This window comes from Lelliottia nimipressuralis (assembly GCF_004402045.1).
GTDB classification, from domain to species: domain Bacteria; phylum Pseudomonadota; class Gammaproteobacteria; order Enterobacterales; family Enterobacteriaceae; genus Enterobacter; species Enterobacter chinensis.
Map to the genome: position 1 here is coordinate 1 of NZ_SOMG01000018.1, position 115343 is coordinate 115343.

General features: G+C 52.9%; 105 protein-coding genes, 3 tRNA genes and 2 pseudogenes (1 of these 110 running past the window's edge). 69 read left to right on the forward strand and 41 right to left on the reverse strand.

Features of this window, described 5'->3' with window-relative positions:
* Window positions 1-127 precede the first annotated feature (127 nt).
* Together E3U32_RS12065 and dkgB are read left to right on the forward strand one after the other, a co-directional pair.
* Window positions 128-204: transfer RNA gene (locus E3U32_RS12065), tRNA-Asp, on the forward strand.
* A gap of 162 nt (window positions 205-366) precedes the next feature.
* The gene (gene dkgB, locus E3U32_RS12070) at window positions 367-1170 is read left to right on the forward strand and encodes a 2,5-didehydrogluconate reductase DkgB (RefSeq protein ID WP_134348985.1); all 804 of its coding nucleotides are present in this window, start codon (window positions 367-369) and stop codon (window positions 1168-1170) included.
* Between the two features lie 29 nt (window positions 1171-1199).
* Here dkgB and yafC read toward each other — a convergent pair whose 3' ends face one another.
* Window positions 1200-2105 carry a DNA-binding transcriptional regulator YafC gene (gene yafC / locus E3U32_RS12075; RefSeq protein WP_134348986.1) on the reverse strand — a complete coding sequence of 302 codons (906 nt, stop codon included), beginning with the start codon at window positions 2103-2105 and terminating at the stop codon, window positions 1200-1202.
* Window positions 2106-2209: 104 nt separating this feature from the next.
* On the opposite strand from yafC, the gene E3U32_RS12080 reads away from it, so the two are divergent.
* The 3 genes from E3U32_RS12080 (at window position 2210) to E3U32_RS12090 (ending at window position 5171) form a co-directional block, all read left to right on the forward strand.
* Window positions 2210-3385 (forward strand): MFS transporter, encoded by a 1176-nt coding sequence (locus tag E3U32_RS12080; protein ID WP_134348987.1) that lies wholly within the window; start codon window positions 2210-2212, stop codon window positions 3383-3385.
* Between the two features lie 136 nt (window positions 3386-3521).
* Complete coding sequence (locus tag E3U32_RS12085) at window positions 3522-4322, forward strand: endonuclease/exonuclease/phosphatase family protein (protein WP_047347395.1); 801 nt, start codon at window positions 3522-3524, stop codon at window positions 4320-4322.
* Window positions 4323-4397: 75 nt separating this feature from the next.
* Window positions 4398-5171: a class I SAM-dependent methyltransferase gene (locus E3U32_RS12090; protein WP_134348988.1), complete on the forward strand. Its 774-nt coding sequence runs from the start codon at window positions 4398-4400 to the stop codon at window positions 5169-5171.
* A gap of 52 nt (window positions 5172-5223) precedes the next feature.
* Here E3U32_RS12090 and mltD read toward each other — a convergent pair whose 3' ends face one another.
* Together mltD and gloB are read right to left on the reverse strand one after the other, a co-directional pair.
* Entirely contained in the window at window positions 5224-6588 is a 1365-nt protein-coding gene (gene mltD, locus E3U32_RS12095; RefSeq protein ID WP_134348989.1) for a murein transglycosylase D, read from the reverse strand.
* A gap of 68 nt (window positions 6589-6656) precedes the next feature.
* Window positions 6657-7415, reverse strand: coding sequence for a hydroxyacylglutathione hydrolase (gene gloB, locus E3U32_RS12100; RefSeq protein ID WP_134348990.1), 759 nt, complete (start codon window positions 7413-7415; stop codon window positions 6657-6659).
* 32 nt (window positions 7416-7447) lie between these two features.
* On the opposite strand from gloB, the gene E3U32_RS12105 reads away from it, so the two are divergent.
* A complete protein-coding gene (locus E3U32_RS12105) occupies window positions 7448-8167 on the forward strand; it encodes a class I SAM-dependent methyltransferase (RefSeq protein ID WP_134348991.1) in 720 nt (239 codons plus the stop codon).
* Here E3U32_RS12105 and rnhA read toward each other — a convergent pair.
* The gene (gene rnhA / locus E3U32_RS12110) at window positions 8164-8631 is read right to left on the reverse strand and encodes a ribonuclease HI (RefSeq protein ID WP_023310485.1); all 468 of its coding nucleotides are present in this window, start codon (window positions 8629-8631) and stop codon (window positions 8164-8166) included. The two genes, E3U32_RS12105 and rnhA, sit on opposite strands and share 4 nt — an antisense overlap.
* 64 nt (window positions 8632-8695) lie before the next feature.
* On the opposite strand from rnhA, the gene dnaQ reads away from it, so the two are divergent.
* Together dnaQ and E3U32_RS12120 are read left to right on the forward strand one after the other, a co-directional pair.
* Entirely contained in the window at window positions 8696-9427 is a 732-nt protein-coding gene (dnaQ, locus tag E3U32_RS12115) for a DNA polymerase III subunit epsilon (RefSeq protein ID WP_029739690.1), read from the forward strand.
* 132 nt (window positions 9428-9559) lie between these two features.
* A tRNA-Asp gene (locus E3U32_RS12120) sits at window positions 9560-9636 on the forward strand.
* A gap of 37 nt (window positions 9637-9673) precedes the next feature.
* On the opposite strand, the gene E3U32_RS12125 is transcribed toward E3U32_RS12120, so the two are convergent.
* The gene (locus tag E3U32_RS12125) at window positions 9674-10606 is read right to left on the reverse strand and encodes a DMT family transporter (protein ID WP_134348992.1); all 933 of its coding nucleotides are present in this window, start codon (window positions 10604-10606) and stop codon (window positions 9674-9676) included.
* A gap of 101 nt (window positions 10607-10707) precedes the next feature.
* On the opposite strand from E3U32_RS12125, the gene E3U32_RS12130 reads away from it, so the two are divergent.
* Both E3U32_RS12130 and E3U32_RS12135 read left to right on the forward strand, forming a co-directional pair.
* A complete protein-coding gene (locus E3U32_RS12130) occupies window positions 10708-11622 on the forward strand; it encodes a LysR family transcriptional regulator (protein WP_134348993.1) in 915 nt (304 codons plus the stop codon).
* A 145-nt stretch (window positions 11623-11767) separates the two neighbouring features.
* Window positions 11768-13714, forward strand: a complete 1947-nt coding sequence (locus tag E3U32_RS12135) for a TonB-dependent copper receptor (protein WP_134348994.1) — start codon at window positions 11768-11770, stop codon at window positions 13712-13714.
* A gap of 75 nt (window positions 13715-13789) precedes the next feature.
* Here the strand turns inward: E3U32_RS12135 and E3U32_RS12140 are convergent, their stop codons facing one another.
* The 3 genes from E3U32_RS12140 to E3U32_RS12150 form a co-directional block, all read right to left on the reverse strand.
* Window positions 13790-14476: a LuxR C-terminal-related transcriptional regulator gene (locus E3U32_RS12140; RefSeq protein WP_134348995.1), complete on the reverse strand. Its 687-nt coding sequence runs from the start codon at window positions 14474-14476 to the stop codon at window positions 13790-13792.
* 85 nt (window positions 14477-14561) lie between these two features.
* Window positions 14562-17900 carry an ATP-binding protein gene (locus E3U32_RS12145; RefSeq protein WP_134348996.1) on the reverse strand — a complete coding sequence of 1113 codons (3339 nt, stop codon included), beginning with the start codon at window positions 17898-17900 and terminating at the stop codon, window positions 14562-14564.
* Between the two features lie 2 nt (window positions 17901-17902).
* On the reverse strand, window positions 17903-18499 hold the full coding sequence (locus E3U32_RS12150; RefSeq protein WP_134348997.1) for a response regulator transcription factor: 597 nt from the start codon (window positions 18497-18499) through the stop codon (window positions 17903-17905).
* A 555-nt stretch (window positions 18500-19054) separates the two neighbouring features.
* On the opposite strand from E3U32_RS12150, the gene E3U32_RS12155 reads away from it, so the two are divergent.
* The 4 genes from E3U32_RS12155 to E3U32_RS12170 all read left to right on the forward strand — a co-directional run bounded on the left by E3U32_RS12155 (window position 19055) and on the right by E3U32_RS12170 (window position 22580).
* Window positions 19055-19792 carry a winged helix-turn-helix domain-containing protein gene (locus tag E3U32_RS12155; RefSeq protein WP_166790935.1) on the forward strand — a complete coding sequence of 246 codons (738 nt, stop codon included), beginning with the start codon at window positions 19055-19057 and terminating at the stop codon, window positions 19790-19792.
* Window positions 19762-20241: a hypothetical protein gene (locus E3U32_RS12160; RefSeq protein ID WP_134348999.1), complete on the forward strand. Its 480-nt coding sequence runs from the start codon at window positions 19762-19764 to the stop codon at window positions 20239-20241. Before E3U32_RS12155 ends, E3U32_RS12160 begins: the two co-directional genes overlap by 31 nt.
* A gap of 148 nt (window positions 20242-20389) precedes the next feature.
* The gene (locus E3U32_RS12165) at window positions 20390-21988 is read left to right on the forward strand and encodes a glycosyl hydrolase family 18 protein (protein ID WP_134349000.1); all 1599 of its coding nucleotides are present in this window, start codon (window positions 20390-20392) and stop codon (window positions 21986-21988) included.
* A 64-nt stretch (window positions 21989-22052) separates the two neighbouring features.
* Window positions 22053-22580 carry a cytochrome b gene (locus E3U32_RS12170; RefSeq protein WP_134349001.1) on the forward strand — a complete coding sequence of 176 codons (528 nt, stop codon included), beginning with the start codon at window positions 22053-22055 and terminating at the stop codon, window positions 22578-22580.
* Here E3U32_RS12170 and E3U32_RS12175 read toward each other — a convergent pair.
* Complete coding sequence (locus E3U32_RS12175; RefSeq protein WP_134349002.1) at window positions 22543-23607, reverse strand: hypothetical protein; 1065 nt, start codon at window positions 23605-23607, stop codon at window positions 22543-22545. The genes E3U32_RS12170 and E3U32_RS12175 overlap by 38 nt on opposite strands.
* Before the next feature lie 296 nt (window positions 23608-23903).
* Between E3U32_RS12175 and E3U32_RS12180 the strand changes: the two genes are divergently transcribed.
* Complete coding sequence (locus E3U32_RS12180) at window positions 23904-24122, forward strand: ANR family transcriptional regulator (RefSeq protein WP_134349003.1); 219 nt, start codon at window positions 23904-23906, stop codon at window positions 24120-24122.
* A 45-nt stretch (window positions 24123-24167) separates the two neighbouring features.
* Window positions 24168-24917 carry a prepilin peptidase gene (locus E3U32_RS12185; protein ID WP_134349004.1) on the forward strand — a complete coding sequence of 250 codons (750 nt, stop codon included), beginning with the start codon at window positions 24168-24170 and terminating at the stop codon, window positions 24915-24917.
* Between the two features lie 116 nt (window positions 24918-25033).
* Here the strand turns inward: E3U32_RS12185 and E3U32_RS12190 are convergent, their stop codons facing one another.
* The 5 genes from E3U32_RS12190 to E3U32_RS12210 all read right to left on the reverse strand — a co-directional run bounded on the left by E3U32_RS12190 (window position 25034) and on the right by E3U32_RS12210 (window position 30556).
* On the reverse strand, window positions 25034-26803 hold the full coding sequence (locus tag E3U32_RS12190) for a lytic polysaccharide monooxygenase (RefSeq protein ID WP_134349005.1): 1770 nt from the start codon (window positions 26801-26803) through the stop codon (window positions 25034-25036).
* A 16-nt stretch (window positions 26804-26819) separates the two neighbouring features.
* Window positions 26820-27257, reverse strand: coding sequence for a hypothetical protein (locus tag E3U32_RS12195; protein WP_134349006.1), 438 nt, complete (start codon window positions 27255-27257; stop codon window positions 26820-26822).
* 329 nt (window positions 27258-27586) lie between these two features.
* Complete coding sequence (locus E3U32_RS12200) at window positions 27587-27961, reverse strand: hypothetical protein (RefSeq protein ID WP_134349007.1); 375 nt, start codon at window positions 27959-27961, stop codon at window positions 27587-27589.
* A gap of 66 nt (window positions 27962-28027) precedes the next feature.
* On the reverse strand, window positions 28028-28789 hold the full coding sequence (locus tag E3U32_RS12205) for a polysaccharide deacetylase family protein (protein ID WP_166790936.1): 762 nt from the start codon (window positions 28787-28789) through the stop codon (window positions 28028-28030).
* A gap of 78 nt (window positions 28790-28867) precedes the next feature.
* A complete protein-coding gene (locus E3U32_RS12210) occupies window positions 28868-30556 on the reverse strand; it encodes an endonuclease (RefSeq protein ID WP_166790937.1) in 1689 nt (562 codons plus the stop codon).
* Between the two features lie 740 nt (window positions 30557-31296).
* On the opposite strand from E3U32_RS12210, the gene E3U32_RS12215 reads away from it, so the two are divergent.
* Together E3U32_RS12215 and E3U32_RS12220 are read left to right on the forward strand one after the other, a co-directional pair.
* Window positions 31297-38028 carry an inverse autotransporter beta domain-containing protein gene (locus tag E3U32_RS12215; RefSeq protein WP_166790938.1) on the forward strand — a complete coding sequence of 2244 codons (6732 nt, stop codon included), beginning with the start codon at window positions 31297-31299 and terminating at the stop codon, window positions 38026-38028.
* A 141-nt stretch (window positions 38029-38169) separates the two neighbouring features.
* Entirely contained in the window at window positions 38170-38409 is a 240-nt protein-coding gene (locus tag E3U32_RS12220; protein ID WP_134349011.1) for a hypothetical protein, read from the forward strand.
* 44 nt (window positions 38410-38453) lie between these two features.
* Here the strand turns inward: E3U32_RS12220 and E3U32_RS12225 are convergent, their stop codons facing one another.
* Both E3U32_RS12225 and E3U32_RS12230 read right to left on the reverse strand, forming a co-directional pair.
* Complete coding sequence (locus tag E3U32_RS12225) at window positions 38454-38681, reverse strand: hypothetical protein (protein WP_134349012.1); 228 nt, start codon at window positions 38679-38681, stop codon at window positions 38454-38456.
* Between the two features lie 66 nt (window positions 38682-38747).
* A complete protein-coding gene (locus tag E3U32_RS12230) occupies window positions 38748-39143 on the reverse strand; it encodes a hypothetical protein (RefSeq protein ID WP_134349013.1) in 396 nt (131 codons plus the stop codon).
* Between the two features lie 264 nt (window positions 39144-39407).
* On the opposite strand from E3U32_RS12230, the gene E3U32_RS12235 reads away from it, so the two are divergent.
* Entirely contained in the window at window positions 39408-40322 is a 915-nt protein-coding gene (locus E3U32_RS12235) for a hypothetical protein (protein WP_134349014.1), read from the forward strand.
* A 225-nt stretch (window positions 40323-40547) separates the two neighbouring features.
* Here E3U32_RS12235 and E3U32_RS12240 read toward each other — a convergent pair whose 3' ends face one another.
* From E3U32_RS12240 to gspG, 12 genes are read right to left on the reverse strand one after another with little or no spacing between them, the layout of a single operon-like run.
* Complete coding sequence (locus E3U32_RS12240; protein ID WP_134349015.1) at window positions 40548-41036, reverse strand: type II secretion system protein; 489 nt, start codon at window positions 41034-41036, stop codon at window positions 40548-40550.
* Window positions 41023-41385, reverse strand: coding sequence for a type II secretion system protein (locus tag E3U32_RS12245; RefSeq protein ID WP_134349016.1), 363 nt, complete (start codon window positions 41383-41385; stop codon window positions 41023-41025). Before E3U32_RS12245 ends, E3U32_RS12240 begins: the two co-directional genes overlap by 14 nt.
* On the reverse strand, window positions 41372-41848 hold the full coding sequence (locus E3U32_RS12250; RefSeq protein ID WP_134349017.1) for a type II secretion system protein: 477 nt from the start codon (window positions 41846-41848) through the stop codon (window positions 41372-41374). The genes E3U32_RS12245 and E3U32_RS12250 overlap by 14 nt, the downstream gene beginning before the upstream one ends.
* A complete protein-coding gene (locus E3U32_RS12255) occupies window positions 41848-43689 on the reverse strand; it encodes a secretin N-terminal domain-containing protein (RefSeq protein WP_286164325.1) in 1842 nt (613 codons plus the stop codon). Before E3U32_RS12255 ends, E3U32_RS12250 begins: the two co-directional genes overlap by 1 nt.
* A gap of 47 nt (window positions 43690-43736) precedes the next feature.
* A complete protein-coding gene (locus E3U32_RS12260; RefSeq protein ID WP_134349019.1) occupies window positions 43737-44249 on the reverse strand; it encodes a hypothetical protein in 513 nt (170 codons plus the stop codon).
* Window positions 44246-44764 carry a hypothetical protein gene (locus E3U32_RS12265; RefSeq protein ID WP_134349020.1) on the reverse strand — a complete coding sequence of 173 codons (519 nt, stop codon included), beginning with the start codon at window positions 44762-44764 and terminating at the stop codon, window positions 44246-44248. Before E3U32_RS12265 ends, E3U32_RS12260 begins: the two co-directional genes overlap by 4 nt.
* Window positions 44748-45263, reverse strand: a complete 516-nt coding sequence (locus E3U32_RS12270) for a hypothetical protein (protein ID WP_134349021.1) — start codon at window positions 45261-45263, stop codon at window positions 44748-44750. Before E3U32_RS12270 ends, E3U32_RS12265 begins: the two co-directional genes overlap by 17 nt.
* Window positions 45241-45957, reverse strand: coding sequence for a hypothetical protein (locus tag E3U32_RS12275; protein ID WP_134349022.1), 717 nt, complete (start codon window positions 45955-45957; stop codon window positions 45241-45243). Before E3U32_RS12275 ends, E3U32_RS12270 begins: the two co-directional genes overlap by 23 nt.
* Window positions 45941-47560: a GspE/PulE family protein gene (locus tag E3U32_RS12280; protein ID WP_134349023.1), complete on the reverse strand. Its 1620-nt coding sequence runs from the start codon at window positions 47558-47560 to the stop codon at window positions 45941-45943. The genes E3U32_RS12275 and E3U32_RS12280 overlap by 17 nt, the downstream gene beginning before the upstream one ends.
* Window positions 47560-48729, reverse strand: coding sequence for a type II secretion system F family protein (locus E3U32_RS12285; protein WP_134349024.1), 1170 nt, complete (start codon window positions 48727-48729; stop codon window positions 47560-47562). Before E3U32_RS12285 ends, E3U32_RS12280 begins: the two co-directional genes overlap by 1 nt.
* A complete protein-coding gene (locus E3U32_RS12290) occupies window positions 48726-49190 on the reverse strand; it encodes a lytic transglycosylase domain-containing protein (RefSeq protein ID WP_134349025.1) in 465 nt (154 codons plus the stop codon). Before E3U32_RS12290 ends, E3U32_RS12285 begins: the two co-directional genes overlap by 4 nt.
* A gap of 2 nt (window positions 49191-49192) precedes the next feature.
* Window positions 49193-49612 (reverse strand): type II secretion system major pseudopilin GspG, encoded by a 420-nt coding sequence (gspG, locus tag E3U32_RS12295; RefSeq protein ID WP_134349026.1) that lies wholly within the window; start codon window positions 49610-49612, stop codon window positions 49193-49195.
* Window positions 49613-50015: 403 nt separating this feature from the next.
* Here gspG and E3U32_RS12300 point away from each other — a divergent pair, with 403 nt between their 5' ends.
* The 9 genes from E3U32_RS12300 to E3U32_RS12340 all read left to right on the forward strand — a co-directional run bounded on the left by E3U32_RS12300 (window position 50016) and on the right by E3U32_RS12340 (window position 60377).
* Window positions 50016-51845 carry a glycosyl hydrolase family 18 protein gene (locus tag E3U32_RS12300; RefSeq protein WP_134349027.1) on the forward strand — a complete coding sequence of 610 codons (1830 nt, stop codon included), beginning with the start codon at window positions 50016-50018 and terminating at the stop codon, window positions 51843-51845.
* 42 nt (window positions 51846-51887) lie between these two features.
* Entirely contained in the window at window positions 51888-52265 is a 378-nt protein-coding gene (locus tag E3U32_RS12305; protein WP_134349028.1) for a hypothetical protein, read from the forward strand.
* Between the two features lie 337 nt (window positions 52266-52602).
* Entirely contained in the window at window positions 52603-53322 is a 720-nt protein-coding gene (locus tag E3U32_RS12310; RefSeq protein WP_108090747.1) for a FadR/GntR family transcriptional regulator, read from the forward strand.
* Window positions 53319-54332 carry an ABC transporter ATP-binding protein gene (locus E3U32_RS12315; RefSeq protein WP_134349029.1) on the forward strand — a complete coding sequence of 338 codons (1014 nt, stop codon included), beginning with the start codon at window positions 53319-53321 and terminating at the stop codon, window positions 54330-54332. The genes E3U32_RS12310 and E3U32_RS12315 overlap by 4 nt, the downstream gene beginning before the upstream one ends.
* Window positions 54329-55411, forward strand: a complete 1083-nt coding sequence (locus tag E3U32_RS12320; protein WP_134349030.1) for an ABC transporter ATP-binding protein — start codon at window positions 54329-54331, stop codon at window positions 55409-55411. The genes E3U32_RS12315 and E3U32_RS12320 overlap by 4 nt, the downstream gene beginning before the upstream one ends.
* Before the next feature lie 2 nt (window positions 55412-55413).
* Window positions 55414-56928: an ABC transporter substrate-binding protein gene (locus E3U32_RS12325; protein ID WP_208527911.1), complete on the forward strand. Its 1515-nt coding sequence runs from the start codon at window positions 55414-55416 to the stop codon at window positions 56926-56928.
* An 18-nt stretch (window positions 56929-56946) separates the two neighbouring features.
* Window positions 56947-57888 (forward strand): ABC transporter permease, encoded by a 942-nt coding sequence (locus tag E3U32_RS12330; RefSeq protein ID WP_134349031.1) that lies wholly within the window; start codon window positions 56947-56949, stop codon window positions 57886-57888.
* Between the two features lie 2 nt (window positions 57889-57890).
* Window positions 57891-58766: an ABC transporter permease gene (locus E3U32_RS12335; protein ID WP_134349032.1), complete on the forward strand. Its 876-nt coding sequence runs from the start codon at window positions 57891-57893 to the stop codon at window positions 58764-58766.
* Between the two features lie 9 nt (window positions 58767-58775).
* Window positions 58776-60377, forward strand: coding sequence for a gamma-glutamyltransferase family protein (locus tag E3U32_RS12340; protein ID WP_134349083.1), 1602 nt, complete (start codon window positions 58776-58778; stop codon window positions 60375-60377).
* Between the two features lie 84 nt (window positions 60378-60461).
* On the opposite strand, the gene E3U32_RS12345 is transcribed toward E3U32_RS12340, so the two are convergent.
* Window positions 60462-61232 (reverse strand): amidohydrolase, encoded by a 771-nt coding sequence (locus E3U32_RS12345; protein ID WP_134349033.1) that lies wholly within the window; start codon window positions 61230-61232, stop codon window positions 60462-60464.
* Window positions 61233-61340: 108 nt separating this feature from the next.
* A complete protein-coding gene (gene fadE, locus E3U32_RS12350; protein WP_134349034.1) occupies window positions 61341-63785 on the reverse strand; it encodes an acyl-CoA dehydrogenase FadE in 2445 nt (814 codons plus the stop codon).
* A 239-nt stretch (window positions 63786-64024) separates the two neighbouring features.
* Between fadE and lpcA the strand changes: the two genes are divergently transcribed.
* Both lpcA and E3U32_RS12360 read left to right on the forward strand, forming a co-directional pair.
* Window positions 64025-64603, forward strand: coding sequence for a D-sedoheptulose 7-phosphate isomerase (gene lpcA, locus E3U32_RS12355; RefSeq protein WP_003863232.1), 579 nt, complete (start codon window positions 64025-64027; stop codon window positions 64601-64603).
* Between the two features lie 48 nt (window positions 64604-64651).
* Window positions 64652-65419, forward strand: a complete 768-nt coding sequence (locus E3U32_RS12360) for a class II glutamine amidotransferase (RefSeq protein WP_010427885.1) — start codon at window positions 64652-64654, stop codon at window positions 65417-65419.
* Here E3U32_RS12360 and dpaA read toward each other — a convergent pair.
* A complete protein-coding gene (gene dpaA / locus E3U32_RS12365; RefSeq protein ID WP_134349035.1) occupies window positions 65390-66130 on the reverse strand; it encodes a peptidoglycan meso-diaminopimelic acid protein amidase in 741 nt (246 codons plus the stop codon). The two genes, E3U32_RS12360 and dpaA, sit on opposite strands and share 30 nt — an antisense overlap.
* 298 nt (window positions 66131-66428) lie before the next feature.
* Here dpaA and E3U32_RS12370 point away from each other — a divergent pair, with 298 nt between their 5' ends.
* The 8 genes from E3U32_RS12370 (at window position 66429) to dinB (ending at window position 73635) form a co-directional block, all read left to right on the forward strand.
* Window positions 66429-67772 (forward strand): Na(+)-translocating NADH-quinone reductase subunit A, encoded by a 1344-nt coding sequence (locus tag E3U32_RS12370; RefSeq protein ID WP_134349036.1) that lies wholly within the window; start codon window positions 66429-66431, stop codon window positions 67770-67772.
* 3 nt (window positions 67773-67775) lie between these two features.
* A complete protein-coding gene (locus tag E3U32_RS12375) occupies window positions 67776-69011 on the forward strand; it encodes an NADH:ubiquinone reductase (Na(+)-transporting) subunit B (RefSeq protein ID WP_134349037.1) in 1236 nt (411 codons plus the stop codon).
* Complete coding sequence (locus E3U32_RS12380; RefSeq protein ID WP_134349038.1) at window positions 69004-69798, forward strand: Na(+)-translocating NADH-quinone reductase subunit C; 795 nt, start codon at window positions 69004-69006, stop codon at window positions 69796-69798. The genes E3U32_RS12375 and E3U32_RS12380 overlap by 8 nt, the downstream gene beginning before the upstream one ends.
* A complete protein-coding gene (locus tag E3U32_RS12385; RefSeq protein ID WP_008500256.1) occupies window positions 69791-70429 on the forward strand; it encodes an NADH:ubiquinone reductase (Na(+)-transporting) subunit D in 639 nt (212 codons plus the stop codon). The genes E3U32_RS12380 and E3U32_RS12385 overlap by 8 nt, the downstream gene beginning before the upstream one ends.
* A gap of 6 nt (window positions 70430-70435) precedes the next feature.
* Entirely contained in the window at window positions 70436-71032 is a 597-nt protein-coding gene (gene nqrE / locus E3U32_RS12390; protein WP_044867920.1) for an NADH:ubiquinone reductase (Na(+)-transporting) subunit E, read from the forward strand.
* 10 nt (window positions 71033-71042) lie between these two features.
* The gene (nqrF, locus tag E3U32_RS12395) at window positions 71043-72266 is read left to right on the forward strand and encodes an NADH:ubiquinone reductase (Na(+)-transporting) subunit F (protein WP_134349039.1); all 1224 of its coding nucleotides are present in this window, start codon (window positions 71043-71045) and stop codon (window positions 72264-72266) included.
* 2 nt (window positions 72267-72268) lie between these two features.
* Window positions 72269-72469 (forward strand): (Na+)-NQR maturation NqrM, encoded by a 201-nt coding sequence (nqrM, locus tag E3U32_RS12400; protein ID WP_023293208.1) that lies wholly within the window; start codon window positions 72269-72271, stop codon window positions 72467-72469.
* Between the two features lie 107 nt (window positions 72470-72576).
* The gene (dinB, locus tag E3U32_RS12405; protein ID WP_134349040.1) at window positions 72577-73635 is read left to right on the forward strand and encodes a DNA polymerase IV; all 1059 of its coding nucleotides are present in this window, start codon (window positions 72577-72579) and stop codon (window positions 73633-73635) included.
* Window positions 73636-73690: 55 nt separating this feature from the next.
* On the opposite strand, the gene pepD is transcribed toward dinB, so the two are convergent.
* Window positions 73691-75148, reverse strand: coding sequence for a cytosol nonspecific dipeptidase (pepD, locus tag E3U32_RS12410; RefSeq protein WP_134349041.1), 1458 nt, complete (start codon window positions 75146-75148; stop codon window positions 73691-73693).
* Between the two features lie 260 nt (window positions 75149-75408).
* On the opposite strand from pepD, the gene gpt reads away from it, so the two are divergent.
* From gpt to crl, 3 genes are all read left to right on the forward strand, one after another.
* Window positions 75409-75867, forward strand: a complete 459-nt coding sequence (gpt, locus tag E3U32_RS12415) for a xanthine phosphoribosyltransferase (RefSeq protein WP_010427903.1) — start codon at window positions 75409-75411, stop codon at window positions 75865-75867.
* A gap of 104 nt (window positions 75868-75971) precedes the next feature.
* Window positions 75972-77216 carry an esterase FrsA gene (gene frsA, locus E3U32_RS12420; protein WP_134349042.1) on the forward strand — a complete coding sequence of 415 codons (1245 nt, stop codon included), beginning with the start codon at window positions 75972-75974 and terminating at the stop codon, window positions 77214-77216.
* A 57-nt stretch (window positions 77217-77273) separates the two neighbouring features.
* Window positions 77274-77675 carry a sigma factor-binding protein Crl gene (crl, locus tag E3U32_RS12425; RefSeq protein WP_134349043.1) on the forward strand — a complete coding sequence of 134 codons (402 nt, stop codon included), beginning with the start codon at window positions 77274-77276 and terminating at the stop codon, window positions 77673-77675.
* A gap of 78 nt (window positions 77676-77753) precedes the next feature.
* On the opposite strand, the gene phoE is transcribed toward crl, so the two are convergent.
* Complete coding sequence (gene phoE / locus E3U32_RS12430; RefSeq protein ID WP_134349044.1) at window positions 77754-78806, reverse strand: phosphoporin PhoE; 1053 nt, start codon at window positions 78804-78806, stop codon at window positions 77754-77756.
* 304 nt (window positions 78807-79110) lie between these two features.
* On the opposite strand from phoE, the gene proB reads away from it, so the two are divergent.
* The 22 genes and pseudogenes from proB (at window position 79111) to E3U32_RS12530 (ending at window position 99109) form a co-directional block, all read left to right on the forward strand.
* The gene (proB, locus tag E3U32_RS12435) at window positions 79111-80214 is read left to right on the forward strand and encodes a glutamate 5-kinase (RefSeq protein WP_008501877.1); all 1104 of its coding nucleotides are present in this window, start codon (window positions 79111-79113) and stop codon (window positions 80212-80214) included.
* An 11-nt stretch (window positions 80215-80225) separates the two neighbouring features.
* Window positions 80226-81479, forward strand: coding sequence for a glutamate-5-semialdehyde dehydrogenase (gene proA / locus E3U32_RS12440; RefSeq protein WP_134349045.1), 1254 nt, complete (start codon window positions 80226-80228; stop codon window positions 81477-81479).
* Window positions 81480-81590: 111 nt separating this feature from the next.
* Window positions 81591-81666: transfer RNA gene (locus E3U32_RS12445), tRNA-Thr, on the forward strand.
* A 166-nt stretch (window positions 81667-81832) separates the two neighbouring features.
* Entirely contained in the window at window positions 81833-83047 is a 1215-nt protein-coding gene (locus E3U32_RS12450; protein WP_134349046.1) for a tyrosine-type recombinase/integrase, read from the forward strand.
* 68 nt (window positions 83048-83115) lie between these two features.
* The gene (locus E3U32_RS12455; RefSeq protein ID WP_047955077.1) at window positions 83116-83712 is read left to right on the forward strand and encodes a hypothetical protein; all 597 of its coding nucleotides are present in this window, start codon (window positions 83116-83118) and stop codon (window positions 83710-83712) included.
* Window positions 83713-83879: 167 nt separating this feature from the next.
* Window positions 83880-84077, forward strand: a complete 198-nt coding sequence (locus E3U32_RS12460; RefSeq protein WP_032441478.1) for a helix-turn-helix transcriptional regulator — start codon at window positions 83880-83882, stop codon at window positions 84075-84077.
* 100 nt (window positions 84078-84177) lie between these two features.
* A pseudogene (locus E3U32_RS12465) lies at window positions 84178-84489 on the forward strand (ash family protein); the annotation flags it as partial.
* A gap of 47 nt (window positions 84490-84536) precedes the next feature.
* Window positions 84537-84782, forward strand: a complete 246-nt coding sequence (locus E3U32_RS23700) for a host cell division inhibitor Icd-like protein (RefSeq protein WP_208527913.1) — start codon at window positions 84537-84539, stop codon at window positions 84780-84782.
* Complete coding sequence (locus E3U32_RS12470) at window positions 84775-85650, forward strand: tyrosine-type recombinase/integrase (RefSeq protein WP_014830795.1); 876 nt, start codon at window positions 84775-84777, stop codon at window positions 85648-85650. The genes E3U32_RS23700 and E3U32_RS12470 overlap by 8 nt, the downstream gene beginning before the upstream one ends.
* Before the next feature lie 115 nt (window positions 85651-85765).
* Window positions 85766-85969, forward strand: coding sequence for a hypothetical protein (locus E3U32_RS12475; protein ID WP_014830796.1), 204 nt, complete (start codon window positions 85766-85768; stop codon window positions 85967-85969).
* A gap of 11 nt (window positions 85970-85980) precedes the next feature.
* Window positions 85981-86295 (forward strand): DUF4222 domain-containing protein, encoded by a 315-nt coding sequence (locus E3U32_RS12480; RefSeq protein ID WP_045356324.1) that lies wholly within the window; start codon window positions 85981-85983, stop codon window positions 86293-86295.
* A complete protein-coding gene (locus E3U32_RS12485; RefSeq protein ID WP_032447735.1) occupies window positions 86292-88055 on the forward strand; it encodes a DNA primase family protein in 1764 nt (587 codons plus the stop codon). Before E3U32_RS12480 ends, E3U32_RS12485 begins: the two co-directional genes overlap by 4 nt.
* Window positions 88056-88466: 411 nt before the next feature.
* The gene (locus E3U32_RS23645; protein WP_014830800.1) at window positions 88467-88640 is read left to right on the forward strand and encodes a hypothetical protein; all 174 of its coding nucleotides are present in this window, start codon (window positions 88467-88469) and stop codon (window positions 88638-88640) included.
* Window positions 88637-89422 carry a hypothetical protein gene (locus E3U32_RS12495; protein WP_134349047.1) on the forward strand — a complete coding sequence of 262 codons (786 nt, stop codon included), beginning with the start codon at window positions 88637-88639 and terminating at the stop codon, window positions 89420-89422. Before E3U32_RS23645 ends, E3U32_RS12495 begins: the two co-directional genes overlap by 4 nt.
* 35 nt (window positions 89423-89457) lie before the next feature.
* Window positions 89458-89949, forward strand: a complete 492-nt coding sequence (locus tag E3U32_RS12500; RefSeq protein ID WP_047955084.1) for a DNA-binding protein — start codon at window positions 89458-89460, stop codon at window positions 89947-89949.
* Window positions 89950-90563: 614 nt separating this feature from the next.
* Window positions 90564-91592, forward strand: coding sequence for a DUF5677 domain-containing protein (locus E3U32_RS12505; RefSeq protein ID WP_047955085.1), 1029 nt, complete (start codon window positions 90564-90566; stop codon window positions 91590-91592).
* A 170-nt stretch (window positions 91593-91762) separates the two neighbouring features.
* Complete coding sequence (locus E3U32_RS12510; protein ID WP_233156971.1) at window positions 91763-94096, forward strand: YecA family protein; 2334 nt, start codon at window positions 91763-91765, stop codon at window positions 94094-94096.
* Window positions 94097-94367: 271 nt separating this feature from the next.
* Window positions 94368-94990 (forward strand): annotated as a pseudogene (locus E3U32_RS23785) (tyrosine-type recombinase/integrase); the annotation flags it as partial.
* Between the two features lie 163 nt (window positions 94991-95153).
* Complete coding sequence (locus E3U32_RS12515) at window positions 95154-96713, forward strand: ATP-dependent nuclease (protein ID WP_166790939.1); 1560 nt, start codon at window positions 95154-95156, stop codon at window positions 96711-96713.
* On the forward strand, window positions 96710-97609 hold the full coding sequence (locus tag E3U32_RS12520) for a hypothetical protein (protein ID WP_134349049.1): 900 nt from the start codon (window positions 96710-96712) through the stop codon (window positions 97607-97609). Before E3U32_RS12515 ends, E3U32_RS12520 begins: the two co-directional genes overlap by 4 nt.
* A gap of 369 nt (window positions 97610-97978) precedes the next feature.
* Entirely contained in the window at window positions 97979-98803 is an 825-nt protein-coding gene (locus E3U32_RS12525) for an RNase A-like domain-containing protein (protein ID WP_134349050.1), read from the forward strand.
* Window positions 98804-98815: 12 nt separating this feature from the next.
* Window positions 98816-99109, forward strand: coding sequence for a contact-dependent growth inhibition system immunity protein (locus E3U32_RS12530; protein ID WP_134349051.1), 294 nt, complete (start codon window positions 98816-98818; stop codon window positions 99107-99109).
* A gap of 123 nt (window positions 99110-99232) precedes the next feature.
* Here the strand turns inward: E3U32_RS12530 and catA are convergent, their stop codons facing one another.
* The 6 genes from catA to E3U32_RS12560 form a co-directional block, all read right to left on the reverse strand.
* A complete protein-coding gene (gene catA, locus E3U32_RS12535; RefSeq protein WP_134349052.1) occupies window positions 99233-99910 on the reverse strand; it encodes a type A chloramphenicol O-acetyltransferase in 678 nt (225 codons plus the stop codon).
* A 62-nt stretch (window positions 99911-99972) separates the two neighbouring features.
* Window positions 99973-101904 (reverse strand): putative bifunctional diguanylate cyclase/phosphodiesterase, encoded by a 1932-nt coding sequence (locus E3U32_RS12540; protein WP_134349053.1) that lies wholly within the window; start codon window positions 101902-101904, stop codon window positions 99973-99975.
* 17 nt (window positions 101905-101921) lie between these two features.
* Window positions 101922-102416: a molybdopterin-dependent oxidoreductase gene (locus E3U32_RS12545; RefSeq protein WP_134349054.1), complete on the reverse strand. Its 495-nt coding sequence runs from the start codon at window positions 102414-102416 to the stop codon at window positions 101922-101924.
* Between the two features lie 407 nt (window positions 102417-102823).
* Entirely contained in the window at window positions 102824-103405 is a 582-nt protein-coding gene (locus E3U32_RS12550) for a cytochrome b (RefSeq protein ID WP_134349055.1), read from the reverse strand.
* Window positions 103402-104475 carry a catalase family peroxidase gene (locus tag E3U32_RS12555; RefSeq protein ID WP_134349056.1) on the reverse strand — a complete coding sequence of 358 codons (1074 nt, stop codon included), beginning with the start codon at window positions 104473-104475 and terminating at the stop codon, window positions 103402-103404. Before E3U32_RS12555 ends, E3U32_RS12550 begins: the two co-directional genes overlap by 4 nt.
* A gap of 559 nt (window positions 104476-105034) precedes the next feature.
* Complete coding sequence (locus E3U32_RS12560; protein ID WP_166790940.1) at window positions 105035-106249, reverse strand: L-dopachrome tautomerase-related protein; 1215 nt, start codon at window positions 106247-106249, stop codon at window positions 105035-105037.
* A 109-nt stretch (window positions 106250-106358) separates the two neighbouring features.
* Between E3U32_RS12560 and E3U32_RS12565 the strand changes: the two genes are divergently transcribed.
* Window positions 106359-107258: a LysR family transcriptional regulator gene (locus tag E3U32_RS12565; protein WP_134349057.1), complete on the forward strand. Its 900-nt coding sequence runs from the start codon at window positions 106359-106361 to the stop codon at window positions 107256-107258.
* Between the two features lie 136 nt (window positions 107259-107394).
* Here the strand turns inward: E3U32_RS12565 and E3U32_RS12570 are convergent, their stop codons facing one another.
* Window positions 107395-109179 carry a diguanylate cyclase gene (locus E3U32_RS12570; protein ID WP_134349058.1) on the reverse strand — a complete coding sequence of 595 codons (1785 nt, stop codon included), beginning with the start codon at window positions 109177-109179 and terminating at the stop codon, window positions 107395-107397.
* 120 nt (window positions 109180-109299) lie between these two features.
* The gene (locus E3U32_RS12575) at window positions 109300-110409 is read right to left on the reverse strand and encodes an AI-2E family transporter (protein WP_134349059.1); all 1110 of its coding nucleotides are present in this window, start codon (window positions 110407-110409) and stop codon (window positions 109300-109302) included.
* 364 nt (window positions 110410-110773) lie between these two features.
* On the opposite strand from E3U32_RS12575, the gene mmuP reads away from it, so the two are divergent.
* From mmuP to tauC, 5 genes are all read left to right on the forward strand, one after another.
* Window positions 110774-112174, forward strand: a complete 1401-nt coding sequence (gene mmuP, locus E3U32_RS12580; RefSeq protein ID WP_134349060.1) for an S-methylmethionine permease — start codon at window positions 110774-110776, stop codon at window positions 112172-112174.
* The gene (gene mmuM / locus E3U32_RS12585) at window positions 112161-113093 is read left to right on the forward strand and encodes a homocysteine S-methyltransferase (protein WP_134349061.1); all 933 of its coding nucleotides are present in this window, start codon (window positions 112161-112163) and stop codon (window positions 113091-113093) included. Before mmuP ends, mmuM begins: the two co-directional genes overlap by 14 nt.
* Before the next feature lie 224 nt (window positions 113094-113317).
* Entirely contained in the window at window positions 113318-114280 is a 963-nt protein-coding gene (tauA, locus tag E3U32_RS12590) for a taurine ABC transporter substrate-binding protein (RefSeq protein WP_134349062.1), read from the forward strand.
* 10 nt (window positions 114281-114290) lie between these two features.
* Window positions 114291-115058: a taurine ABC transporter ATP-binding subunit gene (gene tauB / locus E3U32_RS12595; RefSeq protein WP_134349063.1), complete on the forward strand. Its 768-nt coding sequence runs from the start codon at window positions 114291-114293 to the stop codon at window positions 115056-115058.
* Window positions 115055-115343 carry the start of a taurine ABC transporter permease TauC gene (tauC, locus tag E3U32_RS12600; protein WP_134349064.1) on the forward strand. 539 nt of this gene lie beyond the right edge of the window, so 289 of the gene's 828 nt are visible here — the first part of the coding sequence; the start codon lies at window positions 115055-115057; the stop codon falls past the right edge of the window. Before tauB ends, tauC begins: the two co-directional genes overlap by 4 nt.

A 115343-nucleotide genomic window follows, 5' to 3' on the forward strand; every position in this document is an offset into this window, starting at 1 on the left:
CTCAGAAGTGAAACGCCGTAGCGCCGATGGTAGTGTGGGGTCTCCCCATGTGAGAGTAGGGAACTGCCAGGCATCAAATTAAGTAGTAAGCCGGTGCATAAATCCGGTGGTTACAGCAGTCTTCGGTGGAGCGGTAGTTCAGTCGGTTAGAATACCTGCCTGTCACGCAGGGGGTCGCGGGTTCGAGTCCCGTCCGTTCCGCCACTTATTAAAAGCCCTGAGTTAACGCTCAGGGCTTTTTTCTTATCTGTTGCCTCATTATTGCTAAATCAGCAAAAATCCTCTGCATTTTACGATCTTTTTCTTCATAACCGCTACAGCGATAATTCTCCTCAGTTAACAAACATTATGAATAACGAGGATTATATGACTCTCCCTGCATTTGGTCTGGGCACTTTCCGCCTGAAAGATGACGTTGTTATCGCATCGGTTAAAACCGCACTTGAACTGGGTTATCGCGCAGTTGATACGGCACAGATCTATGAAAATGAAGCTGCCGTTGGACAGGCTCTTGAAGAGAGTGGTGTGCCACGTAATGAGCTGTTCATCACCACGAAAATCTGGATTGAAAACCTCAGCAAAGACAAGCTGATCCCGAGCCTGAAAGAGAGCCTGAAGAAATTGCGCACAGACTACGTGGATCTGACGCTGATTCACTGGCCATCACCGAACGATGCCGTTTCTGTAGAAGAATTCATGCAGGCACTTCTGGAAGCGAAAGCTCAGGGCTTAACCCGCGAAATTGGTATCTCCAACTTCACCATTCCGCTGATGGAAAAAGCCATTGCCGCTGTAGGTGCAGAAAATATTGCGACCAACCAGATTGAACTTTCTCCTTACCTGCAAAACCGCAAAGTCGTGGACTGGGCTAAACAGCACGGTATCCACATCACCTCATACATGACGCTGGCCTACGGTAAGGCGCTGAAAGATGAAGTGATTATGCGTATCGCTGAGAAGCATAGCGCGACTGCCGCGCAGGTCATTCTGGCATGGGCAATGGGTGAAGGTTATGCGGTGATCCCATCTTCAACTAAACGTGAAAACCTGGCCAGCAACCTGTTAGCAACGGATCTTCAGCTGGATGCGGACGATAAAAAAGCGATCGCAGCCCTGGAATGCAACGATCGCCTGGTAAGCCCGGAAGGTTTAGCCCCTCACTGGGATTAAGCTTGATCCACCCTCTGTAACCTAAACCCTCATACAGCTCCTCCGGGAGCTGTTTTTATATGTTCACTCAGGAAATCAATAAAAGCACGGATGCGCGTGCTTACCGCTCTGTCACTGTAATACACCGCGCTAAAAGGCATCTCTACCGGTAGACGCTTATCGGCCATTAACTCTACAAGCTCACCGCGCGCAATTTCTTTATCAATCATGTAATCCGACAAACAGGCGATGCCATTCCCGGTAAGGCACAGCTGTTTTAGCGTTTCCCCGCTATTAGACGATAACCCGCAGGTGATTTCATGCAACTGACCATCATGACAGGCGACAGGCCAGGTGTTTAGCGACACCGGCTCCGTAAAGCCCAGACACAGATGCTGCTTTAACTCTTCAACCGTCTCTGGTTTACCATGTTCAGCAATATAGTCTGGTGAAGCGATGATTTTGCGATAGCTGGCAAAAAGAGGGCGGGCACGCAAGCTTGAATCTGTCAGGGTTCCCGCCCGGATAGCAACATCCACTTTTCGTTCGATGAGGTTGATAAACGTCTCTGAGGAGACCAGCGAGAGCGTCATCTCCGGATAACGTTCGCGGAAAGGTTTGATCAGCGGCATCAGGAAGTGAAGCACAACCGGCGTGGCCGCATCAACGCGCAGCAATCCACGTGGCGTGCTGCGGGTCTCCATAATCTCCGTCTCCGCTGCGGCCATCTCCTGCAATATCGACTGCACACGGCGGAAATAACGTTCTCCTTCTTCTGTCAGGCTCAGCTGCCGCGTCGTTCGGTTGAGCAGACTCACCCCAAGCTTCATCTCCAGTTTTTTTACCGAGCGGCTAATGGCTGAGTTAGCCTGCCCCAGCTGTTCGGCCGCACGGCTAAAACTGCCGCTTTCGACGACGGCGACAAAGATTGTCAGCTCTTCCGACGTTGCTTTCATTGTTGCACCACCTGCAAAATTCAATTGATATTTTGACCATTTTTGTTATTTAAGCACTGGCGCATACTGCCTGTCATCTTAATCCTGATGATACGGAGTATTTTATGCCACTGGCGCTACTTGCCCTGACGATCAGTGCCTTTGCAATTGGCACGACCGAATTTGTTATCGTGGGACTGGTTCCCACCATTGCTAATCAGCTTGCCATCTCGTTGCCCTCTGCCGGGCTGTTGGTGTCTATCTACGCCCTGGGCGTCGCCGTCGGTGCACCCGTACTGACGGCCCTGACCGGACGTTTTCCACGTAAGCAGCTGTTAGTCGCGCTGATGGTGCTGTTCACTGCGGGCAACATTCTGGCCTGGCAGGCGCCGGACTACACCACCCTGGTGATTGCCCGCCTGTTGACCGGCCTTGCACACGGTGTGTTCTTCTCAATTGGTTCCACTATTGCAACCAGCCTGGTACCCAAAGAGAAAGCGGCTTCAGCCATTGCGATCATGTTTGGTGGGTTGACCGTTGCACTCGTCACGGGCGTACCGTTGGGAACGTTTATAGGGCAGCATTTCGGCTGGCGTGAAACTTTCCTGGCCGTCTCCTTACTGGGGGCCATCGCCCTGGTGTCCAGCCTGCTACTCGTACCCTCTAATATTCCTGGCCGGGCGAGTGCCAGCCTGCGCGATCAGCTGAAGGTGCTCACGCATCCGCGTTTGCTGATCATCTACGCGGTTACGGCACTGGGCTATGGTGGGGTATTCACCGCCTTCACTTTCCTGGCACCGATGATGCAGGACCTGGCAGGCTTCTCTCCCAACGCCGTGAGCTGGATTTTGCTGGGATATGGTATTTCCGTTGCCATTGGTAATATCTGGGGCGGCAAGCTTGCAGATAAGCACGGTGCGGTACCGGCGCTGAAGTTCATTTTCGCCGCCCTGGTTGTTCTGCTGATGATTTTCCAGTTCACGGCTTCGATACACTACGCCGCGCTGGTCACGGTGCTGGTCATGGGGATCTTTGCCTTTGGCAATGTGCCCGGGCTTCAGGTTTACGTTGTCCAGAAAGCCGAGCTCTATACACCAAATGCGGTGGATGTGGCATCGGGCCTGAACATTGCCGCATTTAATATTGGCATTGCGCTGGGCTCCATCATAGGCGGGCAAACCGTAGCGCATGTTGGATTAACCCAGACACCGTGGATTGGTGCGGTGATCGTCCTGGTGGCCTTCCTGCTGATTGGCCTGAGTGGACGTCTTGATAAACCTGCTCGTGTCGCGCTGGGATAACATCAGTAAGTGCTTGCTTACAAAACTGGAAAGCGGTTTCTCAGAAATTGCGTTGAAAGTGTGACCTAAAGTCCCTATAACAGTAGAACCAGTCCGTTTTCCGGGCTGGTTCATGTTACAGAGGCTGTTTCCAAAAGTGCGAAAAAATACCTATGCCATGCGTTATGTTGCCGGAATGCCCGCGGAGAGGATCTTGCCTCCGGGGTCGTTTGCGAGCATAAGCCAGGCATTACCCGCCGGCACTCCGTTAAGCAGCGATGAAAAAATCCGCGTGCTGGTGTGGAATATCTTTAAGCAGCAGCGTGCGGAGTGGTTATCGGTACTCAAGAATTTTGGAAAAGATGCCCACCTGGTTCTGCTCCAGGAGGCGCAAACCACCCCTGAGCTGGTGCGGTTTGCGACCACCAACTATCTTGCCGCCGATCAGGTGCCTGCATTTGTTCTGCCGCAACATCCCTCTGGAGTAATGACGCTTTCTGCGGCACATCCCGTCTATTGCTGTCCGCTGCGCGAACGCGAGCCTATCCTGCGTCTGGCGAAGTCGGCGCTGGTGACGGTCTACCCGCTGCCGGATACCCGAATGCTGATGGTCGTGAATATCCACGCGGTAAATTTCAGCCTGGGCGTGGATGTGTATAGTAAGCAGTTACTTCCCATTGGCGATCAGATTGCGCATCACAGCGGGCCCATTATTATGGCCGGCGATTTCAATGCCTGGAGCCGTCCGCGCATGAATGCGCTGTACCGCTTTGCGCGCGAAATGTCGCTGCGTGAAGTTCGTTTTAACGATGACCAACGCAAAAAAGCCTTTGGTCGGCCTCTCGATTTTGTCTTCTATCGTGGTTTGAGCGTGCACGACGCCTCTGTTCTGGTGACGCGTGCCTCCGATCACAATCCTCTACTAGTTGAATTCAGTCCCGGCAAACCTGATAAATAATGGTGTGTCAGGTCTGCCGTGGGGCAGGCCTGCGCGGGTGCTGCCCTTTATTTTTCACTCACAAAGGACAGTACGATGACAACAACACACTCCCATCACGACAACGTAGAAAAACAGTTTGGTTCTCAGGCAAATGCTTATCTGAGCAGCGCCGTGCACGCTTCCGGCCGCGATCTGGTCCGTCTCGGTGAACGCCTGGCGGCATTCCCGCAGGCGCACGTGTTGGATTTAGGCTGTGGCGCCGGGCATGCCAGTTTTACGGCTGCGCAGCAGGTGGCACAGGTCACCGCGTATGACTTATCCAGCCAGATGCTGGAGGTGGTTGCTGAAGCGGCCAAAGCGAAAGGGCTGGAGAACATTGATACGCGCCAGGGCTATGCCGAATCCTTACCTTTTGATGATGCGTCGTTTGAGGTGGTGATCAGCCGCTATTCAGCGCACCACTGGCATGATGTCGGCCAGGCATTACGTGAGGTCAAACGCGTCCTGAAGCCGGGTGGCATCTTCATCATGATGGATGTGATGTCGCCTGGGCATCCGGTGCGCAATATCTGGCTGCAGACGGTGGAAGCGCTGCGCGACACCTCGCATGTGCAAAACTACTCCAGCGGAGAGTGGTTTTCATTTATCACTGACGCAGGGCTGATTGCGCGCGCGTTGATTACCGACCGCTTACCGCTGGAGTTCAGCTCGTGGATCGCGCGTATGCGCACCCCGGAAGCATTAAGCCAGGCAATCAGGCTGTATCAGGAGAGTGCGTCCGCTGAGGTGAAGGCGTACTTTGAACTGCAGGACGATGGCTCATTTACCAGCGATACCATCATGGCTGAAGCGCAAAAAGCGGGATAAATAAAAAAGGCACCGAGGGGAATCGGTGCCTTTTAATCTTTCGATCGTGTTATCAGGAGTCTGGCGTAGCGCTGTTCTTCACAAACAACGTCAGCTGGTCGCCTGGTTTCAGATTGTCAGTATCATTGTTCCATCGCATCACATCTTTGATGTTCACGCCGTGTCGTTTTGCGATACTGGACAGTGAATCGCCCTTGCGCACGCGATAGGTAATGCTATCGCTGTTGCTGGCGAGACGCTGTGCGCTGCTACCTGCACCCACCGTCAGCGTTTGACCGACTTTCAGGCCTGAACTGCGCAGATTATTCCACTGCTGCAGATCGTTTGCCGTCACGCCAAGACGTGATGCAATGCCCGAAAGCGTGTCACCTGAACGAACCTTATAACTGCGGCTGTTAACTGATGATGCATCCGCGATCAGCGTTGACTGAACGGCGGCAATTTCACCAGAAGCTAAAGACTCACGTAACTGCTCGGCATGTTTCTGCGGAACCATTACATACTGTGGGCCACTTGCCCCCAGGGTTGAGCCTTTAACGCCAGCATTAAAGGTTTTCAATTTACTTACCGACATACCCGTCATATCAGCGACCTGTTGAATATCAACCGGATTGCTGAGGCGGACACGCGCCAGTGCACGACTTTCGTCTGGTGTTGGCAGTTGTACGCCGTAACGCTTGCTGTTCTTGAGAATATCGCTCAATGCCAGCATTTTCGGTACGTAAATCTTTGTTTCCTGTGGCAGTGAGAGCGACCAAAAATCGGTGGATTTACCCCGTGCTTTATTCGCTTTCATTGCCTTCAGTACACGACCTTCGCCGCTATTGTACGCTGCGACCGTTAACAGCCAGTCGCCGTCAAACATCTTGTTCAGACGTTGCATCATGTCGAGAGCGGCTGTCGTTGAAGCGACAACATCGCGACGCGCATCATAGTTGCGGGTCTGTTTCAGACCATAGTTTCGCCCGGTGCTCGGAATGATCTGCCAAATGCCTGCGGCATTGGCGCCAGACGTCGCGTGTGGGTCAAAAGCGCTCTCCACTATGGGTAGGAGTACCAGCTCCATAGGCATGTTACGTTTCTTAACTTGCCCGGCTATCCAGTACATATACGGCTCTGCCCGTAACGTTACATCGTGGAGATAGCTCTTATTTCTTAAATACTTTTGTTTCTGTTCGCGAATCCGGGTATTTTCCGGAATTCCCATCTTTAGCTCGTCGCCAATAGAGGCCCACAAGTCTTGTTCCTGCGCGAAAGATGTCCCATCGTCCAACCATCGCGCCTGACTTGTAAACTTCCCTGCTTCCCCTTGACCAGCTGCAGAAAGGCTCTGTGCGTGCTGTTGTACGTTGCTGCCGTTCTGCGACTGGCAACCTACAAGCAGGACAGAGGCGAGTAATATCGCTTTTGCCTTCATGTGTGTGTCAATAGTTGCTTAAAAGACGAGCGATAATAACGGCGAAATTTTGAAAAGGCAACCCGCAATTATCTGAAGTTATCTTTCTTTGACCTCAACCATGCAAATCGCTGTTCTGATTGTTGCAACTTTGTTTCTTGGTTAATTTTACTAATTAAATCAATATCATCTGTTCGTAAAAATAAATTAATTTGGCGCTCATTTTTCAGAATTACGGGTAGTGTTTTTTGGTTTTTTGCACGTAACTCCTTCACTTTGTGATAATAATCCTGAATCGCCCGATCCTCAGGTAAGATGTTCACGGCAAACTTCATATTCCCTAATGTATATTCATGAGCGCAACAAATGAGAGTCTCATCGGGTAGTGCGGTAATCTTCTGTAAAGACTGGTACATTTGAGAAGGCGTGCCTTCAAACAGTCTTCCGCAGCCTCCGGAGAAAAGCGTGTCGCCGCAAAAAAGATAAGGTTTACTGTAGAAACACAGATGTCCTGAAGTGTGACCCGGTGTAGCAAATACGGAAAACTCCCACTCGCGTATGAGGATATTTTCACCGTCTTCGACTACTTGTGTTGTTCCTTTATCTTGTGTCTCAGCTGGTCCGTAAACCACAAGATGCGGAAAGTGGGCGCGCAGATCGGTCACACCGCCAGTGTGATCGTGATGATGGTGGGTCAACAGAATGGCTTCAGGCTTCCAGCCATTTTCCTTGATGGCATGCAAAACGGGGGCGGATTCTCCGGGGTCGACAATGACGCATCGACGATCGTCGTCAACCAAAACCCAGATGTAATTGTCCTCAAAAGCAGGAATACTGATAAGATTCATACATTACCTCTTATAGCGTGGCGGGTGTGTTGATGAAACCGGCAAGGATACCTCAGACTGTCGCAGCACCGGAACGTTGGGCGGAATTGCCCTGGGGTGAATACTATCGCGAGGCGCTAGAACAGCAGCTGAAGCCCTGGCTCGCGAAAATGTATGGCTTTCACCTGCTTAAGATTGGCAATCTCAGCGCGGAAATCAATACCGAAAGCTGCGCTATCTCGCATCAGGTCAATGTCTCTCTCGGTGGATCGCCGGTTCAGGTGAAAGCAGACCCTTTACATCTGCCGTTTGCGGAAAAATCCGTTGACGCGTGTTTGCTCGCTCACACGTTACCCTGGTGCAGCGATCCGCACCGTCTGCTTCGGGAAGCCGATCGCGTGCTGATTGATGACGGCTGGCTGGTACTTAGCGGATTCAATCCGCTGAGCCTTATGGGTCTGCGTAAGCTGGTACCGGTGCTGCGCCGAACTCCGCCTTACAACAGCCGGATGTTCACCATGATGCGTCAGCTCGACTGGCTGTCACTCCTGAACTTCGAAGTGCTCTGCTACGGGGGCTTTCAGGTGCTGCCCTGGGCGCGGCAGGGGGGCGTCGTACTGAGCACCCATCTGCCCGCATTGGGCTGTTTGCAGTTTGTCGTTGCGCGTAAGCGAACCATTCCGCTCACGCTTAATCCCATGAAGCAGAGCAAGTCGAAAACGCCCATCCGCCAGACCGTGGGTGCCACGCGGCAATACAAAAAAACCGATTAGGCGTCGGGCTGATAGCCCGCATCTTCATGAGCGGGATTAGATGCCGCAGCGCGCGCGAGTTCGTCGCAGCGTTCATTTTCCGGATGGCCAGCGTGGCCTTTTACCCACTCCCACTTAATCTGGTGTTGTCCCAGGGCAGCATCAAGTCGTTTCCAGAGATCGACATTCTTGACCGGTTTCTTATCGGCGGTCTTCCAGCCGCGTTTTTTCCAGTTGTGGATCCACTGGGTGATCCCCTGACGCACGTACTGGCTGTCTGTGCTTAACACCACGTCACAATGTTCTTTTAACGCTTCCAGCGCCACAATGGCCGCCATCAACTCCATGCGGTTGTTGGTGGTCAGAAAATAGCCTTCGCTAAAGGTTTTTTCGTGCTGGCGATAGCGCATAATCGCACCGTAGCCGCCGGGACCTGGGTTACCGAGACAAGATCCATCGGTGAAAATTTCTACCTGTTTACGCATCTCTGGTAGACTTCCTGTATTCGAAACGTTCAGTTAAACGATAAGTCTGACATAAATGACCGCTATGAGCACTGCAATTACTCGCCAGATTGTCCTCGATACCGAAACCACCGGTATGAACCAGATCGGCGCGCACTACGAAGGGCATAAGATCATTGAGATCGGTGCCGTTGAAGTGGTGAACCGTCGTCTTACGGGGAACAACTTCCACGTCTACCTCAAACCCGATCGGCTGGTGGATCCAGAAGCGTTCGGCGTTCACGGTATTGCCGATGAGTTCTTGCTGGATAAGCCGACTTTTGCGGATGTCGCTGACGAGTTCCTGGAATACATCAAGGGCGCCGAGCTCGTCATCCACAATGCCTCGTTCGATATCGGCTTTATGGATTATGAATTCAGCAAGCTTAATCGTGATATCCCGAAGACAAACACCTTCTGTAAGGTGACAGACAGCCTGGCGCTGGCGAGGAAAATGTTCCCCGGCAAGCGTAACAGCCTTGATGCACTCTGTTCGCGCTACGAGATAGACAATACCAAGCGAACGCTACACGGGGCGTTGCTCGATGCCCAAATCCTGGCTGATGTCTATCTGACGATGACCGGCGGGCAGACGTCAATGAAGTTCAGTATGGAAAATGAATCTCAGCAGACGCAGGGCGAAGCGGGTATTCAGCGTGTTGTCCGTCAGGCCAGCCGGTTGCGGGTCGTTTTAGCCAGTGATGAAGAGCTTCTTAACCACGAGTCACGGCTGGATCTGGTGCAGAAGAAGGGCGGAAGCTGTATGTGGCGCGCCTGAAAAAACACCGGAATGCCTGTAAAATCATCGTTTGGGCGATTTTTGCAGCAAACGATTCAAAACGTGAGAAAAAGCGTTGACGAGATCGGAGGCACACCGTAATATGCGCCTCGTTCCCCAAACGGGAACAGTGGAGCGGTAGTTCAGTCGGTTAGAATACCTGCCTGTCACGCAGGGGGTCGCGGGTTCGAGTCCCGTCCGTTCCGCCACTATTCAGGCCCACGTTATTTATAACGTGGGCCTTTTTCATATCTGTACTTTTCCCTCTGCGCGTTCGTCTTTTACGACTTTTCTTTGCGTGGCGCGTGAACAGAGCGCAATGCCACACAGAATCAATACCGTGCTGACCAGATGATACGAATGTAACGTAACGTGCAGGAATATCACGCTGAATAAGCCCCCGCTCAGTGGGATGAGATGTGAATAAATCTCCCCTCGGGTTGCACCGATAACCGCAATGCCTTTATTCCACAGCAGATAAGAGAGCCAGGAAGGAAACACCACCAGATAGAGCAAACCACTTAAAAAGCCGGGCGTTGTATAGGCTGCCCAGTCAGGCAAACCAGTTTTCATCAGCGATATCGCCAGGACTGGTAACAGAACCAGTGCGCCAAAGATTGCGCTCACCGCGACAAACGCATTTCCGCCAACGTTACGGGGTTTCATCCGCAAGAAGGCACAATAAACAGCCCAGCTGGCGGCAGAGCCCATGGTCCAGATATCGCCTCGATTCAAATTCTTAAGCGTATCCAGGTGCAGAAGGTCGCCCTGCATCACCAGCCAGACGACACCTAATGAGCTGAGCACCACCCCTGCAATATTCTGTGTTGATATTTTCTCTTTAAAGATGAGTTTATTAATCAATAATACCAGTGCGGGTGTTGTGGATAAATAAATAGCCGCGTTAAGTGATGAGGTATATTGCAGGCCGATATACAGCGTGAGGGGGAACAGAACCTGCCCGCACATCGCAAGAAATATAATTGTGCCGCCAGCCTTTTTCATCATCGGCCACTGGGCACGGATCTGCTTAATATAAAGCGCAGATAAGAGTAGAGCCGTGAATATCCAGCGTGCGGCGGATAATATAATCGGGTCTGCATGTGCCACCAGTAAATGACCAACGACATAATTGCCGCCCCAAAAACAGGCTGCGAGACTGAGTAAAAAATAAGGCATAGAAACTCCTGATAATACGCATTTTGTCTGTGTCAAGAGTACTGCCGGGGCGGAATTAAATGCTAATATAATATTTTCATTCCACGGTATTGGCTGAAACTATGAAGTTTACTCTCAGGCAACTTGAGTTCTACATTGCGTTAGCGGAAACATTACAAATTTCCAAAGCGGCCAGCCGTTGTCATATTTCGCAATCCTCCATGACGGTTTCCATGCGTAATCTGGAAGATGCGGTCAATGCCCCCCTCTTTATTCGCCATGCAAAGGGGATTCAGTTAACGCCCGTCGGCGAGCGATTTTTGAATCATGCCCGCAAGATCCTCCACGATAGCCGCGCAGCGGTGGAGGATCTCCATCAGCAGCCTGAGGCGATTAACGGCGTCGTGCGTATTGGTATTGCCGAAACCCTTTCCGCTTATCTGTTACCGGATCTCTGGGGGGATATGGCGCAGCGTTTTCCGCTGCTGGAGACGGTATTTCACGAGGCACCGGCATCGCAACTGCTTCAGGCCTTGCGCCAGGGAACGCTCGATTTTTGTCTTCTGCTGACCTCTAATATCAGCCACGACAGTACGCTTGAGATCGAAACCTGGATCCGCTCGCCGCGCCGACTATGGACCTCCATCGGCCATCCTCTCCTTAGCGGGCCTGAGCTGCGGCTAAAGGAGGTGGAAAAGGTACCGTTTTTGCTGCTGGTGACGGATGACTATCCCGATGTGATAACAGACTACTGGCAAAGCCGGGGCTGCCATCCTGACATCCATTTTCGCACCAACTCCTTTGAGGCAATTCGAAGTCTGGTCGCACAGGGAAAGGGTGTGACGATTTTATCCGATCTCGTCTATCGCCCGTGGGCGCTTAATGGCCAGCGTGTGATCCGGCGAACCATCGACGACTGCATTACCTATATGGACGTGGGCATCGTTAAAAACGCCGGGCAACCGCTCTCTCCGGCCTCTTTGCGGTTGATGGATTTTTTACGACAGCAAACGGCGCGGCTGGGCGAACAGTACTGAATCACGCCCCTGAGATTTCCGTTGTCTGCCAGATATTTCCTGATTTCCATGAAGGCATTCTTGCCCGCAGGTCGTGTATTCCGTTGCAGGGGGGGATGACAATAAGCGCCTTGCTTATCTGTCTTTATCGAAACGGAATTGTGTTATGTCTGGTATCACCGAGAGCGGTACTCGCTCCCTGATAACCTCCCGTCCATTGTTGTTAGCCTTCTGTTGCGCGGCCGCTTTACCGATATACGCTGAAGAGTCGATCACCGTTGAGGGTCATTATAGCGATCCCGTGTCATTAATTGCCCCGGCCCATTCCCCTGCGCAACAGTTGCCCGCCAGCGATGGCGCGGACGCGCTAAAAACCATACCGGGTTTTTCCGTGCTGCGCAGCGGTGGAAGCAACGGCGATCCGGTGTTGCGCGGGATGTTCGGCTCCCGCCTGATGCTGCTTACGGATGGCGTCAGTACACAAGGTGGCTGCGGCTCGCGCATGGATACCCCAACGGCCTATATCACGCCACAAAGTTACGACACGATTACCGTCATTAAAGGCCCACAAAGCGTGCTCTGGGGCCCTATGGGATCCGCGGGTACGCTGCTTTTTGAACGCCAGCCGGACTATTACAACGCACCCGAGCTGAAAGGCAGCGCTGAGTTGCTGCAGGGCGCGAACGGAAGAGCGGATCAGAACCTTAATCTCGCGTTTGGTAACCCGCACGGCTATGTCCGTCTTGACGGTAATCATTCGGTCGCGGATGACTATCGGGATGGTTACGGCAACCGCGTGCCGGGGTTGTGGCGTAAATGGAATAGTGGCGTCACGGTGGGACTGACGCCTGATGACGACACTCTGGCAGAGCTTAGTGTGGGAGCCAGCGACGGCAAAGCCCGTTACGCCGGGCGGATGATGGACGGTAGCCGCTTTGCCCGTAAAAGCGCGGCGCTAAAGCTGGAGAAGTACCATCTGAGCGAGCGTTTCAGCAAACTTAGCTGGCAACTATATGCCAATGATACTGACCACATCATGGATAATTACAGCCTGCGCCAGCCGGTTGGCGCAAAGCGTAAATCCGAAGTCGGCGGTGTGGTCATGGGCAGTCGCCTTACCGGCGAGTGGGAGGATGAGAGCACCTCAGTCACCGCTGGAGCAGACGTCATGCGCAAAAACCACCGCAAAAAAAGCGCCGGAGCGTGGCGTGACGATGCTCGTTTTACCCAGGCCGGTTTGTTTAGCGAATGGCGTCAGTCTGTCACCGCGGACGATACGGTCGTCGTAGGTGCGAGAATAGATAGCGTACAGGCGGACGATCGGCGAGGCGCGCAGAATGCCACGCGGCATAGCGTTCTGCCGGGCATGTTTACCCGCTACGAGTATCGCATGCAGGATGTCCCCCTGACGTTTTACAGCGGCGTAGGCTATACCGAGCGTTTTCCTGACTACTGGGAGCTTTTTTCCGGGAAGGCCGGACAGCAAAGCTTCCGTCAGTTGAAAACGGAAAAGACCCTGCAATGGGATACCGGCGTGCAAATGCACGGCGATAAGGTCAGCGCCTGGGCATCGGCCTACGTCGGGCGGACTGCCGATTATATTTTGTTTGATTACAGCCGAACGCCGTCACAGGCCAGCAATATCGATGCGGCCGTAATAGGCGCGGAGACAGGCGCAAACTGGAATCTGACGCCAACCTGGGCACTGACGGGAAGCCTGAGCTACGCCTGGGGGGAGAACCGCACCGATAAACAACCTCTCCCGCAGATGCCACCGCTGGAAGGACGCCTGGCGCTGGACTATACCGGGCAAAAATGGCGCACCGGATTACTGTGGCGCGTGGTTGCGCCGCAGCATCGCGTGGCACAAAACAAAGGCAACGTTACCGGACAAGATCTCGGTCCGAGCGCGGGATTTGGCGTGCTGTCGTGGAGCGCTGGCTACATCTTTAACGACCACTTTGAGTCCCGAGTGGGTATCGAGAATCTGTTCAATAAATACTACAGCGAGCACCTCAATCTGGCGGGCGCCAGCCAGTTCGGATATGCCACAAATCAGCAAATCCCTGAACCAGGGCGTACCTGGTGGCTGGCCATGACATACCATTTCTGACCTTACATGTAATTGCTGAGAGCGACCGTTGAGGCGCCCCTTTGCCTCTACCGCCTGTTTACAGGCGGTTTTTTTTCAGATAGCAATATCGAACATTTGCGTTTTGGAAAGCAGGCAATAGAGTTGACAGTCGCTGTTTACCCCCAGTTTTTCCATCGCCCGCAGCTTATGGGCACTGACGGTTTTATTACTCAAGTGCAACTGTCTGGCGATCTCTGTCAAACTCATCCCTTTGCAGAGCATACGTAACACATCAATTTCGCGGGGAGAGAGCTCTTGATCCGTTTGCGCGCCAGTCTGAAACAGCGAGTGCATCAGTTCGCGCTCTATATAAACTTCGCCATTGATCACCGACGTCAGCGTCCTGCTCAGGGTTTTTTCACAGGTATCCCGACTTATATAGGCTTTGGCTCCTGCCTCCAGCGACATACGGATAAGTTGCGTATTTTTATAAGGCGAAAGCACAACAATTTTAAGCTGCGGATATTTACGGCTGAGCCATTTAATCAGCAATACGCCGTCCATTCCGTTGAGCGGATTAACGGTTTGGCTGGTGGCCAGCGAAAAGCCAAGAAACAGAATATCGACAGAATGTTGGGACAGTAGCGACAGCAGTTCTGACGGCGAAGCCGTATCGCCCTGGATGCAAAATTCCGGGCGGGGAGAACCATCGCTGGAAAGAGACGGCAAATTGGTGATCATGGATAAGACGCCACGACGAATAATGGTGTGCTCATCGGCGATAGCGATACGAATTTTCATGGTTTCTCCTTCGAAAATATGGACGACGGCAGGGAATAACGTCGCCGGATGACCAGAAAGATACAGATCCTATACAGAGCATTCTTTAGTACTTGTCAGATAATTCCTTCAGTGCGGCGTCGAGCTGCTGCAGATTCGCTTCCATTCGCGCGCAGAAACGCGATGTCAGGCTGGGCAAGGCGTCAGGGGGGATAACGCCTGCCGCCAGCATTTCCGGCAGTATTTCAATGGCCTGACAGCTACGGGTGGCATTGTGCATGGCAAAGAGACTCCAGGAGGCCTTCAGACGATGGGCGACCTGGCTGAGCATTTGCGGGGACGGGGTATTTTCCTGTAACTGTCGGATATCAAGGGTAATGGCATCGCGCATTTGCTGGCGCATCAGGACCATGATCTCTGGTTGCCCATTGGCCAGACGCCGTAGCTCGCTGAGATCGGGCACCTGATTGTGCTGCCCATGATGATGCGCCAGCGCCTGATGCAGGGCATTAAGGGAGAGCGGTTTTCGTAATAGCGCGTCCATCCCTGCATGTTTTGCCCGATCGTCCTCCCCCTGCAGCGCGCTGGCTGTGTAGCCGAGGATAACAGGCGGCGCAGTGATGCTGCCGGCAATATCGCGCAGCAGTATTAGCGAGGTAAGCTGATAGCCGTCCATGACGCTCATCTGGCAGTCGGTTATCAGGACATCAACCGGCTCGTTTTCCAGGTGGGTAAGCGCCTCGCTTGCGTTTGCACAAGAGATAACCTCCTGACCCAGCTTCTGTAACTGAAGCGATAACACCGTCAGGTTAGCCGGAAAATCGTCGACAATTATGACGCGGTGCCGCGGGAGCGGCGTTAAGGCAGGCGTCTCATCGGCAATCGCAACAGCGTGTGTGGCCTGCAGCGGTATGCTCAGCGTCGCCTGCGTACCTTTCCCCGCTTCGCTGGTGATAGCTAACGCCCCTCCCATTAACTCAACGAGCTGATAGCAGATCGCCAGGCCCAGCCCGCTGCTTTGCGGTGTGCTGCTGTCCGTCTGGAACCATGGCTGACCAAGATGTGGCAGGGCATCGTCCGGGATCCCAATACCTGTGTCGCGGATCACGAGCTGCAAGTTTTCGCCATGGATCCGGGCGTGGAAATCAATTTCGCCCTGCGGCGTATATTTAATGGCGTTACCCACCAGGTTGGCGATGATCTGATTCAGCCGCGCTTTATCGAACAGGAACCACCCGTCGTGCGGCACTTTCAGCTCGCTACGCCAGTGCAGACCTTTAGCTTTTGCGCTGCTCGCAAAAATCTCCACGCTGGCATTGAGCGTCTGCCACAGGGGCCAGGCGTCTGGCTCCAGCCTTAATTCACCTGCTTCAATGCGCGACAGATCTAACACACCGCCAATTACGTCGCGTAGCGAACCTGCTGCCTGCCAGGCGATGTTCAGTGATTCGCTTTTATCGCGCTCCATTTCCAGCAGGCCCAGCATGGCGTTGAGTGGCGTGCGAATGTCATGGCTCATGCGGGCGAGAAAATTCGATTTTTCGATGCTGGCCTGCTCAGCCTGCGCAAGCGCCTGATTGAGCGCAGCGGTCAGCGCGGCTTTTTCAGTGATATCAACCCATCCCCCGACAACGCCCTGAGGCCGCCCCCGGGTATCGGTATAGCGACAAAGCCACCAGTAGAGGGTGGTATTATCCTCGGTGATGGTTTCACCCGTTAACGGTGTCGCGGTATGAAGCAACAAGAGGCGATGCGGCAATGTAAAGCGTTGGGCAAGTTCGCCCAGCGGCAGTTGGGAAAAGGGCGATCCCTCTTCGGGCAATGTCGCGAGTAAGGGGGAGTGAATAAAGGTATCGTTATAACGGGTCAGTCGCCCGGCCGGATCGCAGACAAACAACGGCACCGGGACATTGTTCATCAGGGTTTGCCACAGGGAGAGTGCGTTGTGCAACTCTGCCGTGTCCCGCTCGCGCAGGCGACGCTGGCTCTGCGCGGCGCTAAAGGTCAGCAGCGCGATTAACGCTGCGCAAATCGCCACCACGGCGAGCATCACCAGCCATAGCGATCGCACCGGGGCAGAGGCGGGGGGCTGTTCGGCCAGCGACAGGTTAAGGCTCGCGTAAATATCCGCCTGCGTCACGGACGCCAGGACGGCATTGACCCTTCTGGCGTCCCTCGGGTCAGAGATATTCGGCACAAACCATAGCGGCACTTCCGGCAACGCCAGCGGCGTTAGCGACAGGTTGCTGGCGTTACGCTGGCGCAACAGGTGATGAAGGATAAAGGCATCACCCGCGAGCCCATCGGCCCCTCCAGCTTTCAGTAATTCAAACCCTTGATCAAGTGAATCAACCAGCACCAGGTTATCTGCCGGTAACGCCTGACGCAGTAACGTGACGAGAGGCGAGATGCGCATAACGGCAATCCGCTTATGCTGTAATGCGGATAGTGCGCCAGAAAGCGGGCTTATGTCGTGACTGAGCAGGGCCCAGCTCAGCGAGTCAAACGTGATGGCATTCATGGAAGGCGGCGTTGCGCTGGCGACAATGCGCAATGTGTCATGCGCATACCGAAGCGGGGGCGCGTCAAGGCTGAAGGTCAGGTTAAACAGGCTGGGTGGAAAGAGGTTTAGCAACAGATCGCGCCATACGCCCTGAATATGCCCGTCAGACGCGAGTGTCACCAGTGGCGGTGAAATGGCGGGAAGCAGAACATGCAGCGCTATTTTCGGGGCATCTTCCTGAACAGGCGAGTGGCGTGCGTCAAAGACGCTGCCATCCGGCAACAGCCACTTTTGTTCCAGCCATTCGGCGTCCTCCGGGTTAACGGCGTGAATGCGCTCGTTGAATATTTCCAGCGTGCTGGCCTGCTCAGGCAGCGCCCAGGCGCGAAAATGTAGCGGTGGCGTATCGTCCAGCCGCGTCAGCGTCAGCGTGGTGGCGGGGGAGTGGGTCAGCCAGTTGCGCAGAATAAATTCCGGGGCGATGAATTCCCGCGCCTTCCCTGCCACCAGTTGCCTGACGTTTTCACCCGGTGACGCGGAACCCGCAACAGCGCAGCGGGAAGTCACCTCTGAGGGTAATTCCGGAAAGCACAACGTACCGCCGCGGCCCTCTTTTATGCTCAGCGACGCCAGGGGGAAAGTGAGCATGGGCTCGCTGGACACCAGGCCGGCGGCAGGACGTTTGGCGGCAATTAATACATCGATGCGATGCTGGTTCAGCGCGTCCAGCGCCGACGCTGTGGTGCTAAAACGCTGGACGTTCGGCAGCGTCGTATTGCTAAACAGTATGCTGAGCTCATCATCCAGAATTCCCGGCGGCCGATCGATGACGAGAAAAGGCGGCGCGGCGCTCAGCAGGCCAACGCGCAGCGCACCAGCCGCCGCATGTCCGCTTATCAGCGTGAGGATAAACAGTAATGTTGCCAGCCACCCTCTGCGCATGCTCAGCTAACCAGCCCCAGGCTTTGCGCGCACTGGAGCAACTCAAAATCATTTCTGGCGTTAAGTTTGCTCATGGCACTCTTTTTTTGCGTGCTGATGGTCTGCTTCGTGCGATTAAGCTGCGCGCTGATCTCGTTAACGGTGAACCCGCGTACCAACAGACGCAGCACTTCCGTTTCCCGTTCGGTCAACTGCGCCTGAGGTTTTAACGGTTCGACCTGTCCCCGCAGGGTGCTACGCAGCGTGTGTAGCAGATTGTTGGACAAGCTGGCTTTGTTAAGAACGGCATGTACCCCGCTGCGACGCAGCGAGTCCAGAAGCTCAGGATTGGTGATCATCGTGACGACCACAATCATGCTTTGCGGATAATGGCGAATCAGCGCGCGGATCATGGTCAATCCGTCCGGGTTACGCGTGCCGGGCATACTCAGGTCGGTGATGATGATATCAACGGGTTCGCATGCCAGTTTATCCATGAGCTCATCAGAACTGAGCGCTTCGTGGACAATCCGATAAAGATCCGGGCGTGTTTGCAGCAATGTGCGCAAGCCCAACAAATAGACTGGGTGGTCGTCGGCAATCAGAACGGTTTTTTGCATGACATCCGGTCCGGTAAGGAAAAAACAGGCCTTCACAGCACGTCTTAGCGAATGGCGCTAGCAGAGTGAAGTGAAAAAAGAGTAGCTAAAAAGTGGTGGACTGTATAGCGGTAAGGCGTGACGTCAGCCGATCCTGAATGAAAACCGAAAGTCAAAGTGGCGAAATTTTCATAGACTAAAAAATAGATTTTTCTCTGAGCGCCTGAGTGGCTTGTTATTTATCGCGAAATAGCGGCATTCAGGGTGATATTTCTCAGGTGCAGCAAGGGATTTCTTATTGTTCAGGTTGGTTATCAGGTGTTGCTCAGGTGTTTCTCAGAATAAACTTTCTGAAATCATGATTTGGTTACGAAAAAATCAGGATGGAATATAGCGCTAATGGCGAAGGCACTATCATTTATAGGGATACATTGTTAATTTGTGCCTGAATTAGATAACAGACACGTAACTGTCAATGTATTAACGCAGCATTCAGAACGCTCCTGTTGTGTTAATACCAGTACGTTTTCGTCATAACAATGTAAACGCTGTAATTTTAATATCCAGGACCTACCCGTGAATAGCGAAGAAATCTCTCTTTCAGCGTCAGTAACGTTCGTACCGGAAAAATCATCTCTGGCAACCGCGGATCACGGTGATATTCACCTGACGCCTAATGAGCGCCGTTTGCTGGAGTTGATCCTCAGCGGCAAGTGCAAAAAAGAGACCATATTTGAAGAGATATGGCTCAACCAGGGAATGATTGTTAGCGAATCCAGCTATCACCAGCTTATAAAAATGCTGCGCCGCAAGCTGCAAAATGCCGGCCTGCCGGGCTCAATTATTAAAACCATTCCCCGTTATGGTGTGGTACTGGCACCCTGTGAAACCCAGGTGCCTGAGGCTGCGTGCCCGCCAGAAGCGCCAGAGAAAGAGCCTTTTAACCTACCCGTCGACTGCTCATCATTACCGCCTATTCCAGCGGAGCCGATAAAGGCGACGTCGCATAAAAATAGCTTGCTGCTGGCAGCACTGTGCAGCTTATTGATTATTCTGCCGCCGCTGGTGGTGGTATGGACGGCGGATACTCCCCAGGCCTTTCAGGAAAATATTTACCTGGACGGAGTAACATTTCATCTCTCTTCGTTGCGCAGTGTCGATCAGCAGGCGCTGGCGCGTAAGCGGCATGCACTGCCGGAGGGCATTAATAATGTTTACATCGCGTCGAACGGCCCGAAAGTGTTTGTTGCGCAATGTGAAGGCGAGTTATCTAAGGAGGGAAAATGCAGTTACGAATACTATTCGTCATACTGATGGTCTGCATCAGCATTTTGCTGGGGGGCGCGTTGGCGTACCTGACCAGCGGCTATCTGGAGAGTGAAAAGGTGCCCATCGAACCCTGCAGCAGCGTCATTCGTAATGGCAAATTTATTGATGAGAGCCTGCAGCATTACCAGTTTAATGGCGTGATCACCTGGTGGCCAAAGCTGCACCGGTTAACGTTATTTGGGGTAAAAACCGATGAGACCGGGGATCGGGTATTTAACCGAGCCCTGCAGTTAAAATCGGTGACCCAGAAAGGAAATGTCATTAACGGCAAGGTGGCAGAACTCAAAATCGCCGTTGGCGATCAGCTCCCGGAGAAGACCTTTCTGATCAGTGAGGATAATCAGTATATGAATCTGTTATTCAAGCCGATTAATAAAAATAGCTGGCTAATGAAAATTAATGATAACTGGGTGGCGATGTGTGAGTATAAATAATGCCGCGCTGAGTTAATTATAAGAAATATCCAGGCTGGCGTGTTTTAAATCTGCTGCTGTAGTTAGCCATTCTCCTGTTTACAGAGTGATGAATATCCTATCTTGCGGGACAGGATTTCATTATTAAACCTGGAGCAGGATTTCTCCCATGTTAAAGCAAAAAAAAATATCTCTGAGCGCGATCGCCGCTGGCCTGGCGCTGAGCGGATTGCTGGTCAGCACGTTTAGCCATGCGGCTGACACAAATGCTGCCTCACTGATGCCGGATATCAGTCAGAAAAAAATCCTCGTAGGCTACTGGCATAACTGGGGAATCAACCCGGAAGAGATAGACAAGGCGCGAGGCTATCAGGGCGGGCTGCCTTCTGATATGTCGCTGCGTGAAGTGCCAAAAGGTTACAACGTCGTCAATGTCGCATTCATGAAAGTCATGGATGGGCAGGGCGAGATCCCTACCTTCAAACCCTACAACGTGAGCGATGATGAGTTTCGCGCTCAGGTGGCCGAGCTGAACGAGCAGGGGCGCGCGGTGTTGATTTCACTGGGCGGCGCTGACGCGCACATTGCACTGACAGAAAAGCAGACTGGTGCGCTCGCGGCGGAGATTATTCGCCTGACCGAAAAGTATGGTTTTGATGGACTTGATATCGACCTGGAGCAGACAGCCATTACCGCCGCTGAAAACAGTACGGTGATCCCGGCTGCGCTGAAAATGGTGCGCGCCCATTATCAGCAACAGGGCAAGCATTTCATTATCAGCATGGCACCAGAGTTCCCTTATCTTCAGGCTAATCGCGATGTGAACTACAAAGCCTACCTGAAAAATCTTGAGGGGGTGTATGACTTTATCGCCCCTCAGTATTACAACCAGGCGGGCGACGGCGTGAACATGATGACGCCTGAAGAAAAGAACGAAGTGGGCGAGTGGTGGCTGCCACAGGAGTGGGGTACGGGCTATAGCGATCGCCAAAAAGAGCTTTTTCTTTACTATCTCACCGACAGCCTGGCAAACGGAACGCGTGGGTATGTGAAGATCCCGGCAAATAAGCTGGTGATGGGGCTTCCTGCTAACCCGGATGCCGCGGGCACCGGCTATGTGAAAGATGCGCAGAGTGTCTTTAACGCGCTTGCGCGGCTGGAAGCGAAAAATGAAGCGATCAAAGGCCTCATGACCTGGTCGGTTAACTGGGATAACGGCAACACGAAAAACGGCCAGCATTACGGCTATGAGTTTCTGACCCGCTATCAGAGCATTGTTGATGGCAGTCTGCCGGGTGGGGGCGACGACACGGATACCGAGGCGCCAACGCCAGTTAAGGACGTGCAGGCGACACTAACGGGACAGGCTGTTTCGCTCAGGTGGCCAGCATCTGAAGATAATACTGGCGTGGTGGGTTACGACATCTGGCGCGGTCTGGAAAAGATCGGCGATACCCGTGAACTTAGCTTTACCGACAGCCAAACTACGGCGGGGATGACCTACCGTTACACGGTTGTTGCCTATGACGCCGCCGGTAACTACGCTGCCCCGAGCCAGCCGGTGACCGTTACCGTGCCTGAAAGTGACGGAGGTACTGGCGAAGAGGGCGGTCAGGGTGGCAACGTCACCGCGTTCACGCCGGGAACCGTCTATGCGGTGGGGGATAAAGTGCTCTATGAGGGCAAAGTTTACCGCTGTCAGATTGGCCATACCGGTGCCAGCCATTGGTCGCCGGATCGGGCCCTTAACTTGTGGGTAGCTGAATAACCTCTTTTTTAAACAGCATGGCTCCCTGGGGAGCCATGCTGTTGTGTTTTACAGGACAACGACTATGCAAACTTCTCTGGTTATTGCCAAACGCTATGACCGATTCTCTCGTCTTCTTCATTGGGTGGTCGCCGCTGTTATTATCTACGCGATGTGCATGGGCTATATTCTGCACGCGCTGGAAGGAACCCGCTGGTTTACCTTCTTTTCAGTGCTGAATATGTCGCTTGGCACTGTCGCTACGCCCATCATGATGGTGCGTTTTATCTGGCGCTTCTTCCGCCCTTCGGTGCCTTATCCGGCAACGGTAGCCGGGCGTAAAAAACAGCTCGTAGTGTTTATTCATGAGCTGTTTTATCTGACCATTATGGTTGTGCTGGTCAGCGGTTTTCTGATGCTGCAAAAAGATTACAACCTGTTTGGTCTGATACCGATTTCTCGCCCGATTACGATCGCCGAAGTGAATGCCTTTTTCTTTCAGGTGCATCGCTATAGCTGCATTCTGCTGGGCCTAATTCTGCTCGGGCATGTCGCAGCGGTAATGAAATACACTCTTAGCGGGCAGCGGGAGATCCTGCGGCGGATGCTGTAACAAAGAGGCTTACTCCCCCCATCAGATGCGCGGTGTTGCTGATCCTTTGAAACATCACCATCCCGCGCATCTGCTTTCCATGCAGCGTTTGCAGGATAACTTCCTGGGTAAAGCTGTTTCCATGTTGATGTGAATACCATGCGTGAAAGCGGGGCAGGAAAGGTGTATCGCAGTGAGCATCCAGTAGCGTCAGAGTGCTGAGCGTGTGTTCCTCATCGGGAAACAGCGCTTCAGTGCTGCCCTGCCAGTGGAGCTCCTCCTCCGGCATCGTGAGGCGAAACACGACGCTTGCACCGGTTTGCGAAAGGCGGGAAAGGAGAGCATTAGTGCTGGCTGCACGGGCCTGCTGGTGTTGGATCCAGCGGCGATATTGATATAAGCAGTTGGCAAGGATCGCCGAAAATACCAGATACCACTGCGCCTGCCAGATAGCCGGGATCAGATCGGGTGTCAGCGTGTAAAAAACGCCTTCCCGCTGCTGGGTCGCCAGTACCACAATCAGGTATTGAATGAGCAGCAGAAGACCAACGCTGCGTCCGGAGAGCGCAAACACGCTCAGCAAGACCACCGTGGTTTGTACCAGCAGAAGGTTTAGCCCTTGCCAGAGCATCGGCAGGAAAAAATAGCCCGTCACCAGCAAAAGCGCGTTCAAGGCAAGGAAGATACCTTCTCGCCAGTTAAAATCGCGTACTGGCATTTTACACTCCCGCAGCAGCGGCAGAATGGCGAGTATCCCGGTTAATGCGGCCAGTACCCAGGATAAAAAATGCAGCGGCGCAATGGGATAACCAGACAGCAACAGGGCCAGATTGAGCAGCATACTGCCGCAAAAAATACTGAGTATTAATTGCAGGGGATAGATCAGTTCTCGAATAATCGGCTTGCGCGCAAAACGCAGCGCTGGCAGTTGCGTATTCAGACGAAAGACAGCCACGCACAGCGGAAAGATCGCGACATCGAAGAGGGCGAACAGGCTTGCCATCGTCAGCGGGCGGCCTATCCAGACGCCAACAAACACATGTAGCAAGCCAGCGGTCACCAGCCACAGCGGCCACTCTCGTGGAGCCGTCAGCCATAACGCGGCGAAGAGCAGCGGCGCCGGGAGCCAGAGCGTGGTGGAGAGGCTCCAGCTATCCCGCGTGTGAAAGCTCAGGAATGCCAGCAGGATATAGAGACCTGAAAAGGCCAGCCAGCGGATAATGTTGGTAATCAGCGTCGTTCTCCCGTCGGGGGCGCTCAGCGTTATTCAGGTATTTATCATTTTAATCTCAATTAATTTATCGTCGCTATTGCTACGCTGGTATTTTTTAAAAAGGGCTAACTATGGACTGGCAAAGCGACAAACTTGATTTCGCATCCCTGTGGTTTTCACTTTCTTCGCGTGCGGCAGAGCATGAGCAGGGAAGGGAGTGGCATATCGCGGCATTATTGTGGAAAGAGGCGGCGCAATATGCAAAAGCGCATCTGAATATTGAATGGGCGAACCTGCGCGGCGATTTTTGTGCCTTACGCGCCAACCGGCTGCCTAAATATAACGAATAGCCTCTACTATTATCGGATATTGCATGTTCCTCAGAGTGTTGAACCATGGCAGAGAGTGTAATACTCGTTTTTAGCGTTTTAGTGGGTGCCGTAATAGGCAGCTTTTGTAACGTCATTATCTATCGGCTCCCCTTGATTCTCCACGGTGAAGCACTCTCTTTATCGTGGCCAGCTTCCCACTGCCCCCACTGCAAACATCCCATTAAGTTTCGTCATAATGTTCCGCTGCTCGGCTGGCTGCTGCTGCGCGGGCGCTGCGCCAGCTGTGGCCAGGCGATCTCGTGGCGCTATCCGCTGGTAGAAGGGTTGATGGCTCTGCTGTATGGCGTGATTGTCTGGCAGCAGAGCATTACGCCGCAAAGCGTGTTTGATGTGCTGGCTGTGACATTTTTGCTGCCGCTGCTGTTTATCGACCTGCGCACCATGCTCTTACCCGATCGTCTGACGCTCCCCCTGCTTGTGTTGTCATTACTGTTTGCCATCAGCGGCTATAGCCACGTGGCTCCGACGCAGGCATTGATAGCCGCTCTGCTGGGTTTTGGTGTGCCCTGGACGCTCTCTTTGCTGTTTCGTTTGTTGCGCGGTCATGAAGGTATGGGGATGGGAGATATGAAACTGCTGGCAGCGCTCGGTGCGTGGCTTGGCCCGCTGGCACTGCTGGATGTTTTTGTAGCCTCTACGCTGTTGGCGCTGATTACAGCGTTGATTCTGCTGCGGATTAAACCCGGTCAACCGTTTCCTTTCGGCCCCTATCCGATTATCGCCGCGATAGGTTGGGTGGTGTTATACCGATAAAAAAGCGCCGGAAGGAAGGGGCGATTTCCGGCGCAAACATGATAACGAAAGTGTGGGGGGAAATGATAATGTGAGGCGCGGGTCAGTGAAGACCCGGCCAGAGTTAACTTACAGTATTATTTACATTCTTTAGGCATGTTGGCAGCACCTTCTTTTTTCCAGACGCCCCACTCGCCATCGGAGCCTGGCTTAACGCCTCGGGTTTCCCAGCTGTTCAGCCAGATGTTGCCTTCATAGCTCACTTTTTCACAAGGTGTCTTGTAAGTTTTGTTGTGATCCCATGCTTTTACATCGGTTTGCGCCGGGCGCAGCTTGATCACCTTCGTTGCCGTGGAGACTTTACCGGTATCAGGCGCCGTCACTTTCACCTGCAGCGTCACGTCCACATTGTCGGTATACGGATGTTTACCCATGAGGTTGGTGCTGAAGTTATTCGGAGACGAGATCTGAATCTTATCGGCGTGATTCAGTGCGGACCATTCCACTTTTGATCCCTTTAAGGAATCATCGTTTTTTGACACGACTGATGCAGCAATAACGTCACCGCCAACGATGGTGTCCTGGTTGTTACCCGTATTGATCTGCACATCAGAAGCCTGCTGCGCTTCCTTCACGGTCACCGTGATATCGTCGTAGTGTTTGTCGACGCCATTTTTGGCCGTCACCGTCAGGCGATAGGTCACCTTACCGATTTTCCCGGGCTTAATCAGCGCGCGGGCTTTCGCCGCGTGAACGGTTGGAACCCACTCGCCGCCATTTGCGACCTGCAAAGCACCAATGTCCCCGCCAGAGACGATAGTCCATTGATATTTATCAGCATTGACGCTTGCGGAACCGTTGAGGTCGTAACCGCGGGATTCACTGTTGCTGGTGACGGTGAAGTCACTGCCTGCCTTTGCCTCCGGTGCCGTGTTACCCGCTTCTGCTTTCGCTTTCAGAGTGACGGTTTTGGAATCACTCACGTTTTTATCGTTGGTGACGGTCAGCTTAACATTTACGCTAAAGTCACTCTCAGGTTTAGCCTTCAGGCGGATGCTGGCTTTGGCACTGGTGCTGTTTTCCAGAACGACCTTGTCGGCATTGCTGGTGACGGACCAGCTGTACTTCAGCTCTTTCCCCGTAGAGGCGCTTCCGTCCAGCGACAGCGTGCTGGTCGACAGTTCATGGCTGGACGGCGTGACGCTGGCCACCGGTTTGGTGATCACTTCTCCGCCAAAATCGACGTCGATCATCTGATAAAATGCATTATCGGTATCACGCACGCGCCAGACGGCATAAATTTTCTGCTTACCTTCACGCTCCGGTACGTCACAGGTGTGTGTTTCGAAGCCTGTCGGAATCGATATATCGGCCGACGGGTTGCCTGGCGCATAGGTATAAACCTTATGGCAGAAAGGCTTATCTTCAAACATCGCTCTGGTCAGGCGTGAATCTGCACCCGGAAGCGAATGCCAGTCCGGCTTAGTGATGTAATAGGTAAAATAGGTGGTGCGGTGTTTAGCCGGTAAATGCCATTTAAACTGATGCGGACCCGCAGACATCGGGTTGTTATAGGTATTCTGCTTTTCGTCATCCAGCTTGCTGAATTCAGGGGTCGCCGTTGAGCCGCCGCTTCCCAGTTTGCCGTCCGGTGGGAACTGGAACAGCTGCTCGTTGGCGATCGGGGTTGGGCTCATATCGTTGCCAGCCGGAAGCTTCGGTGCTTCTACGGCGTCAGCAGGCCAGACGTTACTATGCTCGCCTTTATCATTCATCGGTGGGAAATGGATCACCGAACGGGATTTTGGCTCGAAAACATAACCATGCGCCAGCGCACCCGTGGAGTACAGGCCAACTAATGCCACGGCTAGCGCCGACGTAATGTTGTTCATCTTGAGTAATTTCAAAATAATCTTCCCTGAATTAATTGAAGGACACTTCTACGTGACTGATGGGGTTGCTCTCGTTGGCATAAACGCTATTCGACTGCGACTCATCGGGAGTAATTTCACCGTTGCTGTGCTGGAAACCCGCATGCAGATCGGGGTGCTGCTGGTTGATAGCCTGGGCGAGTACGTAGGACCAGTGGGCCTCTTCGCCCGCAAGGATGGTGACGCGGGTTTCCAGGGCTGGCAGTTCGGTTGCATCGTTAAAGAAGCGCGCACGAATCGTTTGCCCTTCAACGACCTTCACTTTCTCACCGTTGATCTTGCGCTCCAGTGAGCCAAGCGCTTTCATGCAGTTCTGGTGACTCTGTTCGCAGTTTGCCGCTGGCGGGGTTGTGGTGGCGTTGGCTGAAACGCTAACGCCCGCCCCTGCCAGTAAAGTGGCAAGGACAAAAGCAGATCCTGTTAATTTCATAAGTTCCCTTATTAATTACTGAACAATAACGAATGGTAAATCTCACCTGCGGTGCAGGTAAAAAGGCGTTATTACCGTGTGATAACAGGGGGGGATAGTACCGAGAGGAGGTAACCGGCTTGAATAAGAGACGTCTCTGAGCCATTAAGAGTTGGGGAGCTCAGGCAGAGAAGAGAGACCTGTAATGTTGAAATTGGGGATAATGGCGTGATATGGGCAGGAAATGGACTTATAGAGTCAGGCGATCGCCTGGGCGATCACCTTTAACGATTTAGCCGTGACGCAGAATAACTGACAGGCTCTCTCACCTGTTCAAGGCGGAGTTCATTTCATTTAACCTTGCGTTTGAGAATCAACTGCTCATTGTTATTGCCGATTAATTTATAATTTTTAAATCTTCTCAGCACGAGCACGCCCGTTGCGATGGCAATCAGAGCGACAACAAGCGCAACGGCTGGAATCGCGTATTCAGAAAGTATCGAATACATATCATTATGGGCCATTGCCCGGGTCTTGCCTTTTTCCAGTATTGAAACAACGTAATAGATTGAAAGACCAATTGCTGCCAACGCAACAGCCCAGGCCACATGGCCCACAGCCTGGAGTCTGACAGTTTTATTGACTAAATCACCTTCGATAACTATCGAGGATTGTTTATTCTTAACTGCCTCCAGTAACTCCTTTTCTGACTTCACTGTACTCATTTTGGCACCTTCATTTCATATTGTCTTTTCCAAAAATATGCGACTTTTTCATGTGAGTTGACGAACTCAGGGAATGATTAACCGCAAACCGGCGTGAATAACATCAGGGTTGTCAATTTGCGAGTCATTGGCCTCATAAATGGCACGCCACCGGGAGGTCGTCTTGTAATATTTCAGGGAGATGGATGACAGCGTCTCTCCAGCGACAACCCGGTGATAGCGTCTACCCGGGGCGTGTCCCTCTCCGTTGGAGCCTCCTGGTGCAGGAATATTTATCACCGATTCCAGATCGCAAAAAGTGCCGCCTGCGTTTCTTATTTTTTCAATAAATGTCGAAAGACCCGCAGCTGTTGTGGAGTGAATATCGTGCATCAGTACCAGACTTTCTTTTCGCCTGTTAATTTGATTAACACCATAATCTATCCAGCCATCCGGTTTTCTTTTCCAGTCTTCAGAATCAACATCCCAGAGGACTATCGTGTAACCAAGGGATTCTATAATCTTATTAATTCGACTATTCCGTGAGCCATAAGGTGGTCGAAGAATAAAGTCTGGATTCATATGCTGTGAGATCGCCCGTTCTGTTGAGGTTATTTCGTTGATGACATCCCGATCTGCGAGCGTGGTTAAATTTTTATGATTGAAGGTGTGGTTCCCAACCCGGTGGCCTTCCGCAGTCATTCGCTTCAACAGTTCCCCTTTTGCCTTTATCCTTTCCCCTAACACGAAAAAGGTGGCTTTAATTTTATACTTTTCCAGCGTGTCCAGTATACGGGGCGTGTTGTTTTGATGCGGGCCATCATCAAAGGTTAAATGTATTTTTTCCATTGTCATATCCTTAGCATTACATTATGTGTTAAGACGTGGATAGCCCAGAGCCTTTGTCGGAATCGCAATTATTTCAGTTTATCCAGCTGTCCTTCTCTTAAGCACATCAAGGCATCTGTCGCCATAAATGCTTTGTGCAAACTCAGGATGATCAATAAACGGGTTGCGGTTCCCTTGTCGTTCGTAAATTCGGTTGTTGCGCTCACGTTCACGCGCCGAAACCGGATAATCATTATGCCATTGCAGTAATGTACAAAGCTTGCCCATCAAGGGAGAGTCTTTGGCCGTTTCGGTTTGATCAACGAGCATCAGATTAGGTACGTTCGAAACATCGTTGCCGTCATAACGAACATCCATATACATCATCATGCGGGCTACTGCGCCTTTTGCGTCATCTGCAGGTTCAAATGCTTGTTTTCCAACTTTATTATTTTTCAGTGTGATCACGGGTGAAGAAACAGTATCAAAGTCCAGATTTCCTCTTCTTTCATTGATAATGCGATAACTTGGACGAAGATGGTGAAGGTCTGTATAAGCAGTCATAGACTCCTTCTTAAAGCCATGACTTTTTGGCCATGTATGCTCGCGATTCCAGGCATAAGGGTCATTCTTTCCTTCCCCTCCAATTCGGTAAGGTTTGGGGACTGATTCACCCGCATATTGCACAATAATGTTACTGGTGTTGTCAGTATCTTCATCGATGTATTTCAGTTGATCCCACACTGCCTTATAGCTAAAAACCACCTGATTAGTAATAATGGAATTTAGTGCCTCATGCAGTTCTGTACCAGTCTTCCCCTTTGCATCGCTATAATAGTCTTCACTGAGCGTAATCAGCCGCTCTTCCTGTATTTCCTCCCCAGACCTGGTTCGTGCCACGATCGAAAATTTATATTTCCCAGGTTTTGCTTTTATTCCATGTGGATAATCTAGATTCATTACCGTAGGCACGTTAGGTTGTGACAACGCTGATGCAACCACGCTTGGCCCACTGCACTCTTCAGGATTAATATTTTCGCAGTGAATTTTTGCAGAAATTACCGCTTCCTTTGAGGTTGTGACGGTAAAGTTGAAACTGAATTTCCCCTCGCTATTAATCCATATTGTTTTATTAACATTGCTTACTTCAAGATGTAAATCTTCTTCTTCGGTCGCGTCATCGCAATGCGGGCGGGGCAGATTACCTGTGCCCGGAGTGCCATAGGCAGTATTGCCGCCAGAGTAGACTACCCAGTCAGTGGGTATTGTCGATCCGGTGATACTTTTTCGGATAAGTGACGTGTTTTTAGCCGTAAGATCCCAGCCTGGTTTGGCCTTTTCCCAGGAGACCAGGTCAACAGATTTGTTATTGTGATAAAGCGCAACAAAATCTCCAGAATTACCTAATTTGACACTCATATTATCCATGTCAGGGAACCGGTCAAAAAGTTTTACGAATCCATTACGATCGTTTGTGATTGTTTTGTACTGGCCCGGTGCTATCTCACCACTTAATATATAAGCATCTTTATTGCCGTTGTTGTCCTGAATGCGATACTCTGCCAGGTCAATTACAGAACAGCTGGGGTTGTATATTTCAATGAACTCTCCACGCTCACCACCTGCAGGCAAAGAGGATAATGGTGAATGATAAAGTACTTCACTTAGTACCACTTCAGGGGAAGTTGTGGGTACACTCGAAAAAGAATAGCCAGGTAATGTTAAGAAAATAAAGCACAAGATATAATGCCGAATTTTTGCATTGCGGAATATTACTCCTTCTTTCATTTTTTTTGTCCTTTTCATAGTAAAAGTTAATTGATACCTGCAGAAAAATATCGTTTATTTTATTGTGTATCATCGCTTAAATAAATTCTAACGAAGTGAAGACGGTAACATGCAAGACCGTGATGAGAAATAATGGCCTGTCCAGTATTTTATGATTTTAAACTGAACTTGTAACGGAGTGTGTTTTCTTCGTGAGCATAATGTTTATATATTTTCGTCCGCTACGCAGCGTTATGCAGTACCAGCCATAAAGCCCTGTAGGGCTTATGGAATAACAACCTGAGTGGCAATTTCAACCAAAATGCTCGCAGTGAAGAAGAATGTATGTGATTGCAATACGATGTTTCTGACAGATATTGAGAAAAATCTCCTCAGGGAAATATAAGGCTGAAGCAGGGCTGAGTAATTTATGAAATAGCTGAGTATCCCGTTATACGGCGTCGCTTAACTGCTTCATTTGATGAGGGTCAGGCAATTTCATGAACATATCCTGAGTTCTGTATAGAGTTTAAGAATTATCTGGATCCTAATATGCATAACCAGGGAGTTTATTTAATAAGGGATGCGTCAAAATGCCCGGTCTTTCGCACTATTCTTTGCGTCAAAAATTATCCGTGTGGGTAATCCTCTTACATTATTTATTTTCCATTTTTTTGCTTACGGTGCCTCCCGTTGCGCGGGCGCAAACTGAACCTCGTGAAAAGGTTGAAACAGAAAGCAATCAACCCCTGCGGGATAAAATGGCCGGCATGTGGGGAAGCGCCCAACAAAACGGTGCCGGTGATGCGCTGCGCGGCGCGGCAAACAGCGAAGTGAATGCCGCGTTAACGCAGGAGGTGGAAGCGTGGTTAAACCGTACCGGCGGGAAAGCGCGCGTCACGGCAGATGTCGGTATCGGCGGGAGCGACAGCCGCGATTTTGGGCTGGACTACCTGTGGCCGGTCAAAATCTGGCAGCACGATATTCTGTTCACTCAGATGAGCGTACACCGCTGGAACGAGCGCGATATCCTTAACCTTGGTCTCGGCTGGCGTCATACCTTTAACCCGCATCTGATGGCGGGTGGAAACCTCTTTTTCGATCAGGATGTGACGCGTCACCATAACCGGATGGGAATAGGCGGCGAGCTGTGGAGCGACAGTATTCGCACCTCGGCGAACTACTATCTGCCCCTGAGCGGCTGGCGCCATTCTGACGACAGTATGTTTAATGACGATCCCGACCGTTATGAACTGTATGAACGTGCTGCTCGCGGCTGGGATCTCAATCTGGAGACGGCGCTATCTCAGCACGTTGCGCTCAAAATGGGCTGGTTTCAGTGGTATGGCGACAAGGTGGATGTTAACGGCAGCCGCAGCGAGGCCAGCCATAATCCGCACGGGCTCAACCTGGGGCTCAGGTGGCAGCCTGTGCCGCTGGTGGGCGTGAGTGCAGAGCAGAGCATGATCAGCGGCCAGCGAGATAACTTCTCAGTGGGGCTTAATTTCCACTGGGAGTTTGGACGTAAACTGTCTGAGATGCTGGCAAGCGAAAATGCGACGGCCCTCCCTTCGCTGATGCAGTCCGGCACGGAATTCGTCACCCGTAATAACAACATTGTTCTGGCCTATAAGCAGGAAGAAAAAGACAGACGCCTCTATTTCAGCCCAACGGAAAAAACAACTCAGGCTGGCGTGCCTCTGCTTCACGCGGTGAAAGGTGGGCACGGCGGTGTGATTCGCTACACCTCCTCCAGCACGGCGATCGCGACCGTGGAGCCTGGCAGTGGGCTGGTGAACCCAACGCATCGGGGGGATGTCACCATCACCGCGACGGAAACATCCCCTGTCGATCCTGAGCATGTACTGAGTTCCGCCAGCTATCACCTCACCGTTACGGCGGGCGATTTTGCGCCTTCCGTCGAGGACGTTGCCATCGCGGGTGAAATGTCTCCCGGCGAAATCCTGACGGGGAGCTACCGCTATAAAAACAATGAAGGGGAAGATGAAGATCTTAAGCAAACCCGGCTACGGTGGTATGACGCGGACTCAGGCGTGGTGCTGAAGGAAGGTCACGCAGATGAAAAGGATAGCGCGTCGTATGAGGTACAAACGCGTGATATGACCCGCAGCGTGGTCTTCGAGGTCACTCCGGTCAACAAAAAAGGGATCCCGGGGGAAAGCGGGACGGCGAAAATTGCCGGTAGCGCAGCGATTACCCTGCGTATCGATCATCTGCTGTCGCCTGGCGAGATCCGGCGTGACGGCAGCGTGAAGTTCTTCGAAGAGAGTCACGGTGCGCTGCGGCTGGCAGCAGAGGTAAAAGACGGGCAGGATGCTCCCCTGGCCGGGCAGATGGTTTACTGGCAGAGCAGGAACTCGCTTGGCTCGCTGTCACAAAACAGCGTGCTCACTGACGGGCGCGGCCGGGCGCTGGTAGAAATAGAAGACATCATGGCGGATGGAGAGGATGAAATTACGGCCTCGCTGAGCCCGCCAGGCGGGATCCAGAGCCAAAGTGCCACCACCAATGATAGCGTTAAGCAGGAGAAGATGGCGCTGGTTGTCGATTTTGCCCACCCGCTTGCCATTCGTTTTGTGGCATCGCCCGAGCGTGCTGAAGTTGCCACGGAGAAGACGTTCACCGTTGAAGTGACCGACCAGGATGGTAAACCTCTCACGGTTGAGAAAAACGTCACCTGGAGCAGTAACGGTGAAAGCCTCAGCAGCAAGACAGATAGCGAGGGAAGGGCATCCATTGCGCTCACCGCACCGCAAAAAACTACAGAGAAGTGGGTGGTGAGCGCCACGGTGGACGACGTCAGTAGCCCTTCAGAACCGGTACTCCTTGACCCGGGGGCAGTGGCAAAAGTCGTCCTGGACGTTCCGGAAAGTGCGGTTGCAGGCAGTGCGGATAAAACCGTCAGTGCTCAACTGTATGACCGATTTGATAACGCGGTTACCAGCCGTAAACAGGCGATCGCCTGGCGGATTGAAGGGAGCCAGTTCCGGGAAACGCCCACCGGAGACAGCGATGAGCACGGTAATGTCAGTGCAACCGTCGTTATGCCTCAAAAAGCACCCTCGCAGGTGAAGGTCTATGCCGGTGATGAGCAGAAAATCATAAACGTGAATGCCGGGAAGGTTGATCGCATCGAGCTTACAGGCTCGCCGGATACGCTGAATGCCAATGGGAGCAGTACCTCGACGCTGACCGCCATCGCACTGGATGAGCACAACAATGGCGTGCCGGACGCTCCCGTAACGTGGACGCTACTCACGCAGCAGTTTGGCGCGCTGAGTAAAGCGATTGAAAAAACGGATGCGGACGGGAAAGCGACGGCAACATTTACTACCGCATCAGCGGGCGGCAATGCACAAATTGAGGTCGACATTGACGGCCAAAAACAGACGACGCAGCTGACGCTCAACGGTTACCCGATTATCCGCAGCATCACGCTGAACAAAACCGCCGGGCTGAAGGTGGGCGACACGGTAAGCGTGGCGAAGGTGGACGTGGAGCAGAACGGCGGCGGCGAGGTGACGCTGAGCTACCAGTGGCACCGTGACGGTGGCGCGATCGATGCCGCCACGTCGGACAGTTATCGCCTGACGGAGCAGGATACGGGGGCAACTCTCTTTGTGGCGGTCACCGCCACCAACGCGGCCAAAAATGAGGGCTACAGGGAGTCGTCGAAAACGGAGCCGGTTACCGGGAAGGCGTCAGCCGTGACGGTGAGCGCCAGCGCGGACAGCGTGGATGCGAACGGACTGAACACCATTACCTATACCGCCACGGCGAAGGACCGCTTTGGCCGTGCGGTGGTGGGCGAGGCGATTGTCTGGGACATCGACAAATCGGAGCTGGTGAGCCGGGGAGAGGCCAGCGCCGTCACCGGCCCGGAAGGCACGGGAACAATGACCGTCACCGCGAAAAATACCGGCGGAACCGTCACGGTGAGCGCCACGGTCAATGGCCAGAAAGGCGAGTCCGGCGCGGTGCTGAAGGGTATTCCGGCGATCAGAAGTATCACGCTGAACAAAACCGCCGGGCTGAAGGTGGGTGACACGGTAAGCGTGGCGAAGGTGGACGTGGAGCAGAACGGCGGTGGCGAGGTGACGCTGAGCTACCAGTGGCACCGTGACGGTGGCGCGATCGATGCCGCCACGTCGGACAGTTATCGCCTGACAGAGCAGGACACGGGGGCAACCCTCTTCGTGGCGGTCACCGCCACCAACGCGGCCAAAAATGAGGGCTACAGGGAGTCGTCGAAAACGGAGCCGGTTACCGGGAAGGCGTCGACCGTGACGGTGAGCGCCAGCGCGGACAGCGTGGAGGCGAACGGGCTGAACACCATTACCTATACTGCCACGGCGAAGGACCGTTTTGGCCGTGCGGTGGTGGGCGAGGCGATTGTCTGGGACATCGACAAACCGGAGCTGGTGAGCCGGGGAGAGGCCAGCGCCGTCACCGGCACAGAAGGCACGGGAATAATGACCGTCACCACGAAAAATACAGGCGGTGCTATCACGGTAAGCGCCACGATTAACGGGAAAAAAGGTGAGTCCGACGTTGAGGTTTATGGCGCGCCCCTTGTGACAGACCTGCGTATCTCCGGCACGCCGGAAGTGGGACAGATCCTGAGGGCGGAATACACCTTCACGGCAAACGGGGCCGGTACGGATGCTTCCACCTGGCAGTGGCAGTGGAAGGATGGTGAGGCATGGAAGGACGTCACAGGCGGCACGGCAAGAACGTTCACACTGCCGGACAGCTTTGCTGGCTACAGCGTGCGGGTGGTGGTAACGCCGAAGGGCAGCAGTCATCCGTCGCTGACCGGGACGGTACAGGGGAGCCAGGCGGTAGCGGTGTACGGTGCGCCAGCGGTGGCGGGCCTGCATATCTCCGGCACGCCGGAGGTCGGGCAGCTCCTGAGGGCGGAATACACCTTCACGGCAAACGGAACCGGTGTGGATGCCTCCACCTATATTTGGGCGAGGTATGAGAAAACCAGCTGGATGCCGATCGAGGGGGCCACCGGTCGGGAATATACCCTCCGGGACGGAGATGCAGGATACAGTATTAAAGTGACGGTAATACCGAAGGGCAGCAACCAGCCCCAGCTGCAGGGCGAGATACAACACAGCCCGGCGGTAGACGCTTATGGAGCGCCGTCGGTGACAGACCTGCGCATCTCTGGCACGCCGGAGGTGGGACAGAGCCTGAGGGCGGAATACACCTTTACGGCGAACGGAGCCGGTGCGGATGCCTCCACCTATATCTGGGCGAGGTACGAGAAAACCAGCTGGATGCCGATCGAGGGAGCCAGCGATCGGGAATACACCCTCCGGGCCGGAGATGCGGGTTACAGCATTAAGGCGGTGGTGACGCCGAAGGGCAGCAGACAGCCCGCGCTGTCCGGAGCGGTACAGCACAGCCCGGCGGTTGACGGCTATGGCGCACCGTCAGTGACGGGCCTGAAGATCTCTGGCACACCGGAAGTGGGGCAGACCCTGACAGCATTGTACTCATTTAATGCGAACGGGGCCGGTACGGATGCGTCCACCTTCCAGTGGCAGTGGAAGGACGGTGAGGCATGGAAGAATGCGGCAGCCGCAGGCAACACGGCAAAATCATTCACGTTGCCGGACAGCTATGCGGGCTACAGCGTGCGTGTGGTGGTAACACCGAAGGGCAGCAGTCACCCGCTGCTGACCGGGACAGTACAGGAGAGCCAGGCTGCGGCGGTGTATGGTGCGCCGTTGGTGACGGGCTTGAGGATATCCGGCACGCCGAAGGTGGGGCAGACCCTGAGGGCGGAATACACCTTTACGGCAAACGGAAGCGGTACGGATAAATCCACCTATATCTGGGGAAGGTACGAGAAAACCAGCTGGATACCGATCGAGGGGGCCACTGGTCGGGAATACACCCTCCGTAACGGAGATGCAGGATACAGCATTAAAGTGACGGTCATACCGGAGGGCAGCAACCAGCCGCAGCTGCAGGGCGAGACACAACACAGCCCGGCGGTAGACGCTTATGGTGCGCCGTCGGTGACAGATCTGCGCATCTCCGGCACACCGGAGGTGGGTAAGACCCTGAGGGCGGAATACACCTTCACGGCAAACGGAACGGGTTCGGATGCCTCTACCTTCCAGTGGCAGTGGCAGGATGGAGCGGCATGGAAGAATGCGGCAGGCGGTACGGCAAGAACGTTTACGCTGCCGGACAGCTATGCGGGGTATAGCGTGCGGGTAGTGGTAACGCCGAAGGGCAGCAGCCGACCATCGCTGACCGGTGTGGTATTGGAAAGTCCGACGATGGCAGCCTATGCCGCCCCGTCGGTGACGGGTCTGCAGATCTCCGGCACGCCGAAGGTTGGGCAGACCCTGAGGGCGGAATACACCTTCACGGCAAACGGAACGGGTTCGGATACCTCTACCTTCCAGTGGCAGTGGCAGGATGGAGCGGCATGGAAGAATGCGGCAGGCGGTACGGCAAGAACGTTTACGCTGCCGGACAGCTATGCGGGGTATAGCGTGCGGGTAGTGGTAACGCCGAAGGGCAGCAGCCGACCATCGCTGACCGGTGTGGTATTGGAAAGTCCGACGATGGCAGCCTATGCCGCCCCGTCGGTGACGGGTCTGCAGATCTCCGGCACGCCGAAGGTTGGGCAGACCCTGAGGGCGGAATACACCTTCACGGCAAACGGAACGGGTTCGGATACCTCTACCTTCCAGTGGCAGTGGCAGGATGGAGCGGCATGGAAGAATGCGGCAGGCGGTACGGCAAGAACGTTTACGCTGCCGAACAGCTATGCGGGCTATAGCGTGCGGGTAGTGGTAACGCCGAAAGGTGGCAGCCAGCCGTCGCTGACCGGGACGGTACAGGAGAGTCAGCCGGTAGCGGTGTATGGCGTGCCGTCGGTGACGGGCTTGAGGATATCCGGTACCCCGGAGGTGGGGCAGACCCTGAGGGCGGAATACACCTTCACGGCAAACGGATCGGGTTCGGATGCCTCCACCTGGCAGTGGCAGTGGAAAGATGGTCAGACCTGGAGGAATGTCGCTGGCGGCACGGCAAGAACGTTTACGTTGCCGGACAGCTATGCGGGCTATGACGTGCGGGTGGCCGTAACGCCTAAAGGTTCAGGGCAGTCCGTGCCCGGTACTGAGGTCTTTAGTAATGCTATTACCGTAAGATCTAAGCCAGTGCCTTTTGTAACAAACCTGGGTTACAGCGGTAAAACCGGGGCCTGTAACAGAATAACGGCAACCTACACTTACAATGCTAATGGCGGTGCATCCGAAGGCAACACTATATTTCAGTGGAAATGGGGAAGCACCGTTGTTTCCAACGTTCAGGGCGTTACGTTAGGCTATTGGGGGGAAGTCACACTTTATGTGACGCCCGTTAATAAAGACGGTATCAGAGGAAAGACGGAATCAAAAACGTTTAAAAATACTGGTTCAAGCACCTGCGACTGGTAAACACGTTAGTCCAGTCTAATGTGATATCCATACACCAGGGGGGATTTCCCCCCTGAAACCTTACCGGTTTAACGTTTTAGATATGGATTATTTGAATATTACCCTGCTGGGTAGGGGGTTACGAAAAGGAGGCTAGCATCCATGAATAATGTCTATCCTGAAAAGCAAGCATCAATACTCATTGGTGATGCCGCCATGTATTTATCCTTGCGTGGCATGAGCATTGATCATGTTTCTCTCAGTCATTATCTGAGTAAAAAGCTGGAGTATGCCCGGAGTATTGATGATTGCTTGTATGCTGAGGTAATTTGCCTGGCACTTTCAATGTTGAAGGATAACGCGAAGTCAACTGAAGAGTGCTGCTGCAAATATAAAAAGTAGCTAGAGAAATCTATCGATTAACGGTATGACCTTTTATTGCGTTTTCAGTCCTGCCTTCTGCTGTATCGGGCAATTTTGAGTTCTTCAGCAAAATCTAACGCTTCTTTATAATCAAAATTACGCGTCTTTGCATTATGCCTGCCGGGTAGCGGGGCAGGGATTTTCACTCCGAACAGCTCTCCCGTCGTCATAAGCGCATAAACTAATTCAGCCTCGGTGACGCCGGCCAGCTGCGCGAGTACATGTGTCTTAATACAGAAACTTAATTTCACTTTCAATTCTCCTTTTGCAAAATGACACTAAAAGAAAACGGATGAATTTCATGAGATGTCGAAACGCTATGACTTACTCAGGCTATTCACCCTCATTTCATTTCGGTAAAAATCAATAATATTGTCGAGGTTTGGACCCATGAAATTCATGGCGTCAATGGATTCACGCCAGCACGAGAGCGATTCATTCGCTTTTACGTACCATGGATGCTGCTCTTCCTGAGCGAAATGACCCGTAACTAAAACAAGCATATCGGGCTTGATTCTTCTGATGAACTCCAGATATTTCACCAGATGCATCCTCGTGCCAAACGTATCAGCATCGATAATGCATAGCATTCTGCTTTTGGCGATAAAGTAACAGCGTGCTATTTCCGTTAGCCCTTTTTCGAATAAAAAAGAGTTCGTTCGAACGCAAACCCGAATTTTTACATGGCTGTGTTTAACCGATTCTTCCATCATAAGTCTCGCTCAGTAGGGGCAATATATACGATGGCTTTCAAGTCTACTGTTTCAGTCTGAATGCTGACAAGACAACATGTAAATTATTCAGAATAAAATGAGGTGGTACTGATATTCTGCAAGAAAGGATTTATTGTTGAGTTGTGAAATAAAAATTAATTAATCCTGATTTCATTTGTACGTGTATTTTACTGTCTGGGTGTTTCAGGTATGGTCATTCCTGCGTGAACTTGTTGCTTTTTATTTCATCAAAGAGGGTTTCTCATGACAAAGACCGTTGTTGCTTTAGCAATGCTTAGTATTTTCTCAACAGCATCAGTATATGCCAGTGACTATGCGCGTATGATGAATATCGAAAACCCTGATCATCTGAAAATCAGAGTGAATAATGCTACCTATGAGGAAGGTTACAGTAATGATTTTATTCCTCATCTCTGGGTAGGTAATGAAGATAACGGCGTGATGAAGGTTGTCGTTGATAATGGTGTGGTGTTGGATGAATCCATTGAAAACGGTCTTAACTGTAACTATGCCATGATTGTTAGTAAAGATAATGGTGTCAACTTACAGGCAAACGGGAAAAACTGTAGTTATAAGCAAAAGAATTACCGTTCCGTTAACTCGCCTGTGGTGACCATTATTAATGATTCATCTTTAAATCTTCTCCCCTATTTTTCTGTTAACGGGAATGACTTTTTTGCCGCCAGCGGCTCTATTATCCCCAACGGGATCCGAATGTTCACCGGAGATAGTGGTACCTGGAAAAAACAGAGTGTGCGCCACGGTGATAGCCTGAAAGTGAAGTTGAGCTACACGCTGGCAGAATCAGGTTCACAAAGAGAAGTTGTGTGCCCGTCTCTGGACGCGTTAACTGAAAACCGGCTTTATCGCCTTCAGGGCGGAGAACAGAATGCGCTCTGTGTCCTCGAAAGTAACGAGATTCAGATTCAACACGATCGTATCGTGGCCGGATGGAACAAGCCCCTGACCAAAGCAGAGCTTCTGCAGCGGATCGACGCAACCGCCGCAGATGATGATGTCATCATTGATATGCCAGATGATAAATACAGAGCGCTCTATACCCAGCCGGGCGAATATAAAATCCCGCTGAAAGCAGGGGACGCAAAAGCGACGATTACCTTAGTGGTTATCAAAGGGACAATTCCCGTCTCGCAGTAAAATGGACATACGTTAGTGAAAAGCTGAGAAGACTGTCAGGCAACATCTCTCAGAGCATGTTGCCTGACACATTGGGCATCAAGGATGTGCCGTTATTTTCTGCTCGCCTGCACGTACCCACTCTCCAGTTTGTGTATCCCAGCACATCGAGAGTGATGGTAAATAGCGTGACCGCGCAGGCCTCGTGGGTAAGGAAATGACATATTTTTATTCCTAATCATTCCATTAACGACCACAGGCGGCAGGTAACGGTGCCTGTAGATCGCTTTCCACCTGAAATTTCCAGTCGTAATACGTTTTTGCATCGGCAAACTGCTTTGGATCATGACGAAATCCGGTTTTTTTTCGCGGTGTGCCTTTTCCGAGACTGCGTACGCCAATCCAGCGCCCCTGCGGGTCGAGGATCATTCCCCAGTTTTTACTTCCCGTTAGCGGGTCGGCGTAGTGCTGGCGCAGATGATAAAGTGGTTTTCGCCCGCGTTTATCGGTAAGCAACTGTTCAAAACGCACCGGGAAGCAGCCATCACCGTTGCCGCGGTAGGCTTGTATCGCCGCGCGGATTTGATCCCCGCGGGATAAAAGCTCTGCCTCCTGCTGTTCCTGATAACGCATCTGCACCTCGTCGCGACTTTTCAGCAGCGACAGCGCCAACGTGGAGAGCGCAATCAACAGCAGGAGATAGGTAAAACCTCCCTGTCGTTTAATAGAATGCATCACCCTGTTCCTGCCCGGGTTTGGGTGGCGTCTCGACGTCAATAATTTGCCCTTCGTCATCGGTCTTTGCTTCCCAGATATCGCGGCGATTGGTTACCGGATCCAGCGGCATCTGGCGCAGATAACCGGCCTCTATCAGATCCTCAAGGCTGTATGGCCCCGCCAGGCGATCGCGGCGGTAGTGATCGATCGCGCTGCGCAGGGTATGCAGGTTGTGCTCGCGTACCACCTCTTTGGCTTTATCCGCGTGCTGGAAAAAACGTGGAGCAACCAGCGTCATTAATGTGGCGATGATCGCCATCACCACCAGCAGCTCGATGAGCGTAAAGCCTTTTTCACCATTGCGCATAGGGCACTCCATTCAGACCGCTGATCGTACTGGTACTACTGACGTCAAACACATCTTTGCCGCCGCCGCTGAAATCGCCGGGCGGCTGTGTGGATGCGCGTAACCGCCAGGTCTCTTCGTCGTTTTTTCCGTCGCAATCACACATCGGATCGCGCGGAATATGGCGCAAAAAGTAGATCATCGCGCCAGTAGGTGACGACTTATCCCGGACGCCTTCCACCAGACTTTTTAGTGACGGCGGGTATCCCGATTCGCTGGTTTTTTTCTCAATGCGTCCCTCCACACTCGCCTGGTGATAGCGGTCAATAGCATCGCGCAGCGTCCGTAGCGACTCGCGTAGCTGCGTCTCCTGCTGCCGCTGGTGATAGTTACGCATCAGCGGCGCGGCGGCGGCGGCAAGCGTGCCGAGTAGCGCCAGCGTGACGATCATCTCAATCAGGGTAAAACCGCGCTGGCGCTGCATTACGATGCTCCATTTCCCGTTTCTGACGTATCGATGATCGGCGGTGGTAGCGTTGCCGCCCGGTCAGGGAAATGGGCTGGAGGCGCAAGCGCTGGTGCGGTGAACCCACTGCCGGGCTCGTCGCGTTGCAGGTCGCGCAACTGAATGCTATCGCCCGTTAAATCGTCGCTTCCCATCTCAATAGTACTGACGTGGCTGCCGGGTAAATCGAGGTTGCGTTCAATGGTCGGCGTAATCAACAGCACAACCTCGGTGCGCTCTTTGTTGTCGGTATTGCTACTAAACAGGCGACCCAGTCCAGGAATATCGCTCAATAAAGGCGTCCCTTTTTGGGTACTGGTTTCGTCCTGCTTAATCAGCCCTGCTAGCATCTGGGTTTCGCCGTTCATGCTGCTGAGGGTGGTATTGGCTTCGCGTTTGGTCGTGCGGTAATACTTTGCGCCGTTCTCACCGGGCTCCTCGGCGCCCAGGGCGCTGAGCGTAAACTTCACTTCCATCGAGATATTGTCATCCATACTGACTTCCGGCGTGACTTCCAGCTTCAGGCCGACATCCTGATAATCCACTTTCTGTTGTGAGATCCCGTCATTCACGGTGGTGGTCAGCACCGGTATGGTTTGACCAATATCGACCAGCGCTTTTTTATTGTTTTTCACCCGGATCCGCGGGTTTGCCAGGACTCTGGCATTGCTCAACACCTTTTTCATGTCAATGGTCATGTTGTCGATATCGACCATGATATTTTTGGCGTTCAGATCGCCAATGGGGATCCCGCTCCCCTTTAAATCACCGTCCTTACTTTTGGCAAAGCCCGCGCTGATGGCCTGCGGCAGCTTCACGCCGAGCGCTTCAAGATCGTTGGTATTCACTTCCAGCACCTCGACGGCCAGCGTGACCTCCGCTTCAGGGCGATCGAGCGTCACTAACAGACGCTCCGCTTTTTCCACGCTCTCTTTTGGCCCGCGCAGGGTGACGGAGTTGGTTCGTTCATCAACGTGCACATCCTTCAGCTTGACCATATTGCGCAGGGCAACATTGACCTCTTTCGCTTTCGCGTAGCCCAGGAAGATGGTTTTGACGACTACGTCGCGATAGATCTTCTCCTTTTGCGCGGTAGCGGGGTAGATGAGTAACGTATTGCTGTTCAGTACTTTTTTACGCAGATTATTCGACAATAACAGGACGTTGATGGCATCTTCCGCGGTGGTGCGTTTGGCGATCAGGCTGCCGGTGGTGCTGGATGAAATATCTTTGTCAAAGATGATATTTACCCCGGTCATCTGGCTGATGGTGTTAAAGATGGCCAGCAGGCTGTGTTCGCGAAAATTAAGCGAAATGGTTTTTTGTAGCTCCCGGTTCAGCCGTTGTTCTGGCTGGTTGATCCGCGCGACCTCGCGCATCAGGTGATCGCGCAGGGCGCGTGCCTGTGGCCAGTTAGGATCTTCTTCCAGCACCTGCTGGATTTTGTGCAACGCGCGCGCCGGATCGCGGGTGCTGTTAGCCACCGCGTCTCTGTACAACGCGTCCAGCGCCCGACGGGCGTCGAGTTTGCGTAACCCCTGCAAGGCGCGCAGGTTGCCTGGCTCATAGGTGAGCGCATCGCGCCACATCTGTGCCGCCTGGGTGTAGTTGTTCTGACGCACCGCGAGATCGGCGTTTTTCAGGTAGTCATTCACCAGCTTTTTGCTGATGTCAGCCTGCTCGGCGCGAAGCGCGATATCCTGCGGACTCGCGATGCGCTGTTGGTCAATTTCCTTCAGTCGCTTAATCAATACCGGCGGAGAGGCGGTGACCGATTCCCGGACCGGAGGCGTCGTCGTACGTTGCGCACAGCCGCTCACGAACGCGCATGACAACAAAAAAGTGAGAGCAATTATTTTCTTCATGATTAGTGTGTCGGTTCCGATTGCAGCTCATCCAGTTCCAGGCGTTGCTGGATATGGCTGGGCTGCCATTCAAACAGGAGGTGGTCGTTCGCCACCGCTTTTAACATCCAGTCGTCGATCGGCGAACTGCCGATCCAGATCTTGCCGTCTGCTTTACAGCGTTCGCACACCGGCCAGGTCTCTTTGCCATCCGTCAGCACAATGATCCTTTGACGGTTTTCCCACCAGGCACCAAGTACCTGTAGCGGTAGCGGCGGCGCGGCAGGTTGCGCCTTTTCTGCCCGCTCGCTTTCCGGCTTTTTTTCTGCCGCGTCTTGCGCTCTGTTACGCAGTGTTGAAAAGAGATCGATGCGCGTTGAGTGCGCCGTCTCCTGTTTTGCCGGTGCGGGCCGTGGGCGCGAGACAGGCTGCACCTGGTGCGGCGCTTGCGACACCTCTTCCCCGGCAACCAGACTCCAGATCGTCGCGCCGGCGGTCAGCACCAGCGCCAGCTGTAAATAGCGCGGCAGTTTCATGGCGACTCCTTCAACAGACGAAGTTGTACGGTGGCGCTGAGCTGGGTGTCCGATGGGCCTGCGCGGCGCAGGCTTAGCTGCTCAATGCGTAACGGCAAAGTGCGACTGAGCTGCTCCAGTGCGTCAACCAGCGGCAGATATTCACCGCGCAGCGGAATATCCAGACGTAGCGCCGTTTTGCCGTCGTCTTTTTCCAGCTGATAGCGACTGGCGTCGACCTTCAGCCCGCGGCTCCTGAATTGGGTAAAAAGGAGCCTTACCTGCTGATACTCTCCAGGGCTGATGCGGCTTTGCAGTTCAGGCTGTTGTTTATCCAGTGGCAGCGCGGTCTGTAGCTGTGCATGGATCCGGGCAAGGTTCTCCTGCAGCTGAATGGTGTGCGGCCGGACAGCCCCAAGCCACAACACCAGCAACCCTGCGGGCAGCCCGGTGAGCAACAGCGGGATCGTTCCGATGCGTCCGGCAAGCAATGCGGCCTGCCAGCGCAATACGGCGGACTTATTCTGAAACCGCATGCTGCTCCTCCGCCGTAACGTTGACGTCGAGCACCGCGTTAATCGGCCAGGCAGGATCGCCCTGCGCCGACTGGCGATGGTTTTCCAGCACCACGCGCGCGGGCAACTGCTGTAGTCGCTCGCTAAAGGCGAGCAGGGCGTCAAGATTGCTGGCAGCTACCGTGAGGCGCGCGTCGTATTTGCTGGCAGTGACTTCAATGCTCAGGAGCGCAATATCGGGCGTCAGTACGCTGCCGATGTTGTCCAGCAGTTTGATGGCCGGTGGAACGGCCTGCAGTTGCTGAGACAGACGCAATCGCCGCTGTTCGGCTTCACGCAACTGGCGCAGCACCTGCTGACGTTCTGCAAGCTGCTGCTGCGCCCGGGACGTCTGTAGCTCAAGGTGCTGGTGCTGGAGCAGGCCATACGTCACGGCGACGGCGAGCGGTACACAGAGGAGTCCGGTTAATAACAACGCGCGTGAGGCCCACGGGGAGTTACGCGTAAACAGCGGTGTCATGTGGTCTCTCCTGTAGCGCTAATTCCTGATGGTGCTCACCGTCGGTATGAATGACGTAGCCAGGGCAATCCCGCATTCCGCTTAGCCGGGCGATAACTCGCAACTGGGCGTCCATCTCCTGCTGTGGCAGAGTGAGCGTCCAGACGTCGCGCCAGTTGTGATGCTGACGGCTGGCAATCCGGCTGTGGTGGGGACTCATTGCCACAAACAGGCCGTTTTCCGGTAGTGCGTGGCTGAAGTGGTTAAACAGCTTTTGAAACGGGGTGATAACACCGCGAAAACGCAGCCGCTCCCTGCGCGCCAGCGCGCCAAGCATGTGCCAGCAAGATTGTTTCAGGCAGGCGGCCATCGCCGAGTGCTGCCAGTCAAGGGTCTCAAAGCGTACCTGCCACTCGACGGGAGGACTCACGCGATGAACCGCCTGCTGCCGGGCAAGCTGGAGCAGCTCCTGCGGTGTGGTTACGCCGTCATGCCAGGGCTGAATTAAAAACGTCAGATCGTCGGTATCGAGGTGAAATTCCACCGCATCACGCCAGGGTAAGACGGACGGACGCAGGCGCAGCAGCGTTTCGAGCGCGGCCTCAAGGGGGGCATCGGGCTGGCGTTCATGCGTGGCGATCACCATGTTGTTGCGGCGCAATCGCACGGCATGGGGCCAGATGTCGCACTGCCAGGTATTAGTGAGTGATAACACGGTTCACCTCCTCCCAGGTGGTTTTGCCTTCGACCACGGCGCGCAACGCGATGGTCGAGAGCGGAACAAAACCGTCATTCAGCGCCACTTCCTTTAATTTGCGGCGAGGCGAGCGCGCCAGCATCGCCTCTTTCATCGCGTCGCTGAAATGCAACACTTCCGCCAGCGCCAGCCTGCCGCGATAACCGCTGTCGCGGCAGGTATCGCAGCCCCGGCCTCGTCGCCAGCGGGGGGAAAGCTGCTGCAGCGGGCCGGATTGCCACGCCGCGAGAAGATCATCTGCGGGCGTGGCGTCATCAATGCAGTCCGGGCAGATCTGGCGTACCAGCCGCTGCGCCACCACGCCGTTGAGAGCGGTGATCAGGCTGGCGGGTTCTACCTGCATATATAAAAAACGTTCCAGGACGCTAAAGACATCGTTGGCGTGAACCGAGGAGAGCACGACGTGGCCGGTGAGCGCTGCCTGGACGGCAATGCCGGCGGTTTCGCCATCGCGGATCTCACCTACCAGAATGATGTCCGGATCGTGACGCAAAATGGCACGTAATCCACGGGCGAAGGTGAGCCCTTTTTTATCGTTTACCGGAATTTGCAGTACGCTGTTGAGCTGATACTCCACGGGATCTTCAATGGTGATGATTTTGCATTCACCGCTGTTGAGTTCGCTGAGTGCCGAGTAGAGGGTGGTGGATTTCCCGCTTCCCGTTGGCCCGGTCACGAGCACCATGCCGTGGGGCAGATGGGTCAACTGACGAATGGCATCCAGCGTGTGTTCATCAAAGCCGAGCGTCTCCAGTCGCAGGTTCTGATCGTGAGATTTATCCAACACGCGCAGCACGGCATCCTCTCCGTAGACCCCCGGCATAATGGAGACGCGAAAATCAACGGGACGCTGGAGGATTAACGCCTTAAAGCGTCCGTCCTGAGGCGTGCGTCGCTCGGAAATGTCCATGCAGCTTAATACTTTAAGACGGGAGATAACCTGTTCCGCCTGCTGAAGCCCGGCGCAGTGCCGAATGCTATGCAAGACCCCATCGATGCGGTACTTCACCATTAGCCCGTCTGCTACGGCGCAAAGATGAATATCGCTGGCGCGGCTTTGCAGGGCATCAAATAGCGTGGCGTTGACCAGCTTAATGACGGCATGGGGTTCGCTGGCGATGGCCGCAGGGGTTATCTCCAGCCATCGCGCCTCTTTATTCTCGTCACTCTGTTGCTGCTCTAACTGATCGAGCGTGCGTTGTTGTTTTGCCAGTTCATCAAGCCGGGCGTTGAGCCGGGAAAGTGGGGCTAGCGCGGGAAGGGCGTTCATGTTATAGGCCCACTGGCGCAAAGCCAGCGAAAACGGATCGCCCAGCGCAACGTGGAGTTGACCGTTAACACGCAGCGGCAGTGCACGCTGACTGAGGGATTCGGTCAGCGGTACGCTATTGAAATCCTCTTCACTGTCGACAAGGAGTGCGGGTGAGAGCGGCGTAAGCCCCAGGGCTTCGGCGGCGTGTTCTAACGCGTCGGGAAAACTGTCCAGCAGTTCCGCCAGTGCCTGAAGGCGCTGCTCGTCTGGCAGGTCGAAAAGGGGTTCTACAGATGGTGAGTGAGACATTATTGCAATCCTCCTGCCAGTTCAAAAATGGGCATGTACAGTAAAAACACGACGAGCCCAACGATGCCGCCAACGACCATCATCAGAATCGGTTCAAAAATTTTGCTAAAGGTTTCAATCGCGCGTTCCAGCGATTCATCATAAAAAGCCGCGATCCGCTCGCACATCGCAGGCAGTTCACCGCTGCGTTCGCCGACCTGGAGCAGGCGGCTGGCGACCGGAGTCGTCATCTGTTGGGCTTCCAGCATGCGGGATAGCGACTCACCGGCGGCGACGTCGCGGATAACCTGTTCAACCTGCTGCCGATGGCTGGTGGGCAGGATTTCCCGGCTCAGCATTAATGCATCAGGCGCGGGAAGGCCGCCCTGCAACAGCAGGCCCAGCGTGCGGTAGAAACGCACCAGCACTGAAAGCTGATGCTGCTGGCGTAACGCAGGAATGCGTAGCAACACACCGAGCGCTCGCTGGCGCAGGCGCGGGCTACGAACTGCCATCACGATGCCTGCGACCGCTACCGCACATCCGGCCAGCAGAAGTGAACCGTGACTCTGCGTCAGGCGCCCCCACCAGAGGATTAGCTGCGCGCTGGCGGACGGGTTCTTCATTCCATCAAACACCACGGAAAATCGCGGAATAATAAAGCCGAGCAGAAAGAACAGAATCGCTCCCCCGGCGGAGAGCACAATTGTCGGGTAGAGCAGGGTTGATTTAATCCGCTTGCGCAGAATTTCCATTCTGAATTCGTAAAACTGAAAACGCTTCAGCGCTTCGGGTAAGTGTCCGGTTTGCTCTGAAGAGGCAACGGTATTAATCAGCAGAGGTGGAAATAGCGCAGGTAACGCCATCATAGCGTGAGACAGCTGTGCCCCTTCGTAGAGCTTTTTAACCAGCGTATCCAGGACCAGCGAGGTGCCACCGTCGCGGCTACTTTCGCGCAGCGCTTCGACGGCCTCGACCACGACCAGCCCGGCCTCCAGCAGGGCGATAAGCTCCTGCAAAAACAGATTTAATGGAAAGCGTTTCTCCTTACGGGCGGGGCGTTCCTGCACCTGTAAAACAATGCCGCCGCTGGCAATAATGCGGGCGCTGGCATCATCAGGTGACGCGGCAAGCACGGTCTGATTGACGCGTTTCCCCCCCTGGAGGATGGTGACGATATATGGTTTCATTTTGGCGACAGTGTATGGCTCTGCCTTTTAAGGCGGGCATAATGCGGAGCCACTTTTTTTATATATTGTTGACGAAGCGCGCGGCGCTGCGGGGTATTTGCCGTTCCGGCGTTATAAGCCCCCACAGCGTCCCAGGTATAACCAAAGCGCTGGATTTGACCTGCCAGGATCCAGGCGCCGGTCATGACACTTTGGCAAGGATCGTTAAGCAGATCTTTTTGACTAATACGAAATTTACGTAGCGTATCGAAGTGAATGCTGTTGATTTGCATCAGACCGACATCCATTGAGCCATCACGGTTTTTGTTGATGGCTCGGGTATCGCCGTTGGATTCCACTATCGCTATCGCCTGTAATAGCTCTGGCTCAATGCCGTAACGTTCTCCTGCCATTTGCCAGCAATCGGCACGGCAGGAAAATACGCTGAAGATAAACAGCGAATATAAGGACAGGCGTAGCATTTTCAGAATCCGTACGTGACAGGCTTACCGTCTTTACCACCGGAAGTAATTTCGACTTCATTAATGGCGTCTTTTGTCCGCGAGGGGTTATGAAACTGATAGGGATTTCCCCAGGGGTCTAACGGCACATGCTGGCTGAGATAAGGGCCATTCCAGTTTTGCACGTTGGACGGTTTCTCGGTCAGTGCTTTCAGCCCTTGCGTTTCACTTGGATAACTGCCGGTGTCGAGGCGATATTGCCCTAGTGCCTCAGCAAGTGAGCGCATCTGTCGGGCAGCGGTTTTCTCTTTAGCCGAGTCGACATTGGAGAAGACCTTAGGTCCGACAAACCCTGCCAGCAGCGCAATAATCATCAGTACGACCAGCAATTCAAGCAGGGTGAAACCACCCTGTTTTCGCATCACGTTTGTTGCGTATTTCATTGAGAGCGTCCTTATTGGATATAAGTTGTGATTAATTTCTGAATTTTCCCTGAAAAAAGCGTGGGCACATAGGTATGCCATCTTTTTTAAGTAGTGAAGATGGGAAAGTTAAATAAAGAAGCGTCTTACAGGATGCGAGAATTTTCTCGATTTGTCGTTGAGGAATTTATTATAAATACGGGAGATATTTCTGATTGATTTCGTATGTGTAAATAATGGCAGATGTCCTGCGGCGGAATAAATATAAATGGCGCGGACTTTTTTAGCAAAAGATATTTCTTATTTAATGCGGACGGTTTCCTGACTCTCTTCTCTTTTATCCCCAACGATCTTAGCGCTAAAAAAAAAGACAATTTGAGAGGTAATCCACAGGACTATCATCACAAAGCGATAAGGAACTTTGATGAAAAAACTCACATTATCTCTGTTAATTGGTAGCGCATTAATGGCGCAGTCGGCTTTCGCGGCGCAGGCACCTCGAGCAGTCACCTATCTTACCTCCTGGGGTATTTCGGTTGATTCCATTGAGGCTATGAAAGAGGTGAAAGCCGATACCTTCCTGATTTCATTTGGCGGCTGGGATGAGCACGGTAATATGTCCAGCTCAGATAATATCATGTCGGTACCGCAGTATAATGCGTGGGACATCAATGCTCCCTACGTGGTGTGGAGCCAGCTGAAGCTGGCGCAGCCTGAGAAAAAAATGATGCTGGCGCTCGGAGGTGAAACTTACTCCTCTATGTGGCCTTATCTGAATAACGATCAAACGCGAGAAACGCTGGCGCAGAATCTGGTGAAACTGCTCAACACCAACTTCCCGGTATATAAAAAGAACCTGAAGCCGGAAGAGATGGTTGGCGAATGCCTGAGTGCCAACTGGGAAGGCAAATGTGATATGACGCATTACCAGATGGCCGGTACCGTTCAGCTTGATGGCATCGATTTTGACTTTGAAAAACCAGAACGCGTCACCCCAAAAGAAAACGACAGCGTACTGAAACTGGCTACGCGGGTACGCGAACTGCTCAATGCCTCTGGCAGCAAAAAGCTGCTGAGCCTGACCACCTATCATGTTGGCGCTGACCCGGAAGGCTGCTCCAATAGTGCGGTAACAGAGAATTGCTCCTTCGTTGAGCCGAACCGCTCTTCACACCACGGCGAAGTGCTGCCGCTGCTGACCCAGGGGAAAGACGTTTTCGATTTCTTCAACGTCATGGCCTATGACGCCGGCCCGCGCTTTAAGTATGACGTGGCGATGGCCAACTACACCCGTGCCATTGGCGATAAAAGCAAAATCGTTCTCGGCCAGACCATTAACTCCCAGTGGACACCCGATCCAGAACAGCGCTTTGTTGAGAGCCGCCAGAATAACGTAAACCGTGCGGGCTGGCAGGCGGAGAAAGGCTACGGCGGGTTCTTTATCTGGGCGTTGGGCATAAACGACCAGCAGTTATCCATACCTCAGCAGGTTGACTACTTCAATGAAATGAAAGAGCGCGCCGATCTGATGTCGCCCGATCGCCCGGTAGATACTGTTGCACCTACCGAGCCGACGAAACTCAAGGTGTTGGAAAACAATACAACAATCACCCTCGGCTGGAATGCATCCGAAGATGAGGTAGGGGTGACGGGATATGACATCTACCGTGATGACGCTCAGGTCGGTACCTCAACGGGTCTCAGTTGGACCGATAACGATGTGGTTACCAGTGGCGTGACCTACCACTATTTCGTGAAAGCGCGTGATGCGGCAGGCAATATCTCAAAAAGCAGTAATGTGGTTGAGGTGAAGACCATTGTCGTTGATGAAGGGCTCCCAGGTCAGCCAACTGGACTGGCGGTGGTTTCGAAGACGGAAAACAGCCTGACGGTGAAATGGAATGCGGTAGACAAGGCGGAGAAATACCGCGTACTGCGCGACGGGAAGGAGCTGCTTATCGAGAAAGGTACGCAGATTTACGACACAGGCCTGCGCGCGGGCACGACCTACATCTATCAGGTGATCGCAGAAAACGCCAAAGGTCAGTCGCAGGCGAGTGCGCCACTCAAGGCCACGACGGACGAAGGGACGGTGACACCTGGGCCAGAAGGCGAGTGGAAAGTCGGTGTGAACTACAAAGTGGGAGAGGTGGTGACGTATGAAGGCAAGCAGTATCGCTGCCTGCAGGCTCATCCTTCTATGGCTCACTGGGCGCCTTCTATGGCTCCGGCGCTGTGGCAGCCTGTCCCTTAATCTTTCACGGCCCTCGCATGGGGGCCATTTTCAGGAGCCAGAGTGATGATGTTAAGGACGCTGATTGCCGTGCCGTTGATTGTACTATTTTCCGCTCCGCTCACGCAGATGGCGAATGCGCAGGCCCTTCAGGCTGCGCAACAGCATGTCGCAGAAAAACAAAACTGGAAGACGCTGGTATGGCTGGCAAAAGGGGACAAACTGATGGTTACCAACACCGGTACAACCGCGGTTCACCTTAAAAAGTCGATCGTATTGATGCCCGATGAGATGGGGTTAATGCTGCATACCGACACCATTTTACCGGGCGAGACGCTGCAGGTAATGGGCGCGTGTCCGCACCATTTGCCGTTACAGAAAGAGGTGATTATTCATCTGCCCTCATCGGATGTATCGCACCGGCTGGTGCTAAACCATTAAGTGAATACGACCGGTACAAGACTTGTATTACTTTTTGTTAATGCAATGTTGCTTAAAATGGTGCACCTAATTAACATTTGCACAACAATGGTGCGTTATTTGCACTATGGTTGTGCGTTTTATGTTCTTTTTCTCAGATGCCAGCTTCCAGCATCGGCTACATTTGTAACAACGTATTGCTGTAACCCGTTAATTTCTTATTCTTTTTCCAAAAGATTCATGAACCAATGAAAGATTGGTTCGTTTATTGCTTAATCATTAGCACGGTAAGTAGAACGTCATATCAATAGCTTATCGTTAATAAAAATAAAGTAATGATGAAAGCGAGCGAACCAATATGGAAAAACCGTCACGGTTTCTGGCAAATTCCAGCACCGCGCTTGAACAGCTGCGCGGGCTAATCAACCAGCACGAGTCAACACCAGGCACTCCGCTGCCCACAGAACGTGAGCTATCGGAGACTCTCGGCGTAGGACGACGTGAAGTGCGTCGTGCGCTGGATGTGCTGGAAGAAGAGGGGCGCATCTGGCGTAAGCAGGGCAAAGGAACGTTTATCGGTCCGGCGGCACCTGTTGAACCCCTGGCCCTTCAGGGATTGGTTCAGCAAACCAACCTTCTGGAAGTGATGGAAGCTCGCCTACAGCTCGAACCCGGCTTAGCCCGGCTTGCGGCACTGCGTGCCACCAGGGAAAACCTCGCGCTTATGCAGCGCATGCTGGAACGCATTGATAAGGTCAGCCCGGATGACCGCGATCTCAACGAACTGTGGGATAGCGCCTTTCACCGCGCCATTGCGGAAGCGGCGGGTAATCGCCTGATGCTCGGCCTGTTTGATGCCATTGATGCCGTCAGACGTGAACCGGGCTGGCAGCATCTGCGTGAATTAGCCCGCACGCCCGAACGTGTCGATAGCTATAACGACCACCATCACAAGATCATGTCTGCGATTATCCATCGCCAGCCTAACGAGGCAGCGGCCGCCATGCGCGAACACCTGCTTAGCCTGCAAACCGCCCTGATTCATGCTATCCACCTTGAGGACGACTTCACGCTATGACGACGATCCCGTTTAAGGATTCCACGCCTGTACTGCGGCTGAATAATCTCAACGTCAAATTTTCCGGCTCTCCGGTGAGCGTACTGGACGGCATTTCCCTGACGGTCAAAGCGGGCGAAACGCTGGCGCTGGTGGGGGAGTCAGGCTGCGGGAAAAGTATCACCTCATTGGCGCTGATGGGATTGCTGCCTGCCAGCGCGCAGATTGTCAGCGGGGAGATGCAGTTTCGCCGTCACGATCTGCGCAAGCTCTCGCCGCGGGAATATGCCGATCTGCGCGGCAGCGAGCTGGCGATGATTTTCCAGGAGCCCATGACCTCGCTTAACCCGGCGTTTACGCTGGGCGATCAGCTTAGCGAAGCGGTAATGCGACACCAGAACGTCTCGCGCGCAGAGGCGATGAAGGTCGCGCTGCAGATCCTCGAGAAGGTACAGATCCCGGCCGCAGAGATGAGATTGAAAGCGTACCCTCACCAGCTATCCGGCGGAATGCGCCAGCGCGTGATGATTGCCATGGCGCTGATTAACCACCCCAAATTACTGATTGCGGACGAACCCACTACCGCGCTCGACGTCACCATCCAGGCGCAAATTCTCGCCTTGCTCAACACCCTTAAAGAAGAAACGGGCACGGCGGTGCTGATGATCACCCATGATTTAGGCGTGGTGGCAGAAGTCGCCCAGCAGGTGGCGGTGATGTATGCCGGGCAGGTGGTGGAGCAGGGAAGCGTGGAGGCCATCTTTGCCGACCCGCAGCACCCTTACACCATCGGCCTGATGGGGTCGATCCCCTCTCTGGGCGCACGTAAAGGCCCGCTTTCCACCATTCCCGGATCGGTGCCGCTGCCGGAATCCATGCCGAAAGGCTGCCGTTTTGCCACCCGTTGCCCCTTTGCGCAGGCGCGCTGCCATGATGAAAAACCGCAGCTCGCTACGCCTGGAACTGGTCATCAGGTTGCCTGCTTCCGCGTGCCGCTCGAACACCACATTGCCCTGGGAGAGACCGCATGACTACGCCCATTCTTGAAGCCCGCGACCTAAGCAAGCTGTTCCCCGGCCCCAAAAAACTCTTTACCCCGGCCCGGTTTGTCACGGCGGTCGATCGCGTTTCGCTTGCCGTGATGCCGGGCGAAACGCTGGCGATAGTGGGGGAGTCGGGTTCAGGAAAATCTACTCTCGGTCGTCTGCTGCTGCGTCTGCTGGAAGCCAGTGAAGGGCGCGTGTTTTACCAGGGGGAGGAGATCACGCATGCATCGGGGGCTCGCCTCAACCAGCTCCGGCGTGAATTGCAAATTATCTTCCAGGATCCCTTTGCGTCGCTCAACCCGCGCATGACGGTGGAGCAGATCGTTGGCGAGCCGCTGTGGCTGCACCAGAACATGAAAAAAGCCGATCGTCAGTATCGCGTCGCCGAGCTGCTTAAGACCGTTGGCCTGCCCGCCGCCTGGGCCGGACGCTACCCGCACGAGTTTTCCGGCGGGCAGCGCCAGCGTATCGGCATTGCGCGCGCGCTGGCTTCGGGGCCGAAACTGCTACTGGGCGATGAGCCTGTCTCTGCGCTGGACGTCTCCGTGCAGGCGCAGGTGGTCAACTTGCTTGAAAGCCTGAAGCATCAGTTCGGCCTGACGATGGTGATTGTCGCCCACGGTCTGGCGGTTATCCGCCATATGAGCGACCGCGTGGCGGTGATGTACCTCGGGCAAATCGTCGAGCTTGCCACCGTCGACGAGATTTTTGACGCGCCGCTGCACCCCTATACTCAGGCGCTGATCGCCTCGGCGCCGCAGATGCAGCCCGGCGTGGAACGCGACGCATCGCTGCTGCAGGGCGATTTGCCGAACCCGGCTAACCCGCCGTCCGGCTGCCGTTTCCACACCCGCTGTCCGTACGTCACCGATGAATGCCGCCAGGTCGAGCCGATCAATCAGGTGCTCGACGGCGGACGTCAGGTTGCCTGCCACCGCTGGCAGGAGATTAACCGCGATCGCAGCGTTATCCAGATCGCACCGCCATCCGCCGCTTTTCTGCGCCGCCGCGCGCTGTTTGAACACGCGGCCACTCACTCGTCCCTTCCTTCAAGGAACTCATGATAATGACAATGCGTAATTCTCTTTTGACCGTACTGGGAAGTGTTATGTTGCTTGGCGCGGCGCTGCCCGCCCATTCTGAAAGCGTGCTGCGTATTGGTCTGGGCGCAGACCCGGACATGCTCGACCCGCATCTGGCGCGCACCTACTATGGCCGCTTCGTGTTTGCCTCCCTGTGTGACAGGCTGGTGGATGTGGATGAAAATCTGAAGGTCGTACCCGGTCTGGCCAAAGACTGGGCGTGGAGTGACGACGGTAAAACCCTGACGCTCAATTTGCGTGAAGGCGTCACTTTCCACGACGGTGAGAAATTCGATGCCGCTGCAGCGAAATACAACCTCGACCGCGCCCTGACCATGAAAGGCTCTCTGCGTAAAAGCGAGATCTCGTCGGTGGAGTCGATTGTCGTCACCGGCCCGATGCAGATTGCCCTGCACCTGAAAACGCCCGATGCCGCGCTGCTGATGCAGCTCACCGACCGCGCGGGCGCGATGATGGCCCCCGAAGCGGCGAAAAAGCCTGACTTTGCCGCTCATCCGGTCTGTTCCGGCCCGTATAAATTCGACAGCCGCGTGTCGCAGGACCGCATTGTTCTGACCCGTTTCGACAACTACTGGAACAAAGACGCCTACCACTTCGACAAAATCATCTATCTGCCGATCCCGGATGCTTCCGTGCGCCTGGCTAACCTGCGCGCGGGCGATCTCGACCTGACTGAAGGCATCGCCGCCAGCGACGTCAAAACCGTCGAAGCCGACAGCAAGCTGGCGCTGGCGAAGGTGACGGGCCTGGGCTATCAGGGGATCACCTTTAATATCAATAACGGCAAGGTACCCGCCAACGATCCGTTCAAAGATGCCCGCGTGCGCGAGGCGTTTTCTCAGGCCATCGACCGCGATGCGTTAAACCAGGTGGTCTTTGAAGGGCTTTACACCCCGGCAAACCAGGCGTTTTCGCCGGTCAGCCCGTATCACGTTAATCTGCCGGTCCCACCGCGCGATGTCGACAAAGCGAAAGCCTTGCTGAAAGCCGCAGGCGTGACCGCGCCGCTGACCGTCAACCTGCTGGTGCCGAACAACCCAACCTCCCAGCAGGTAGGCCAGGTGCTTCAGGCTATGGTCGCCGAGGCTGGCTTTACCCTGAACCTGCAGATGACCGAATTCGCCACGCTGCTGGATCGCCAGCAGAGCGGTGACTATCAGCTGAGCTTCTCCGGCTGGTCGGGTCGCCCGGATCCGGACGGAAGCATCTACGGCTTTATCAACAGCAAAGGCACGCTTAACGACGGCCGCTACAGCAACGCGCAGGTCGATGAGTGGCTGACCCAGGCGCGCCAGAGCACCGATCAGGCCGCACGCCAGCCGCTGTACGACAAAGTGGTGAAGCAGCTGCAGACCGATATGCCGATTGCCTACCTCTACTTCGAGCCGCGCATTTTTGGCCTGAACAAGAAAGTGCAGGGCTTTAAGCCTTATCCGGACGGCATCGTGCGTCTGGCCGGTTTGACGCTGGCGAAATAAACGTCCTGAGGAGAGCCCATGCTGGAACTGATTTGCAAACGTCTGCTGCTGGCCGTCCCAACGCTGTTGCTGGTGAGCATGATGGTCTTCGGGCTGCAAAAGCTGCTGCCCGGTGACCCGCTAATCGCCATGGCCGGGGAGGAGCGCGATCCGGCGGTCATCGCCCAGCTGCGTGCGGAGCTGAACCTCGATGCGCCGATCCCCGTGCAGTATTTCAACTGGCTGACGCGCGCGCTGCAGGGCGATCTGGGCGTCTCCTTACGCACGCATGAACCGGTAACGCAGCTTATTGCCAGCAAGCTGCCGGTCACGCTGGAGCTGTCGCTGCTGGCGATGATCATCGCGCTGGTGTTCGGCATCAGCATGGGGATCCTCGCCGCGGTGAACAAAAACAGCTGGGTCGATCACGGGGCAAACTTTGTGGCGATCTCGGGGATCTCGATTCCCCACTTCTGGCTGGGGATCCTGCTGATTCTGGTCTTCTCGGTGAACCTGCAGTGGCTGCCCGCGTCTGGCTATGTGCCGTTCAGTGAAGATCCGCTTCAGAACCTGCGTACGTTACTGCTGCCCGCTGCCGTGCTCGGAACCGGTCTGGCGGCGACGCTGATGCGCCATACCCGCGCGTCGATGATTGCGGTACTGAAGGCGGACTACATCCGCACCGCGCGGGCCAAGGGGCTATTGCCGAAAGCGGTGATCTTAAAGCACGCGTTTCGCAACGCGCTGGTGCCGGTGATCACCCTCACCACGCTGCTGTTCGGCGAGCTGCTGGGCGGCGCGGTGCTGACCGAGCAGGTCTTCACCATTCCGGGCTTCGGCAAGATGATCGTCGATTCGGTATTTAACCGCGACTATGCGGTGGTGCAGGGCGTAGTGCTGATCGTGGCGATCGGCTTTCTGATGCTGAACCTGCTGGCTGACGTGCTCTACGTCCTTATCAACCCGAAAATGCGAGGTTAATCATGGCGGAACTGACCACTCAAACCGTTGCGCCCGCGCTGCCGCGCGCGCAGAACCGGGTGCTGAAGAAATTCCTCGCCAATAAAAGTGCGGTGATTGGTGCGGTGGTGGTGGGCTTCTTTGTGCTGGTGGCGCTGCTGGCGCCGTGGATCGCCCCGTTCGACCCGGTTAAAGCCAACTTCCTTGCGGTGCGCAAGGCGCCGTCGGCGATGTACTGGTTCGGCACCGACGAGCTGGGGCGCGACATCTTATCGCGCATTATCTGGGGCGCGCGCACCTCGCTGATGGCAGGCTGTATGTCGGTTGTTATCGCGGTAGTCATCGGCGTGCCGCTGGGGCTGGTGGCGGGTTACTTCCAGAAGATGTGGGATGGCGTGATCTCGCGCTTTATCGAGGCGCTGCTGGCCTGTCCGTTCCTGATCATGGCGATCGCGCTGGGGGCATTTTTGGGCCCGAGCCTCACCAACGCGATGATCGCCATTGGCCTTTCGGCGATGCCGATCTTCGCCCGCCTGACGCGCGGGCAGGTGATCGCCATTCGTAACGAAGAATACATCGACGGCGCGCGGGCGATTGGCCTGCCGGATCGCTGGATCATCATCAAATACATCCTGCCAAACGTGATGTCGCCGATCCTGGTGCAGGCCACGCTGGCCATCGCCTCGGCGATTATCGCTGAAGCCAGTCTGTCGTTTTTGGGGCTGGGGCAGCAGCCGCCAAATCCGTCCTGGGGCTCAATGCTCAACACCGCGAAAGGGTTTCTTGAGCAGGCGCCGTGGATGTCCGTTTTCCCCGGCGTGGCGATTTTCCTTGCCGTGCAGGGCTTTAATTTACTCGGCGACGGGCTGCGCGATGCGCTCGATCCGCGCCACGACTAAGGAGTCATGATGACCAAAGCGCTTGATTTTACCTCCGGCTACGCTTCACGCCGCCCGCCGATGATGGGCCATAACGCGGTTGCGACGTCTCAGCCGCTGGCGGCACAGGCGGGCATGAAGATGCTGCAGCTGGGGGGGAATGCCGTTGATGCGGCCATTGCCACCGCGATGGCGCTGACGGTGGTAGAGCCGACCGGCAACGGGATTGGCAGCGATGCCTTTGCCATCGTCTGGGACGGCGAAAAGCTGCACGGCCTGAACGCGTCCGGTCGTTCGCCTGCCAGCTGGCATGCGGATCTGTTTGCCGGAAAAACCGCGGTGCCGGAAATTGGCTGGGACGCGGTGACCGTGCCGGGTGCTGTATCCGGCTGGGTGGCCCTGGCAGAACGTTTTGGCACGCTGCCGCTGACCACGCTGGCGCAGCCTGCCATTGACTACGCGCGCAATGGTTTCCCGGTCTCCCCGCTGATTGGGCATCTCTGGCAGCGCGGCTATAACAAGCTGAAAGATCAGCCGGGCTTTAGCGCCTGCTTCGCGCCGGAAGGCCGCGCCCCGCGCGTGGGGGAGATCTTCCGTAACCCGGCGCAGGCAAACTCGCTGGAGCTGATTGCGAAAACCAACGGCGACGCGTTTTACCACGGCGAACTGGCGCAGAAAATTGCCGCCTTCGCCAAAGAGCATGGCGCGCATCTGACGGCTGAGGATCTGGCAAACCATCGCGTGGACTGGGTAGACCTGCTGTCGCGGGACTTCGCGGGCGGTTCGGTTCAGGAGCTGCCGCCTAACGGCCAGGGGATCGCCACGCTGATTGCGCTCGGCATCCTGGAGCAGTGCGGCATTGAGAAGCACCATCCGGATTCTGTGCAATCCCTGCACCTGTCCATTGAGGCGATGAAGCTGGCACTGGCGGATCTCGATCGCTACGTGGCGGATGAAGACCACATGGCGTTCGCGGCGAAAGAGCTGCTTAGCGATCGTTATCTGAAGTCGCGCGCGGCGCTGATCAACCACGATAGCGCCTCTGATTTTGTCTACGGTTCCCCGACGCAGAGCGGCACGGTCTACATCAGCAGCGCCGACGCCAGCGGGATGATGGTTTCGTTTATTCAGTCCAACTATATGGGCTTTGGGTCAGGTATTGTGGTGCCGGATACCGGGATCAGCCTGCAAAACCGGGGCTGTGGGTTTGTGCTGGATCCAGAACACCCGAACGCGCTGGCCGGCAGCAAGCGTCCGTTCCACACCATCATTCCGGGTTTTGCGATGGACGGCAACGGCAAGCCGCTGATGTCCTTCGGCGTGATGGGCGGGCCGATGCAGGCGCAAGGGCATATGCAGATGGCGCTGCGCATAATGCTGCACGGGCAAAACCCGCAGGCGGCAATCGATGCCCCGCGCTGGCGCGTGGTGCAGGGCAGGGAGGTGATCGTTGAATCAACGTTCGATCGCAATACTATCGCGGCGCTGCGCGAGCGCGGACATCAGATCGTGGTGGAAGATCCGCTGCAGGATTACAACTTTGGCGGGGCGCAGGTGATTTACCGTATGCCGGAAGGGCACTACGTGGCCGCAACGGAAAGCCGCAAGGACGGGCAGGCGTTGGTGAGTTAATTAACGCCCGGTGGCGCTGCGCTTACCGGGCCTACGCAGTGCTTTTTGTAGGCCGGGGACGGCGTAGCCGCCACCCGGCTTTTTTCACCCAATACTAAACGGATCCGCATCCTGCCACGCCGGAAACTTCTCGCGATACTCCTGCAGCGCCGTCAATGACAGTTCTGCATCAATACGCGTTGCCTGATGCGGCTCGGCAGTCGCAATAATTTCGCCCTGTGGATTCACCACCCGGCTGTCGCCGCGATAGTGATGCCCGTTGCCGTCAGTGCCTACCCGGTTACAGCCCACCACGTAGGCCTGGTTCTCAATCGCGCGCGCCACAAGCAGCGACTGCCAGTGCAGAGAACGCGGCGCAGGCCAGTTGGCGACATACAGCGCCAGGTCGTAATCATTGCGGTTGCGTGACCATACCGGGAAGCGCAGGTCGTAGCAGACCAGCGGCAGAATACGCCAGCCGCGCCACTCAAACACTACGCGCTCGTTACCCGCTTCATAGTGATGATGCTCTTCCGCCATGCGGAACAGGTGGCGCTTGTCGTAGAAATGCACTTTCCCTTCTGGCTCAACCAGCAGGAAGCGGTTCACCGGCCCGCGATCGGTTTGCAGGGCGGCGCTACCGGCAATCAGCGCGTTCGTCTGCTGCGCTTTGGTATGCATCCAGGCGACCACCTCATCCTGCGGCATCGACTGTGTCGCCGCTTCCATGGCGAAGCCGGTGGTGAACATCTCAGGCAGGACAATCACATCTCGCCCGGTAATCTCTTCCAGTTGACGATCGAAGTGGCGCAGGTTGGCGGGGCCATCCATCCACACTAAAGGTTGCTGCAAAATAGAAATCTTCAGACCAGGCACAATTCAGACTCCTCAAACGACCGCTTTTTGACACTGTAGCACGACATAACGAGAAAATGTGGCAATAAAAAACCCCGCGCGAGGCGGGGTTTGTGCAGGCAAAATGCGTTATGCCGCTTCAGGTTTACGGTGCTTCTCCGGCAGCTTTACCGGCTGCGTCGCCAGCTCGTCCGGTTCGAAATCATCGACGTTAATACTGCGCAGACGGCTCTCTTCGGCTTTCACCAGCAGAGCAGCTTCATCTTTATTGATAATGCCACCTGCCAGCGCCTGTTTCGCCAGTTCGTCCAGACGGGTAAACGGCAGGTTTTTGCCCAGCTGCTTACAAATTTTCTGGTGAATCGGGTCGGCAGCCATCACGTCCAGCAGCGCCTCTTCCAGCAGACCTACCGGGTTGTGCGGCGTCGGTGCCAGATACTGACCGCGGCCGATACGGGAGCGGGTTGCGCTCGGTACCTGCAGGATCTTCGCCACTTTATGGTCCAGCTTGTCAGACGGTGCCAGATGATGACGACCGGTCGGGAAGATCACCACGCGCAGGGCGCCTGCGACAAAGCGGTTCGGGAAGTTCGCCAGCAGATCGTCAATGGCCTGCTCTGCCTGATACATCGCATCCTGAACGCCCCAGTGCACCAGCGGCAGATCCGCTTCCTGACGGCCTTCGTCGTCGTAGCGTTTCAGGACCGCAGAGGCCAGGAAGATCTGGCTCAGCACGTCGCCCAGACGGGCAGAGATACGTTCGCGACGCTTCAGGCTACCGCCCAGCACCGCCATCGAGACATCAGACAGCAGCGCCAGGTTGGCGCTCAGACGGTTAAGATGCTGGTAATAACGTTTCGTCGCATCGCCGGTCGGCGTCGCGCTGGTCAGACCGCGCGTCAGGCCCAGCCAGAAGCTGCGCACCTTGTTGCTACCCACGTGACCGATATGTTTGAACAGCAGCTTATCGAAGGCATCCACGTCGTTATTCTGCGCAGCGGCCATCTCTTCGAGCACGTACGGATGGCAGCGAATTGCCCCCTGACCGAAGATCATCATGCTGCGGGTCAGGATGTTTGCCCCCTCAACGGTGATGGCAATCGGTGCGCCCTGATAGCCACGCGCCAGGAAGTTGCCTTCGCCGAGCATAATGCCCTTACCGCCTGCGATATCCATCGCGTCAATGATCGACTGCTGCGCGCGGTGGGTACAGTGGTACTTCACAATCGCGGACAGCACGGCCGGTTTTTCGCCCAGCATGATGCCGTAGGTAATCAGGGAAGCAGCGGCATCCATCACGTAGGCGTTGCCTGCGATACGCGCCAGCGGCTCTTCGATACCTTCCATCTTGCCGATGGAGATTTTAAACTGACGGCGGATGTGGGCGTAAGCACCAATCCCCATCGCCACGGACTTCAGACCACCGGTTGAGTTCGACGGCAGGGTAATGCCGCGACCCACAGACAGACATTCCACCAGCATACGCCAGCCCTGACCGGCCATTTTCGGGCCACCGATGATGTAATCAATCGGCACAAAGATATCCTGGCCGCGGGTTGGGCCGTTCTGGAACGGTACGTTCAGCGGGAAGTGACGACGACCAATTTCAACGCCAGGGGTAGAGGTTGGGATCAGCGCACAGGTAATGCCCAGATCTTCTTCGCCGCCCAGCAGTTTTTCCGGGTCAGAGAGCTTAAAGGCCAGACCCAGCACGGTGGCGATTGGCGCCAGAGTGATATAACGCTTGTTCCAGGTCAGGCGCATACCCAGCACCTGCTCGCCCTGCCATTCGCCCATGCAGACCACGCCGGTATCCGGAATCGCGCCCGCATCGGAGCCTGCTTCCGGGCTGGTCAGCGCGAAGCAAGGAATTTCCTGACCGCGAGCCAGACGCGGCAGGTAATGATCTTTCTGTTCTTCCGTACCGTAATGCTGCAGCAGCTCGCCCGGACCTAAGGAGTTCGGTACGCCAACGGTGATCGCCAGGATCCCGGAAACGCCCGCCAGCTTTTGCAGTACGCGAGCCTGAGCGTAAGCGGAGAATTCCAGACCACCGTACTCTTTCTTAATGATCATCGCGAAGAAGCGATGTTCTTTCAGGTATGCCCACAGTTCTGGCGGCAGGTCAGCCATTTCATGGGTGATGGCAAAGTCGTTCGCCATACGGCACGCTTCTTCCACCGGGCCATCAATAAAGGCCTGTTCTTCAGCGGTCAGGCGCGGCTGCGGATAGTTATGCAGTTTCTTCCAGTCCGGGTTGCCCTGGAACAGGTCACCTTCCCACCAGGTGGTGCCCGCATCAATCGCTTCTTTCTCTGTACGCGACATCGGCGGCATCACTTTACGGAAGCCCTTGAACACCGGCGCGGAGATCATTGATTTACGCATCGGGGCAAAGTTAAACGGCAGAAGAATGATGGCAAGAGGGACTAAAAGCCAGATATTCCACAGACCGGCGACGCCAAGTGCAGCGGTCCAGGCCAGAAGAATCAGGCTGCTCAGGAATAAACTGACGCGGTGATAGAACAACACACCGAGCAGAACAACGGTTGCGAGAATGCTCAAAATCATCATAAAGAAAAGCTCCCTTGCTTGTAGGAGGTCTGACCACTTGTGATGATATGGTTGTAGTTGATGTTATTTCCTTTAGCAATGTGTTTACAAAATAATTACAACCTGGTTCACATTGTTCGCGTTTTAGTCGGCACGAAAAAACAAAACGCCGGGCGATTCGTATGGCTTTAGCTTCTCGCTTTTCCCGCTATCCGGTACACTCCACTGTGTTATTTCATCAATACTGAAGGATTATCCTCATGTACCAGGATCTTATTCGTAACGAACTGAACGAAGCGGCGGAAACGCTGGCTAACTTTCTGAAAGATGATGCCAATATTCACGCTATTCAGCGCGCGGCGGTCCTGCTGGCTGACAGTTTTAAAGCCGGTGGCAAAGTGCTCTCCTGCGGTAACGGCGGCTCCCACTGTGACGCCATGCACTTCGCAGAAGAGCTGACCGGACGCTATCGTGAAAACCGTCCGGGCTACCCGGCGATTGCGATTTCCGACGTGAGCCACATCTCCTGCGTAGGTAACGACTTCGGTTACGACCATATCTTTTCCCGCTACGTTGAGGCGGTAGGCCGTGAAGGCGACGTGCTGCTGGGGATTTCTACCTCCGGTAACTCCGCTAATGTGATCAAAGCGATCGCTGCCGCGCGTGAAAAAGGGATGAAAGTCATCACCCTGACCGGGAAAGATGGCGGTAAGATGGACGGTACGGCGGATATCGAAATTCGTGTTCCGCACTTCGGTTATGCAGACCGCGTTCAGGAAATTCACATCAAAGTGATCCACATCCTGATCCAGCTGATCGAAAAAGAGATGGTTAAGTAAGGCTTCGCTGGGGGGCACTGGTGCCCCCCGCTGTTGTGGAGGTGACGTATGTGCGAACTGCTCGGGATGAGCGCCAATGTGCCAACCGATATCTGCTTTAGTTTCACCGGGCTGGTTCAGCGCGGTGGGGGAACCGGGCCGCATAAAGACGGCTGGGGCATCACCTTCTACGAAGGCAAAGGGTGTCGCACGTTCAAAGATCCACAGCCCAGCTTTAACTCACCGATTGCCAAACTGGTGCAGGATTATCCCATCAAGTCGCGCTCGGTGATTGCGCATATTCGCCAGGCAAACCGGGGTGAAGTCGCGCTGGAAAATACTCATCCGTTTACCCGTGAGCTGTGGGGCCGTAACTGGACCTACGCGCATAATGGACAACTCACGGGCTATAAGTCGCTTGAGACGGGCAATTTCCGCCCGGTCGGCGAAACCGACAGTGAAAAAGCCTTCTGCTGGCTGCTTCACAAACTGACGGAGCGCTATCCCCGCACGCCTGGCAACATGGCCGCCGTGTTTAAATACATTGCGACGCTGGCGTCGGAGCTACGCGAAAAAGGCGTGTTCAATATGCTGCTCTCTGACGGGCGCTATGTGATGGCGTTCTGCTCAACGAATCTGTTCTGGATCACCCGCCGTGCGCCGTTTGGCGTTGCGACGCTACTCGATCAGGATGTGGAGATAGACTTTCAGAAGGAGACCACACCGAACGATGTGGTCACTGTCATTGCAACGCAGCCGCTGACGGGCAACGAAACCTGGCAAAAGATTATGCCAGGCGAGTGGGTGCTATTTTGTCTCGGGGACCGTGTAATTTGACGCCAGCTGTGGATGGACGACTTCGTGGCTCAGCGGTTTGCTGACCACGTAACGACCATCTACGATAGAGACCACCGGTGGCTTGTGGGTCTGCTCAAAGTAGTCGTAACCCGGCTTAAGCTGTTTCCAGAAATCCGCGTAGTATGAGAACTTGTGACGGGCCATGTTGGCATCCGTCATGCGGAACGGATAAATGCTGACCTGAACGTTAGGCTGCCCAAAGACCAGCGCACCCGTTACAAACTGGAAGATCTCATCAATACCGGAGTCGGTCATCGCATAACAGCCGATAGACACGCAGGCACCGTGGATCATCAGGTATTTACCTTCATAACCGTGGGCACGGTCGTAGGCATTCGGGAAGCCGATGTTAATGGCTTTATAGAAGCGGCTGTCGGGTTTGAGCTGGCTACGCTGAACGTTGTAAAACCCTTCCGGACTTTTGAAATCGCCCTGACGTTGTTTTGGCCCCAGCCCGCCGGAGTAGTTACAAATCTTGTAGCTATCAAGCAGTTGATAAGTCTCACCCATTTTTACAAACAGATCGAGAGTGCGCTCTTCCTTGAAGATCTGAATATAAACCGGCGATCCCATTAACTGCTGTTTATATTCTTTGCTGACCGGCGTCGTTGAGCTATTACTGCTGAGCAGTCCGGCAAACGACATGCACGGAATCAGAAGCATCGCAATGAACAATGCGATTTTACGCATACTACTAGTTCCTTGATAAAACCATGACCAACTTGCCAGGACGGCAAAAGAGACCCGAAATCAGATTATTCTGTTAGGAGCGCTCACATTAGCACCACCAGAGATTTTCGCAAGAGCCGGGCGGTGAGTTTACAAATTAGTTTTACTTTATAAACCATCAACGTTGCGATGGCTCCAGGAACTTTGCGTATTAGCTCGCAATTTGGCGCGCGCGACGGCGGATTCCCTGCCCGCGGGAAGGGGAAAATGTTACACTTCGCGCCCACTGGATTGTTGTTCATGGAAACCTGCTAACCACATGTTTAAAATAAAAAAAGGACTTGATCTGCCGATTGCAGGCGTGCCAGCGCAGCACGTTTCGACAGGCGCAAGTGTCCGTCATGTCGCCATTTTGGGCGATGACTACCTGGGAATGCGCCCTTCAATGCTGGTACAGGAAGGCGATCGCGTTATCAAAGGACAGGCGCTCTTTGAGGACAAAAAAAATCCCGGCGTGATGTTCACGGCACCCGCGAGCGGCATCGTTGTGGCGATCAACCGTGGCGAACGGCGCGTTCTGCAGTCGGTGGTTATCCGCATTGAAGGCAATGAACAGCGTGAATTTGCCCATTACGACGTCGCAGACCTCGCGTCGCTGAGCCGTGACGCTGTTCAGGCCCAACTTCTGGCATCCGGTTTATGGACCGCGCTTCGTACGCGTCCCTTCAGCAAATCACCTGTTCCCGGCGCGGAACCGGCCGCAATTTTCGTTACGGCAATGGACACCAACCCGCTCAGCGTGGACCCGCAGCCGGTTATCCTGGCGCAGCGCAAGGCCTTTGATGCCGGGCTGACCCTTTTAACCCGCCTGACGTCGGGGAAAGTCCACGTTTGTCAGGCCGGTGGCGGCAAGCTCGGCGGCCATCCGCAGGGGCAGGTCACGTTTAATGAGTTTGCTGGCCCGCATCCTGCGGGGCTGGTTGGGACGCACATCCACTTCCTTGAGCCGGTAAGCCTGACAAAACAGGTCTGGCATCTTAATTATCAGGACGTTATTGCCATTGGCCATCTCTTCACCACCGGTGAACTGAGCGCTGAACGGACTATCGCCATTGGCGGACCGCAGGCGAGCCATCCGCGTCTGGTGAAGACGCTGCTGGGCGCAGACATCAATGAACTGCTGGTGGGTGAAGTAAAAGAGGGCGAAAACCGCCTGATTTCCGGTTCGGTGCTCAGCGGCCGCCATGCTGTTGATGCGCAGGCGTATCTGGGCCGTTTCCATTTGCAGGTCAGCATTGTGCTGGAAGGTCGCGAGAAGGAGCTGTTCGGCTGGGTGCTGCCCGGTGCGGAAAAGTATTCCGTCACCCGGACCACGCTGGGTCACTTCCTGCGTAACAGGCTGTTTAACTTCTCGACCAGTACGCACGGCGGAGAGCGCGCCATGGTCCCGATTGGCAACTACGAGCGCGTCATGCCGCTGGATATTCTGCCGACCATGCTGTTGCGCGATCTCCTCGCCGGCGATACCGACAGCGCGCAGGCGCTGGGCTGCCTGGAGCTGGACGAAGAAGACCTGGCGCTCTGTACCTATGTGTGTCCGGGAAAATACGAATATGGACCCGTATTGCGCGAGGTGTTAACCCGCATTGAGCAGGAAGGATAACTGATGGGCTTAAAACACCTCTTTGAAAAAATTGAGCCGCACTTTACCGAAGGGAAGCTCAAAAAATACTACCCGCTGTATGAAGCAACAGCGACCATTTTCTACACGCCTGGGCTGGTGACGAAAGGGGCGGCGCACGTTCGCGATGCCATCGACCTCAAGCGGATGATGATTCTGGTGTGGTTTGCGGTCTTCCCGGCGATGTTCTGGGGAATGTACAACGTCGGCCTGCAGACCATTCCGGCACTGCACCACATGTACGATGCACAGCAGCTGGCGCAGGTGCTCCAGTCTGACTGGCACTACCGTCTGGCCCAGTCCTTAGGGGTGAGCTTCGCTGCAGATGCAGGCTGGATGAGCATGATGACGCTGGGTGCGGTTTTCTTCCTGCCGATTTACATCACGGTATTTATCGTGGGCGGCTTCTGGGAAGTGCTGTTTGCCATCATCCGTAAACATGAGATCAACGAAGGCTTCTTCGTGACCTCCATTCTTTTTGCCCTGATTGTTCCTCCGACGCTGCCACTCTGGCAGGCGGCGCTAGGCATCAGTTTTGGCGTGGTGATTGCCAAAGAGATCTTCGGCGGGACCGGGCGGAACTTCCTCAACCCGGCGCTGGCGGGACGTGCGTTTCTGTTCTTTGCGTATCCGGCACAAATCTCGGGCGACCTGGTATGGACGGCGGCAGACGGTTTTTCCGGCGCCACGCCACTTTCGCAGTGGGCGGCACACGGCGGCGAAGCGCTGGTTAACAACGCGACAGGGCAGCCGGTCACCTGGTTCGATGCCTTTATAGGCAACATTCCGGGCTCCATCGGGGAAGTCTCTACGCTGATGATTTTGCTGGGCGGCGCGATTATTCTTTTCGGTCGCGTAGCCTCCTGGCGAATTGTGGCGGGCGTGATGATCGGCATGGTGCTGACCGCCACGATGTTCAATGTTATCGGTTCGACCACCAACCCGATGTTCTCCATGCCGTGGTACTGGCATCTGGTGCTGGGTGGCTTCGCGTTTGGCATGATGTTCATGGCGACCGACCCTGTCTCTGCCTCGTTTACGGATAAAGGTAAATGGAGCTATGGCGTGCTTATTGGCGCGATGTGTGTCCTGATCCGCGTGGTCAACCCGGCATATCCAGAAGGAATGATGCTGGCCATTCTGTTTGCCAATCTGTTTGCGCCACTCTTCGATTATCTGGTGGTGCGGGCCAACATTAAGCGGAGGAAGGCGCGTGGCTGAAGTTAAAAATAACGACAGCATCAGCAAAACGCTGCTGGTGGTGCTGGTGCTCTGTCTGGTTTGTTCCATTATTGTGGCCGGTTCTGCCGTGGGGTTAAAACCCCTGCAGCAGGAGCAACGTGCGCTGGATAAACAGCGCAACATTCTGGCCGTGGCCGGCCTGATGCAGGAAGGAATGAGCGCAGATGACGTGTCGGCCGTCTTTGCCGAACGGATTTCGGCGCGTCTGGTGGATTTAAAAACGGGCCAACTGCTGGAGAAAGATCCGGCAAAATTCAACCAGGCACTGGCGCTGAAAGATCCGCAGATGAGCCTGACGCTCGAGGCATCGCAAGATCCCGCCGGGATTAAGCGCCGCAGCAATCTCGCCGAAATTTACCTGGTGCGCGACGAGCAAAAACGCGTGCAGGAAATGGTGCTGCCGATTTACGGCAACGGCCTGTGGTCAATGATGTACGCCTTTGTGGCCCTTGATACGGATGGTCGCACCGTAAAAGGCATTACGTACTATGACCAGGGGGAAACCCCGGGGCTGGGTGGCGAAGTTGAGAACCCTAACTGGCGGGCACAGTTTGTCGGCAAAAAAGTGCTCGACGATAACGGCCTTCCCGCGCTGAAGGTGATGAAAGGGGCTGCACGTCCCGGTGACGACTACGCCGTCGACGGGCTTTCCGGCGCCACGCTCACATCAAAAGGCGTGCAGCACAGTTTTGATTTCTGGATGGGCGAGCTGGGCTTTGGTCCTTTCCTGAAAAACGTACGTGAAGGAGCGCTGAACAATGGCTGATACCGGTGAACTGAAAGAAGTCAAAAAGGTGCTCATTGGCCCACTGCTCGCCAATAACCCGATTACGCTGCAGGTGCTGGGCGTATGTTCAGCCCTGGCGGTAACGACCAAGCTGGAAACGGCGGTGGTGATGACGCTGGCAGTAACGCTGGTAACCGCGTTCTCCAGCATGTTTATCTCAATGATCCGCCACCACATTCCCAACAGCGTGAGGATCATCGTGCAGATGGCGATCATCGCCTCGCTGGTGATCGTGGTCGATCAGCTGCTGCGCGCCTTCGCTTATGAAACCTCCAAACAGCTCTCGGTGTTTGTCGGGCTGATCATCACCAACTGTATCGTCATGGGGCGTGCGGAAGCCTACGCCATGAAAATGCCGCCGCTGGCGAGCTTTATGGACGGTATCGGCAACGGCCTCGGCTACGGCGTGATCCTGCTGACCGTCGGGTTCCTGCGTGAGCTCATTGGCAGCGGCAAGCTGTTTGGCATCACGGTGCTGGACACGGTGCAGAACGGCGGCTGGTATCTGCCAAACGGGCTGTTCCTGCTGGCCCCTAGCGCATTTTTCATTATCGGTTTGCTGATCTGGCTGATTCGTACGTTGAGACCAGAACAGCAGGAAAAGGAGTAACCGACGATGGCTCATTACCTGAGTTTGTTTGTGCGTGCGGTGTTTGTTGAAAACATGGCGCTCGCGTTTTTCCTCGGCATGTGTACGTTCCTTGCGGTTTCCAAAAAAGTGTCGACGGCATTTGGACTGGGCGTGGCGGTGACGGTCGTGCTCGGGCTCTCCGTTCCCATTAACAATCTGGTGTACAACTTTGTGCTGCGGGACGGCGCGCTGGTGGAAGGCGTTGACCTCAGCTTCCTGAACTTCATCACCTTTATCGGGGTGATCGCGGCGCTGGTCCAAATCCTTGAGATGATCCTTGATAGGTATTTCCCGTCGCTTTACAACGCGCTTGGGATCTTCCTGCCGCTGATCGCGGTGAACTGCGCCATCTTTGGCGGCGTTTCGTTTATGGTTCAGCGTGATTACAACTTCAGTGAATCCGTAGTCTACGGTTTCGGCTCCGGTATCGGCTGGATGCTGGCGATTGTCACCATGGCGGGGATCCGCGAAAAAATGAAATATGCCAACGTACCTGCGGGTCTGCGTGGCTTAGGGATCACCTTTATCACCACCGGGTTGATGGCGCTGGGCTTTATGTCCTTCTCTGGTGTGCAGCTATAAGGGCTAACAGATGGAAATTATCCTTGGCGTGGTGATGTTCACGCTAATTGTACTGGTGCTGTCAGGGCTCATTCTGGCGGCGCGCGCGAAGCTGGTGAATTCCGGCGACGTGGTGATTGATATTAACGACGAGCCGCAGAATCAGATCCGCACGCCGGCGGGGGATAAACTGCTCAACACGCTCTCCGGCAACGGCATTTTTGTCTCCTCAGCCTGCGGCGGCGGTGGCTCCTGCGGGCAGTGCCGCGTGACGGTGAAAGAGGGCGGTGGCGATATTCTGCCAACCGAGCTGGCGCATATCACAAAGCGTGAGGCAAAAGAGGGCTGCCGTCTGGCCTGCCAGGTCGCGGTGCGTCAGAACATGAAGATTGAATTGCCGGAAGAGATCTTCGGCGTTAAAAAATGGGAGTGCGAGGTTATCTCTAATGATAACAAAGCCACATTTATTAAAGAGCTGAAGCTGCGAGTGCCGGAAGGGGAAGATGTCCCGTTCCGCGCCGGGGGATACATTCAGATTGAGTGTCCGGAGCACACTGTGGCGTATGCGGACTTTGACGTTCCGCAGGAGTACCGTGCCGACTGGGACAAGTTCAATCTCTTCCGCTTTGTGTCGGAGGTGAAAGAGCCGACGCTGCGCGCTTACTCGATGGCCAACTATCCGGAAGAAAAGGGCATTATCATGCTCAACGTGCGTATCGCTACGCCACCACCGAATGTGCCGGACGCGCCGCCGGGGATTATGTCTTCTTATATCTGGTCGCTAAAACCGGGCGACAAAGTGACGATCTCCGGCCCGTTTGGGGAGTTCTTTGCAAAAGATACCGACGCGGAAATGGTCTTTATCGGCGGCGGTGCCGGTATGGCCCCGATGCGATCGCACATCTTTGACCAACTGAAGCGGCTTGGCAGCAAGCGTAAAATCAGCTTCTGGTACGGGGCGCGCTCGCTGCGTGAGATGTTCTATGATGATGAATTCGAACAGCTGGCGCGTGAAAACCCGAACTTTACCTTCCATGTGGCGCTCTCCGATCCGCAGCCGGAAGATAACTGGACCGGTTACACGGGGTTCATCCATAACGTGCTGTATGAAAACTACCTCAAACATCATGCCGCTCCGGAAGACTGCGAATTCTATATGTGTGGTCCACCGATGATGAACGCCGCCGTGATTAAAATGTTGAAAGATCTTGGCGTCGAAGATGAGAACATCATGCTCGATGACTTTGGAGGCTGACGATGCTGACGTTTCTGGCAACCTTTGTGGTTTTTGTGCTTGTCATCTTCGGCATGTCGTTAGGCTGGATCGTTAAGCGTAAAAGCATACAGGGCAGCTGCGGCGGGATATCCTCCATTGGGATGGAGAAGGTGTGCGACTGCCCGGAACCGTGCGATGCCCGTAAAAAACGCATGGCGCGCGAACAGCAGCGCATCATTTAATCTGGTAGGTCGGGTAAGGCGAAGCCGCCACCCGACAATTCTCACGCACACTTCTCAATCCTCATTTGTTTACTGTATACTTATCCAGTAATGAGTGAGGGCTTACTATGCGCAAAATTATCCATGTTGATATGGACTGCTTTTTTGCCGCAGTGGAGATGCGTGACAACCCGGCGCTGCGGGATATTCCCATCGCCATTGGCGGCAGCCGCGTGCAGCGGGGGGTCATCAGTACTGCAAACTACCCTGCGCGCAAATTTGGTGTGCGCAGCGCCATGCCCACGGCGATGGCCTTAAAGCTCTGCCCTCATCTCACGCTCCTGCCAGGCCGGTTTGACGCTTATAAAGAGGCCTCGGTTCATATTCGCGAAATCTTCTCCCGCTATACCTCTCTGATAGAGCCACTATCGCTGGACGAAGCCTATCTGGATGTGACCGACAGCGTGCATTGTCACGGCTCCGCTACGCTAATGGCTCAGGAGATCCGCCAGACGATTTTCAACGAGCTGAATCTGACCGCATCGGCGGGCGTGGCACCCGTTAAATTCCTCGCCAAAATTGCCTCCGATTTGAATAAGCCCAACGGCCAGTACGTCATCACGCCGGAAGAAGTACCTGCATTTTTAAAAACGCTGCCGCTCGGCAAAATCCCCGGGGTGGGAAAAGTCTCCGCCGCAAAGCTGGAAAGCATGGGATTACGCACCTGCGAAGATGTGCAGAGAAGCGATCTCGCTATGCTGCTCAAACGCTTTGGCAAGTTTGGCCGCATGCTGTGGGAGCGCAGCCAGGGGATTGACGACCGTGACGTCAACAACGAGCGTCTGCGTAAATCCGTCGGAGTAGAACGCACGCTGATTGAAGATATTCACGATTGGCCGGAGTGCGAAACCATTATTACTGAACAGCTCTATCCTGAGCTGGAGCGACGCCTGGCAAAGGTAAAACCGGACCTGCTGATCGCGCGTCAGGGCATCAAGCTGAAATTTAATGACTTCCAGCAGACCACGCAGGAGCACGTCTGGCCACGCCTGAATAAAGAAGATCTTATCGCTACCGCGAAAAAAGCGTGGGAAGAACGGCGGGGCGGGAGAGGGGTCAGGCTGGTGGGGTTGCACGTCACGTTGCTGGATCCGCAACTGGAACGACAGCTGGTATTAGGACTGTAGGTTGTATCCATCGTAGGCCCGGTAAGCGAAGCGCCACCGGGCATCAGACGGCGAATTACTTAGCAGGAATCGCTTTCAGCAGTTCAGTCAGCAGTGTCCAGTAATGGCCCACGCTTTCGATATGAACCTGCTCATCCGGCGAGTGCGGACCGGTAATGGTTGGCCCAATAGACACCATGTCCATGTCCGGATACGGTTTCTTGAACAGACCACATTCCAGACCCGCGTGGATCACCTGAATGTTTGGGGTGCTGTTGAACAGACGCTGGTAAGTTTCACGCACCAGTGCCATCACCGGAGAGCTTGCATCCGGCTGCCAGCCTGGGTAGCTGCCTTTAGCGGAGGTTTTTGCACCCGCCAGCGTACCCAGAGATTCAAGCATGCTCACCACATACTCTTTACCGCTGTCGATAAGCGAGCGGATCAGGCAGATGATTTCTGCGCTGTCATCGCTCATGGTCACCACGCCCACGTTCAGAGAGGTTTCCACTACGCCTTTCGCCACGTCAGAGTTGCGGATCACGCCGTTTGGTGTCGCGTTCAGCAGCTGAACGAAGGTGTCACGGGACTGCGCGGTCAGCGCGGCTTTATCCGTGGAGACGGATTCCAGCACCACGGTCAGGTTCTTTTCTTTCGCTGACAGTTCGTTTTTCAGGATATCCAGGTACACGCTGGAGAGTTTTTTCAGCTCATCCGCTTTTGCCGCCGGCACTGCCACGGTGGCGAATGCTTCACGTGGGATCGCGTTGCGCAGCGTACCGCCGTTGAAATCGACCAGACGCAGATCCAGCTCAGCCGCATGGCCTGCCAGGAAACGTGCCAGCAGTTTATTGGCATTACCCAGGCCCAGGTGAATATCACCGCCGGAGTGACCGCCTTTCAGCCCTTTCAGCGTCAGCTTAAAGGTCTGGAAACCGGCTGGAATCGCTTCGCGTGACAGCGGCAGGGTAGAGATGAAGTCAATCCCGCCCGCGCAGCCCATGTAGATCTCGCCTTCTTCTTCGGAGTCGGTGTTGATCAGAATATCCGCCTGCAGCCAGTTCGCCTGCAGACCGAATGCGCCGTCCATGCCCGCTTCCTCGGTCATGGTCAGCAGCACTTCCAGCGGGCCGTGCTCAACGCTGTCGTCAGCCAGCACGGCCAGCGCAGAGGCCATGCCGATCCCGTTGTCCGCACCCAGCGTTGTGCCGCGCGCTTTCACCCAGTCGCCGTCGATGTACGGCTGAATCGGGTCTTTAGTGAAGTCGTGAACGGTGTCGTTGTTCTTCTGTGGCACCATGTCCAGGTGCGCCTGCAGCACAACCGGTTTGCGGTTTTCCATACCTGCGGTAGCGGGTTTGCGGATCAGAATGTTGCCAACCTGGTCGCGCTCGGCGTGCAGACCTTTTTCCTTCGCCCAACCCATAATATGTTCGGCAAGCTGTTCTTCATGGTAGGAAGGGTGTGGAATGGAGCAGATTTTGGCAAAAATATCCCACAGCGGCTGCGGAGATAATTGAGACAGTTCAGACACGATAAGTCTCCTTGTCGATGCTCTGCAAACAGGGTTGCAGGTCACAGGGTTAGCAGGTTAATAGTTACCACAAGTCAGGCTTGCGAGATGAAACTGAGAATACCACTTTCTCTGCTGGCTGGTAGCATAAAGCATGTAAAAACTCTGGCAGAGGGCGCTAAACACTGGTTTTTAGTGCGTCAGATCTCTATAATCTCGCGCAACCTATTTCCCCCTCGAACACTTTTTAAGCCGTATAAAAACAGGCTGGGACACTTCACATGAGCGAAAAATACGTCGTCACCTGGGACATGTTGCAGATTCACGCACGCAAACTGGCTGCGCGTCTGATGCCTTCCGAACAGTGGAAAGGCATTATTGCCGTCAGCCGTGGCGGTCTGGTACCGGGGGCGCTGCTGGCACGTGAGCTGGGTATTCGTCATGTCGATACCGTTTGCATCTCCAGCTATGACCATGACAACCAGCGCGAGCTGACCGTGCTGAAACGCGCGGAAGGCGACGGTGAAGGTTTCATCGTTATTGATGACCTGGTGGATACCGGCGGTACTGCGGTGGCCATCCGCGAAATGTATCCAAAAGCACACTTCGTCACCATCTTCGCTAAACCAGCTGGTCGCCCACTGGTTGACGATTACGTGATTGATATCCCGCAGGATACCTGGATTGAACAGCCATGGGATATGGGCGTGGTCTTTGTACCGCCTATTTCAGGCCGTTAATACCAGTACGTAACTTTACACGCCCGGCTATGTCGGGCGTTGTTCTTTTTAGTCTGCACCGCGTTACAATAGACTCCATATGACGTATCCATGGAGGCAACGCAATGACGCAGGCGAATCTCACCGAAACTCTCTTCAAACCCCGTTTCAAACACCCTGAAACGTCGACGCTGGTGCGCCGCTTTAATCCGGGTACCCAGCCAGCCGTCCAGTCTGCGTTAGACGGTAAAAACGTGCCTCACTGGTATCGCATGATTAACCGCCTGATGTGGATCTGGCGAGGTATTGATCCCCGTGAAATCCTCGATGTGCAGGCGCGAATCGTGATGAGCGAAGCCGAACGTACCGACAGCGAACTGTACGATACGGTGGTGGGTTACCGTGGTGGTAACTGGATCTACGAGTGGTCTAAGCAGGCGATGCTCTGGCAGCAAAAAGCCAGTCAGGAAGAGGATGCCACGCGCAGCGGCAAGCACTGGCTGCACGCCGCTAACCTGTACGGGATTGCCGCCTATCCCCATTTAAAAGGCGATGAACTGGCCGAGCAGGCTCAGGCGCTGGCGAATCGCGCCTATCAGGAAGCGGCTCAGCGTCTGCCGGGCCGGATGCGTGAACTTGAGTTCACCATTTCTGGGGGGGCGTCCGTTACCGGGTTCCTGCATATGCCTGAAGGTGAAGGCCCGTTCCCGACCGTCCTCATGTGCGGGGGGCTGGATTCGCTGCAAATCGACTATTACAGCCTGTATGAGCGCTACTTCGCACCAAAAGGGATCGCGATGCTGACGCTTGATATGCCCTCCATCGGTTTCTCATCCAAATGGAAACTGACTCAGGATTCCAGCCTGCTGCACCAGCATGCGCTAAAAGCACTGGAAAATATTCCGTGGGTTGACCACACCCGCGTAGCGGCATTTGGCTTCCGTTTTGGGGCGAACGTCGCGGTACGTCTGGCCTACCTTGAATCTTCTCGTCTTAAAGCCGTCGCCTGCCTTGGTCCGGTTGTTCACGCTTTGCTCAGCGATCCTGCTCGCCAGGGGAGCGTACCTGAAATGTACCTTGATGTACTGGCCAGCCGTCTTGGCATGCATGATGCATCAGACGAAGCGCTGCGCATTGAACTCAATCGCTACTCGTTAAAAACGCAAGGGTTGCTGGGACGTCGCTGCCCAACGCCGATGCTGTCGGGGTTCTGGAAAAACGATCCGTTCAGTCCGGAAGAAGAGTCGCGCTTAATCACTTCGTCATCTGCGGATGGCAAATTGCTTGAGGTGCCGTTCAGCCCGGTCTATCAGAATTTCGACAAAGCACTGAAAGAGATTACGCGCTGGATCGCTCAGAGATTGTGTTAAGAGATTGCTAAATTTTGCTGGTTTGGTAAAACAGTGGCTTCACAAAAGGAGATCGCAATGACGTTACCGAGTGGACACCCGAAAAGTAGACTGATTAAGAAGTTTATGGCTCTCGGCCCGTATATTCGAGAAGAGCAGTGTGAAGAGAATCGCTTTTTTTTCGACTGCCTGGCTGTATGCATCAACGTGAAGCCTGCACCCGAAAAACGTGAATTCTGGGGCTGGTGGATGGAAATGGAAGCCGAGGAAAAACGCTTCACTTATAGCTACCAGTTTGGCCTGTTTAATAAAGACGGCAACTGGCAGGCCACTACCATTAAAGATCAGGAAGTGATTGATCGCCTGGAATATACGCTGAAAGAGTTCCACGCGAAGGCAAGCGCGCTGCTGGCAACCCTGGATCTCAAGTTCGAGCCAGCGGATGACTTTTCCAGCGAAGCGGTGAAGCTGACTGCCTGATGGTGTCATGACGCCCGGTGGCGCTACGCTTACCGGGCAAAAAAAACCGGCATCAAGCCGGTTTTTTATTTCGCATAATCAGAACTGGTAGGTCATACCCAGAGCAACGATGTCATCGCTGCTCACGCCCAGTTTATTTTTGTCGTCAATCTGGTTGATTTTATAATCTACAAACGTGGACATATTTTTGTTGAAGTAATAGGTCGCGCCAACGTCAATATATTTCACCAGATCTTCGTCACCAATACCTTCAATATCTTTGCCTTTAGACTGGACATAACCCAGGGATGGACGCAGACCGAAGTCGAACTGATATTGTGCGACGACTTCAAAGTTCTGTGCTTTATTTGCAAAACCACCCGAGATTGGGGTCATGTTGCGGGTTTCTGAATACATGGCGGCCAGATAAATATCATTCGCGTCATATTTCAGACCGGTTGCCCATGCTTCGGCTTTGTCGCCCTGACCACGCGCCAGCAGGTTCTGAGTATTGGTGCGGTCAGAGTTGGTGTACGCGCCGCTGACTGCGAAATCGCTGCCGCCGAAGTCATAGGACAGAGAGGTACCAAAACCGTCACCGTTCTGTTTCTTGGCGTCACGGTTTTCGTTTTTACCCTGGTATTGCAGCGTCATGTCCAGGCCGTCAACCGCGCCGAAGAAGTCGGTGTTACGGTAGGTGGCAAGACCGGTAGCACGCTTGGTCATGAAGTTATCAGTCTGCGCGGAAGAGTCGCCGCCGAACTCAGGGAACATATCGGTCCATGCTTCGACGTCATACAGGGCACCCAGGTTACGACCGTAATCCAGAGAGCCAAAGTTTTTCAGCTTCAGGCCCGCGAACGCCAGACGGGTTTTCTGAGAGGAGTCGCTTTCAGCTTTGTTACCTGCAAATTCAGATTCCCAACGGCCATAGCCCGTCAGCTGATCGTTAATCTGTGTTTCGCCTTTAAAACCGAAACGAACGTAAGTCTGGTCGCCGTCTTTAGTGTCATCATCACTGATGTAGTGCATGGCTTTAACTTTGCCGTACACGTCCAGTTTATTACCGTCTTTATTATAAACTTCAGCTGCGTGAACGGATGCAGAAGCCACTACGCCCATAACCACTAATGCCAGAGTGCTCTTTTTCATTTTCGATCCTGTCTTATAAACGCGCTAAAAAATTCGCTGGACGATAAGCTCATGCTTAAGTCCCGTGAAAAAACAGAAAGGGTTTTATCGTTCTGGAGTGAAACTTTTATGACAAACTAAGAATAATTTTAAAAAACTGTGATTTATTATTTCGGTAATAAATTTGTCAAATTCTCCCGCTACGCTTCCTGATCCCGCGCAACAAAGTGTTTCTCGATGTGCTAAGGCAGTTGGCAACGGGGCTCACTCCTGCTAAAACGTTCGTTCGACATTACTTTCCCTTATCGTTGAACGGCAGAGAATCATGAGTGACAGCCAGACGCTGGTGGTAAAACTCGGTACCAGTGTTTTAACAGGCGGATCGCGCCGCCTAAATCGCGCCCACATTGTTGAGCTTGTACGTCAGTGCGCTCAGTTGCATGCCGCAGGGCATCGTATTGTTATTGTGACCTCCGGGGCGATTGCTGCCGGGCGTGAACACCTGGGTTACCCCGAACTCCCCGCGACGATCGCCTCCAAACAGCTGCTGGCCGCCGTGGGGCAAAGCCGACTCATTCAACTCTGGGAACAGCTGTTCTCTATCTATGGCATCCACGTCGGGCAGATGCTGCTGACGCGTGCTGATATGGAAGACAGAGAGCGCTTCCTGAACGCCCGCGATACCCTGCGCGCGCTGCTGGACAACAATATCGTTCCGGTCATTAACGAGAACGATGCCGTTGCTACCGCTGAAATCAAAGTGGGTGATAACGATAACCTCTCTGCGCTGGCCGCGATTCTGGCCGGTGCCGATAAACTACTGCTTCTGACCGATCAGCAGGGGCTGTTCACCGCCGATCCGCGCTCCAACCCGGAAGCTGAGCTGATTACCGACGTTCACGGTATCGACGATGCGCTGCGCGCCATCGCCGGCGACAGCGTGTCTGGCCTGGGAACGGGCGGTATGGGGACCAAACTGCAGGCCGCGGACGTGGCGTGCCGCGCCGGTATCGACACCATCATTGCAGCGGGCAGCCGCCCTGGCGTGATTGGCGACGTGATGGAAGGCATTTCCGTTGGCACCCGCTTCCACGCCCAGGAATCCCCGTTAGAAAACCGTAAACGCTGGATATTTGGTGCGCCACCTGCGGGCGAACTGGTCGTTGATGAAGGGGCAACCGCCGCGATTCTGGAACGAGGAAGTTCATTACTTCCTAAAGGAATTAAAAGCGTGACAGGCAACTTCTCCCGTGGTGAAGTGATCCGTATCCGTAACCTCGAAGGCCGCGACATCGCTCACGGCGTAAGCCGCTATAACAGCGACGCGCTGCGCCGTATCGCGGGTCACCACTCGCAGCAGATCGACGCCATTCTGGGCTATGAATATGGCCCGGTTGCCGTGCACCGCGATGACATGATTATTCGTTAAGGAGCCAGAACATGCTGGAACAAATGGGCGCAGCCGCGAAGGCCGCCTCTTACAAACTGGCGCTCCTTTCCAGCCGCGAGAAAAACCGCGTGCTGGAAAAAATCGCTGATTATCTGGAATCCCAGTCCCAGGAGATTTTGCTCGCCAACGAGCAGGATCTGCTGGAAGCCCGCCGTAACGGTTTGAGCGAAGCGATGCTCGACCGCCTGGCGTTGACGCCGGCACGCCTGAAAGGCATTGCCGACGATGTGCGTCAGGTTTGCAATCTTGCTGACCCGGTCGGGCAGGTGATCGACGGTGGGCTGCTCGACAGCGGTTTACGCCTTGAGCGCCGCCGCGTGCCGCTCGGCGTTATCGGCGTTATTTATGAAGCTCGTCCAAACGTAACGGTTGATGTCGCTTCCCTGTGCCTGAAAACCGGTAACGCCGCTGTTCTGCGCGGTGGGAAAGAGACCTGGCGCACTAACGCCGCGACGGTAAAAGTCATTCAGCAGGCGCTGGAAGAGTGTGGCTTACCCGCGGGTGCCGTGCAGGCGATCGAGAGCCCTGACCGCGCGCTGGTCAACGAAATGCTGCGCATGGACAAATACATCGACATGCTGATCCCACGTGGCGGTGCGGGCCTACACAAACTGTGCCGCGAGCAGTCGACGATCCCGGTGATCACCGGCGGTATCGGCGTGTGTCATATCGTGGTGGACGACAGTGCGGAGATTGAACCGGCGCTGAAGATTATCGTGAACGCGAAAACCCAGCGGCCAAGCACCTGTAACACCGTAGAAACGCTGCTGGTGCATAAGGGTATTGCGAATACCTTCCTGCCGGCCCTGAGCAAACAGATGGCAGAGAGCGGCGTGACGCTGCATGCTGACGCCAACGCGCTCGCGCTGCTGCAGAATGGCCCGGCGAAAGTCGTTCCTGTAAAAGCGGAGCAGTACGACGACGAGTTCCTGTCGCTGGACCTGAACGTGAAAATCGTTACCGATCTCGACGACGCCATTGCGCACATCCGCGAACATGGGACCCAGCATTCTGACGCGATCCTGACGCGCACCCTGCGCAATGCCGATCGATTCGTGAACGAGGTGGATTCTTCAGCGGTATACGTCAATGCCTCAACGCGCTTCACCGACGGCGGCCAGTTCGGCCTCGGCGCAGAGGTGGCGGTCAGCACGCAGAAACTGCACGCGCGTGGCCCGATGGGCCTCGAAGCACTCACCACTTACAAGTGGATCGGCTTCGGTGACGATACGATTCGTGCGTAAATAATCACGGGTGATGCAAAAATAGCCGTTTGATTCAAAAGGGCATTGACGCATCACCCGGATAGATCTAACCTTTTGCCCCGTGGTTACGCTCGTAACCGGCCTCTCAGGGCCGATATAGCTCAGTTGGTAGAGCAGCGCATTCGTAATGCGAAGGTCGTAGGTTCGACTCCTATTATCGGCACCATTCTAACGTCTCCCCAAGTCTACTAAAGTTCACTGAAACCCCTTATACTCTGCGACTTGAAGCCCCTTTTAGTATTTCTACGTCTACTAAAGTTCCCTGAAATCTACGGTCGTTTGGGGGTACTTATGGGGGTATTTGCTGTTCGGTATAGAGGAGGTACCCCCAAGTGAAACTAAACGCCCGGCAGGTGGACACCGCCAAACCTAAAGATAAGCCTTACAAGCTGGCTGACGGTGGTGGTTTGTATCTCCTGATTAAACCTAATGGTGGCAAATACTGGCGGCTCAAGTATCGTGTAGCCGGCAAAGAGAAGCTGTTAGCGCTGGGTGTGTATCCTGAAGTCACATTGGCCGATGCTCGGGCAAAACGTGAAGAAGCCAAAAGGGGTATCGCTGGGGGTATCGATCCTATGGAAGCGAAACGGGAAGAGAAGATCGCCCGTGAAACGCAGTTAAACAACACCTTCAAAGATATTGCCCTTGAGTGGCACAGCAGCAAACTAAAAAAATGGTCTGCTGGGTATGCTTCAGACATCCTTGAGGCTTTCAACAAAGATGTGTTCCCTTACATTGGCAAAAAACCAATAGCCAATATCAAACCGCTTGAACTGTTGAATGTGCTGCGGCGCATTGAGGGGCGCGGCGCTACAGAAAAGGCCAAAAAAGTTAGGCAGCGCTGCGGGGAAGTTTTCCGTTACGCAATAGTCACCGGCCGTGCTGAGTATAACCCCGCTCCGGATCTCACCAGCGCCATGCAAGGGCATGAGTCCAATCATTATCCTTTCCTTACACCGAAAGAATTGCCTGATTTCTTCAAGGCGTTGTCAGGATATACAGGAAGCGCTTTAGTAGTTTTGGCCGCTCGTCTGCTGATTATCACCGGCTTGCGTACCGGCGAACTCCGCGGGGCATTTTGGGATGAAATCAATATCAGTAAGGCCGTCTGGGAAATACCAGCATCACGCATGAAAATGCGTCGCCCTCATGTGGTGCCATTGTCCAGGCAAGCTCTTACGCTTATTGGCCAGCTCCAAGAGCTAACAGGCAATTACCCGCTTATGTTCCCTGGCCGTAACGATCCGCGAAAAACAATGAGTGAAGCCAGCATAAACCAAGTCTTTAAGCGGATTGGCTATGACGGAAAAGTCACCGGGCACGGTTTCCGACACACCATGAGTACCATCCTTCACGAACAGGGCTACAACACCTCGTGGATAGAAACGCAGCTGGCACACGTCGACAAAAACTCTATTCGAGGAACGTACAACCACGCTCAGTACATAGACGGCCGGCGTGAAATGCTTCAGTGGTATGCCGACTATATGGAAGCGTTGGAAAACGGCGAAAATGTAGTGCATGGAACATTTGGGAAAAGCGCTTAACTGTATGTATAGACAGTGCTAATTGACAGTAGTAGACTTCTGTAGACTATCGTTAGCAGGAAGCTTTTATGCGAGAAAACATCCTCAACATGCCCCATCATCTTCGCCGACAACGTGTGGTCACTGCTGAGCAGGCTGCAATGGCTATGGCTGGCGTATACAGTTGTTCACGCTTAGATGAGTTGAAAGCTAAATTCCCTCCTGAGATCTACAACATTGCTTCCAGTTACTTGAGGATAATTTTGAGTGCTGTAAACGCGGAAGAACTACATCCCAAGAGAACATGGTCTAGCTCACCTGGCGGAGATATCACTGGAGCTGATTTTTATTCCAATGAAATTTGGCCTTGGGCTGTTAAAGAAATATCAGCTACAGATAGTTGGTTTGGATGTGATCCAGATAGCTCTAGCGAAAAGTATCAGCCTTTACGAAGCGGGTGGGGCGAGTTTGCTGGTAAAGATACTGCGTTAAAACTGATCGCTGGAATGGCTATTGCGCTTGAAAAATCAGGTGGTAAATATGTTCGCGGTAAAAATTTGAACAAATCCGAAGTTGCTAGGAGTGCTTCAAGAAGCATATTGGAACATGGTGATGGCATTGATGTTACAGATAAGGCATTGACTATGCTAATTAATGAAGCTCTGAACATATACGCTTCCAAATAGCTCGTAAGGATTTCCAAAAAGTCGATCTACAGGTTCTAAAACTTCTGGCCGTACTTCTATTTCAGTGGAAGAGCTGCTTCCAACTGATTTACCGTGACTTCCACAACTACCCGCATGTTTTTGCTGAAATATACCTCGTAGACCACATTAGACTTCGAGAGGTATATATGTCCCATTCCCTTATCCGCTTACCTGAAGTTCAGCGCAGAACCGGCTATAGCAAGGCTTGGATCTATCGACTCATGGCTGAGCAACGTTTCCCCTCATCCATAAAGATTGGTTCTCGAGCAATTGCTTTCATTGAAAGCGAAATTGATGAATGGATTAGTGAGCGCATTGAATCGTCACGCAGCCAAACGAACTGAGATTCCGTGAGTAGAGATAATTTGCGAGAGTTTGCACTTCGGATCTCGCAGAATAAGTTTGTCGCGACAGCTCACTAAACAATTCAAAAAGGTTAATGCCATGAAGAACAATTATGCCCGTCTGGGGCAGGGCTTCGCTCACCCTAAAAACTCCTTGCCTTGTTATTCAACTGAAGGGTATGCTTTAAAAGCACCAGCAAAATCTGGTGTCGGGCGTGAGAACCCGGATAAGCAAAAGGCGATACCAGACGCCTATAGCGTCTTTTTTTGTGTCGTAAAGCCAGTACATCTTCTTTCTGCGGGGAAGATCCGCATCGAATCTATGGTGGCGCTGGCGGGGCAGCCGAAAGGCTGGCCGGTATCCTTTTGCACCGGTATTCTCACCCCCGTCAGTGTCACCACCCTTTATGAGCGTGAGAACTCAGGTGGTGACTCCAGTAAGCAAAAGGAGGCTGCCACATGGCTACTACCCCAACCCAAAAACTGCCCAAATTCACCTGGCTTTTCCTCGGTACGCCGAAAGGTCGGACCTGCACTCCCGTTGTTATCCGCATCGTTGCCGACAGTGAGCAAGAAGCCCGCGAGTTTTATTCCCGCTGGGATCTTATCTTTGCCGCCAAAATTCGCTCTGAATGTTCGCTTTATCAGTACAGCAGCGGCGCGTTTGAACTGGATGTTGCGGAATTGGGAGGTAGCCATGTTTAACCTCCAGACCCTGACAGCTAAAGCCCGCGAGCTGCGCGGCAACGTGGTAAAAGCCACTACCACGAAAGGCACCCGCACCATGACCCCCGTTTACGAACGGGAAGAGCAGCGCAAACTGCGCGAACGCATCCAGCAGACCCAGCCGGACTGGGTTTTACTCTGGTGGGATATTGCGACCGTTACCGGCTGGCGTACCAGCGACGTGTGCAACTTCCGTTACTCCTGCATCAACTGGGAAACCGGCATAGCAACAATTATCGTAGCGAAGCAGACCAAAGCAGCAGAAGCCAGAGCGACCCGGAAGGGGATCGAGATAGTTCGCCAGCAGCGTAAGGATGCTGCCCGGCTTGCTGGCGATCACATTGGGTACATGCACTGGGATAGCGTGAGCTGCGACGAACTGGCCGCCGGCATGACAGAAGAAGAACAGGCGATCGTGTTTGAGCTGGTGGCGAAGGCTGAAGTTAAGCACGATACCAAACAGCTGCCGCCGGGCATCATCAAACGACTGCGTGAACGCATGGAGCGCAATCTTATCGGTGACGACCTGGTATTTTCCCGCAGTCAGATTGAAAGTAACCGTTGCCAGTCTCTGGAAGGTAGCGTGAGCCGCCAGACAATCTGGAAGAAACTGCACAATGTAATGCTGTGGTTTACGCGCGTCGTAAACACGCGTCTGCGCCTGAGCGCCTATTCCAGCCGCAAAATTGCCGCCTTTAATCTCATGTCCGCCGGCGGCGAACAGGGATTGCTGGTCGCCTCTGAAATGCTCGGGCACAGTAACCCGGCAATCACCCGAACTTACCTCCAGTTAGGCAGTAAGGCCTCAGCCATTCAATCCCGTCTGGCCATGGAGGTATCTGTATGAAAATGGTTATCCAATTTTGCCGTCTCGGCGCTTTTGCCGATCACGTATCGGAGCAATTAAATAGCGCGCGATATTGTTTTACCCGCCAGTCATTAAGGGACGGGGAGGGGAAATTATGACTCCTGTTTACGATCTGGTTCGCCGGGCCGATGGCAAAAACGTTTTCAGTTTCCCGGCCGGCGGCCGCTATCTGGTGGACACGTCAAATGGTCTTCAGTCGATGCGCCCCCTTATGGACGACGAGATCATTTTTACGGTGGAGAGTGCCGCGCGCTTTCTGAAGAAAATTGGTTATCAGGTAATCCCGCCAGCGGCGTGAGGTAAAAAATTATGACGATTAAAAATTCCGGCTTAGCTGCTGGTGGCCGCGCTCACCCTGAAATCAGGCCGGGCGATAAATGGAAGGACGGGCGGGGCAACATCGTAATTATCGAAAGTTACCGATTCGACAGAGTGACATATTGCCGTGAAGGGTACAGCTCACCGTGTTTTTGCACGCCAGAAAGACTGGTGCGGGAATTTGAATTTGTTTCTTCCGCGCCGGGCACCGGAGGAAGAGATATCGATCGGATTATGCGGGTGCAGGGCATCGAACGAATTCGGGTTATGCGGGAAATCATCAGGGAGCGAGGGAACAGAAAATGAAGAATGCACCAAACCTTAAAAAGCAGCCGGCGGATCTCATGGAGGAGTCAATCATCTTTGCCGGCGCCGATGCCTGGACGTTCGCCAAAGCATGGCAGGAAATGAACCCGATTGGCGATACGGTGCCGCCGGTTGTGCTGGATAAAAAGCAGCTGGCAGAGCTGGAGAATATCCGGATTGTGGATGATGGCCGGCTCTATGCCCGGGTTTGCCGTGGCGGGCATCTGACCGAACGGCAGATAACCATTCTCGCCACAAAGCTGGCGGTGGCCGGCGTGGAGCGCGCGCAATTCTACTCTGAAGGTTATCAGCTTCTGGAGGACTGGACGCCGCAGCTGCCGCGCCTCAAAGCCGATGCGGAAGCCGGCAAAAGCATGGTGATCGGCAAACCGCTGACGGATGTAAACCTCCGCGACCTGGCTGATAACGAGAAGGCGCTCATACTGGCCGCGCGTTACACCGGCATTGCGATAAATGAAAACAGCGAGGGCGTATACGTCTACCGTGCCGGCATCTGGGAGAAAACGTCTCTGCTCGAGCTGAGCCGCGAAATGGTGGCTATCTACAACGAGAACAAAACCAACTTCAGCAAGCGCGCGATCAACAACGTTATCGACGCCCTGAAAATTGTTATCCCGGTAATGGGGGAGCCGCGGCGCAGCCTGATCCCCTTTGCTAATGGCGTCTACGATATGGAAACCGGCGTTTTCTCCGAACACAGCCAGGATAACTGGCTGACCAACCATAACGGCGTGACCTATACGCCGGCGGTGCCGGGCGAAAACCTCCGCGACCATGCGCCGAACTTCCATAAGTGGCTAAGTTACGCATCAGATAGAGACGCAATTAAGATGCAGCGTATCGCTGCGGCGCTCTTTATGGTTCTGGCGAACCGGTACGACTGGCAGCTGTTCCTCGAGATAACCGGGGAGGGTGGCAGCGGGAAAAGTGTCTTTACCCATATCGCCACGATGCTGGCCGGCGCGCATAACACCGCCAGCGGGAACATGGCGGCACTTGATAGCGCACGCGGGCGGGCGCAGTTCGTCGGGAAAAGCATGATAACGCTTCCTGACCAGCCCAAATATTCAGGAGAGGGCACCGGGATAAAAGCGATAACCGGCGGGGATGCGGTGGAGATCGACCCGAAACACGAGCACCAGTACACCGCCGTTCTGCGGGCGGTGGTTGTGGCCACGAACAACACGCCGATGATTTTCACCGAACGCGCCGGCGGCGTTTCCCGGCGCCGCGTAATTTTCCAGTTTAACCGGCGCGTCAGCGAAGAGGATAAGGATCCCGACCTTGCAGAAAAGATATCCGCTGAAATTCCGGTGGTTGTTCGCCGGCTGCTGGCGAACTTTGCGAACCCGGAAAAAGCGCGGGCGCTGCTGCTGGAGCAACGGAATAGCGAAGAAGCACTGGAGGTAAAGCAGAAAACAGATCCGCTATATGCCTTCTGCGCTCACCTTGAGCGCCTGGCTGATTGTGCGGGAATGATGGTAGGAAACCGCAATCCGCCTCACTATCCGCGAATTTATCTCTATCACGCTTATCTGGCATTCCTTGAGGCCAATGGATTCGACAAACCGCTGACGCTGAATAAATTCGCAGAGGGGATGGAAAGCGCGATGAGGGAGTTTAATCACGAGTACCGTAAGGAACGGAGAGCCCGTGGCATGGTGACTAACGTCGAACTTTCGGAAAGTGCGGAAGACTGGTTACCTCAGACGCATCCTGTAGCCGGTCATAAAGAATGAAGTTCAGATAAATATGGAGAAAGGTATACATGGTATACATCGAGAGGATAATTTAATTATAAATCAGAGAATTAAGCCATGTATACCTTGTTTTCAGGTATACACAGGGTGTACATGGTGTTCATTCTCTCATTAATCATCTGATGGTTTATTAAACAGAATGATGTATACCGTGTAGACCTGAAATCCCAAAATGTAGGCTGGTATTCATGGGTTAATGTATTGTTTTATAAGTAATTTGTTGCCTTTGTGAACACCATGTATACCTTGAGGGCAAATTCTTTAAAACGCATCCACTCTTTTCACGTTGTGAACCCCTGCTATTTCATTAATATCGTTTCATAAATCGCAATTAATTAATTGATTGTTGCGATTAATGGAGCTTTAACGGTCGCTATTACAGGGGGCATCATGAGCAAGGTTAACGTTAAGCCCGTTCTGCTGAACGGGGAGCAGATTCAGGCTCTGAAAACCATTCAGGAGAGGGAGCGCCAGAAGTCGGGCATGGGGATCGCACCGTCAATCCATGCTGTTGCGCGCAAGGTATTTGATGCAGGGCTGTCAAAAATGGAGGCTGGCCAGTGAGCTACTCAATCAAAATAGGGAAACACAGCATCGAGCTGGCGGGCTATGCTGGTAAGGTTGTTGCGCCAAATACTCAGATGGCCGCTTTATTCCGTGGCATGGCGGGCGAACTCACCAGCCTGAGGACAACGGCGCAGCAGGCCGAAGCTGAGGCGGATTTGCTGGACGTTATCCGCAACGACCCGGATCTGAACGAACAGGCAAAAAACCGCAGGGCAGGTGAAGCCCGGAACCCGGACACGCTCAAAGACTTTACCCGCGGGGTGGCAGCTGTAAGTGAGCAGGCCGCAAACATTCTCGATTACCTGAAGAACAAGCTCGCTCCGGTTAATCCACTGGCATCTGATGATGTTCAGGGATTCATGCGTGACAGCGAAATGCGCCAGGCATTCGCCCGACTGGATCGCCGCAGCCAGGAAAAAATGTTGCTGTCGATGCACAGTGGAAAGCATCAGGAGCTGGCTGACGCCTTATTAAGGGCGCACGCAGTGTGTTCGGGACTCGATACGGAACAGCTAAAACGTCTCGGCTTCTCCCGTATCGTATCAGAGAACGGGCAGGTGATTAGCGCGGTTGCCGATCTGGTCGACGCGGTAAGGAAAGACGTCGCACAAATTACAGCTGTCCGTACCTGGTATAACAATCTCGTGTACGGGAAGAACGACGATCCATCAGACGTACAGCCACGCATGACCGGCCTCGACCAGTTAAGCGAACATGTCAGCGCGATGCTCAAAGGCAGCCTGCGGCAGACACATTCAGAAGAGAAGCAGGCCGCCTGAGGGCGGCTTTTTTCTGTCCGGAGGGAAACATCACGATGCTATTAAGTAAATCAGCCTACGCCAGGCATATGGGCGTTAGCCGGCAAACTGTTTACGGCTGGATAGCGCGAGGTGAAATTGTAATATCAGGCGATAAAGTGGATGTTGACGCATCGCAGGCTAAACAAAATTCTGCTGGTACTGGCGAACACCAGACTGAAATGACGTGGGCGCAGGCCGCCGCATGGGTATGGGGGCATGACGGCGGGAAAGAGCTGCCGGCTGATATTGATGCTGGTCAGCGAATAGAGGCCGCAGCCGCTGAGCTGGGTTTTGATGTTCAGCACGAGCCCGATGAACAATTGCTGATTCTCTTCCGGCCGGATGAAGAAACCCACAGCTTCTATGGCAATGTCCGTGCAGCAGGCGCTTTACGGTTTCTTCGTTCTGAACTGGCTTACGTTGCCACAATGCACCCCGATACGCTGGATGACTGGAACAAAACTGGTTTAATGTCACTCTGCCTGCTGGACGGCGAAAAACTGTAAACCCCCAGCCCCTCAAACTTGACACTTTTTCGCGAGAAACTGGGAAAAGTGTCAACCCAACCTAACGGATCCTGACGCCTACGAACAGCAGCTACAGCAGAAGTGTAAAGGGCTGGCGTTGAGATTTGTTGAGCCTTGGCTGTTAGCTTTTGTTAATCCTGATGCGAAGCAGGGCAGGTGTCAGCCTGCTATGGTTTGTTATGCCTTACTAGGGAAAACCAGGGGGAAAGTGTCAACCGCTACCGCTTCAGAAAACTTCAGGTACACGAACTCGTGAAGGGGAGGTGTTAAGCACTCCCCATTTACAACCATCCTCGAGCCTCTTTCAGATCGCTGTTCTGGTTTGCCCGGACGCTGGCGTTCAGATTGAGTTGTCAAAAGTTGTCTCCCACCGGCACAGCCAGCGGGGATTTTTGGCAGAACGCGCTCTAAGTTACAGTTGCTTCAGTCTGTTAGTTTTTACAAACCGTATAAACAGTTTTATTATTTGTTAAACAATAATGTTTTTTACATGATTTTCTCAAGTTAAAGTTAAGATTAAATGGCATGATTTTAATGATGTTTTTTATGAAAGGTGTTATTTTTAATAATTGCTCATGCAAATCAGGTGCAGAATGGAAACGTTTCATAATATTTTTTTGAAAAATCTTGATAGTTTTTTAGAGGCGCAGTCAGAATTAACAGGTGACTTCGATTTAGAAGGGAAAATAAATAATATAATACCCAAAATAGTAGATATTATGAGATCTTCTTTAATTCGCTCAACAGAAGAGATGTTGAGTGAAAATCGCGCACGTTCGAAAGAGTTTTTTCACCAAAATAACGTAAAATGGGGGGATGGATTTGATTTACTTGAAGCAATGATAGTTATATGTACGGAGTCTGGTGCTGAGTTTAATAGTTCTTACAGACCAAAGGCTGTTTTAGATGATAATTTAGTTTTTGAGATTGTTGTTAGACACCACGCTAGAGCCTGTCAGATTTCACAAGAGATATTATGTCTTTTAAAACATGGGTTCGCAGATGCAGCACATGCTAGATGGAGAGCCCTACATGAAGTCAATGTCACTGCTATGTTTATTTCAAAACACGGCCAAGAATGTGCAGAGCGTTTTTATCTCCATGATGTAGTAGATTCTTATCATGGGATGGTTGAACATAAAAAATATGAACATAGACTTCAAGCGAAGGGGCCAAAAAATGAGGATGTTGATAAATGTAAAGAGCATTTCAATCTTCTAATTAAAAAATATGGCAAGAAGTTTGCTGATAATTATGGGTGGGCCTCCTATATTTTTCCTAACCATAATAAACTTGGTTTCGGTGCAATAGAAAAAGATGTTCAATTAGAACATATGCGTCCATATTACAAGTGGGCAAGTCAGAATATACACGCTGGCGCTAAAGGAATGAGAAACAGACTTGGTCTCTCTCATTCTTCAGATGATATATTATTGGTTGGGTCTAGCGATGCTGGGATGACTGACCCTGCTCATGCAACTGCAATTAGTTTAATGCAAATAACCACCACATTATTATCTCTTGAGCCTACTCTTGACCATATTGTAGTGACCAAGATAATTCAAGAATATACAGATGATATTGGGGCCGCATTTGTGAAAGTTGATAAAAGTTTTGAATGAGAATTTGTGAAGTGTTTTGTTGAGGGTTGGTTATTATCTCGTTTTAACCATTAATATTAGGTTGATTGGCTCTTAAAAATAAAAATTATAGTTTTGAGATCTAGCTTTGGTTTACATATGTAAAATAGTAGTAATATTTAGTTAACTTTATACTTAAAAAGGCAATGCCCATGATGTTTGCAGAAAGGAAAGAAAAAGTTGCAGAGTCAGGTGTTAAGCTCCTTAAGGAAATGGAAGCGATAGCATGTGAGATGCGAACTCTCATTGCAAGTATGCCGCCTGAAGATTTAATCGGATATATCTATGCTCAATTCATGATGCACGGGGCTTCTGATAGTCAGGATAAAGATACTGTAGATACCAAAGATTTAGTGAACGATAATCAATTCCTTCTTGAATATGTGCACGCCGTGCTCGCGACAGACATTGCTCCTAAGGAAATTAGTTTTGATGAAAATAAATGTAGTTATTTATTTAGCCTAAGCAGGGATTTACGTCAGAAGGCTATGCTATACGCAATAGCATCTTCACTTGATGCAAAAGATAGCATTTTTGGGCCTGATACATCGACTATAGAGTTCCATTCAAAAACAGCATGGGTAATGCTTAGAGGGAACCGCTATCAGGTTTTAGAAGAAGAATTTTATAGGTACGTACTTTCGCCACATGATGATATTTTAAAAGAGGTCTACGGAGCAAGTGGATATGAGATAGCTCACGGTATTCAATCCATGGCCAATGCTATTCGTACAGGTCATACAAATGCTTTTGAAGAAATGATGATGCAGTTTTTAGAAGTGCAAGAAATTGCTTCGCAACAGAAAAAAAACATAGAAGAGGTTATGGAATCATGGATGGAAGAAAATGGAGAGAAATTAAAATCTGCTAGTCAAGCAGCTAGTGATATGTTCCGGGGGGGAATTACCAATGTTAGTCTTCATACTGGGTTACCAGACAAATTATTAGCGGATTTAGCCTATCAACGCGGGGAAGATACGGATTTCTTTGCCATTGGAGATTTTTCTGGTACTCCTTATAGAACTCTGCCTGCAAGGAAAAAACCTCTTATAAAACTCGATGCCGGTTATTATGCTGTAGACCCTTGTTTCATGCGTGATGCAGGATATCGGGCACTTCTACATAATCTTTTGCAGCGAAAGCCTGAATACAAAAAAGAATTCGAAGAACGTCAGAAAGCTATGAGTGAAGGTGCATTCTATGACATTTTGAGAGCACAATTTCCTACCGCTAATGTTTACCAAGAAATTTATTATAAGGATCCAGAAACAAATCAATGGTCTGAAAATGACACGCTAATATTAATGGATGATGTGCTATTTCTTATAGAGGCTAAGGCTGGTGCTGCAGCAACGATTGCTTCACCCGCTACAGATTTCAAAAGACACGCCCAATCTGTACAGGATTTGGTAATCAAAGCATACAAACAATGTGAGCGCTTTTTTAACTATTTGAACTCAGCAGATGAAGTCGTTATTTATCAGTTAGTAAGTGGTAAGCACAGAGAGTGTGGTAGAATTAAAGCTTCGAATTATAGAGTAATGTTGCCTATCGGATTAACTGTTGAATCATTTTCTCCATTTTCATCTTTCTGTAAGCAGTTACCACAAATCACACCTCTATTAGGTAAATATGGATTTGTATCCATGTCGATTGACGATTTGTTTGTTCTGAAGCGTTTTCTTCCTTCTCCTGGGGAGTTTTTACATTACATGGAGGTGAGGCAGTCATTTGCAAATGTGAAAAATGCGTTTCTTTATGATGAATTTGACCACTTGGGATCATATATAACTCAGAATCGTTTTGACTTGGTTAGCATTGAAAAGTTGGCAAAAGAAAAAGGCAGTATGCTTCTGTGGGACGGTATGAGTAGTGTCATTGATAAGAGTTTTGAAGGTCTTGATTGGGACACTAAACCATTACCTACTCAGGATTTTCCAAAGGAAGTGAGAGATTTGCTGGAAGCGCTTGATTCCACACGTGCACCGGGTTGGCTAGCAATAGACAGCCATATCAGAAACTACGATGCCCAAACGCGATCTACTCTTGGAAATATGCTTAAGAGGCTAGGTGATAGTTTAGATAAACATCCTGCACGCTATTTTTTGATTGGAAATGATGAAGAATCTTTGTTTGTTTGGATGCAAAATTACGAGAATGAAATAGACTGGCTGAAAGTTAATGATAAAGCAAGCTCAATGGCTCTTAACATTAAAGATGCTGCCAGACATAATTTTGTTATTGTAGAAGTGGATTCTGAAGGGAAATACATCAAGGCTTTTGGCATTAATGTTATTGTGCCTCAAGTGAAAACCGATGAAAATGCTCACATCTTCGAAGATGCTGAACGATTGATGAACTCTAGCGGTACTGATTCAAATTTTATAATGTCTTCAATAAAACCGGAAGACTACGGTAAAGTTGGCCGGAATGAAACCTGCCCTTGTGGAAGCGGTATAAAGTATAAAAAGTGTCATGGCCGCTGAATTCTAAAAATCATATAGAGAGCCCATTTTATGGGCTCTCTGAAAGCATATCTTATGTCGAATTCGAATTTTAGTGGATAATTTTATACTCCCTTTAGTAAAGTTATCTTGATGGGGGTACTTTTGGGGGTATCTCTAAGAGGTTGAAATGAAATTTTGTGTTATATCATGCTGTTAGGTTGTTTGATTTGTTCCTATTATCGCACCATCTTAACGTCCTCCAACGTTCGTATTTATCTACAATTACACTGATTTATAAAGATTTATTTCTTATGTATGGGCAAGGCCAATCGGCGAAATAAAATCGTGAAAACTGCTTAACGTGCTACGTAAGACTGTGAAATGCTCCATGTTGGAGAAAATGCGTAAGCTTCGACAGCGTGGCTCGGAAATTTTTCGCTATACAATTGATAAGGGAAGGGCTGAGTCTAAACCTGTGGCAGCTCTCTCCTGCGCCCTCGAAGTTCATCAATCTAATTATTACCCATTCCTAAAAGCTGAAGACAAAGCTGATTTTCTCGGTGCTTTAGACTGTTAAACAGGTTACACCTTGTGCCATTATTGACTCAGGCGATAGATGTACTCAATGCACTCAAGATGATGACAGGAAACTATCATTATGTTTTTCCAAGGCGGAATGATCTGAATAAACTTATGAGTGAAGCGAGTATTAATCAGGTCATCAAGTGTATCGGGTATAGCTGCAGGGTTACGGGACATGGATTTAGACATATGTTGCCTATAATATCACATGAAAATAATTACTCTACTAATTGGATAGAAATGCAATTAGCACATTCAAATAAAATAGTTTTAATGGCATTGATAATAAATCTCAATATGTTAAAAAGGAGAAATAAGATACAATTGTATTCTGAAATGATATTTTCTTAAGGAAGCTATTTGTAACTTTAGCATGTCGTATAAGTGGATTTTAAAATTAATGAAGAGACGATAATCTATGATAACTACAAAAAAAATATTCTTCAGTAGGTTTAATAAAAATGCTGATGTAATCTTACACATAAATGATGTTGTTAGATATGGCAAGGAGATAATGGGTAAAAGTGTATATATATTAGATGTTGATATGTTCATACGGAAGGTTCAAGGGAAAAATAGCGATTACATTGATGAAGATATTAAGAGTCCATTAAAAATGCTATTGTTAGGTCATGAAATTAGCGAGTCTGAATTATTTGATAAATTGTCCAAAGGTAATATTTCTTTATATGATCTTAAAAGTGAATTGAAATTTGACTATGTATGCCAAATGTCTGAGGACGGATACAGATATATTAAGAATGAACTTGAATTAAATGCCTCATTGTCTTTGCTGAAATCCATGAAGGATTTTGGTGTTAATTATAATATAATAAGAAGTAAAACCTTCCTTGAAAAATATTCAGATAAACTGTTTTTTATTTTATTATTGGATAGCACCTTTAGCACGTATGCATTCGACAATGGATACAAATATTTCAATTCTGATGATGGTGTTATTTATCAGATGGAACCGCCTGATAGCATAGCTATTTATAAAAACAATATTAACTGTCAAATATTAAAATTTAGAAATTCATCTTCTATAAATATACCTATTCATTCATTAATTGGGAAAAATGGTAGTGGTAAGACATATTTAATTAGCAAAATTATAAAGCAGGCGATTTCGCCAGAGCCGGAGTTTAGAGGCTTAGGTGCTGTCTTTAGCAGGTTGATAGTTGTATCTAATACAATTAATGATAAATGCTATAGGCCTGCAAATATTACAAGAGCTAAAAACAAACTAAATAATTATCATTTTGTTTCACTGACATCTGAAAAGTATTATAATAAAATGTTCCCGAGGGGAAAGAAACTAACAATATTTTCTCTTTTAGAAAAAATACAGAAAAGAGATTCATTTAAACGGGGCGGATTTGAACAGGGGTATTTACTTGATAAAATTACTGAAAATGTTATACCGGGGTTCTCATTCTCCATAAAAACTAATATTGAGGAACATTTATATAATAATTTCTCAGAACTGACAGGACGATATGGACTCATAAACTTAACCTCTAATCTAGATCTAATTACTAACTCCGAAATTGAGTATGCTCTTCCTGATGTGGACATACAGTTTTATAAAAATGGTAAGCCATTTACCTTAAGTTCCGGTCAGCTATCATTTTTAATTAGTATGTTTTCCTTTATAGCTAATATTGAAAGTAATAGCTTGGTTTTGATTGAAGAACCTGAAAATTTTTTACATCCTAGCCTGTTAACACATTTTATAAATTCACTGACGCAAATATTGCGTGAAACTAATTCCGTTGCAATTGTTACAACACACTCGGCTTTGGTGCTGCGAGAAATTCCATCGGAACAAGTGACTATATTGCAAAGAATATCCGACTTTACCACGTATTCAGCACCGAGAATAGAAACTTTTGGTGCTGATACTCACCAAATAATGATGGATGTCTTTGGTGACTTATACTCCAACGCTCTTTTTAGAGACGAATTAAAGAGTATCGCGAAGGATAAAACAATAAGCGAGATACTGAGACAGTTTGCCCATCTTCCTTCGGATATTTTGAATAAAATAATCTTGGAGAAAAAACTAAAATGAGGGTTCTATCTAAGCCTAAAGGGATTGATGATTTAACAGATGAGTTAGATTTAAAGTCTTCTCTTGATGCTATCTTATCTCTTGATGAGCCTAAAGGGATGCTGGATTTAAGAAATAAGAAGGATGAACTCATAGGAGAGATGATAAAATACCATTATGAAATGTCTGAGAATGGTTTTTTATCCCATAATTCTAGAAAAAACTTAGTTAAATATAAAGTGCCTCTTGAGTGGATTTATCACAATCCGAGTAAGTTAAGAAAAACGGATTACATAGAATCTATTCGGAAGATATATGCTGAAAGTGGCTTGTTATGCCCATACTGTGGCGTTTCTCCTTGTCGTACATTAGACCATTATTATAATAAGGCATTGCTACCGCAATTCTCATTTCTCCCCGAAAACCTTATCCCGTGCTGTGGGGGTTGTAATAGAGATAAAGGCGCTAGAAAGTCCTTTAGCAAATGGAAGCGATTCGTTAACCCATTTTATGATGATTTCTCATTGCTTGAAAAAGATGAGCCGCTAATATATGTTATTTTTAAAGAGAATCCGCGCCAGAACGTTGATATGGAGTATGTTATTACAGCCAATCATAATCTCAGTTTCGTCATTCAAAAACAAATAAATTATCATATTAGAACAATTAAAATTCCAGTTTGGCATAATGAGGCCATAAGCAATTCATTCTGGAGAAATGCTAAGGATTTAGTTGGATTTAAAAATCTTTTCTCTCAAGGATTGATAGATAATTCAGTTTATAATGTTTTAATAAATAACTTTATCCAAAAAAACGAAAGTTTTAATTATGACTGGGAATATATTGTTAGATATTCACTTGTTAAGCTTGGAGTTAATTCTTGGATATATGGTAGCAGGTTGAGGAGGCTGTCTTAATGTATTTACGTAAGTCCGGAACGGCCCGGGATAATTGGGACGCATCTCTGATGTGGCTGGTTTTTATCGTCCAAGTAAACGGTATATTAAAACATGGATTTATTAAAGCTATTATCAATTTAGAGCGCAATCTCCCCGCCACGCCTGCCCACTTTAAGAGGCCGCTTAAGTACATAAATGACCTCCGGGGCGCCAGTACTAGTATTGGAGGGGATTCAGTGTCGGTAAAACGCATGCAAACCATGTACCTTATGCATTTATGTCCTGCCTGGTGTACTCGTTTGCCAGACTGCCCTCAAAGGCATTCTGTAGCGCTAGTATTTTCAGAGTGATAGTATCGAAGCAAGGTAGGAAATAAGGAATATAGTTATGGAAGAAGGTGGATTAACCCTCGTTATGTCGCCGGTACAGTTAGCGGCGGTGCTTTCAGAAAAGAATGTGACAGAAGCGGAAACGTTGAGTAACCGGTTACTTGGTGGACTTGGAATTTTACTCGGCGCGGTAGAAATGGCCGGTGCTACGGCACTCTGTATTGCCCCGGAACCAACCGGACTGACGAAAGCGGGATGTGTTGTTGTTGGAGCGCATAGCCTGGACTCTATTCAAAGCGCAGCCAGACAAGTTATAACAGGACGTGATACGTGCTCCGCCACCTATCAGATTGCTGTGAGCGCGGCGAAGGAACTTGGTGCTGATGAAAATACTGCACTCAATATCGGCATGACAGTTGATATTGCTGTTCCGCTTGGATTTGCAGCGGCTATTGGTGCAGCCAGAGTAGCTGCAATTAAAGCTGGCCGCATCAAACTTATCCAACATGAGTCAGTGACGGGCCTCAAACCCGGTGGTCATACAATCGCGAATCATGTTGGGAAAACTGATGGTGAGTTACTTTCCCGATTCGAGCAGAATAAGCGCCTTGTTATGTCTTCAACGTTTAAAAACTTAAACGTTGCTGAAAGCGTTATCTCGAGAGCACTCTATTTAAATCAAGCTAATATCAAGTCCTTACTCGGTGGTGGGAAAAGCGGTGGTCGTCTAACAATCAATCATCCGGTAGGGCAGGAGGTTGGGTATGGGTTCACACGAGGCAACACACAGCGCATCAGCATGCGTGGAGTAAGGATTGTTATCGAGCTTAAGGAATACAACGGAAAACCTTACTATATTCTTACAGCATTCCCGACCCCATAGGATAGGTGAATTATGCAAAGCTTCTATCATCTTGATCAGCTGATTCAGGGTTATTTCAATCAGGATCATGACCTCATAAATGAGGGTGAGGATACAATTGAGGGCACCATTAATCTGTATAAAAAAACAGCCCCTGGTTGGATGCTAAAAGAGTTAGCCGAAGAAATTGATACTTTTATTGAGTGTTATAAAGACAGGCTGGATGAGGAGTTCGAAATTCGATATGGATTTGATTTTTCACCTGAGCTGTGGCACTCGACTCCTTTCGATTTTCTGATGACAGTGCGCAGGCTTGCTCGTGCTTAGCAAAGATGTCTGGGCAAGCGAGACTTTATAATCACACAGCAAAAACCGTCTTAAGATGGTTTTTGCTTTTGCAGACTTAATGCCTACTCCCGATAAAAGGAACTCATCCAGGCTTCTTACGCATTATACGCTAAGTTCCCCCGACAGCTCCGCTAAACCATCACACATCTCCTGCAACTCATTAAACATCCTTGCCACATGGAAGCCATCGCACACGGAATGATGAACCTGAACGGCGAGCGGCAACAGCACTTTTCCATCCTGTTCGTAGTATTTTCCAAACGTGAACATCGGGGAAAAGAAGTTCTTCATGTGAGCAATATTCATATTAAAGTTCGTAAACGTTACCCACGGAATAGACGATACGAAAAAGACATTTTCCCGGGACTCTTCCTTAGGCCAGTATGAAAGGTTATTTCCATAGCGGGCGACATCTTCTGCATACGTGTCCTGGAAGTGATGAATATTGCCATCGTAGTGGCTCCATAATGACGAAAACGTCTCCGTTTCTTGATGGAAAATCGTATAGCTTGGATGAATTTCATTCCATATGACAAGCTCATTGTCCTTTATGGCCATACGGAATTCAGAATGCCGGTTCATGATTTTAGACAGGAGGAAAATAATGGTCGGGTAAAACTTCCAGCCAACCTCTTTGATATGTTTTCGCAGCGCGGTAATATCGATCAGAACAGTTTGGTTAATTGTACATTCAGCAAATGACTGAAATACCTCAAAGTGTTCCTTCCTTGGCCAACGAGATAAGTCAACAGGCGTATATTCCGGGACGGTCTTTTTCATTTTTTAACCTTGATTCGCAATCATCTGAATGGTGTTGGGCCAGAAACAACCGCAAAACCCTTTCAACCGTATCTGATCTTCCTGTCAATCTCAGGCTGCGGTTTTCCGAACAGGTATCCCTGCACCAGATCGCAGCCAAGCACCTGAAGACGTTCAAGCTGTGCTTCGGTTTCAACACCTTCTGCAATGACCCTCATATTGAGGCTCTTCGCCATACCGGTAATCAGTTTGACGATATTAAGCGCATCATCCTGCGTGGATATCGGGTTCACGAAGGATTTGTCGATTTTAATTTTATCAAAATTAAGCTCACTCAGTCTGGAGAGCGACGAATATCCCGTTCCGAAATCATCGATAGAAATTTTCACACCCAGCGCTCGGAGCTTTTTGAGAATAGTGAGCGGGGTGTTGCTGTCACTGAAGAGCGAAGACTCTGTCACCTCTAACTCAAGTCGGCTAGCCGGCAGCCCTGTTTCTTTCAGGATGGACTGCACCATCGTCGTAAACGATTTATTACCCAACTGAATAGGTGAGACGTTCACAGAGATCCTTGCCGGAACCGCCCAGGAAACGGCTTCCCGGCAGGCAAGTTCAAGCACAGTTTTGCCGATCTCATTGATCATCCCCGTTTTTTCAGCGACAGAAATAAAGTAATCAGGTGACAGCATTCCCTTCACCGGGTGTATCCAGCGAATAAGGGCTTCATAGCCATAAATTTCATTGCTGAATGAATCGACAATAGGCTGGTAATAAACAACGAATTCATTGTGATCAATCGCCAGTGCCATATCATGTTCAAGGGTTCTGCTTTCCTGTAACCTTTGCAGCATCCACTGACGGAAGACTTTTATCTGCTGTGAACCTTCTTTTTTGGCTTCGTAGAGAGCCAGATCGGCAAATTTATAAAGATAATCAGAGCGCCGTTCATGATCAGATAAAACGATACCCACACAGGTGGCAATTTTTATCAGTTGGTTATTAATCGTGTAGGGCTGGCTGATTTGATCGCTAATTTCTTTGGCGCGCGAAACTGCCGCGTTTTCGGTCAGGCCGCTGGACAGAAGGGCAAACTCGTCTCCGCCCAAACGGTAAAAGGTATCTGAAGCACTGCTCATCGAGGTGAGTCGCCGGGATACCTGATTCAACAGTAAATCGCCGGCATCATGGCCATAGGTATCGTTGACCTCTTTGAACCGGTCTAAATCAAATAACATCACCGTGACGGGGATATGGTTTTTATCTGCCTGAAGATTAATTTTGTTGAGATCATCCCAGAAGAAAAGGCGGTTTTTCATACCAGTGAGGGAATCATGATAAACATCATATTCCAGCTTCGCATTCTGAATTTGCAGTGTTTCTTTTGATATCTGAAGTTCGTCAGCAAGGCTTTTAACCTGCATGTGAGCTTTGAGAATATTTTTATTCTGATAGATCATTAAAAACCCAAGAATGAAGCTTAATATCACCAGGAGTAATGAAAGGGCCGAGTAAATATAGTAAAGAATCTGTATTTTATGATTGGATTCATTAACCGTGTTAATGTCTTTTGTTAATGCCGTTGCAGAAAGTTGGCTTAGCGGTGCATCGAGAACATGCATGTTTGTTAGATATGCTTGTAACTCTGAGTGGCTCATTTTTTCAAGATTGCCATCCAGATAGGCAAGTATTTCCTCTAAGCGTACAGCGAGCTCCTGATGCATTTTATCGCTGTCAATATAGCGACCTAAATCTCCCCCCTTCATTAAGTCGCTCTGGCTTAGCATAATTTCGAGACGCATGCGGACCTGGTCTATCGTAACGTCATCAGTATCCGTTGCGTATAGACCAAGCCATGATTCAAATCGATAGTACTCTGATACCAGTTGTGCCACGGACCAGGACTCAGTGTATTGAGTCAGTTTTTGCAATTCCTGCTGACGATCGTAAACAAGGAATGCAATATATCCTGTCGTGATAAAAAGAGAAAAAATGATACCAACCAGTATCCTGTTCATTATGTTCTCCTGAACTGCTATTCAATCTTCATTTTGCTAACCTGCCATGCTGATCGCGAGTAATAAATCTGATTATTCAACTCTGGAAGACTGTCATAGGGGTATACAATGAATGATGGGCCTTTATCGCGGATGCGCATATATTCGCCGTTGACCTTTAAGGCAAGTATGGCGTTGTATTTTTTGAAATCGCTGAGAGGGATCACGGTAGAGTAATCATTGAGCGCAATAACGTTAATGTTAGTACCCTTCGCACCCACATAATCCATGAGTTTGCTCATCGGGACACCCTCAAACTTAGTACGACCATTATACCAGGGGGAGGTTGTCTCGAAACTCACCACACCCAGTTTTTCAAGGCTGGCGAGATCAAACACTGCTTTTCCATTTTCATTCGTATTTTCTATATTACCGTAAATCGTTAAAATGGGTTTACCAACTGGTTTTGGCAGTTCGCCAGCCCAGGTTACACTTTGTACCAGACAGCATAACAGCAGTAGGGTTAATCGCATTTTGGCCTCCACTTTTTTACAGAAGTATAAGAATTATAATTTAGATATCACACGAGTTGATATATTTTGTTGTAGAGCAAGGGTTTTTATCGTTTTTATTGATGTAATGTGATTTTTATCAATGAGTTAGGTGTTTTTGGTGGCAGGGTGTTTGATGGTCGAACGACGCTTAACTTTTTGATAAAAGCTAAAATTGCGGGCATAAATGCACTTGTGTTTAAAAAATGTGCGCTTTAATTGATTGATATTATCTTCCACCACCATAGTGGGGCTTTCGTGGCTTTTTGGGGGGCGCGAGTTTTAAGACAAATTACGCGCCCCGGCTGTGTCCGTTGTTTCAGGATGATGACGATAAGCGAGGCCACGAACATTCCGATTACGGTATATCCAATACTGCTATCCAGACTTCAGCTTCTCCTGGGCGCTGACGTCGTCTTATCCCCTTTCGCCATACTGGCAAAAACAGCGTCCCGGTAGATCCACGCATGAACTAATGCGGCAGAGAGATGGACCAGCACCACCGCAAAAAGTAACTTTGCCAGAAGGCTGTGGGCGTCGTGGCACCATGCATACAGTGCCGGGCTGGTAGGGGCAATCGGAGGCAGGTTGATACCGTCAAACATCACAATCGGCACGCCCGCCGCCGACAGCTGTGCCCAGCCCAACAGTGGCATGGCCAGCATTAACGCATACAGCACCCAGTGTGATGCCTTTGCAGCAAGCACCTGCCAGACGGGCAAGTCGGCAGGAAGAGGGGGCGTTCGGCTAATGAGCCGGTTGGCCAGACGAACCAGTGCCAGCAGTAAAATGGCGATACCCAATGGCCGGTGCAGGTCGATTAACCAAATCCGATGATGTAATGACGTCATCATGGCGGCGCCGATGAACAGCATAGCCAGGATCATCACCGCCATCAGCCAGTGAAGGCTTCGCGCCAGGGTATTGAAATGCTGCGGAGCGTGCTCACGCATGCGTTTATTCGAGCTCATTTTACCTCCTGCTTTTGCACGGCTTCGGTGGCCTTGCCGTAACCGATTTCCCGCTCGCGGCGACTGAAGGAGTGCGAGTAAGCTGCAGAACGGGCATTTAAGATGGGATCATCCGATACCGCAACGCCCGCAGGAACGATTGAGGGATCGAAGTTAACGTCGCGGCACGCGCCCACGGATTGCGCTTCGACACGCGTCACTTCCAGCGTGCCGGCCACCAATTGCTTGCGATCCTCCGGCCAGGGCTGTGAAGGGTCATCCACCGGATCGCCCGGCTGTGCGAGCTGCAAAACGTAATCCCAGTAGAGTGGCTTCTGTTCGAGACGCTGGCGCAGGTTTTCGAACAGGAAATTGTCATCCGCTTTCTGGCGCTGTTCATCGCTCAGCGAGAAGAAAGGATCGTGCGGGTGCATCATCCAGCGAACGGGTTGTCGATCCCCCTGCGCGTTCACAAGGTAGAAGGCGTTGATGCTGTAAAACGTCGCGCCGGCGAAGCTGGCGGGTGCGGGTTTTTGCGCCGCCCATTTAAGGTATTTCTCTGCCTCCGGGTACGCTTTCAAAAAGTCTGCGATACGCTGCGGATCCGGCTTGCCGGTGGCTGCATCAACAGCAGTGGCTTTGCGCAAGGCCAGAAACCCTTCCGGGTTGTGTGTGGCGAAGTAAGGCTCGTTGTTCATCGCCATCCGCCATTGTTGCTTGTCATCCGTCTTCAGCAACAGTGCCATGCTCAGGGTTTTGGTCGTGCTATCCGGGGCATGTGGATCGCCAGTACCAATAGAGAATCGGCCCACCACGGGGATTTCCGGCTGCGAGAAGAGGCGGGAGGTTGACAGAGAAACCGCTGAGCCGTTTGGCACAAAGGTTCCGGCAAAGCAGATGCCTTTACCATGCGCACGGCGAAAGCCAGGCGGGAAGGGTTTTGGTGTTTCACCTACCAGCGTCTGGCTGACGGTGCGTGACCCAAACCAGCCCGCCGTCCACGCAAAAGCGGATGCCAACGTACCCGCGATCACAGCGATCGACGCCAGGGCACCCCAGGTTTTTTTGGACCTCAAATCCAGTTTCGACATAGACGTTTTTCCATAAAAAATATCATCACATGCCGGGCACAACGTATCGTGTGCGGTACGTGTTAATACAGTGGCGAATATGACTCGATTATATGAGGCCTGGAGGATAAAGACAGAATATCACGGAAAGTTTAAAACTTACCGCCGTCACAAAGGTGGGGTTACTCATCACAACGGAAGTTGTGACCAGGCCGGGTCCCCACGGAGAAATAGTGACGAAATATGTAATATAAGGATTTCCATTTTGCCACATTAAATTTTAATCCTCTCTCGGTACGAATTAATAACGCCCCGGAGAGTGGAGAGGCCTTACCTGTTTTATTTGCTATAGCTTCAACATTCGGCCATAAGCTGCTGTCTGGAATATTCAGAACAATATCGGTGTTGCCCGTTAGTGCTTTACTTCGGTGAAGCGCGAAGTAAAACGCGCCTCCCAAAAATTCCCTGGAGCGCAGTGTTAACCCCTTCCTCCTGAATGGGGGGAAATACTATCAGGCGCAACCTTTAAGGAAATAACATCTTCTGAAAAGTATGCGCCCAAATGTGCTGGGCTCCGGGTTTACTTGCTCTTATTTTGTAAAGCATCGAGAGGCAAACGCCACAAATCATAGCGTTCCTCCCCTGATTTAACGGCTCCTGCGAAGTGATCATTGAGGCGACTCGAGGTAAAGATCAGATCCCCGTTCGGACGGATTGCCGGAGTGTCTGGCCAGTGTACGTCTTCGCTGGCAGCGAGCAGCGACATAGTACGGTGCTTCGGATCAAACCACACAATGCCGTTGCGGGTGACATCCGTGATATAGAGGTTGCCCTTTGCGTCGGTCACGAGACCGTCCGTGTTACCGCCCACTACGCCAAGATCCTGAATACCATCGGTAATCTGTGCATCGGTTGACCCGGGCTTCCTCAGCATTGCAGTGGGCACTGCCCAGGCATGGGTTCCCGTTGTCACCGTCCAGTACAGCGTGCCCGCATCCGGAGAAAGTGCAATGCCGTTGATGCCAATCAATAACGGTTTACCCGGCCAGACTTCAGTTCCGTGTGAGACCACGTTGACTCCCGGCTCAATCTGCAGCGCAGGGTGACGATCGAGCACGCGCCGGGCCGTGCCGGTGGCGAAATCCACAACAATAAGCCCCACATGATTTTCCGGTGCACTCCGCGATCCGCTGTCGGAGATATAGGCGACACGCCGGTTCTCATCGACAACCACATCATTAAGGAAACTGGCCTTGCGGTCCGCCACGCCATCCAGGGCGATACGTTTAATGGTGTGGCCGGAGTTAAGATCCAGCACGACCAGTTTCTGAGAGCCTATGGGTGATTCCGCTTCTCCCGCGACGAAACCCATATCCAGCGCCCATACCCAGCCGTTTTTACGGTCAATATAAAAGCCGAGCACGTTGCGCAGGTTCTGAGCGGGATCGGTGTTCACCGCATTCCCCTCGCGGGATGGAAACGCCGTCAGGCGGGCAGGACCGGACTGAACCGTCGTATCCAGAATGCTTAAGGTAGCGGGAGCCGCAGCTGAAACCAGCCGGGGCGTGCTGACAAAGGCCCGGTCCCTGGCATCAAAATGGATACCCGCAATGGGGGCATTAACCGAGCCGGAAAACGTCGCAGGCATTTGTCCGTGTTGAGGGGTATCCCAGCTCACGCCAGCATAGCTGCGCCAGCGCTCCAGAGGCGCGTGGTTTTCCGCGTTGACAAAACCCGGGAAAGAGAACAATGCCGCCATCGCGATGGCGGGCAGACTAAGGGGGCGGTTTAACATAGACAGGCTCCAGTGGCACGTTCAGGTGATAACTGCAGGCCACTTTACTCATCGCCCAACGGGAGATAAATTAGCCAGATTGAAAAACATTTGTTCCTGAAAGAGCAAAATGAGCCGGAAATTTGATTACCTCGGAGACGTTGAAGTCTTCATTGCTGTGGTTGAACACGGCTCTTTTACGGGCGCAGCGGTTGCCCTTTCAACCACTCCTTCGGTATTGAGCCGTGCGGTCACCCGCCTGGAAGCGCGTCTTGGACGGCAGTTGTTACAGCGCACGACCCGCCGGGTGGGGGTGACTGAAGCTGGACGCATCTATCTTGATCAGGCGCGCTCAGCGTTTTCTCTGCTTGATGACGCCGAACGCGTTGGACGGGGTCAGGAAGGCGATTTGACTGGTCGGGTGCGAATCAGTGTCCCGACCACCTATGGGCATTATTGTCTACCGCCATTGCTGGCCCACTTTTCCCAACAATATCCGTGCGTTCGGGTAGAGCTGAATATCACTAATCGTAATGTCGACCTGATCGCCGAGGGATTTGACCTGGCGATACGTCTGGGTCACCTGCCGGACAGTGGGTTCGTCGCACGTAAGCTGGAGGATGCTACGCTGCTTTTGGTCGCATCACCCGCTTACCTTCATCGAATGGGAACGCCGCAGACGCTGGATGAGTTGCCACAGCATATATGCCTGCCTTTTATCATGCCGCGCACCGGGCGCATAGCTCCCTGGGTATTTCGTTATGAGGGGCGCGATATTGACTGGTTGCCCGGTTCAGCCATTGAAATATCAGACGATGTACTCGGCGTGGTTTCGCTCGCGGAGCAGGGGATGGGGATCTGCCAGAGCTATGAATTTATTGTCCGCGACAGAATACAGTGCGGCCAGCTGGTGGAGGTGCTTCCACAATGTCGGGGACGATCCCGGCCTTTCTCACTGATCTATGCGCCTCATAGACGTCAATCGGCTGCTACACGGGCGATGATAGACCTGCTGACCACTCAGGAATGACAGGGACCTGTCTATCATGAAAAAGATAGCTTTGCCCTTCGGATTATATTCATCGTGGCGGGGACTATTCGACCTGGAGCAAACCTTACAGGTATGAATCCAGGAGCTGAAACAGCGGCTCTGGTGCGAAAACCCGCTAGCCCGCCTCCAGCATCCCAAAGCTTACTATCCGCGCCCGGCCCAGCTCTTTCGCCCGGTATAAAGCCACATCCGCTGCGCGCAGCAGGTTGTCAGTCTGGGTATGTTGCGGGTAGCTGGCAATACCAATCGACACATCCACCGGTCCAATCTCGGTCAGCCCGTAGCGAATCGACAGCTCATGCACGCCGCTGTAAATCTTCTGCGCACAGGCGTATGCCTCTGCTTCATCGGCACCGGAAAGCAGAACCAGAAACTCCTCACCCCCATAGCGGAATGCCAGCCCGTTATCATGTGCGGCCCGTTGAACAATCGACGCCACGGTTTTGATCACCAGATCGCCCGCTTCATGACCGAACCGGTCATTAATGCTCTTGAAGTGATCGATATCGATCATCATGCAGCTTAACGGCACGCCGCTGCGCATCGCCTGTGTCGTTTGGGTTTGCAGGGTATCTTCCAGATGATGACGGTTACGCAGCCCGGTGAGCGGGTCAAACAAGGCTTTTTCCAGCAACGCGTCGCGCAGTCGTTGGTTGGCCAGCGCCAGACCGAGCGCCTCGGCCATCAGTTCCAGATACGCGCGGGAAGGGGCATTGTCCGCAGTGATATTCTGGAAGGAGAGCAAACCAATGGCCTCGCCCTGGGCGATAAGCGGCACGCACAGCGAGGTTTCCGTCTGTGATGGCGGAAGATGGTAGCAGGCGATATCCGGCTCACCGTTTACCGGCGGGTGGCTCTGCCCGCGACGTACGGCCCAGCACTCGTCCGGGTGGAAGGTTGTCTCTTCACCAACCGGTGAAAGCCAGTGTGCGACGCAGCGCATCTGCCACGGATCGCGGTCAAGAATGTAGAGTCGGCCCGCTATCCCCGGCGCAATGTTGGGCGCAAACAGCTCCGCCACGTTAATCACATCGTTAAAGTTCTCACACCCTTGCAGCCGCTGGGTCATGCGCGCCAGCAGCTCGCGGATGGCCCAGTCGGCATCGCGCTCTCTTTCCAGACGCTGTCGCGCAAGGCCGTTTTCACGGAAGATGCTGATGGCCTGGGCCATATCGCCGATCTCATCAATCTGGTTGAAATTAGGCGTTTCAACCGCGTAATCCTGTGACGCCAGGCGGTGCACCACGTCGCTCAGGCGCACCACGGGGCGCAGCACGCGGCGTTTTAATATAAAGCCGAGAACAAACAGGAACAGCAGGGCGGTCAGGCCGACCATTACCTCAGAGGCCGTACGCAGCGCTTTCGATTTTTTTGTCGCATCTTTTACGGAGCCGATGACGCGTTTGTCGAGGATCTGGCGAAAGTGGTCGATCTGGTTCTGCGCGCGCTCCAGCTCCTGCTCATAGGGGGCGCCATAGAGCAGGGCAACAGCCTGAGCATCTTCTCCTTGCTCAAGGCTGGTCAGTGCGGTTTGCTGTTCGTCCTGCAGTTCATCAACGATTTTTATCCCTTCATGCAGCAGGGACAGTTCTTCATCCGATGCGCCATTATCCTGCAACTTTTCCAGCCGTAGCTCGATGCTCTTCAGACTGTTTTCTGCCTGGCTATATTCCTTGAGAATCTGTGGATCTTTTTTAATGACGTACAGCCGTGCTAAATCGGACTGCGCCCAGATATCGGTTTCGATATCTTCCGTGAGCTGATCAAATTTCTGCCGTTGTTCAACGGCCTGACGTTCGATGGTATCAGCATTGGACGCCATCAGCATGATGATGCCGGAGGCGATGGTCAGGCAGACCGTGGCGCCATAGGCCCAGTTTGTTATCGTCGCGATTCGCACCAGATGATCCTTTTACGACATGAGTAGGATGGCGTTCTTCAAATTATAGAAAACGTTTGATTTAAGGCGAAAAAAAAAGGCGGCACAGTGCCGCCTGGTGTGGTCTTTATCGTCACATCCCTACAAATCTGGAGGATTTTTTCCTTCTTCGATGAAATCCGCGTCCAGCTCTTCGGCATTACCTTCGTGATCGCGCCCTGAGAAGAGGTTCCAGCAGGCGATAAACAGCGCGGCAATGAGCGGCCCAATCACAAAGCCGTTAATGCCGTACAGCTCCATACCGCCGAGGGTGGAGATCAGAATCAGATAGTCCGGCATTTTGGTGTCTTTCCCCACCAGCAGCGGACGCAGAATGTTGTCCACCAGCCCGACAATGATGACGAAGAAGCCGACAATGAACAGACCCTGCCAGAGCTGATGCGTGGCGAAGAGGAAAATGGCGGCAGGCACCCAGACAATCGCCGAGCCGATGGCGGGCACCAGGGAGAGGAACGCCATCAGCGCGCCCCAGAGCACGCTGCCGTCAATACCCGCAATAGCAAACGCAATTCCGCCGAGTATGCCCTGAACCACGGCCACCGCCGCCGTCCCTTTTACCGTGGCACGCGACACGCCGACGAATTTGGCGAACAGGTGTTGCTTGGCGAAATCAGACAGGGGCAGGGAGTCGAGGATTTGGCGTACCAGATACGGGCCGTCTTTCAGCAGGAAGAACAGCAGATACAGCATGATGCCGAAGCTAATCGCAAAGCCAAACGTCCCCTTGCCAATCAGAAACGCGCTGCCGGCGAGATATTGCCCGCCCTGCAGGGCGACATCGGAGAGCTTTTTCTGGATTTGCGCCGGGTTGGTCAGGTTGTGATCCGCCAGGAAGCCGCTGACCCAGTCAGGCAGGTGGTTGAAGATGCTCGCCACTACTTCCGGGAACTGGGTGTTGTTCTCCTGCAGTTTGGTGTAAACCACGTTCAGCTCAATGGCGAGCGAGGAGAGGATCACCATCAGCGGGATAAAGACGATCAGGCAGATAATACCGATGGTCAACAGCGAGGCCAGCCCGTTGCGATCCCCCAGCGCGGTGCGCAGCTTGTTTTTTACCGGGTTGAAGATGACGGTCAGAATAGCGGCCCACAGTATTGCGGAGAAGTACGGTGAGAGCACGTCGAAGAAGGCCCAGGTCACAAGGGCGAGAATGAAAATAAAGAAACCTTTGGTCAGTCCGTTAAAGCGCATCAGTCAGTCCTGGTTACTAAGAAACAGTGTCGACTATAGAACTGATTGCAGGATTTACCAACCCTTGCGCCGGGTGGCGGCTGCGCCTTGCCCGGCTTACGGGCAGTGTTGCGGTATGAATCCGTTATTCACGGATACCACTTTCGACTGACCGAAGACTGCCTCTTCCCGCACCATGCTGTAAGTATCTGCTTGCGGAGGTGCTTATGGCCTGGCGTCCGATTCTCTATGTGATCCTCACAACCCACCCCAGACTCAGCGCGCGGCGCGCCCGTTTGCGTCTGGTCATCTAGCTTTTTATTAACATTCGCGGTATAACACACCTTCTTTGGATGTTTAGATGTCCATACGTATAGAAGGTAATATGCAAACACAACAAGAAAATGGGCAGCTTAAGCGCACCATGAAAACACGCCACCTGATTATGCTCTCGCTGGGCGGCGTGATTGGGACAGGGTTATTCTTCAATACCGGATACATCATTGCGACGACCGGGGCGGCGGGCACGCTGCTGGCGTACCTGATAGGCGCGCTGGTGGTCTGGCTGGTGATGCAGTGTCTGGGCGAGCTTTCCGTGGCGATGCCGGAGACCGGCGCGTTCCACGTCTATGCCGCCCGCTATCTTGGCCCGGCGACGGGCTACACCGTGGCGTGGCTCTACTGGCTCACCTGGACGGTAGCGCTCGGGTCGAGCTTTACCGCCGCCGGGTTCTGCATGCAGTACTGGTTTCCGCAGGTGCCCGTCTGGGCGTGGTGCGTCGTCTTCTGCGCGGTGATTTTTGGCCTTAACGTCATCTCCACGCGCTTCTTTGCGGAAGGTGAGTTCTGGTTTTCGCTGGTGAAAGTCATCACCATCATTGCCTTTATTATCCTCGGCGGCGCAGCGGTCTTTGGCTTTATCCCGATGAAGGACGGTACACCCGCGCCGGGCTTAAGCAATATCACCGCCGAAGGCTGGTTCCCGCACGGCGGCCTGCCGATCCTGATGACCATGGTAGCGGTGAACTTTGCCTTCTCAGGGACGGAGCTCATCGGGATCGCGGCGGGTGAAACCGAAAATCCGCACAAGGTGATTCCGGTCGCTATCCGGACCACCATCGCGCGGCTGATAATCTTCTTTATCGGTACCGTGTTTGTGCTGGCGGCGCTGATCCCGATGCATCAGGCGGGCGTGGAAAAGAGTCCGTTCGTGCTGGTGTTTGAAAAGGTCGGTATTCCTTACGCGGCGGATATCTTTAACTTTGTGATCCTGACGGCGATCCTCTCGGCGGCGAACTCCGGGCTGTATGCCTCCGGGCGCATGCTGTGGTCGCTCTCTAATGAGAAAACGCTGCCGCGCTGCTTTGCCAGGGTGAACAAAAACGGCGTGCCGCTGACGGCGCTTTCGGTTTCCATGCTCGGCGGCGTGCTGGCGCTGTTCTCAAGCGTCGTGGCTCCGGACACGGTGTTTGTCGCGCTCTCGGCGATTTCTGGCTTTGCCGTGGTGGCGGTCTGGATCAGCATCTGCGCGTCGCACTTTGTTTTCCGTCGTCTTCATCTGCAGTCCGGCCAGCCGCTCTCTGCGCTGCAGTACCGTGCGCCGTGGTATCCGCTGGTGCCGGTGCTCGGTTTTATCCTCTGCGTGGTGGCCTGTGTCGGCCTGTGGTTTGACCCAAGCCAGCGTATTGCCCTTTATTGCGGGCTTCCGTTTGTTGCCCTGTGTTATGGTGCCTACTACCTGACCCGAAATATGACATCGCAGGAGCCTGAACATGTCGCAGAATAATCCGCTTACCGCCATCCTTGAAAAACAGCCGTTTGTGGTGCTGGATGGCGCGATGGCGACGGAGCTGGAAGCGCGCGGCTGTAACCTTGCAGACAGCCTCTGGTCTGCCAAAGTGTTGGTTGAAAACCCGGATCTTATCCGCGAAGTTCACCTGGACTACTACCGGGCTGGCGCGCAGGTAGCTATCACCGCCAGCTATCAGGCGACGCCTGCCGGCTTTGCGGCGCGCGGCCTGGACGACGCGCAATCCCGGGCGCTGATTGGCAAAAGCGTGGAGCTGGCGCGTAAGGCGCGCGAAGCGTATCTGGCCGAAAATCCCCATGCGGGCACGCTGCTGGTGGCGGGATCCGTTGGGCCGTACGGCGCGTATCTGGCGGATGGATCTGAATATCGCGGCGACTATGTGCGCAGTGCCGATGAGTTTACGGCTTTCCATCGCCCGCGCGTGGAAGCATTGCTGGACGCGGGTGCGGACCTGCTGGCCTGCGAAACGCTGCCCTCGTTTGGGGAAATCAGGGCGCTGGCGGCACTTCTGGCTGAGTATCCTCGCGCCCGGGCGTGGTTCTCGTTTACCCTGCGAGACAGTGAACACCTGAGCGACGGCACGCCGCTGCGTGAGGTGGTCGACGCGCTGGCATGCTATCCGCACATTGTCGCGCTGGGCATTAACTGTATCGCCCTGGAAAACACCACGGAGGCGCTGAAACATCTGCAAAGCCTGACCGCGCTGCCGCTGGTGGTCTATCCGAATTCGGGTGAGCATTATGATGCGGTAACCAAAACCTGGCACCACCACGGTGAAGCGTGCGAGACGCTGGCGGGGTATCTGCCGCAGTGGCTGGAGGCTGGAGCTAAGCTGATTGGCGGATGCTGTCGCACCACGCCGAAGGACATTGCTGGGTTGACGGCTCAGCGCTGAGGTCTTTGCCGGGTGGCGGCTGCGCCTTACCCGGCCTACAAATTGCACTCACCGAAGGCCGGGTAAGCGCAGCGCCACCCGGCTAAAACGAACCGCACAAATTTCGCTATCTTTTCCCGCTTTTTATCTAAAAACGAATCGTTATTAGCGATTCGTTTTTATTCCTTTATCAAAATTCCCGCGCCGGAAATACTGCCCTCATAACAACAAGGGGAGCAGGCACTATGGCAATTTCATCGCGAATCACATTACTCGGCGCACTGGCGCTGTGGGCTTTTCAGGCGCAGGCGGTGGACGTCACCGTCGCGTATCAAACTTCTGCGGAACCGGCGAAAGTCGCCCAGGCGGATAACACCTTTGCGAAAGAGAGCGGGGCGAAAGTCGACTGGCGTAAGTTCGACAGCGGGGCGTCCGTCGTGCGCGCGCTAGCGTCCGGCGATGTGCAGATCGGCAATATCGGATCCAGCCCGCTGGCGGTGGCGGCCAGCCAGCAGGTGCCGATTGAGGTGTTCCTGCTCGCCTCGCAGCTCGGTAACTCTGAAGCGCTGGTGGTGAAGAAAAACATCACCAAACCGGAAGACCTGATCGGCAAACGTATCGCCGTGCCGTTTATCTCCACCACCCACTACAGCCTGCTGGCGGCGCTCAAGCACTGGGGCATCAAACCGGGTCAGGTGCAAATCCTTAACCTTCAGCCACCGGCGATTATCGCGGCCTGGCAGCGCGGCGATATTGACGGGGCTTACGTCTGGGCACCGGCAGTGAACGAGCTGGAAAAAGATGGCACCGTGCTGACCGACTCCGAAAAAGTGGGCCAGTGGGGGGCACCAACCCTCGACGTGTGGGTCGTGCGCAAAGACTTTGCCGAGAAACACCCTGACGTCGTGAAAGCGTTCGCCAAAAGCGCGATTGACGCCCAGCAGCCGTACATCAGCAACCCGGATGAATGGCTGAAACAGCCTGCCAACCTGGAAAAACTGTCGCGCCTGAGCGGCGTGCCGCAAGCGGACGTACCGGGGCTGGTGAAAGGCAATACCTATCTGACGCCTGCGCAGCAGGTGCAGCAGCTGACCGGCCCGGTGAACAAAGCGATTGTGGATACCGCTACCTTCCTGAAAGAGCAGGGCAAAGTGCCCGCGGTGGCGGCGGATTACAGCCAGTACGTGACCGACCGTTTTGTGAAATAAGGAGTTCGCCATGCTGAATATTACAAATCTCTCTGCCGATTACGGTGGCAAACCCGCGCTGGAGGACATCAACCTGACGCTGGACAGCGGTGAGCTGCTGGTGGTGCTGGGCCCGTCCGGGTGCGGGAAAACCACGCTGCTGAATCTAATCGCCGGGTTTGTACCTTACCAGCATGGCACTATTCAACTGGAAGGCAAAAAGGTGGAAGGCCCGGGCGCCGAGCGCGGCGTGGTCTTCCAGAATGAAGGATTGCTTCCCTGGCGCAACGTGCAGGAAAACGTGGCGTTTGGACTTCAGCTTGCGGGTATCCGCCGCGAACAGCGGCTGGAAACCGCACGAGAGATGCTCAAAAAAGTGGGCCTGGAAGGCGCGGAAAAACGTTTTATCTGGCAGCTTTCCGGCGGCCAGCGCCAGCGTGTCGGGATTGCCCGCGCGCTGGCGGCAAACCCGCAGCTGTTGCTGCTGGATGAGCCTTTCGGGGCGCTGGATGCCTTCACCCGCGAGCAGATGCAAACCCTGCTGTTGCGCCTGTGGCATGAGACGGGCAAGCAGGTTCTGCTGATCACGCATGATATTGAAGAGGCGGTATTTATGGCCACCGAACTGGTGCTGTTATCGCCGGGGCCGGGCCGCGTGCTGGAGCGCTTGCCGCTGGATTTTGCCCGCCGTTACGTTGCGGGAGAACCCGTGCGCAGCATCAAATCCGATCCGCTGTTTATCGAACAGCGTGAATACGTCTTAAGCCGCGTGTTTGAACAACGGGAGGCTTTCTCATGAGCATCGTCTTCAGTGAAAAAACGCGCCGCACACGCCTCGCACTGCGCTGGCCGTTCTCCCGTCAGATAACCCTGAGCGTCGGCACGCTGCTGGTATTGCTGGCGGTGTGGTGGGCGGTTGCTGCCCAGCAGTGGGTCAGCCCGCTGTTTCTGCCGCCGCCGGGACAGGTGCTGACCAAACTCATTACCATTGCCGGGCCGCAGGGCTTTATGGACGCCACACTCTGGCAGCATCTCGGCGCAAGCCTGACGCGCATTCTGGTGGCGCTGCTGGCGGCGGTCATCA

What these genes read in the sequence shown, in the direction of transcription:
- E3U32_RS12340 (WP_134349083.1), top strand. Translation starts at nt 58,776, where the DNA reads ATGACCAAAGCGCTTGATTTTACCTCCGGCTACGCTTCACGCCGCCCG.
- E3U32_RS12170 (WP_134349001.1), top strand. Translation starts at nt 22,053, where the DNA reads ATGCAAACTTCTCTGGTTATTGCCAAACGCTATGACCGATTCTCTCGT.
- E3U32_RS23700 (WP_208527913.1), top strand. Translation starts at nt 84,537, where the DNA reads ATGGCTACTACCCCAACCCAAAAACTGCCCAAATTCACCTGGCTTTTC.
- dnaQ (WP_029739690.1), top strand. Translation starts at nt 8,696, where the DNA reads ATGAGCACTGCAATTACTCGCCAGATTGTCCTCGATACCGAAACCACC.
- E3U32_RS12240 (WP_134349015.1), bottom strand. Translation starts at nt 41,036, where the DNA reads ATGCATTCTATTAAACGACAGGGAGGTTTTACCTATCTCCTGCTGTTG.
- E3U32_RS12265 (WP_134349020.1), bottom strand. Translation starts at nt 44,764, where the DNA reads ATGCGGTTTCAGAATAAGTCCGCCGTATTGCGCTGGCAGGCCGCATTG.
- E3U32_RS12180 (WP_134349003.1), top strand. Translation starts at nt 23,904, where the DNA reads ATGGACTGGCAAAGCGACAAACTTGATTTCGCATCCCTGTGGTTTTCA.
- E3U32_RS12245 (WP_134349016.1), bottom strand. Translation starts at nt 41,385, where the DNA reads ATGCGCAATGGTGAAAAAGGCTTTACGCTCATCGAGCTGCTGGTGGTG.
- E3U32_RS12230 (WP_134349013.1), bottom strand. Translation starts at nt 39,143, where the DNA reads ATGATGGAAGAATCGGTTAAACACAGCCATGTAAAAATTCGGGTTTGC.
- E3U32_RS12565 (WP_134349057.1), top strand. Translation starts at nt 106,359, where the DNA reads ATGAGCCGGAAATTTGATTACCTCGGAGACGTTGAAGTCTTCATTGCT.
- E3U32_RS12310 (WP_108090747.1), top strand. Translation starts at nt 52,603, where the DNA reads ATGGAAAAACCGTCACGGTTTCTGGCAAATTCCAGCACCGCGCTTGAA.
- E3U32_RS12215 (WP_166790938.1), top strand. Translation starts at nt 31,297, where the DNA reads ATGGCCGGCATGTGGGGAAGCGCCCAACAAAACGGTGCCGGTGATGCG.
- dkgB (WP_134348985.1), top strand. Translation starts at nt 367, where the DNA reads ATGACTCTCCCTGCATTTGGTCTGGGCACTTTCCGCCTGAAAGATGAC.
- E3U32_RS12220 (WP_134349011.1), top strand. Translation starts at nt 38,170, where the DNA reads ATGAATAATGTCTATCCTGAAAAGCAAGCATCAATACTCATTGGTGAT.
- nqrE (WP_044867920.1), top strand. Translation starts at nt 70,436, where the DNA reads ATGGCTCATTACCTGAGTTTGTTTGTGCGTGCGGTGTTTGTTGAAAAC.
- nqrF (WP_134349039.1), top strand. Translation starts at nt 71,043, where the DNA reads ATGGAAATTATCCTTGGCGTGGTGATGTTCACGCTAATTGTACTGGTG.
- mltD (WP_134348989.1), bottom strand. Translation starts at nt 6,588, where the DNA reads ATGAAGGCAAAAGCGATATTACTCGCCTCTGTCCTGCTTGTAGGTTGC.
- E3U32_RS12555 (WP_134349056.1), bottom strand. Translation starts at nt 104,475, where the DNA reads ATGTCGAAACTGGATTTGAGGTCCAAAAAAACCTGGGGTGCCCTGGCG.
- lpcA (WP_003863232.1), top strand. Translation starts at nt 64,025, where the DNA reads ATGTACCAGGATCTTATTCGTAACGAACTGAACGAAGCGGCGGAAACG.
- fadE (WP_134349034.1), bottom strand. Translation starts at nt 63,785, where the DNA reads ATGATGATTTTGAGCATTCTCGCAACCGTTGTTCTGCTCGGTGTGTTG.
- catA (WP_134349052.1), bottom strand. Translation starts at nt 99,910, where the DNA reads ATGAAAAAGACCGTCCCGGAATATACGCCTGTTGACTTATCTCGTTGG.
- E3U32_RS12515 (WP_166790939.1), top strand. Translation starts at nt 95,154, where the DNA reads ATGGGTAAAAGTGTATATATATTAGATGTTGATATGTTCATACGGAAG.
- dpaA (WP_134349035.1), bottom strand. Translation starts at nt 66,130, where the DNA reads ATGCGTAAAATCGCATTGTTCATTGCGATGCTTCTGATTCCGTGCATG.
- E3U32_RS12260 (WP_134349019.1), bottom strand. Translation starts at nt 44,249, where the DNA reads ATGAAACTGCCGCGCTATTTACAGCTGGCGCTGGTGCTGACCGCCGGC.
- gloB (WP_134348990.1), bottom strand. Translation starts at nt 7,415, where the DNA reads ATGAATCTTATCAGTATTCCTGCTTTTGAGGACAATTACATCTGGGTT.
- E3U32_RS12520 (WP_134349049.1), top strand. Translation starts at nt 96,710, where the DNA reads ATGAGGGTTCTATCTAAGCCTAAAGGGATTGATGATTTAACAGATGAG.
- E3U32_RS12205 (WP_166790936.1), bottom strand. Translation starts at nt 28,789, where the DNA reads ATGGAAAAAATACATTTAACCTTTGATGATGGCCCGCATCAAAACAAC.
- mmuP (WP_134349060.1), top strand. Translation starts at nt 110,774, where the DNA reads ATGCAAACACAACAAGAAAATGGGCAGCTTAAGCGCACCATGAAAACA.
- E3U32_RS12285 (WP_134349024.1), bottom strand. Translation starts at nt 48,729, where the DNA reads ATGAAACCATATATCGTCACCATCCTCCAGGGGGGGAAACGCGTCAAT.
- E3U32_RS12195 (WP_134349006.1), bottom strand. Translation starts at nt 27,257, where the DNA reads ATGAAATTAACAGGATCTGCTTTTGTCCTTGCCACTTTACTGGCAGGG.
- E3U32_RS12500 (WP_047955084.1), top strand. Translation starts at nt 89,458, where the DNA reads ATGCTATTAAGTAAATCAGCCTACGCCAGGCATATGGGCGTTAGCCGG.
- gpt (WP_010427903.1), top strand. Translation starts at nt 75,409, where the DNA reads ATGAGCGAAAAATACGTCGTCACCTGGGACATGTTGCAGATTCACGCA.
- frsA (WP_134349042.1), top strand. Translation starts at nt 75,972, where the DNA reads ATGACGCAGGCGAATCTCACCGAAACTCTCTTCAAACCCCGTTTCAAA.
- E3U32_RS12200 (WP_134349007.1), bottom strand. Translation starts at nt 27,961, where the DNA reads ATGAGTACAGTGAAGTCAGAAAAGGAGTTACTGGAGGCAGTTAAGAAT.
- E3U32_RS12160 (WP_134348999.1), top strand. Translation starts at nt 19,762, where the DNA reads ATGCAGTTACGAATACTATTCGTCATACTGATGGTCTGCATCAGCATT.
- E3U32_RS12360 (WP_010427885.1), top strand. Translation starts at nt 64,652, where the DNA reads ATGTGCGAACTGCTCGGGATGAGCGCCAATGTGCCAACCGATATCTGC.
- E3U32_RS12385 (WP_008500256.1), top strand. Translation starts at nt 69,791, where the DNA reads ATGGCTGATACCGGTGAACTGAAAGAAGTCAAAAAGGTGCTCATTGGC.
- crl (WP_134349043.1), top strand. Translation starts at nt 77,274, where the DNA reads ATGACGTTACCGAGTGGACACCCGAAAAGTAGACTGATTAAGAAGTTT.
- E3U32_RS12250 (WP_134349017.1), bottom strand. Translation starts at nt 41,848, where the DNA reads ATGCAGCGCCAGCGCGGTTTTACCCTGATTGAGATGATCGTCACGCTG.
- E3U32_RS12455 (WP_047955077.1), top strand. Translation starts at nt 83,116, where the DNA reads ATGCGAGAAAACATCCTCAACATGCCCCATCATCTTCGCCGACAACGT.
- E3U32_RS23645 (WP_014830800.1), top strand. Translation starts at nt 88,467, where the DNA reads ATGAGCAAGGTTAACGTTAAGCCCGTTCTGCTGAACGGGGAGCAGATT.
- E3U32_RS12290 (WP_134349025.1), bottom strand. Translation starts at nt 49,190, where the DNA reads ATGCTACGCCTGTCCTTATATTCGCTGTTTATCTTCAGCGTATTTTCC.
- E3U32_RS12475 (WP_014830796.1), top strand. Translation starts at nt 85,766, where the DNA reads ATGACTCCTGTTTACGATCTGGTTCGCCGGGCCGATGGCAAAAACGTT.
- E3U32_RS12525 (WP_134349050.1), top strand. Translation starts at nt 97,979, where the DNA reads ATGGAAGAAGGTGGATTAACCCTCGTTATGTCGCCGGTACAGTTAGCG.
- E3U32_RS12165 (WP_134349000.1), top strand. Translation starts at nt 20,390, where the DNA reads ATGTTAAAGCAAAAAAAAATATCTCTGAGCGCGATCGCCGCTGGCCTG.
- E3U32_RS12530 (WP_134349051.1), top strand. Translation starts at nt 98,816, where the DNA reads ATGCAAAGCTTCTATCATCTTGATCAGCTGATTCAGGGTTATTTCAAT.
- E3U32_RS12315 (WP_134349029.1), top strand. Translation starts at nt 53,319, where the DNA reads ATGACGACGATCCCGTTTAAGGATTCCACGCCTGTACTGCGGCTGAAT.
- E3U32_RS12480 (WP_045356324.1), top strand. Translation starts at nt 85,981, where the DNA reads ATGACGATTAAAAATTCCGGCTTAGCTGCTGGTGGCCGCGCTCACCCT.
- mmuM (WP_134349061.1), top strand. Translation starts at nt 112,161, where the DNA reads ATGTCGCAGAATAATCCGCTTACCGCCATCCTTGAAAAACAGCCGTTT.
- E3U32_RS12330 (WP_134349031.1), top strand. Translation starts at nt 56,947, where the DNA reads ATGCTGGAACTGATTTGCAAACGTCTGCTGCTGGCCGTCCCAACGCTG.
- tauB (WP_134349063.1), top strand. Translation starts at nt 114,291, where the DNA reads ATGCTGAATATTACAAATCTCTCTGCCGATTACGGTGGCAAACCCGCG.
- E3U32_RS12185 (WP_134349004.1), top strand. Translation starts at nt 24,168, where the DNA reads ATGGCAGAGAGTGTAATACTCGTTTTTAGCGTTTTAGTGGGTGCCGTA.
- phoE (WP_134349044.1), bottom strand. Translation starts at nt 78,806, where the DNA reads ATGAAAAAGAGCACTCTGGCATTAGTGGTTATGGGCGTAGTGGCTTCT.
- gspG (WP_134349026.1), bottom strand. Translation starts at nt 49,612, where the DNA reads ATGAAATACGCAACAAACGTGATGCGAAAACAGGGTGGTTTCACCCTG.
- E3U32_RS12280 (WP_134349023.1), bottom strand. Translation starts at nt 47,560, where the DNA reads ATGTCTCACTCACCATCTGTAGAACCCCTTTTCGACCTGCCAGACGAG.
- E3U32_RS12560 (WP_166790940.1), bottom strand. Translation starts at nt 106,249, where the DNA reads ATGTTAAACCGCCCCCTTAGTCTGCCCGCCATCGCGATGGCGGCATTG.
- E3U32_RS12540 (WP_134349053.1), bottom strand. Translation starts at nt 101,904, where the DNA reads ATGAACAGGATACTGGTTGGTATCATTTTTTCTCTTTTTATCACGACA.
- E3U32_RS12135 (WP_134348994.1), top strand. Translation starts at nt 11,768, where the DNA reads ATGTCTGGTATCACCGAGAGCGGTACTCGCTCCCTGATAACCTCCCGT.
- E3U32_RS12510 (WP_233156971.1), top strand. Translation starts at nt 91,763, where the DNA reads ATGATGTTTGCAGAAAGGAAAGAAAAAGTTGCAGAGTCAGGTGTTAAG.
- E3U32_RS12545 (WP_134349054.1), bottom strand. Translation starts at nt 102,416, where the DNA reads ATGCGATTAACCCTACTGCTGTTATGCTGTCTGGTACAAAGTGTAACC.
- E3U32_RS12150 (WP_134348997.1), bottom strand. Translation starts at nt 18,499, where the DNA reads ATGCAAAAAACCGTTCTGATTGCCGACGACCACCCAGTCTATTTGTTG.
- E3U32_RS12235 (WP_134349014.1), top strand. Translation starts at nt 39,408, where the DNA reads ATGACAAAGACCGTTGTTGCTTTAGCAATGCTTAGTATTTTCTCAACA.
- E3U32_RS12460 (WP_032441478.1), top strand. Translation starts at nt 83,880, where the DNA reads ATGTCCCATTCCCTTATCCGCTTACCTGAAGTTCAGCGCAGAACCGGC.
- E3U32_RS12485 (WP_032447735.1), top strand. Translation starts at nt 86,292, where the DNA reads ATGAAGAATGCACCAAACCTTAAAAAGCAGCCGGCGGATCTCATGGAG.
- E3U32_RS12325 (WP_208527911.1), top strand. Translation starts at nt 55,414, where the DNA reads ATGACAATGCGTAATTCTCTTTTGACCGTACTGGGAAGTGTTATGTTG.
- nqrM (WP_023293208.1), top strand. Translation starts at nt 72,269, where the DNA reads ATGCTGACGTTTCTGGCAACCTTTGTGGTTTTTGTGCTTGTCATCTTC.
- E3U32_RS12550 (WP_134349055.1), bottom strand. Translation starts at nt 103,405, where the DNA reads ATGAGCTCGAATAAACGCATGCGTGAGCACGCTCCGCAGCATTTCAAT.
- E3U32_RS12505 (WP_047955085.1), top strand. Translation starts at nt 90,564, where the DNA reads ATGGAAACGTTTCATAATATTTTTTTGAAAAATCTTGATAGTTTTTTA.
- E3U32_RS12130 (WP_134348993.1), top strand. Translation starts at nt 10,708, where the DNA reads ATGAAGTTTACTCTCAGGCAACTTGAGTTCTACATTGCGTTAGCGGAA.
- proB (WP_008501877.1), top strand. Translation starts at nt 79,111, where the DNA reads ATGAGTGACAGCCAGACGCTGGTGGTAAAACTCGGTACCAGTGTTTTA.
- E3U32_RS12210 (WP_166790937.1), bottom strand. Translation starts at nt 30,556, where the DNA reads ATGAAAGAAGGAGTAATATTCCGCAATGCAAAAATTCGGCATTATATC.
- E3U32_RS12090 (WP_134348988.1), top strand. Translation starts at nt 4,398, where the DNA reads ATGACAACAACACACTCCCATCACGACAACGTAGAAAAACAGTTTGGT.
- E3U32_RS12270 (WP_134349021.1), bottom strand. Translation starts at nt 45,263, where the DNA reads ATGACACCGCTGTTTACGCGTAACTCCCCGTGGGCCTCACGCGCGTTG.
- E3U32_RS12105 (WP_134348991.1), top strand. Translation starts at nt 7,448, where the DNA reads ATGAAACCGGCAAGGATACCTCAGACTGTCGCAGCACCGGAACGTTGG.
- E3U32_RS12335 (WP_134349032.1), top strand. Translation starts at nt 57,891, where the DNA reads ATGGCGGAACTGACCACTCAAACCGTTGCGCCCGCGCTGCCGCGCGCG.
- proA (WP_134349045.1), top strand. Translation starts at nt 80,226, where the DNA reads ATGCTGGAACAAATGGGCGCAGCCGCGAAGGCCGCCTCTTACAAACTG.
- E3U32_RS12140 (WP_134348995.1), bottom strand. Translation starts at nt 14,476, where the DNA reads ATGAAAATTCGTATCGCTATCGCCGATGAGCACACCATTATTCGTCGT.
- E3U32_RS12300 (WP_134349027.1), top strand. Translation starts at nt 50,016, where the DNA reads ATGAAAAAACTCACATTATCTCTGTTAATTGGTAGCGCATTAATGGCG.
- E3U32_RS12575 (WP_134349059.1), bottom strand. Translation starts at nt 110,409, where the DNA reads ATGCGCTTTAACGGACTGACCAAAGGTTTCTTTATTTTCATTCTCGCC.
- E3U32_RS12080 (WP_134348987.1), top strand. Translation starts at nt 2,210, where the DNA reads ATGCCACTGGCGCTACTTGCCCTGACGATCAGTGCCTTTGCAATTGGC.
- E3U32_RS12320 (WP_134349030.1), top strand. Translation starts at nt 54,329, where the DNA reads ATGACTACGCCCATTCTTGAAGCCCGCGACCTAAGCAAGCTGTTCCCC.
- tauA (WP_134349062.1), top strand. Translation starts at nt 113,318, where the DNA reads ATGGCAATTTCATCGCGAATCACATTACTCGGCGCACTGGCGCTGTGG.
- yafC (WP_134348986.1), bottom strand. Translation starts at nt 2,105, where the DNA reads ATGAAAGCAACGTCGGAAGAGCTGACAATCTTTGTCGCCGTCGTCGAA.
- rnhA (WP_023310485.1), bottom strand. Translation starts at nt 8,631, where the DNA reads ATGCGTAAACAGGTAGAAATTTTCACCGATGGATCTTGTCTCGGTAAC.
- E3U32_RS12125 (WP_134348992.1), bottom strand. Translation starts at nt 10,606, where the DNA reads ATGCCTTATTTTTTACTCAGTCTCGCAGCCTGTTTTTGGGGCGGCAAT.
- E3U32_RS12370 (WP_134349036.1), top strand. Translation starts at nt 66,429, where the DNA reads ATGTTTAAAATAAAAAAAGGACTTGATCTGCCGATTGCAGGCGTGCCA.
- dinB (WP_134349040.1), top strand. Translation starts at nt 72,577, where the DNA reads ATGCGCAAAATTATCCATGTTGATATGGACTGCTTTTTTGCCGCAGTG.
- E3U32_RS12470 (WP_014830795.1), top strand. Translation starts at nt 84,775, where the DNA reads ATGTTTAACCTCCAGACCCTGACAGCTAAAGCCCGCGAGCTGCGCGGC.
- E3U32_RS12375 (WP_134349037.1), top strand. Translation starts at nt 67,776, where the DNA reads ATGGGCTTAAAACACCTCTTTGAAAAAATTGAGCCGCACTTTACCGAA.
- E3U32_RS12145 (WP_134348996.1), bottom strand. Translation starts at nt 17,900, where the DNA reads ATGCGCAGAGGGTGGCTGGCAACATTACTGTTTATCCTCACGCTGATA.